The organism is Salinivibrio proteolyticus, from assembly GCF_001996165.1.
In the GTDB taxonomy this organism is placed as follows: Bacteria; Pseudomonadota; Gammaproteobacteria; order Enterobacterales; family Vibrionaceae; genus Salinivibrio; species Salinivibrio proteolyticus.
In genome coordinates, this window is the sequence record NZ_MUFP01000007.1 from 1 (window position 1) to 115343 (window position 115343).

Below are 115343 nucleotides of genomic sequence, written 5' to 3' on the forward strand. Positions count from 1 at the left end.
TGTCACATGTGACTGAAATTGATTTCATAGGTTTGAAAAGTGAAAAATAAAAATAAATATAGGCGCCTCTCAAAAAGAGGATTAAATAATGAAAAACCCAATACATTCCAATGTAAAAAGAATTCTAGAACACTATGACATACACTTAGACAAGTCTGGAGACTCCTACATACTGGATTATAAAATAGATGGAGAGAACAAGGTTATTGCCAGAGACAACCCAAGACATGCTATTCGTGAAATAATTGAAGAGAGAGGAGAGAAATTAAAGTCAATTCATCTCTTAAATAATCTAATTTTCTTAAAACTTAACCCTAAAAAGCAATTGTATTTCAGTGAATCATTCATGTTAGACCCTCGCGTGATTGAAGAGAAACGAAAACCTAAAGGAACACTAGAAGAGGCATATGAATCTGCATGTAAAACAAGATGGATACCAGAGAACATTAAAGGTTACAGAGCAACAAGACGGAAGGCTTATCTCTGTATTGAATACTTTGGAACGAACACTCCTCCTGCAGAGGTCACATCAAGAAAGCTTGTTGACTACGTAGCCCACTTAAGAGAAAGAGGCCTGTCAAACGCAACAATCAACCGAAATCTTAGCAAGATAAGAGTAGTGTTAAAACATGCCATCTTACTTGATTTCACCGATAAGTTGCCTATGTTTCCATGGACAAGAGAGAATAATGCTCGCACAAGGGTCCTGACAAAAAAGGAGGAAGAAAGAATACTAGAATTCTTCCAAAAAAGAGGAAAAGAAGATTTTGTTGACTTTATAAGCTTAGCGATTGACACAGGGGCAAGAATAAGCGAGCTTCTTTGCCTAAAATGGCAAGACTACAACGAGGAGACAAAATCTATATTTATCAAAAATTCAAAAAACAAATCCTCTAGAACTATACCGCTTGTTAAAAGGTCAAGGAAGATACTTGAAATAAAGTCACTTAAGAGAGAAGACTGCGACCCAAGCCAGCCAATCTTTTCAATTACGCCAGATTCATTGAGCTGGCACTGGAAGGTAATGAGAGACTCATTAGGGTTTAGCAGTAATCAAGAGTTTGTACCTCATATGATGCGTCACACTTGTGCAACTAGACTGGCAGAGAGTGATGTGTCTGTTCAAAAAATGATGCTTTGGCTCGGACATAAAACCCCCTCTATGTCGGCGAGGTATACTCATATGACAGCTAACTCTTTGGCTAGCGTGGTCAAAACACTTGATGCTAAAGGGAGAAGAGGACGGAGAAAACAGCGCGTCGCATAGTTAAATAAGCCGCTAGGTAGCCTCAAGACAAGGCACCTAGCGCTCAAAATATTTTATTCGTACAGATCTATAGAAGCTTTAAGCTGCCCTGCGTATTGGAATATGTCATCAACGCTATCAATCGGATTCTTAGTTTCTTTCTTGTTTGCGTCGAATAGACCAATGTATTTCTGGCGACCGTTAAAGTGTAAGCGGCATAGAGGTTTACGGTTGTTATCGTCGAGCAAGATACCAAAGTAGCTTTGAGTATCACGGTGTGCAACGCGAGACACCTCTACTTTTTCACGTAGAATAGCTTTCACGACATTGTAGCCATCTAACTCCTCTTCTGTCGTCACAATCTTCGGATTGCCATCATCTTCATCCACAAGGTTAACATCACCTTGTTCACCTTTGCTCTCAGCTGAGACCGACTCTCTCTCCTCACTGCCGATTGCATACTTCAACCTTGCATTGATGCTGTCGTTCAGAAACTGTTTGAGGGCTTTCTTCGTTATCTCTGTAAACTGAGCTTTGACTTTAACTGTTTGTATTCCATCATAAACCTTAGAGGTTAGCAGTTTCACAAAGTCCTCTTCTGGATCCTGAAACTGTTCAGACAGTACTTTCTTTATCTGATTTAAGTACTTCAACTCTCCTGCTGCATCTACTACTGAATCAACATCAAAGGACGTCTTAGTCAATTTTTTAAGCTCGGGCACCACATGCTCATCAACTTCCGACATATCCAGTACCAAGAAAGGCTTATTGTCCATTTTGTTTGGTGCATCAAGATCTGTGAAGAACTGGTATTCACATCCGTTGGTTAGGATAGCAATGCGAGCATTAGTAACAGAGAAGTAGCGGTAAAGCTGACTAGAATGCTTTGGTGAGAGCGTTTCATTTACCTTTTTGCACTCTATTAGGATCTGCACTTCACCATCTTTCATTAGAGCGTAATCGACCTTCTCACCCTTCTTAGTACCTGTGTCAGCAGTGAACTCGGGGATAACTTCGCTGGGGTCAAAGATGTCGTAGCCAAGTACATTATGAAGAAACGGCATCACCAAAGCTGTCTTTGTCGCCTCTTCTGTTTCTATTGAATCAGCTAGCTGCCCCACCTTTTTCGATAACGCTTGCAGTCGCTCAATAAAGTCCATTTGTCTCTCCTCATATGCGCTTAAGTGAACAAGCAGATGCAACAGCCATATACAAATGCTTGCTCATTAAACCATCAACTAGTGACTTGTGCTGTGATTTAAGACTCAACTGCACCGACAGCTAGACAAACTCTTATCTCACCTCTTTCACTCACATACAAAAGTGGGCTACAATTGTCGAAAATTCCGGTATCACACTAGAAAAAAAAAGAAACAAAAGCAATAAAATCAGCAACTTGGAAACAAAAAGCGTTTTGGCAACTAGCCTCCCGCCAGCTCCACCAATCGATTGAAAATGGCGATAACTCATTGATTTATCGCCCTTTTTGTATCCCACACTTCGATATCAGGCTGTTTGTACTAATTTTGGTACTAAAACATGCGCTACTGTAGCTGTAACCCTCCCTGTTTTATTGGCTGATCATTGACTCAGCTTACTACCAAGATAACGTTATTATGTAAACGCTATAACTATAGCAATGGGTAAATATCCTTTTATCTTTCATATATTCCTCTAACTCCCCCATTAATCCGCATATAAATTCATCCAGACCGAAATGACAGTGAATAATTATCCACTCACATTCTCATAGTTCACTAGATAATCAATTAATGGTCGAGTAATCGATTGCTAAACATTTCATTACATAGCGGATAGAACTTTTTTTTGGTGGATTATTGGTGAATTGTGCGACCTGAATGAATCCTGAACGGTGATTGTTACCTTGTAGCGATACGAATTTAGAGCAAAAATTCTAGCTGATAGTTAACTCAATATTAATGCTATTGTCATGCCAATGGCACATTGCTAGCATTGAAAATGTTCGCAGCTGAGAATGTTATTCAAAACTCAGTTCAGGGATTGCGAATATATTGAAACGGACTGTCGCTATTCGCATCGATATGGTGCGAATAATTACCAAGTTTTTGTCATGAAAATCGTGACAGACTTCACTTGGAATTATTATTGATAATTATAACGCGGCAGGAATCGATCGAATTAAGAAGGGATACTTTAAAGTGAGTAATACTATCAAAAAAGCAGCACTAGCCGTTGCTGTATCTATCGCAAGCTCCTCCGCTTTTTCTGCAGAACTTGGCTCTCTTACTAGTGAAGTGAAAGTAAATGACTACGAGAATGGCCTGACCAAAACAGAGGTCACCATCGGTAAAGGCTCGTATAAACTTAGCGACAATTATAGCTTCCTGTTTGATGTCGATAAAGACTTCGTTAAAAACGAAGGTGAGGCAAGAAAAGAAGGATGGGACACCCAGTTTGGTATCGCACAAAAAGCAGGTGAATTCGCTGGCTTCGACACTACTCTTTATTATTTGTTTCGATACGACGCCTCTTGGGTTGCTAGTGATGAATCTAACTCAAGTGATACCAAACAGTACATTTTCGCTCCTTACTTCAGTAAAGATGTAACGCTAGGTGGCAAAGAATTTTCATTTGGTATCGAGCTTTGGGCGCAGGTAGGTAACGATAATGACGATAGCCTACAAAATAAAAGTGGCGCAGAAACGAACTTCTATCTATCGGGTGACCTCTCCGAGCACTGGAGCCTAGACCTAGCTTGGTATAACTTCAATTATTATGATACCGCTGAAGAAGAGTATGATTATCAAATTGGTACCGAAAACTATCTAACGTACTCGTTACCGTTGGCGGCAGGCTTTTCATTCAATATCGAAAACTATGTTGAAGCTTATTTTACACCAGATTCAGACTCAACAATTGCACTTGCACATATTCAGCCTGAATTCGAATTCAAGAAAGAAGTAAACGAGCACTTCTCTTGGCACGCTGGTGTTTCTTATGAAGCCTTTAACTGGGAATATAAGGACTCCAAAGGTACTGCAAACGACAAAGATATCTTTGATAATAATGAGTTCCAAGCCTACTTAGGGTTTACCATTAAGTAATACCACTACACTGCAGGCAAATTCACTGCCTTATTTGCCTGCAGTGCTCAATACTTATGTTACATAAGCCATAATCGTTTTTCTCAATATCACTTTTGATAGGCAGATCAATATTTGATCATTTCATCCCCTACAGACCGTGACCATTCTTCCTAATCCTCTCAACCTCTCTTCTTAAAAAGAAATATATTAATAGCATTAAAGGGAATCCAATAACGAGGCCCTTATAATGAAAAGAAACTATCCATTCGCATTAGCAATCAGCCTGTTTATCTATTCAGCCACAGCACATGCAGAGGCTATTCTCCATGCTTTTAATTGGCCGTATCAGCTTGTAGAAGCAAGAGCGGAGCACATTGCTGAAGCTGGCTACAAGAAGGTGTTAGTGGCGCCAGCCATGAAGTCGTCTGGCACAGAGTGGTGGGCACGCTATCAACCTCAAGATCTGCGTGTTATCGACTCTCCATTAGGCAATAAACAAGACTTTCAAGCCATGATCACTGCTCTCGACCAGCATGGTGTGGCTGTTTATGCCGATGTGGTGCTCAACCACATGGCGAATGAAAGCGGATTACGTGACGATCTTAATTACCCCAGCACACACGTCTTGGAACACTACGCGCAAAACCAAGAAGCGTTCGAGCAGCAAACACTTTTTGGGCAGCTCTCGCAGCATTTGTTTTCCAGCACGGACTTTCATCCAGAAGGCTGTATCACTCAGTGGCATGACCCAGGCCATGTGCAATATTGGCGTTTGTGCGGTGGAGAAGGAGATGCAGGCTTACCCGATTTAGACCCGAATCAGTGGGTGGTTGAGCAACAGCGTACGTATCTATCAGCGCTAAAAGCGATGGGCGTGAAGGGGTTTCGGGTTGATGCAGTCAAACACATGAGCATGTATCACATCAATCAGGTCTTTACGGATGCCATTCGTGAAGGCATGCATATTTTTGGCGAAGTGATCACCAGTGGTGGGGCCGGCGACCAAAGCTATGAGGCGTTTCTTTTACCTTATTTACAACAAACCACCCATAGCGCTTATGACTTTCCTTTATTCTCGCAAATCCGTCGCGCGTTTTCGTTCCAAGGTAGCCTCACTCAGTTGCATCATCCTGAAAGTGTTGGTCAAGCGCTGGATAAACACCGCGCGATCACCTTTACCATTACCCACGACATACCGACTAACGATGGCTTTCGCTACCAAATCATGGATCCCACTGATGAAGCGCTCGCCTATGCCTATATTCTTGGCAAAGACGGAGGGAGTCCTCTGATCTATAGTGATGAGCTTTCTGCAAACGAAGACAAAGACAACGGCCGGTGGCAAGGCGTGTGGAAGCAGCCTGCGATGAAGGCCATGCTCCGCTTTCATAATGCAATGCACGGCAAGCCAATGACGGTGATTGGCAGCACCCAATGTCTGCTGTTATTTACGCGCGACCAAGCCGGTATTGTGGCGATCAATAAGTGTGGAGAGCCTCAATCTTATACCATCAATACACGCGAATACCCTTTGAACTGGTATCGCCCTTATTATGATGTTTTGAGTGATGCGACCAACACCATCTCATCGGGTTTTCACACCATCACCATTCCTGCCCGCTCGGCGCAGATGTATATGCATTAATCTATGTCGCCGCCGTCTTGCTATGCCAAGCGGCGGATTGACAGTCAGTGAAATCCGCCGCACTCTATCTTAAAAAGTGGACAAGCTGGGTGTCATGATGACTGTGAATTTTAAGCAAAAAATCCGTCCAGATCGGCCTTTTAGAACGCAAACGAACGGCGATTTGATGAAGCAGTTTGAAAGCGATCGTGGACGGATCATTAACTCTGCCGCCGTGCGCCGTTTGCAACAAAAAACCCAAGTTTTCCCACTTGAACGCAATGCCGCGGTGCGCAGCCGTCTCACCCACTCTTTAGAGGTCCAGCAAGTCGGGCGCTATATCAGTCAACTGATTGCCGACAAACTGTCTGCCTCGCAACTCGCTCCCCCGCTCGACCGCTGCTTGGAAACCTTGGTTGAGATGGCTTGCCTGATGCACGACATAGGTAACCCACCGTTCGGACACTTTGGCGAGCAAGCGCTCAGTGATTGGCTCAGAGAGCAGGTCCCGTCTATCTACCGCCAGCATTTTAATGACGAACTGCCTGAGGAGGTACAGCGCGATCTCTGTCATTTTGAAGGCAACGCACAAGGCATTCGGCTGATCCATACCTTACAACAGCTGAACCTCACCTATTCGCAAGTCTCCGGCATTCTTAAATACACTCGGTGTGGTAGCGAGCCGAAACCTGCAGATGACGACACGCGCGCTTACCTGAAAAAGAAGGTCGGCTATTTTCTCAGTGAACACGCGTACATTGGCGATTTGCAAAAAACGCTCGCCATCTCGCCCGGCTGTCGTGCTCCAGTCAGTTACATTATGGAAGCGGCCGATGATATTTCTTATGGCATTGCCGATTTAGAAGACGCCGTTGAAAAAGGCGTACTGACTCTCGCGGATTTGAAAGAGGCCTTAAAGGCAACCTTTGTGCAGCTTACCCAAGCCAGTGAAGGGCATGACGCCAACACCATGGCAACCATGTTAGAGAATGCGGAAAAGCGCAGCCACGGTAGTGACAGTCAGTTTTTTGTCTTCTTGCGTGTGGAGGTCAATAAACGCTTGCCTCGCCATGCCGCCCAACGCTTTATCGACCATTTACCCGCTGTTATTGATGGCACCTTTAATCACGCGCTAATTGAAGATAACAGCGTCAATCATTTACTTGTACAAACGTTTAAAAACGTCGCCAAAGCGCATGCCTTTTGTCACCCTGAAGTGGAACGCCGCGAGCTACAAGGTTATCGCGTCATCCATGGTTTAATGAGCATCTATCGTCCACTCCTAACCTTGCCCAGTGAGGTGTTTACGGCTTTAGTCAACGGCGAGCCGGTCAAGCCACATGCGTCGATATACACCCAGCGGCTATTTAAAAAGCTGCCTGAAAAACATAAAAAAGCCTATCGCGACGCAGTACAAAAACAGGCACTGGCGGAGCAGATCCCTTCTTCTACTGCGCGAGAGTTCTATTTTCGTACTCGCCTATTGATTGACTATATCAGCGGTATGACGGACCAATACGCATTCGACGAATACCGCGCCTTTCATGTGATTGAAGAGGGCTAAAAAAAAACCGCTCCGTGGTTGGGAGCGGTTTTTTGCGATATAGCCATTAGCCAAAGCGCTTTTGCCACTTATCAATCACCGTGGCACCAATCAAATCGCCTTGCACATTGACCGCAGTACGGAAGGTGTCGAGTGGGCGCTCAATGATCAGCAAAATAGCAATGGCTTCCAGTGGGATCCCCGCTGCCAGCAGTACCAACTGCATACCCGACATCGAGCCTGACGGCATGCCCGGCGCACCTACCGACGAAACCATCGCCATAATGAAGATCATCACAATGCCGGTCGTTGACAGATCAATCCCGAACAGTTGTGCCAAGAACACTGCAGCAATGCCTTCAAACAACGCGGTGCCATCCATGTTCATCACCGCGCCCAACGGCAAGACCATGCTCGCGGTCGACGGAGTGACCTTGAGCTCATCTTTGGCAGCCTGCATCGAAACGGGCAGTGTCGCAGCACTGGATGAGGTGGCAAACGCCATCGCCAGCGGTGCAGAAATGGCGCGAAACAGGCTCACAAAGCCAATGCCACCAGCAACCCGTGCAATAAGCGGCAACACGATCACTGCATGGACCATCGTCAGTCCAAACACCAAAGCAGCGAAGCTAAATAGCTGGCCGAATAGATCGTTATCCCCTTTATGGGAGAATTGGAAAACAATCGCAAACACCGCAAACGGCGCCAGCTTGATAATGCCTGCCACCATGGTGTTAATGCCTTTATTCAGCCCGCGAATGGTCTCGAATAATGGGTGCGACTCTGGCAGTGCGACAATCAGCGAAATGCCGAACAAAATGGTGAACACCACAATCGCCAAAAGGTTACCCTGAGTCACCGCGGCAAACGGATTCACCAACGCCATATTGATAAGTTTGGTGGCAATGGCTCCGGCTCCCGCAGCATCTTGGTTGATAAAGCTAATGCTCTCATCCACAGGCGGTGCATTGGTGAGCGGTTGCCATTCGGGCATCATCAACGCTGCGCCAAGACCAATGGTGATCGCGATGGTGGTGGTAAAGCCGTAAAACAAAAGTGTTGCACCACCTAAGCGCTTAAGGCGAACCACATTGCCAATATTACTGATCCCCTCCAGTAACGAGAGCAATACCATCACGCCGACCACGGCTTTGAGTAGACCGATATAACTGACCTTGGCAAGCATAAGCAACGGATACCAAGTGGTCTGTTCCGCGTTTTCAATGGGGCCGAATACCATGCCCACCAGCCAAGCCAGTGCGGCCGCCACCGCAATTTGCAATGGCAAAGAATGTCTAAGGGTTTTCCACATTGTCTTTTCCCTAATTACAGCGTTGTAGCTGCATAATGATGATTTATCTGCATTTTTGTAGCGAATTGGCGACAAATCATAGCAAGTAGCGGAATTCAGCTCATGTAAAAGTTATGAACAATCTGGAATAACTAGTAACAAAATGGTTGGTTGGCGAATGAGACCACACTTTTCACTGCAAATACCAAGAAAGCGCATGATAAAAAAAAGCCCGCCATGACAGCGGGCTAGGAATCACCACAAAGCCATTATTGGGGGCGTTGGTTTTGTGGGTTGAGCTCTAAGTTGACGGGGGTATCTAGCTCTTGGTTCAAGGCTTTTTCAAGTTCTGCCACATTAGTGCCCGGTGTGGCTTCAAGTAGGGCAACGCCCTCTAGGTAACTTACCAAACTTAAACCGTATTTTTGAGCCAGCTCACTCGCGTGCGCTTCGCTCGCTTTTACCAAAATAGAGCCAGTAACAGTCAAAGGCGTGCTTTGCGCGGATACAGCGACCTTATCGCCAACCATCACGCCCATTTGTTCACCGCTCATGCTGCGAGCGCTGTTGGCCGTATCCACCACCACGTAGTCTTGGCCGTTCAATTGCACGCTACCTGCGCTAACACTCAAGCTAAAGCCCATGATAGCGAGTGCTGAGATCATCTTTTTCATACTTCGTCTCCTATTAACCACGGTGACCGATGACACGCAGTGACCATTGGGTCAGTTTGCCATCATCGCGGTTGTTTGGCATGGATTTAATCTCGCCACCTAAGGTGTACTGGCGTGTATCACCGTCAGTATCCGTGACATAGAGCGTCCACTGACCTTGCGATGCTTCACCATTAAATTTGTGCGATAGCATTAAATGGTCGGTAAAACCTTCTGGATAGGTAGGATCCAAGGTGTTTGAAAGCATACTGTTACGTGGTGACATCAATACGCTCCTAGTCCCTGCGGGCGACTCTAACTCAATGAGCAAATCAGACATACGGCTGTGCTCGATCGAGGTACGCACTTGTACCGCCTCAATAGTGAGGTTGTCGGCCACTTGCACACTGTCTGCTGTCGCCACCGCCCCAGCATCTGCAATCGCGAGCCCAGTTTCACCCTCTTGGTTGTGATAAGACCACGCCCAATCCGTGAACACTTGTGCAGGAAGTGGCTGATATGTCTTCGCCGCGTCGAGGGCCGCATTGACATCAATCAAACCAAATCCATAGGTTGGGCTATACCAACGCCCTGCAGCATTTTGTTTCCAGCCTTCTAGGCCAGTCACCGTGCGCTCGCCACCAAGTGCCGTTTGATAGGTTAAAAGAACATCGGCATCGTCTGCATCCACGCGTGTCGCTGTCGTCGCTAATAGGTGACGAATATCGCGCTGCGACAAATTTGGATAGGCTGACATCATCAACGCAAATGCCCCTGAGGTATTTGGCGCCGCCGAGGACGTCCCGTTCATCACGCTGTTGAAATCACAGGTGTTGTCTATCTCCGTGCCACCGTGCAGGTCGTGCGAATCGTAAGGAATACTATCATCACGGTTATATCCCATCGTACAACCGGTGAGGTCCGTGGTGATATGTGCGGGTTTATTGGTGCCATACTCACCACCCGGTGCAGTCAAGAACACATTGCTCCCGACCGACGAGTAGGAAGAACGTTTGCCGTCTGCATTGAGCGCGCTGACCGTTAGGTTCCAATAATTCGCATTATCAGACGATTGGTTGCTGTTCTGCCAAGGCAACCCGTGGTTATCGTCCGCTGGACGGAAGCGCTCACGATTAAATGAGGTACGCTTATAACCATTTCCCGCTGATTTGATGAAAACTGCGCCAAGTCCGCCAAAGGCTTCCGTGCTCATTTTTTTGTATTGGGCGTTCTGGCGACCATCATAGCTCATTGGGTCATCGCTATAGGGATAGCTGCGCACCCCGGAACCGCCATAGCTTTGGTTGAATACACGGACATCATCCGAATAGCCTTCACGGCCATGGCTGATCTCCCATGCATTCTGGCTTTGATATTCGAGGTAGTTATAACCTTGCAGGTTGGCAAGCGGTGCGACCCCCATACCACCAAGGCCGTTATCTCGCACTGCGGCGATGATGCCTGCAACTGAGGTACCATGTGCGGTATTACGATTACTCCAGCCTTCTGGCGTCGGATCATTGTCACGATTGACAAAATCGTAAGATTTACCTGCTCGGACATTGGCCGCCAAATCTGGGTGACCAATCTCCAACCCATCATCGACAACAGCGACATTGACGTTTTGGCCCAGAATAGCCTGTCGGTGAGCCCACCAAAGGTTTAGATCGTTCCCCGCTTGCCCACCTTCGCGGGCAAAGGCTTTCTGACCACTGTTGAGTAGGTGCCACTGCTGCGCTGTAAATGGGTCATCACCCGGCAAACAGCGCTCTGCACTGGTGCGGCCAATATCAACAGGCTCATTGCCCGTTAACGCCACACAAGCTTGTGGGTCTGGATCGGGCTCGACAGGCTCAGGCACTTTTGCCATCGCCCACGCCCCGGAGGTGTGGAAAAGCGCGCCGATAATCAACGCAAGAGAGCTGTGTTTGTGCATTTATCATTCCTTTTTACACTAACTAGACGTGTCTCGATTCTGAGAGACCCATCATTAGTAAAAAGAAATAACCTGATGATAAACAAGAAATTAAAAAAGATGTGATCTTGTGCCTAGCTTTTAAACAAAAGACATCCAAATAACTGACCATTACTCACATTTATTAACTTTAATTTTACATAAGCAATTGAATATTGTGACGAAACAGCCAACAGAAAAAGTAATAAGATATACTTTTTTGTTTTAAATCCGTCCTCACAGAATTATCTGAGAAATAATGTAGCTACTACGCTCACGAAATGGATCGGCTATTCGTCGTACCCTCCAGCTGTCTCAGTCCGTAACCCAGAGATTCATTGATTCATAAACGCGAGAGATGACGTCGAATATGATTAAATCATCTACACTCATTAATGATAAAAAAATCAATAAGGCAAGCGAATGTTAATGAGAATAGTAAGGCGGATACCTTGAGTAAAGCGTCACTTGATCAGTTTAAACAGTACTTTTTCGATGCACTGGATATCGTGCCACTGCCCTTATTAATATCCGAAGGGATTGTGAGTGATGAAATTGGCAATAACAATCGCGCCCATATTTTCTTTAACCAAGCCTTCCAACAAGAGCTCGGATATACTTTGGATAGCATGCCAGACATTTACCAATGGTTTAAAAAAGCTTATCCCGAACCGTCCTACAGGCAAGAGGTCATTCACCAGTGGCATCAAGCCGTGCACGAAGCGCAAGCACGCGGTGAGCGCACCGTTGAGCTTCCGGCATTAATCACCCATGCCAATGGGGAACAGCGTTGGTATGCGGTCACGGCGCAAGTCGATGTCACGCCAAACCCAGATTGGCACATCGTTGTATTTCGAGATATCCATCAACTCAAGACTTCACTCGATGAGACGACGCACGCCTCTCTGACGGACAGTCTGACCCAACTAACAAACCGGCGAGGCCTTTCAGAATGGTTTGAGCAATATGCTCATCACACTGCACTCGGCACTATTGTGTTAGACATCGACCGATTTAAGCAGGTCAACGATAGCTTAGGGCATATTGCGGGGGACCGATTGTTGGTCCAGATCGCAAGCCAACTTACGCAGTTTTCACCGTCGAGAGCATGCTGTGCCCGCTGGGGAGGTGAAGAGTTTGTTATCATCATACCGGGCTGTACATACCAAGACGTGGTCCAGCTAGCCAACACCCTTTGTCATCATGTTTACCAAGAAGGGTTCTTGTGGCATGCCACTCGCCATCAGGTTAGCGTCAGCGCAGGCATTAGCTATACAGAAGCGGGCCATCATTCACTGGATGAGGTTGTTGCGCGCGCGGACCGGGCAATGTATACCGCCAAACAGCGAGGCCGTAATCAAGTATGCGATGATCTCCCATAAGTTGCCAATCACTTAGCCACTATTGTATTGGCAATGCGGTCTCTACCCCTAGTGAACGGCGAGCCAAGTACACATCATGCAAACTTGGGTCATCGGCCTCTCCTTTCGCTGCATTGTCATTTTGACAGCCTAGATCTCAAATGCGACTTCATCCAACTCCGTTCGATGGGCGAGTGATGCCGTTATCACGTATCATAAATCAACCCTAAGGAGCCTTTATGAGTTGGATTGAAACAAACGAGGCCATCTTCCGGCTGAGTGTGTTTGTCGCCGTGCTGGCGGTGATGCTACTCGCTGAGTGGCGCAGGCCAAAACGCCCCCTTACCAGAACACGGCGAGAACGCTGGCGTGGCAATATTAGTTTGACGGTGTTTAACACCCTAACGTTACGCTTGTTTGCCCCACTGACGGCGGTCGGTGCCGCCACATGGTCTCAGAGCCATGACATGGGTGTGCTCAATATGCTGGCTCTGCCCGAGGCATTCGCGATAATACTGACACTGGTGCTGATGGATTTGGCCATTTGGTATCAACACAAGCTATTCCATCAATGGCCTTGGCTATGGCGTTTGCACCTTGTCCACCACGCGGACATGGACATTGATGTCACCACGGGAGCACGCTTTCATACCGTAGAAATTTGGCTTTCCATGCTGATTAAATGTTTAGTTGTTATGATACTCGGCGCACCTGTGATAGGGGTGATCCTTTTTGAGACCATGCTAAGCGGTATGGCCATGTTTAATCACAGTAATGTCGCTTTGCCCAAACAGGTAGATGCATGATTGCGCCGCGTTATCGTCACCCCCGATATGCACCGGGTGCACCACTCGACCCGTTTTCATGAGTGCAATGCCAACTATGGTTTCAACCTGTCTTGCTGGGACCGCTGGTTTGGTACCTATGTGCCGCAACCGCGTAAAGGTCACAAAGAGATGCGTATCGGCTTAGCCGAAGTCAGCCAAGCCACTGACGCCAGTCATATTTTTGGGATGCTGCGTTTGCCTTTGCGTTGGCGTATACTTCAGCGCGCCTATCAAAATAACAAGGAGACGCAGGCGCATGAGCCAAGTCATCGTCACATCCAAAAACCCCGCTAAAATCGCCGCCGTCGAAGCTGCCTTTCGTGATGTTTTTCCTGAACACCCCTTTACGTTTACCGGTGTCGCGGTCCCCAGCGACGTGCCAGACCAACCCATGACAGAGAAAGAAACCTATGCCGGTGCCTGCAACCGTATTCAGCATGCCAAAGCAAAATACGAAGGGGATTTTTACGTCGGGGTAGAGGCCGGATTAGACCACCAGCATACCTTTGCATGGATGGTGATCGACGATGGAACGACGCGTGGTGAAGCGCGCTCAGCCTCTCTACCGCTTCCGCCAGAGGCACTGCGCGCATTACACCATGGCGAGGAGCTGGGTGATGTGATGGATCGTATGTTCAGCGAGCAGAACGTGAAGCAAAAAGGCGGTGCGATTGGTATGCTCACCGGGCATCGCTTAACGCGATCAAGCGTTTACCATCAGGCACTTATCTTAGCCTTGATTCCGTTTCTACATCCTCATCTTTACCGCTGATCAATCAAGAAAAAACGGAGCCCGAAGGCTCCGTTATCAATAAAATAGTGGCGTTCCGCTAGTCGGTATGCGCTTTCTGCTCTGCTTCGCTTTTGAGTAAACGCGCCAGCCACGCTTTACTGTCATCGTCAAGGCGTTTGAGCTCATTGGAGCCGCGCGTCACGGTAGCGATGCCAACCCCCAGCAACTGACTCAGTTGGCGCTGGCTCATTTTACCTTCCAATAGCTCGTGTAAAATATTGATCCTCGCGACCAAGGTATCACGCTCATCTGGCGTCAGCAGCGCCGTTAGCAACGCATCATCATGGCCATCTTGTCCGGCACGACGCACTAAAGCGATAACATCTTGCCACCCTGAAAATGCAGGTGATTGCGACATGGTTTCCTCTCACGGTTAACGTCAGTGCGGCAAGTGTACCATTAATAACGTTTCGCTAACTCGTTGGCCCGCAAAAATTGAATCGGCTCCCCCAATAGCTGACGGTAATAGATTTCAAACATCAACACATTTTGTACATAATGGCGGGTTTCATAAAACGGGATCGACTCGATAAAAGCAATCGCATCCATATGGCCTTGCGATCGTTCTAACCAGCGCGATACCCGATGCGGCCCAGCATTATAGGCAGCAAAGGCTAAGATGCGATTGCTCTCAAAGCGATCCAGCATCATTTTTAGATAGCCACTGCCAAGACGAATGTTCACCCCAGGATCACTTAAACTCGCCGGCCCTTCGTACTCATAGCCAAGCTCCCGCGATGTTTCTCGCGCCGTCCGCGGCATGAGCTGCATTAAGCCTCGCGCGCCAACATGAGACACCGCATGGGTGAAGAAGGCGCTCTCTTGCCGCGACAACGCCATTAACGTGGTTTTATCCACCCCTCGCTCACGGCTGAAAAACTCAAACCACCACTGATGAGCAAGCGGGAAACGCAGCGATAAGTGATCCCACATTTTTCCTGCGATCGTTGCCTGCACCGCCAAGTGATACCAGTGATTTTTACTGGCGTATGCCGCCAATAACGCAATTTGCGCGTCACTGGCACGGTTGAGGACGTAATACCATTCACGTTTCGCGGCATAGATTTTGTTCAGCGCAATTAGCTCGTCCACTCGCGCTAACACATCTTTCACTGGCATCAGCCCTTCTTCTTTGAGTACCGCTGATCGGGAAGGAATATGAATAGCTTGATCCAAATGCTGCGCCGCGGCGACACTGTAGAAGTTACGCTCTCCCACCATACTGGCGAAGGCGCGATTGGCTTGCTCACTATCCCCTAACTCGAGCTGAATGCGCGCATCCCAATAGCGCCACTTCAGCGATTGCTTCTCGGTATCACTGAGTAGCGACAGCCACGCATTGAGCGCGTGCCAATCATTATCCAATAACGCCAATCGAAAGCGTCGCTCAATCAAGCCATCGTTGTGGGTATTGAGCAGCATGCGATCACGCCACCCTGAGAGTGCAGGCTCGTCATCATTCATCAATTGGCTGATCAGATAATCGGCAATCTCTTGGCGTTCACGCTTATCGTAATGCTGCCCTTCGACCGTCCGACGAAACTGGCGAATGGCTTGCGCTTCGTCTTTGCGCGACAAGCGCTCAAATGCAAGTCGAGTTAGCTTTTGGTTAAAAGGCGTCACCTTACTGCGCTTGGAAAAATCAGCGACGTTCTCAGGCTCATCATAAAGCGCCAGTACCTGCTCGCCTTGTGGCTGATAAGACGCCGGTAGTTGACGATTTAAATACCGCATCAGGCTGCGGTTACGTGCTTCAAAGGTCAGTAGCATCCGCTGTAAGATCAGCTCACCGGTTAAGAGTTTTTGCTGGGATAAAAAGCCAAATAAGGGATCGCAAGCGCTGTCTACCGACTGACCCGAGAGATAAAGCGATTTCGCCCCACTGCGTGCTAATGCGCGGTTACCAGCCTGACTGTGGGCGTAATAGTACTGGCACTGATAACGCTCACCACGCGGGACATCGGTCTGGAAAGACACCAAGGTTTTCCATTCCCCTCGATCGGCAAGCAAGGTCAAATAGTCGGCCCGCAAACTGTTTACAAAAGGCAACGAATTGTAGCGGTTGATAAAGTTAGTGACCGACTTGTGCGACTTTAATGACAAATTGCGAGTAAAGTCACGATAGTCCAAATAGGGATAAAGCGGGTAATCGCGAAGCTGGCCCTTTAGGGTGCGAAAGCGTTTGAGATCACCACGCTCGATGGCGTCGATTGCAGCCTCATATTGGCGCTGTTGCGGCGTTAATTCGGTGCCGTCGGGGGTAGCTGAGGCCAACACCGCTGGCGCGGCAAAGCTGGATGTCACTAATACGCCTGACACTAAAGGGCGTGAGAAAGCACGGACACAGGCGACAGCGAGACGATACGCTGCGCCATATGGCCGGGAGAAGGCAGTGAGTAATTCCATGTCAACGGTTGCTCCTGTGTTCCTAACATCGAGTAGACAACAGCCTGGCAGGCAAATTCCCTCGATGTTAACGCCTGAATATGACGATCACTGTTAAACTTGGCAAAGTTAACGTTAGAATAGCGTCTTTCACTCCACAACTATTAACGCGAGCAGAAATGGCTGAGTACGTATATACCATGTCGCGGGTGAGCAAGATCGTGCCACCTAAGCGCCAAATTCTGAAAGATATTTCTCTATGTTTCTTCCCGGGCGCCAAGATCGGTGTGTTGGGTCTAAACGGTGCGGGTAAATCGACCCTATTGCGCATCATGGCCGGTATCGATACCGACATTGAGGGTGAAGCCCGTGCGCAACCGGGCTTAAAAGTGGGTTATCTGCCCCAAGAGCCGGTATTGGACGAAGACAAAACGGTTCGTGAAACCGTCGAAGAAGCGGTTGCCGATGTTAAAGACGCGTTGAACCGACTCGATGCAGTTTACGCGGCTTACGCTGATCCAGATGCAGATTTTGACGCCTTGGCGCAAGAGCAAGGCGAACTGGAAGCCTTGATCCAAGCAAAAGACGGTCACAACCTCGACAACGCCCTTGAGCGCGCCGCTGACGCCTTGCGTCTGCCTGAGTGGGATGCACAAATTAAGCACCTTTCGGGTGGTGAGCGCCGTCGTGTCGCCATTTGTCGCTTGCTCCTTGAGAAACCAGATATGCTGCTTCTTGATGAGCCAACCAACCACTTGGATGCCGAATCTGTTGCATGGCTTGAGCGCTTCTTGGTCGATTACACCGGTACTGTGGTGGCGATTACCCACGACCGCTACTTCTTGGATAACGCTGCTGGCTGGATTCTGGAGCTTGACCGTGGTGAAGGTATTCCTTGGGAAGGTAACTATACCTCTTGGCTGGAACAGAAAGACGTTCGCTTGAAGCAAGAAGCGTCACAAGAAAAAGCACGTCAAAAAACCATCGAGAAAGAGCTCGAGTGGGTGCGTCAGAATCCAAAAGGACGTCAGGCCAAATCTAAAGCGCGTATGGCGCGTTTCGAAGAGCTTAATACGTCAGATTATCAACGCCGTAACGAGACCAATGAGCTGTTTATCCCGCCGGGTCCACGCTTAGGCGATAAGGTTATTGAGGTGAACAACCTCACCAAATCCTTTGGGGATCGTGTCTTGATTGACGATCTGTCGTTCAGTGTGCCTAAAGGGGCCATCGTCGGTATTATCGGTCCAAACGGTGCGGGTAAATCGACGCTGTTTAAGATGCTAAGTGGCACTGAGCAACCAGACTCAGGCACCGTGGAAGTGGGTGACACCGTTCAATTGGCATCGGTGGATCAGTTCCGTGACAGCATGGATGACAATAACACTGTCTACGACGAGATCTCAGAAGGGGCGGACATCATTCGCATTAACAACTTTGAGTTGCCAGCGCGCGCCTATGTGTCACGTTTCAACTTTAAAGGGAGCGATCAGCAAAAACGCATCGGTGAGCTTTCCGGTGGTGAGCGTAACCGTGTCCACCTTGCCAAACTGCTTAAAGCAGGCGGTAACGTACTCCTTCTCGACGAACCGACTAACGACCTAGACGTAGAAACCTTGCGTGCACTCGAAGAAGCCCTGCTTGAATTCCCAGGCTGTGCCATGGTGATCTCGCACGACCGCTGGTTCTTAGACCGTATTGCAACCCATATTCTTGACTATCGTGACGAAGGCCAAGTGAACTTCTTCGAAGGTAACTTTGCTGAATACACCGATTGGTTGAAGAAAACCTTGGGGGCGCAAGCCGCTGAGCCGCATCGTATCAAGTACAAGCGCGTCGCCAAGTAATTGCCGCGCGACAGCCCTGCTAGGCGGGCTGAGGTGGCTATCTACCATCTCAGCCCCAGCGGGGCTCTTTATGCTTCCTAAACCGTATTGTCTCCGGTACATAGCGCAATAAAGGTAACTAAACGTTGCAAAAGTGAGACAAAACGTCTAATTCCCGTGCCAACTGCACCCCATTGCCTACACTGAAAACAGACATCTAGAGGAGATGCTGTCATGTCAGAGCGTAGAAAATATTCCCGCGTGATGTATCGTGCCCCCGCGATACTCAAACAGGATGGTCGTGAATGGCACGCACACGTACTCGATTTATCCCTAAAAGGCGTGCTACTTAGCTTGCCCAACAATTGGGAATCTGACCCTGAGCGTAAAGAGTTCGACTTGGTCTTTTTTCTCCATGATTCAGAGATAGAATTAGACATGGAGTGCATTCTCGTGAACAACTGCGCGAATTACTTACATCTTTATATCGATCACATTGACATTGATAGTGCCAGTCATTTAAAAAGGCTCGTTGAACTTAACGTCGGCAACGATGAACTTCTCCATCGCGAGCTCGCACAACTGACTGACCACATGGCGGAGCCACAAGCTTAGTGTCCGCGCGGTCATGGACGGTATTAAATGCAGGCCAGCAGTAGCCAGTCATGACAGATCACATTCATATCGCCGTCACGCACCCTAATGGCGTGAAGCACTTTACCCTCTGCCCCACTCGTAAAAAGGTGGTGCAGACGCTTGCGCTTGTGTTGCTCGCACTGCTCACCGTCACCTTTGCCAGCTTGTACTTTCTCTCTGCACGCTCAACAGAGGCCGAAGCCGCCGTGGAACGTTTACGGGATGAAAGGGCGGCGCTGAATGCGGAATTAGCGGTACTGCAACAAAAACGGGATGAGTTAACCGCGACCATTGAAAATAAAGACGTTGAACTCACTGCGCTCACGCAACGCGTGGTGACCGTCGAGGATATGCTGGGGTTAAACTCGGTCGCCAAAGACGCCTCACTCACCCACCGTTTAGACGTCGCGGCCATTAACTCTGCAGTGCGATACACCATGTTGCAGCTCATTCCCAACGGTAAACCGATTGAAAGCTATCGGCGCTCATCCGGATTTGGATCACGCACACATCCAGTCACCGGCAAAGCCAAATTTCATATGGGATTAGATTTGACCGCAGACAAAGGCACGCCCGTTTATGCACCTGCAGATGGCGTAGTGGAATACGTACGCCCGAGTCGCAAAAAAGGCTATGGCAACTTTGTCAAAATCGACCATGCTTTCGGCTTTATGACCTTGTACGCACACCTTGATAAATTCAATGTGCGCAGTGGTCAGTTCGTGAAAAAAGGCGATCTGATTGCTTGGTCCGGCAACACTGGCTTATCGACAGGTCCTCACCTGCACTATGAAGTCCGTTTTTTGGGACGCGCGCTGGACCCGCGCCGCTTTATTAAATGGAGCGCTGAGAACTTTGATACCTTGCTGGAAAAAGAAAAACGTGTGGGTTGGGGCCATTTAGTTTCGGTAGTAGAAAACTTGGTAGAAACTCAGGTTCAGGTCGCCAATATGCCCGACCCCGAGCCACCGCTAAGTACCGCGCAACAGCGCGAGGCGGATTTAGACGTGACGCCTACCAACGTATCGATGTAGTCACTCAACAAAGCTCACAGAGTTCGGCTCCCGGGCAGCAAGACACGTGAGCTTTGTTGTTTATCACTGCGGTTAGAGATCTTCCAACACATCCAACGCATCAGACAGCTTGCTTACCCCAAAGACTTGCATGCCCTCAAGCGGCTGCTTTGGCATATTCGCTTTCGGGACGACCGCTTTTTTAAAGCCGTGTTTCGCCGCTTCCATCAAGCGCTCTTGACCACTCGGCACAGGGCGAATTTCACCGGCCAAGCCCACTTCGCCAAAGACCACCAAATCACGGGGTAAAGGCCGATCGCGAAAGCTTGAGATCAGCGCCAACAACAAAGCGAGATCGGCACTGGTTTCGGTCACTTTGACGCCACCCACCACATTGACGAACACGTCTTGATCCGACATTTGCAGCCCGCCATGTTTGTGCAACACCGCCAACAATAACGCCAGTCGGTTTTGTTCTAAACCCACCGCGACACGACGAGGATTGGCTAACTGCGAATAGTCGACCAGCGCTTGTAGCTCTACCAACAAAGGCCGTGTCCCTTCCCATACCACCATTACCGAGCTTCCCGACGTCTGCTCCTCGCCACGCGAAAGAAAAATCGCCGAAGGGTTGCTGACTTCTTTCAGCCCTTGCCCGGTCATCGCAAACACACCCAATTCATTCACCGCCCCAAAGCGGTTTTTGTGGCTGCGTAAGGTTCTAAAGCGACTATCACTTGAACCATCGAGTAGAATCGAACAGTCAATGCAGTGCTCGAGCACTTTCGGGCCGGCCAAGGTGCCGTCTTTGGTCACATGGCCGACCATAAATATCGCCACATTGTGCTGTTTCGCGTAGCGCGTTAAAGCGGCGGCTGACTCTCTCACTTGAGAAACGCTACCCGGTGCCGATTGCACATCACCAACATGCATCACTTGAATGGAGTCGATGACCATGATTTTAGGTTGCTCTTTCTTAGCAACCTGACAAATGGTTTCTACACTGGTTTCGGACAATAGCTTGAGTTTATCTTTGGGAAGCCCAAGTCGGTCAGCACGCATCGCAACCTGTTGGAGTGACTCTTCACCGGTGATGTATAACGTCGGTAAGTGCTGCGCCAAACCCACCATGGTTTGTAATAGCAAAGTACTTTTACCGGCGCCCGGGTTGCCCCCAATCAAAATGGCCGCGCCAGGCACAATCCCACCACCTAGGACACGGTCTAGCTCTTTAAAACCACTGCTCAGGCGTGGCACTTCTTGCAAGTCAATCTCTTGCAACGTCTGTACTTTACCTTCAGCACTCCCCGCGTAGCCGGCATATTTTTCGTTGCGCGCGACTTGAGGGGACGCGGCAAGGCGTACTTCTGTGATGGTATTCCACGCACCGCACGCTGAGCATTGCCCTTGCCAGCGGGGAAAATCAGCGCCACAGTCATTGCACACGTAGGCCCGTTTTGTTTTTGCCATTCGCACTCCAATACGTATGATGTCAGCTAATTCACAAAATGATTGCTATCTTATTAATTATTCCCAAACTTTTTTGATAGCGTGCCGCTACAAAAGCAGGCCAATACTTTAACAGACTTTGCCATGAAGCAGGATGATTACCAGGGACTGATTGAGCAACTGCTTCCTCTTTCCCAAACCCCAAAATTTGAGGTGCTGCTCGACAAGCTAACGGCTAACGAGCCGAACTCTGCCAAGCTGCTGATCAAAATGGAGATCAGGCGGCTGATGGCGCCGTGCAATCGCACCATTGATTTGCGTGGAAAAGTCGATGGCGAATGTCACGAATATGACTTGCATGGCAAGAAGCATTGGTTGGACGACGTCGCCATTAACTATTACTACGAGCGCTTGCCACTTTATAACGGACAACTGACCCAAGGGTTATGGGAAGATCTACACAACACCCCAAATAACTTTCGCGTCCAACACGAGAAAGCCAAGCAGAACCAGCAAAAAGGGCAAGGCCCAGTCACCGATAGTGCCCAAACGGCGTTATTACCCGAGAAGCTGACCTTTGGCAGCTATCTATCACGCAGCGAAAGTCGCATTCACTATGCTACGCAAGTCTTGATCACCTTGCAGTCGGGTCAGGAAGTTCACGGGACCACCAGCGACTTATCAAACTCAGGCTGCCGCGTGCGCGTCCCCGCCGCCTTTGACTACCCGCCAAGCTCAGAAGTCACTGTCCGGTTTGCGGCGTTAGCAAAGAAGTATCTCGACCCTGATCTTGAAGATGGCTTGAGCTACCGCATTATTGGTGTGGACCAAAACAATGATAGTACGAGCAATGCTTGGTTACGCCTGCGTCTTGATACCAGCAGTGACGCCATCAAACGGGCATTGGAGTCCGAAATGGCATCGCCAGACTTTCGCGGGAAACAAGACGGGGAAGATAAACTGCTGACCCTCAAGCTGCAAAGCTATGAGCAGTCTTTTTTGCATCATACCAGCGTACTGCCGCTCTATTTTGCGCAAGATAAAATGGCGTACGTGCTTAAAACGCGGCAAAACCACAGCCTTTGGGATTACTGGCATGATGAACGCAACCAGCCAGTGATCAATCACCTTTTCGACCCACAACGCCTTTCATTATTACAAGTCGAAGGGGCGGCCAATAGCCAACTTCTGCTTTACTGTTTTTATGTTGAAAAGAATAAGCGTCGATTTTTCTACTCAGCCTCTCCGAGTGAGATGAGTGTGGAAGAACGCCAGCTGTTTTGGAAATTAGGGGCCAAGCGGACATCTTGGCGGGCGTTTAAAGTGACCATGTCAGCCATCACGGCTGCCGATATCGAACGACTGCAGGATGTATCGCCAGACTGGCTCAACAAGTTGAAGACGTTGACGCATGTAGCGCTTGTACAGGATGTGACACATCATGATGCGCAGCAGGCCTATTTAAGTCACCCCAAACCCGAACGCTCGAGCCAAGCATTACGCCGCTTTTTACATGAGCGTAATCCTGTGAGCCAAGCCAGTTTAATTTCCTCCGATATGCAGCCGCAGCGCCGTGAGCCACGTTATCAATACCGCTCTAAGGTCTCTTTGGTGCATGCTGAACAGGGGTTTATGGAAGGCGCGCTGTTAGATTTTTCCTCGGGCGGACTGAATGTTGCACTCAAGCAGCCCTTTCAAGGCGCAAAAGACGATCTGATCTCTGTCTCTCTCGATGCCTTTGTGAAGATCGACCGCCGCGCGCCTTTGGTAGATATGCCTTATCAGGTTATCCGAGTCAGCCCTAAACGCAATAATATCCAGCTAAAGCTGGTCAACGAAGCCCCGAATACTCGCCGACGCCAATACTTACGCCGTTTGATTGAGCACAACCAAGAAAAACTCACCGTGTTGGATGAGATCTTACCCGATCCGCCACTGGTGCGAGCCATGCACCAATTATTGCTGACCCGGCTCACCGTGCAGCCTTACTTTATACGCCGAGACAATGGCGTACTCTCGGTATCCGCGGTCGGCATTAACCTACCACCGAGCCGGTTACACCGATTACTCGAGCGCGCCGGTGGAGGGCGACAGATTTCCTTCTACCCCTTGTTTGGCGACAAAATTCATACGCGCACACATGAGGTTTCCCGCCCCTCTCAGCCACAACAGGAGCTGATCCGCGAATACTATGTCTGGATGGACATGCAAGATGAAACCGTACGCAGAGTGCATACCTTCGCAGATAGCGAGTTTGAGTCCGACGATGCCCGCCGCAAGTTTATTGAGCTAGCTCAGCGCGGAGGACTATTTGCCGTACTGCGCAACCGAATGGCGCCGCTTGCTCATGCGGAACAAGAAATCAATCCCGAAAAACTCGCGGCATTGTTACAACGCGATACCCACAAAGCGCGCCAGCTCGAGGATGAGTTTGCCGCACTGTGTGCTTATGGCGAGCTGGTCGATGTCACCGATGAGGTGCTGATGCGCCTTGGCTGTTAGCGAGCCTGCCAACTGATACGTCCCTCGCGCAAGCTTGCCGATAGGATACAAAGCACACCGCCTAACCAAGCGTGTTTCACCGCCGCTTGCGCTTGGGCGTTGACCATCGGCTTGGCATGGTAAGCAACACCAAGCCCGGCGGCGTTCATCATGGGTAAATCGTTGGCACCATCCCCGACCGCAAGGGTATTTTCCGCTGCGATATCATATTGTTGTGCCAGCATCGTCAGCACGTCTGCCTTTCGCTGGGCGTCGACCACGCGCCCTTCCACTTCTCCCGTCAGTTTTCCTTGCGCTATCGAGAGATGGTTGGACTCAGCATAATCCAGTGACAGCGTGTCTTTAAGGTGATCAGAGAAATAGGTAAAGCCACCAGAGGCAATTGCCACCTTCCAGCCATGCGCACGCAAACTGGCGACTAAACGCGCCATATCCGGCATCAAAGGCAACGTGGATTTAACTGACGCTAGGATTTGGCTGTCCGCGCCTTTCAACGCAGCAACACGCTCGCGTAAACTGGCTTCAAAGTCTAACTCACCCAGCATGGCACGTTCTGTCACCGCGGAGACCGCATCCCCAACCCCCGCTAACGCAGCTATTTCATCAATACATTCGATTTGAATCGCGGTTGAATCCATATCAAACACCGCAAGACCCGGCTGACTGAGATCTGGCAACCCGTGCACGTCCGCACAATCCAAGCCAAGCAAATGGACAATGGTTTGATGCGCATCGGTTAATGGCCCCGCCATTAATAAGACTTCATAGGGCCCCACTCGCCAGCCATCAATCGGTGTCACCGCTTCGCCGGTAAAAAAAGCAATATCATCAAGCTGGCGCGGGTCTAACAGCTCACCAAAGAGCACCCATCCACCTTGACGTCGGGTATAGCGACTGTAGGTCGACAACAATGGGAAACGTTGATAAAGCGTTGGGGTGCGGTAAATTTTAAAGGGCGTCGCGTCCATGGTTGTAGGCGTCCTTGCGGCCGAAGCCGTCGATTGAATAGTGAATGAATCGTATTGAGGCTGTGATACCATAAAACCGGCACTGAGCTCCAGTGCAATTTATTCTGGCGGTTTAGCTTTTGAGGTGGCTATGTTTACGGTTTCGCGACAAGCACTGCGACGCGTGGTGAAATGGGGGATCTTGTTCAGTGCGATCGCCGCAATTGCGGCGTTGATGCTTTACAGCACGACATTAAGCCAGCGTCAGTATCAGGCACTCTACCAACAAACGGATGAGCTAGCACAACTGATGACACGCCAGATTGGCGCACAAGCCTATGACGCTTTGGTGGATAAGAACTATCAGCCATTACAAACCATGGCCGACGCCTTGATCAAAGAGCCTCTGATCCGCGATGCGAGTTTCTACCGCCTAAACGGTCAGGCCGTGGTGCACTCGGCTAATGCACTACCGCTCGAAACGGCGGTTGGATTGACCACGCCGCTCGGGTTAGAAAGCCGCGGCCGTCAGCAACTCATGGCTCCCATTAGCAGAGAGGGCGATGTGGTTGGCTTTCTCCGCCTCACGCTAGAACATCAGGCGGTCACAGAAAAAGCCCATCACCAATTGCAAGAAAACATGAATCAGTTTCGTACGCTGTTAGTGCTCGCGATTCTGTTGGGGGCATTGCTGGTTGGCATGCTCAAGCGTCGCGACGGCCAAACTCCATTACTTCCTTGGTAATCCAACTCAGATACACACGAGGGCGCCTCAAACCTCACCCATAAAAAAAGAGATGGCCTAAGCCATCTCTTTCATGGGTTAATCCCCGTCATCCTTACAGGAAGGATTGTCCATAGTCCATCGGCGACGTGCCAAAGTAAGTCGCCAGCGATTGGCCGATATCGGCAAAGGTTTCACGGCGACCTAATGATCCCGCAGGTACCTTGCTGCCATAAACCAGAGCAGGAATGTGCTCACGAGTATGGTCAGTGCCCGGCCAAGTCGGATCACAGCCGTGGTCGGCAGTGAGGATCAAGACATCATCTTCTTCCAGCATGGCCATGATTTCTGGCAAACGCGCATCGAAGTATTCCAAGGCCGCGGCGTAACCAGCCACATTGCGGCGGTGACCATAAGCAGAGTCAAAATCAACAAAGTTGGTAAAGACTAAGCTGTTATCACCCGCGTCTTTGATCGCGTCTTTGGTCGCGTCAAACAACGCTTCAAGGCCAGTCGCTTTGATCTTTTTGGTGATCCCGCAATGGGCGTAGATGTCGGCAATCTTACCAATCGAAATCACGTCACCGCCTTTCTCATCCACGATTTTTTGCAATACCGTGGCCGATGGTGGCTCAACTGACAAATCACGACGGTTACCCGTACGCTCAAATTGGCCTTTTCCTGGGCCCACAAATGGACGCGCAATCACACGACCAATGTTGTAGTCTTCCAGCTCTTCACGCACGATTTGGCACAGCTCGTATAGGTTCTCGAGGCCGTAGGTTTCCTCGTGGCATGCGATTTGGAATACAGAATCTGCAGAGGTGTAGAAAATCGGCTTACCGGTTTTCATGTGCTCTTCGCCCAAATCGTCCAGCACCTGAGTACCTGATGCATGACAGTTACCCAAATAGCCTGGCAGCTTGGCACGCTCGACAATACGATCCAGCAACGCTTGCGGGAAACTATTGGTCTGGTCAGTGAAGTAACCCCAGTCAAATAGTACGGGCACACCGGCAATTTCCCAGTGACCAGACGGGGTGTCTTTGCCAGATGACAACTCTTTCGCGTGCGCATAGGCACCGATGATCTCCGCGTTGGCATCTAGCCCTTCAGGGAAGTAGCCAGATGATTCCTCACATGCCTTACCCAGACCTAATTTAGTGAGGTTTGGCAATGATAGCGGGCCGCTGCGGTCGGCATTATCCGCTTCGCCTTTGGCACACGCTTGAGCAATGTGGCCCAAGGTATTAGCACCTTGGTCACCGAATTTAACTGCGTCTTCAGTGGCACCAATACCAAATGAATCTAAAACTAATATTATTGCGCGTTTCATGATCGCCTCCGTTAGACGTCTTCTAGGCTGATGCGACGGTAAACGTCTGGCGTCGCACTGGGCGCCGTATCAGCCACTTTCACTGCGGCTCGTACCGCATTCGCCGCTTGTTGCCATTGCTCTTCAGTTTGAGCATGGAGCATGGCGAGCGGAGTTTGCCCGTCCACGTGTTGCCCCAGACGAATCATTTCGTTCAGCCCAACGGCATAATCAATTTTATCGCTAGCAACCCGACGGCCGCCACCTATTTCTACCATAGCCATGCCCAATGCTCGGGTATCCATGGCACTGACAATACCTGAATCCGTCGCGTAGACTGGTTTAATGATAGCGGCGGCAGAAAGATAGCGCTCCGGCGACTCAACAAAGTCACGCGGACCACCCAGTCCAGCCACCATTTTGGCAAAGCACTCAGCCGCACGGCCACTGTCTAGTGCTTCATCAAGTTTCTGTTTTGCGCTGTTCACATCGGCTGCAAGCCCGCTAATCACCAGCATATCCGCACACAGTGCCATAGTGACATTGTACAAGCGTGGATTGCGGTATCGACCGGTCAGAAAATCAACCGCTTCTTTGACTTCTAGCGCATTGCCGGCAGAGGATGCCAACACTTGGTTCATGTCGGTTAACAAAGCGCTCGTTTTCGTACCTGCACCATTGGCAACCGCCACAATCGATTTAGCAAGCGCCTCGGAGTCTTCATACGTGGGCATAAATGCCCCCGACCCCACTTTGACATCCATCACCAATGCATCTAACCCTGCCGCCAGTTTTTTCGACAAGATAGACGCAGTGATCAGAGAAATGTTGTCCACGGTTGCCGTGACATCGCGAGTCGCATAAACGCGTTTATCCGCGGGCGCCAAAGACCCGGTTTGACCGATAATCGCAACGCCGGCATCGCGAGTAACATCACCAAACACTTGGTTACTCGGCATAATGTTATAGCCGGGAATCGATTCTAGTTTATCTAGCGTTCCCCCCGTGTGTCCTAAACCTCGGCCGGAAATCATGGGAACATAACCGCCACATGCTGCTACCATAGGGCCAAGCATTAATGAGGTCACATCACCGACACCACCGGTCGAATGTTTATCCACCACGGGACCATCAAAATTCATATGTGACCAATCGATGGTCATTCCCGAGTCGCGCATTGCACACGTCAGAGCAACACGCTCATCCATGGTCATGTCGTTGAAGTAAATCGCCATTGCAAAGGCAGCAATTTGCCCCTCTGAGACCGACTCGTCGGCCACCCCTTGAATAAAGGTATAGATTTCTTGTTTGCTTAACGCGATGTTGTCACGTTTCTTACGAATAATYTCCTGAGGTAAGATCATACATCCTCCTTACCGGCAAGACAGGGCAAGCAGTCACTTGCCCTACGAATCTCATCACTAAGGATTAGTAGCCGCCTTGCGCCGCTTTTTCACCCTCACCCAGCGTATGTAATAAGTTCGCTAACAAGCTTGAGGCGCCAAAGCGATAGTGGCGGCTGTCTGCCCAGCTCTCGCCCAAGATACGATCCGCCATCGCTAGGTATTGCTGCGCATCCTCAGCAGTGCGTACACCACCAGCTGGCTTAAAGCCCACTTTATCCGCGACACCTTTGTCTTTAATCACGTTCAGCATAATTTCTGCTGCTTCTGGCGTGGCATTTACCGCCACTTTACCGGTCGAGGTTTTTATAAAGTCAGCGCCCGCATCAATTGAGATTTCAGACGCACGCTTGATAAGCGCGTCTGTTTTCAGTTCACCGCTTTCGATGATGACTTTTAGCAGCGCTTGATCGCCACAGGCAGCTTTACATTGTTTGACCAGTTCAAAACCGATCTCTTCGTTCCCCGCCATCAATGCGCGATATGGGAAAACAACGTCAACTTCATCGGCGCCATAGGCCACGGCCGCCTTGGTTTCAGCCACGGCAATATCAATATCATCGTTGCCGTGAGGGAAGTTGGTGACGGTAGCGATACGCACCTCGGGGGTGCCTTGCTCACGCAGCGCTTTTTTTGCCACCGGAATGAAACGTGGATAGATGCAGATCGCAGCCGTGTTACCGACTGGTGATTTCGCGTTCTGACACAAAGCGATCACTTTTTCATCCGTGTCATCATCATTCAGTGTGGTCAGATCCATTAATTTCAGTGCGCGTAGGGCTGCGGTTTGTAATTCGTTCATGGGTATCTCCAGTCCTCATTCTTTTGCCAAACAGTTATGGGTTGGCCACTGTGTAAACAACCTATTAGCAGGTTGCCGTTCAGCGGACTTGGCTCCTTGAAGTTTGAGGCTGGACATCTCGCCGCCTTCAACCAACCATCCTTGTTGCCGCGTGCAAACGTGATGTGTTTGCGTGTTCCGCCGTTGGACGTTCTAGATTGGGGCTAGCCACACCTTGTTGCTAACCATAAGAGGAAAATAAGGGATTGTGGCACCCTCAAACTATGACGGTGTTCACTTATTTTACCAACGCCATCCAAGCAAAACTAGATTTTACCGTTTCTGTTGAAACACACACTGTTGCCCACCAGCACCAATCGCAAAGATGGTGAACATTTAGCCGATTAAGAAAAGAAACGCTCCACCACCCACTGGTAACCAATGCCTCCCAAATAGACACCGACAATCCCCATTATTCCTGATAAAACCGGTGGCGCGGGGATAGGGAGTTTAATCGCACTGAATAACACCCCGACCAAAAAACCCGCCACAAGCGCCAGTAAGACTTCCTGCATAGTATTACCTTATTTTATTGATAGATATCGCACTAACTAAGTATGGTCATCACCAATAAAAACGCCACACAGTCTCCTGTGTGGCGTTTTTGATGACACATGGTTGGGGGAAATTAACCCATCATGGTCAAGGTCAGGAACAGACCAGCAATGGTTGCAGACATTAGGTTAGATAGCGTACCTGCCGCTACGGCTTTCATACCAAAGCGTGCAATGTCTGGACGACGGTTTGGCGCAAGGCCACCCAGACCACCCAGCAGGATGGCTACCGATGACAAGTTTGCAAAGCCACACAATGCGAATGAAATGATCGCTTGTGTTTTCTGCGTCATCAGTGCACCTGTTTGCGCGACTAACTGACCGTTTTCACCTAGGTATTGGGTGAAGTTCAAGTAAGCGACGAATTCGTTCACAACCAGTTTCTGGCCGATGAAAGAACCGGCAACGATGGCTTCTTCCCATGGCACACCAATCAAGAAGGCAAGTGGAGCGAAGACATAACCTAGGATTAGCTCAAGCGTGATGTCTGGATAACCGAACCAGCCACCGATGCCGCCTAGCATGCCGTTAATCAGTGCAATCAAGCCGATAAATGCCAGTAGCATCGCGCCCACGTTTAGCGCCAGTTGCATACCTGATGATGCACCCGCTGCGGCCGCGTCAATCACGTTCGCTGGCTTATCAACACCTTCAGCAGTTGCATCTGCCATTTGCTCGACAGGCTCTTCCGTTTCAGGCTTGATGATTTTCGCAAACAGAAGACCACCCGGTGCCGCCATAAAGGATGCCGCGATGAGGTACTCAAGTGGCACGCCCATTGATGCATAACCGGCCAGCACACCACCAGCAACAGAGGCAAGACCACCACACATGACGGCGAACAGCTCAGATTGGGTCATACGCGGTACGAATGGACGAATCACCAATGGCGCTTCAGTTTGACCCACAAAGATGTTAGCGGTTGCTGACATGGACTCGGCACGTGATGTACCCAGTGCTTTTTGTAGGCCACCACCCAGTACGTTGATCACAACCTGCATGATACCTAGGTAGTAAAGTACGCTGATCAGTGATGAGAAGAAGACAATAACAGGCAGAACTTTTAGCGCGAAGACGAAACCGCCGCCGCCGAACAGTTCAAACATTTTGCCAGAAACCAGCCCACCGAAGATAAAGCTGATCCCTTCATCACCATAGGCGATGACGTTGGCAACGTATTGTGATGCACCGTACAAGATGTCACGACCCACGTCGACATACAGTACGAAGGCACCGAAAAAGAGTTGGATAGCGAATGCGCCACCCACGGTACGGAGGTTAATCGCTTTGCGGTTATCGGAGAGAAGGACTGCAATCCCCAGCAGCACCATCATCCCTACCACGCTCATCAGCAGGCTCATAGTTTTGGCATCCTCAAAAATAAAAATTGGCGTCTCGACAAAGTGGAATTTGGTTTCCGGGAGGGATTATACGCATGCAAGTCACATTAAAGTAATATTCCAATCACAGTTCGCTGTAAAACTATTCTGCAATGCATCAATAAGTATGACTTTGATCTACTTTTGTGAGCTTATACGAGTGCAAACGTTTGGCTTTAGACGATAGCGGCTTATTTAAGACCAAACAATCGCTCAGCATTGCCTGATGTTTCAGTCAATAGACGATCTTTATCACAGTCTTTTAACTCACAGAGTACGTCTGCCACCCGAGAAACCTGTGCTGGGGTATTGGCTTTTCCTTGAAATCCTGCCAAAGGCATATCCGGCGCATCGGTTTCTAGTAACAGGTGTGAAAGGGGTAAATGTTGAATCGCTTGACGGGTCTTATTGGCGCGCGGATAGGTAATGGTTCCGCCCACGCCCAACATCAAACCCGCATCGATAAACTGCTTGCCTTGCTGTGCGCTACCACTAAAGGCATGAAGCACGCCGCGAATCCCCGGATACGCTTTAATCACACGCAATAATTGGTTATGAGATTGGCGGCTGTGCAAAATAATGGGTAAGTCATAACGGCGAGCCAGCCATAACTGCCCTTCTAGCAAAGCGTGCTGGCGCTGCTTCATCTCAGCGGTATTCGCGACAAAATAGTCCAAGCCGGCTTCGCCAACCGCCACGCAAGATAGCGGCCGTGACACCAGCGCGTCTTCTAATGCGGCAAGGCTCGAGTCGGTGTGCGTGTCGACAAAACAAGGATGCAGCCCAAGCCCGGCATAGATGCCAGCAAAGCGCTCCGTCAACGCTAACACCGCCTGCCAGTTTTGTTCACTCACGCTGGGCACTATCATCCGCGTAACGCCCACCTCACGTGCTGCTTGCCAATATTGCGCGGGCGCTTGGTTAAACGGAGGAAAATCAAAATGGCAATGGGTATCAATCATGCTTGTCAGTGCGATTTATCTGAGTATGTGATTCGCGTTTCACCGGCACGCAACTGCGTCGGTTCTCAGGAGTGAGCCCCATGCGTTGGCACCATGCATCATAACGCGCTACCCACCTTTTGATTGCCAAAGCTATCTTCATCGCTGTTCTCTTGAGAGTAAAATGCCGTCCCTATACAGACGGCATTATAGAAGGTTTGCCCCTTATCCGCAGGGAGCCTCACCCGCAGGGAACGAGCCTGCTCCCCCGCATGAGTGCGATGCCTTTGGCATCAACCCGCTTACTTAGTGCTCACGCGTTGCCCGTAATTGAATGTCCGGGAAGCGCTCTTGGGTCAGGTTGAGGTTGACCATGGTCGGTGCGATATAGGTAAGATTGTCACCACCATCCAGCGCTAGGTTGGCTTGGTTTTTACGCTGGAAGTCGTCGAGTTTTTTCTCATCCTCACATTCGACCCAACGTGCCGTCGCCACGTTAATCGACTCATAAATCGCATCAACGTTGTATTCCGCTTTCAAGCGTGCCACCACCACATCAAACTGCAGCACACCAACCGCACCAACGATAAGATCATTCGATTGTAGCGGACGGAAGACCTGTACCGCACCTTCTTCCGATAGTTGGACCAGACCTTTAAGCAGCTGTTTTTGACGCAAAGGATCACGCAAGCGAATGCGGCGAAACAGTTCAGGCGCAAAGTTAGGGATCCCCGAAAACTTCAGATCTTCGCCTTGTGTAAAGGTGTCCCCAATCTGGATAGTGCCATGATTGTGCAAACCAATAATATCGCCGGCGTAAGCATCTTCGGCACGCGCACGATCACCCGCCATAAAGGTCACGGCGTCAGAGATATTAATCTGTTTGCCCAAGCGCACATGCTTTAACTTCATACCTTGCTGGTACTTACCGGATACCACTCGAACAAAGGCAATTCGGTCACGGTGACGGGGATCCATGTTGGCCTGAATCTTAAAGACGAAGCCGGTGAATTTTTCTTCATCGGCATTAACGACACGATCTGGCGTCGGACGAGAGAGTGGTTTCGGCGCCCAAGCCGTCAACCCATCCAACATATGATCGACACCAAAGTTACCCAATGCCGTACCAAAAAAGACCGGTGTTAAGTCGCCACTGAGAAACAGATCGCGATCAAATTCGTGCGACGCGCCCATGACCAGTTCGAGCTCATCACGCAAGTCTTGCGCAATATCTGCACCAATTGCCTCATCCAATTCAGGGTTATCCAACCCTTTAATGATGCGAGTTTCTTGAATGGTGTGACCTTGGCCAGACTGATACAAAATGCTTTCATCGCGATGAATGTGATACACCCCTTTAAACCCTTTACCACAACCAATTGGCCATGACACTGGCGCACAGGCAATATTGAGCTCACTTTCTACTTCATCCAGTAGCTCCATCGGATCGCGAATATCACGGTCCAATTTGTTCATAAAGGTAATGATCGGGGTATCGCGCAAACGCGTAACTTCCATCAACTTGCGAGTACGATCCTCAACACCTTTTGCTGCGTCAATCACCATCAAACAGGAGTCAACCGCGGTGAGGGTTCGATAGGTATCTTCCGAGAAATCCTCGTGCCCTGGGGTATCAAGCAGGTTGACCAAACAGTCATTGTACGGGAACTGCATCACCGACGTGGTCACGGAGATCCCCCGCTCTTTCTCCATATCCATCCAGTCAGATTTTGCATGGTGGTTAGAGCCGCGTCCTTTGACCGTCCCGGCGGTTTGGATCGCACGTCCGAATAGCAGGACTTTTTCAGTAATCGTGGTTTTACCCGCATCCGGGTGCGAGATAATCGCAAAGGTGCGTCGTTTATCAACTTCCTGTTGCAGCGGTGTATTAGACATAGCAAGTTATCTTCTTGATTTATTCAGGCGGCAATCAGGCGCCAACTGAGGGGGTTAATCACAAAGGGAACGTATTTTCGCTGATCTTGTAGCCAGCTTCAATTCACAAATCTGACTTGGCACTGTTATCTGTGTTCGTTAGGGTCAAGATTGCTTGCCAAACACATCACAAATGTTGCCAATTGCACGCAGCGTGGTGTCGTTATTGGTGAAGCACGTGTATAATTAGCGCCACTTTCAGTTGTGACACAGTCAACGAAGTCGACCATCCGGTCGCGGCTATTGACAACACATTGCACGTCCTCCTGCGGGACAAGCCCGCAGTGTGTTGCCATTAGTCGCGATGGTGAACAGCTGAAAGCTTACATTTAGCTCGATAAATCGGATGATTTATCTCCTCAGCAACAAGGAAACATTCTGTGAATCCAATCGTAAAAACATTCCAATACGGCAACCATACCGTGACGTTGGAAACCGGTGTGATGGCACGCCAAGCCACCGGTGCGGTAATGGCAAGCATGGACGATACCTCGGTATTCGTCTCTGTCGTCGGTAAAAAAGAAGCGGCAGAAGGCCAAGGCTTCTTCCCACTGACCGTGAACTACCAAGAGCGTACTTACGCAGCAGGTAAAATCCCAGGTGGTTTCTTCAAGCGTGAAGGTCGTCCTTCAGAGTCAGAAACCCTGACAGCACGTTTGATTGACCGCCCTATTCGTCCGCTTTTCCCTGACTCGTTCAAAAACGAAGTTCAAGTGATTGCGACCGTAGTATCGGTAAACCCAGCTGTTAGCCCAGATGTGGTTGCCATGCTAGGTACCTCTGCGGCACTAGCGATTTCTGGTATCCCATTCAATGGCCCAATCGGTGCGGCACGTGTTGGTTATATCAACGATGAGCTGGTATTGAACCCAAGCGAAGCAGAGCTGGACAACAGCCGTCTTGACCTTGTGGTAGCCGGTACTGAAGGCGCGGTGCTGATGGTTGAATCTGAAGCCGATCGCCTAAGCGAAGAACAAATGCTGCAAGCGGTGATGTTTGGTCATGACCAACAACAAGTCGCTATCAACGCTATCAAAGAGTTCGCCGCGGAAGTTGGCACCCCAGCGTGGGATTGGCAAGCACCAGAAGTGAATGCTGCCCTGCAAGCGCGTGTTGCAGAAATGGCGCAAGGCCCACTCGCACAAGCGTACCAAATCACTGAAAAAATGGCGCGTTATGAGCAAGTCGGTAACGTCAAGCAAGAGGTGGTTGCCGCTCTGCTTGAGCAAGACGAGACCCTCGACGAGCGTGAAATCCTCGATATGCTTGGCGACCTAGAGAAAAAAGTCGTGCGTAGCCGCATCATTGCTGGCGAGCCACGTATCGATGGCCGCGAAAAAGACATGGTTCGTGCGCTAGACGTACGTACCGGTGTGCTACCTCGCACACACGGCAGCGCGTTGTTTACGCGTGGTGAAACGCAGGCGCTGGTAACCGCAACACTGGGTACCCAACGTGATGCACAGATCATCGACTCAATCATGGGTGAGCGTCAGGACAGCTTCATGCTGCACTACAACTTCCCTCCATACTGTGTCGGTGAAACCGGTTTTGTCGGTTCACCAAAGCGTCGTGAAATCGGCCATGGCCGTCTTGCAAAACGTGGTATTGCTGCGGTAATGCCAAGCCAAGACGAATTCCCATACACCGTCCGTGTGGTCTCTGAGATCACTGAGTCAAACGGCTCATCGTCAATGGCGTCGGTATGTGGTACCTCTCTGGCACTGATGGACGCCGGTGTACCGGTGAAAAAATCAGTCGCGGGTATCGCGATGGGTCTGGTTAAAGAAGGGGACGATTTTGTCGTACTTTCTGACATCCTCGGTGATGAAGACCACCTTGGCGACATGGACTTTAAAGTCGCGGGTACCGATGACGGTGTGACTGCACTGCAGATGGACATCAAAATCGAAGGTATCACCAAAGAGATCATGCAAATCGCCCTGAACCAAGCAAAAGGTGCGCGTCTGCATATCTTGGATGTGATGGATCAAGCGATTGGTTCAGCACGTGATGATATCTCTGAGTTTGCTCCACGTATTCATACCATCAGCATCAACCCAGATAAGATCCGTGATGTGATCGGTAAAGGTGGCGCAGTGATCCGTCAGCTAACCGAAGAAACCGGCACCACAATCGAAATCGATGACGACGGTACGRTGAAAATTGCTGCAACTGACGGCGCGGCGGCACAAGATGCGATTTCTCGTATCGAAGCTTTAACCGCTGAAGTGGAAGTGGGCCGCATCTACACGGGTAAAGTCCAGCGTATCGTTGATTTCGGTGCGTTCGTGTCTGTGATCGGTGGTAAAGATGGTCTGGTACACATCTCACAAATTGCGGATCAGCGTGTTGAGAAAGTCTCTGACTTCCTCGAAATCGGCCAAGAAGTTGAAGTGAAAGTGCTAGAGATCGACCGCCAAGGTCGTATCCGTCTAAGCATGAAAGAAGCAGCTTCGGATAAGGCAGCCACTGACGCTGCACCTGCCGATGACGCACCTGCAACTGACGCTTAGAGTCTGATTGTAATTCATGCTATAAAGGGGGCCGTGGCCCCCTTTTTTTATATGGAGACGCACCGTCATGACCGTTTTTTTGAAGTCGCTGGTCATTGCAGGCCTTTTACTACTCACAGGCTGCACCAGTCAGTGGACTTTCCCGCCCATGGCCGTGCCATTGCAACCCACGTTGCAACAGGAAGTGCATCTTGCCCGTATTGACCAACTACTCGCTCGCGACGATCTGAGCGACGATGCGCGCGCCCAACTCCACTATGAGCGCGGTTTGCTGCACGACAGCCTCGGAATGCGCGATCTGGCACGGCTCGATTTTAATCAGTCACTCTCATTAAAGCCGGATCAACCCGATGTGTTTAATATTTTAGGCGTCTATTTCACCCAAACCGGTCACTACGATGCCGCATATGAAGCGTTTGACTCTACCTTAGAGCTAGATAACACACACACGTATGCCGAGCGTAATCGTGGTATCGCGCTTTACTATGGTGGACGCTACCGCCTCGCCTATCAGGATCTTCTCACCCATTACCAAGACGACGTGGACGATCCGTATCGTGTGATTTGGCTATACTTGGTGGAACGCGATTGGCAAGGCGATGACGCAGCCAAAACACATTTAGCCGAGCGGATAGAAAACAGCGACCAACTGGATTGGGGATGGCAACTGGCGTGGATGTTTTTGGGCAAGGTGAGCGAGCGGGAATTGCTGGAACAGTTGGCCACTCAGGCGAGCGATAACCAAGTGCTGGCGGAGCGTTTATGCGAGGCCTATTTTTATCTGGCCAAGCACTATCAACATCTTGGCAATCAAGACAAAGCGGTTGCACTGTATAAGTTGGCCATGTCTGGCAACGTGTATGCCTTTGTCGAACACCGCTATGCCCTACTGGAGCTCAATCGTATTGCCTATCACCAATCTCAGCAAAACGACGAATAGCGCAAACCAATAACCGCCTTGTAGAGGCGGTTATTGAATCTGATTAGTCTGTCGGGGCTGGCACTGTCTGGGGTGGCTGCTTACGGGGCTTACTTTTTTGTAATAGCTTTTCAAATTCTCGCCGCGGCATGGGCGAGTGAAAAAAATATCCCTGAATGGTGTCACAGTTTAAATTGGTCAGCACCGACGCTTGCTGGCGCGTTTCTACCCCTTCTGCTACCACCGTCATCGCCATGGCCCGCCCAAGGTTGATAATGCTTTCCACCAAGGTCACTTGCTTACTCAACGCATCCATATCGTGAATAAACGCGCGATCGATTTTCAATTCATCCAGCGGAAAACGCGCTAAGTAGGATAACGAGGAATATCCGGTTCCGAAATCATCGATAGACAAAGCAAAACCCAGCTCTTTGATTGCATTGAGCATTTGCATGGCATGGGTATCGTCGTTCATCACCGCACTTTCTGTAAGCTCAAACGTGATATCTTCGGGATTTGCGCCGGTTGCGCGCAGCAGCTTTTCCATATGCTCGGTCAGTTTAGGATTACGAAACTGCTCCGGAGAAAGGTTGATAGCGACGCGGCCGGGCAAAACATCATGAAGACGCCAACGACGCACATTTTGAAACACCTCTCGCATTACATTGCGGCCCAGTTGCTCAATCAAGCCACACCGCTCTGCGACCGGAATAAATCGCGCAGGACTGATATATCCTTCGACTGGATGCTTCCAACGCACCAGGGCTTCCGCCCCGTTGACGCGGTAATCGCTCGCGTTGACTTTTGGCTGATACCACACCTCTAGACCATTATTTTGTAATGCTTTTTGCAGTTCAATCTCAAGCCAAAGCCGCATCCGAGCTTCTTTGCTCATTTGGTCGTCATAGGCGACTACGCGGTTTCGGCCGCGCTCTTTCGCCTCATACATGGCAGTATCGGCATTTTGCAGTAAACTGCGTGCATCTTTGCCATCTTCTGGATAGCGCACCAACCCGACAGAACATGCCAAGTACTTACTAAAATGGTGCAGCTCAAACGGCTGACTGATCACAGAGACCACTTTTTCCGCCAGCTGATCAGGCGCATCATCGGTCGCCGGTTTTGGCAGAATAATTGCAAATTCGTCGCCCCCCAGATGACCCACAATGGTGTCTGGTGACAGTAAACGACGTAAGCGTTGGGCGATATCTTGTAATACCCGATCGCCAATATGGTGACCTAATGAGTCATTGATATTTTTAAAGTTATCTACGTCAAGGTACAGCATGGCTAACGGTGTATCGCTGGCTATCAAACTATCCAACTCACGACTAAAGCCATGACGGTTATACAACCCAGTTAACGCATCCGTGTACGCCGAATGGCTCATCGCCGCTGGCTGAGGCTCAGCCACGACAGCCTGTGCATGCAAACGCACCATATGCGCGTTTTTACCTAAGATGTGAATAGGTGCACAAGACACCTCGATGGATGCACCCGTGTTGGCAAGCACACACGAGGTGCTTTGATTGCCAGCAGGCTGTGAAAGCATGGCGACGAGAGATTGATTAGAATCTGCGGGACGCAGGAAGGTCGATAGCGACTCGCCCAATAAGGCGTCTGTGCTGTCAACACCGAGGCGTTCCACTGCCATGGGATTTGCAGAAAGGATCAGCTCATCTTCTACCAAACAGCAGCCGTCATCAATCAATTCACTCAAGCGGTAAAATTTTTCTTCGGCTTCTTCAAGCGCACTCGCAAGCACCTGCCGCTCTGATGTGTCAGCAGCATGAATGACTACATAAGGCAGCCCTTTACTGTCTCGATGCTCATTAAGCGGGGCGACACTAAAATGAAAGCTGGTACTGTGATAGCCATCAGACACCACCACTTCTCCTTCAGTGCTTTTCCCTCGCCGCGCTGACTCGTAATGCGGCTTTACAGCAGCATAAAACTGTTCCCCGAGCGTTTGCCGGTCGTTCGCCCCCGCCAAGGCATCCAATGAGACCCCTGTTAAATCCGCATATCGCTGATTGGCATAGAGGTAACAATCGTCACTATCGAGAATGGCAAAAAGAAACGGACTGCTGTCGGTTAAGCGGTAAAACCAATCGGTTAACTGCGAAATTGGCATGGATGGCTCACATCTTCCTCGGTACAGGTGCCGACCAACGTGTCGTGGCGAAAATTCGTCTCACATGTTAGACACTTTTTATTAGCTTGTCAGTAGCACTCTATGTGGAGCTGCTGTAGCGTTCAAGCTTTTAACACTATATACCGCACATCAATCTGTAAAAATAGATAAGGTGCTCAAAATCAGTCATTGGTGTTGAGTTTGCAGCGAAAGTGCGCAATTTATTGCTTAACGATACAGACTCTGAGCGTCGATATACTGAAACCTTGTTCGTACAGTGCTTGCACCGGATCGGGAATCCGTTATCCTGACCGCATCATTTGTCATCTAGGCCTTTCGCTATGTTAATCCGCTCAGAAGCGCCCGCCGATCTGGTTCGCCTCGATCAATGGTGGCGAGATACACTCGCTAACCCTCAGCAAGCTGATCAGTTGCAACAATGGCGAGAGCAAGGGCTGATCACGCTGTCATTGGTCGCCACGGATGATATGGGTAGCACGCTGGGACACATTGCCGTCGTGGATGCACAATCCGAGGATAATGCGCAACTTATCGCGGTTTGGTTTAGCCCCGACCCTGAATTGATTGCTCCCCTTTTGGATGAGGCAGAATCCGTCTTGTTTGAACTTGGCTATTGTCAGCTTAAAATTGCGCCGAGCCCTCAAGCGGCAAATGCCGAATTTGCGCCGATTTCGACCGACAAGCATTGGTGGTACAAGCAACTCGCTGCCGCCACCGTTTAACGAGCACTCGATATGCTGACCGACATACAACGTTTACAAGCCATGGGTTTATCCGTCTGGCAACTCCGCCATCCTGAGCTTTACGGCCGTGAACAGGAAGTTATCCAACTTCCCGAAAACTGCCAGCTATTGCTGGTTTGCGACGATCCTCTCAGCGAGCAAGATGCGTGGCTATTGGGCAATATCTTAAAAAGCATGAAGCTTGAGGCTGATATGGCGAGGCAACTGCCACACGCTGCACTCGCAGCACTCGGCGATCACCACTTGGTCTGGTGTTGGTATATTGGCGAGCCGGAAGTCGTGATTGACGGTGTGCACACACTCCGCTCTCTCCCCTTGGCACAGATGCATGATAACCCTGCGGCAAAACGCGATTTATGGCGGCAGATCTGCCAGTATGACTGATTACACGCTTCAGCCCATCGACGATAAGCACCTGAGCGATATCGTACGTATTGAACAATCCGTGCATATCGCACCTTGGTCCAAGACACAGCTTACACCGGCTCAGGGACGCTTCGATCACCACTATGCGTTAGTCAGCCAAGAGGATCAGATCATCGGTTACTTTTACACGCGTTGCGTCGCTGGCGAAGCAGAGCTTTTAAATATTGCCGTTGACCGCCCTTTTCAAGGTAAAGGCATCGGTCATCAGCTGCTCATCTTGCTAAAAAAGACACTCGTTGCTGCAGGCGCGAACACCTTGTGGTTGGAAGTGCGACAAAGTAACCGTGGCGCACGGGCGCTGTATCAAAAACAGGGCTTTGAGCTGATAAGCCGCCGAGCAGGCTATTACCCCTGCCCAGATGGCACCACGGAAGACGCACTTATTATGCGCGCTCAGCTTGGCAATGACGCTGACTGAGAAAGATTGTCCAGTTGAACCGGTGGTAATATATAGCCTTGGTAACCATGGCAGCCCAATTGATGAAAATATTGGTGCTGGTCAGATTGCTCAATGCCCGTGGCAATGACGCGTATCTCTTGCGCCGCGGCAATATTGATCAGCATACGGATAAAGACATCATCAACATCACTCGACGGCTGTCCAAAGCCAATGTCGAGTTTGACATAATCGGGCTCAATATCGTGGATATAATTCACGTTGTCCATATCACGGCCAAAATGGTCAATCCCCACTTCAAACCCATGCTCTCGGATCATCTTAAACAGGGTTTGGCATGCCGCAATGTCAACCTGCACCGCTTCCTCTGCAACTTCGAACGCAAGGTTATCTGACAAGTAGGTTTTTAATAAGTAGTTGGCTAACCAGTCATAGAACGCGGTGCTTCTCACACTCTCTACCGTCAAGTTAATGGCAAGTTTGTCCGACTCTGGATGTGCTTTAATATACTGATCGGCGCGTGTCAGCACATGACGGTCAAACTCTTCACCCAGCGCGTACATTTCAATACGATTGAGCAGCTGCCCAGCAGACAACCAAGCCTCATCCACCCACAAATGGGCATAGACCTCTTGGTGCCAGTTAGTTTGATTATCACGATGTCTCACTGGCTGAGCATAAAGGGTGAGCGGATTTTTATTGAGGGCATCAAGCAAAATATTGCGCCACTGTTCACGGGTTCGACTATCGGCATTCGCATGGCTAGGCCAATGGTAAACCTCACTGCGTCGCTTCGCTTGCTGCAAGGCGTTATCCGCTTTGGCCAATAACGAGGCCGCATCATCGTCTTGGGTTTTCGCCACACCAATATGGAAACCTTGATTAGCGGGCAAGGAAATGTTTTCCAGCTCTTGGTTTATCATACGCAGTAAGCGCTGTAGATAAGGACGAATATCCCCCTCATCAATACTGGTCAGGAGAATGGCAACTTCATTGTGGCTTAGACGAGCAACCAGTTTGTGTCGCTCAGCTAACTCGCCGTGACTCAAGGCTTCACCCAGCAACCGCCAGCATTGATCCCGATATTGATAACCATAACGCGCGCGCAGGCGGGATAACCATTCGGTCTCAATTAATAATAAGGTGCAGTTTACATCGTCTTTAATAAAACTTTGCAACTGATGTTGGAAGTAGCCTCGATTCGGTAAACGAGAGACGGGATCGATCATCAATTTATCGCGTAAACGCGATAGCTCTTCTTGCTGACTTTTGTGGACCCGAGCTACCTGCTGACCCGCGAGGTTAAATGCCTGCAACAAGGCTTGCAGATCCTTAACGCGCGTTCTCGACTTAGCGGGTTGATAATCACCTCGCCCTAACGCGTTTAAGCGCGTGTCCAGCTCAGCCAAAGGAATAGTCACGCGCCGAAACATAAAGGATGCGGCAAAAGGGATCACCGCACACATGGCCGCTAGCAGCGTCACCAGTTGCGACATGCGATTCCAAAGCGCCTCAACGGCAGGGAGTGGGCTGACCTCCACCGTGACCCTGGCCAATTGGGTCCAGCCATTACTGACTGATACCGTTTTCGACGCTGACTCAATGCCAGATAAATGCACAAACCAACTAGGCGTTGCGATCGCTCTTGCATCCGCCTGCCAAAGCTGTCGTTGACCAGAAAGCATCGGCATCACCGATACCGACTTAACTTGGGGAGCCGCCATAAAATGTGCAACGAGCTGATTGAGCCGCTCGTTGTCGCTTTGCTCAATAATAGGTGGCAATGCCTCGGCTATCGCTGCACTGAGTAAACTGACTTGTTGTTGTTGTTCACTTTTCAGTTGGGTTATGCCGAGCTGAAAAGCGACCGCCGCCGTCGCTAACGCAGTTAGCAAAGCGGCGGCGACAACAAACAGGACAACACGTTGATGTAATGTCATGCTTTCTCTTTTAGATCATTCTCTAAGGCGTCTGCTCTGAAGAATAAATTGTCCAGCGCATATGGGTTGAGCCATGCTCACCAGTTACATGAGCAATCACTCTTCTGTTCACTTCATTAGCGTAGTCGTTTTCTTGGTCAATCAACGGACGCGACTCACCATAGCCGATAGCCTCAATACGCGCAGCAGGAATCGCAAACTGTCGCGTCAATACGTCCGCAATAGCTTGGGCGCGACGTTGTGAGAGTGCGAGATTGTACTCTGCCGACCCGGCTTTACTGGCATGCCCCTCAATCACCACCTGAGTATTCGGGTAGCGCTGCATAAAGTCAGCCAAGGTTTGAATATCGGTATATTGTGAGACATCCACATCAGCGGAATCGGTATCAAAGTGCACGTTTAACTCAAACGACTCACTGGTTTGCAATTGCTCAGGACAGCCGTTGTTGTCAACCAGAGCACCGTTTAGCGTTTGCTCGCACTGCTCACGGGCAGAAATCACACCATCGTAGTCTGCATCGCTCAAATCTTGGCTTTGCGCAATGGTAGTTGGCATAGTATCCACCGCTTGCGGTGCACAGCCGGCAAGAAGCATGACGGCAAATCCCGCGATATAAAACTGTTTCATTGGCTGTCCTCCTGCTTCAGTGAAGCAGTATTCCAAATAGCAGGGGTATCAACACGCAATGACGCTAAAAGACGACCGGTTGCATTTAAAATTCGGTATTGCGCGTAAAGCTCATCCGCCTCTTTGCTCAAGTATTCACGACGTGCCTCAAAAAGCTCGTTCTGAGAGTCCAATACATCCAACAATGTTCGCGCATTTAAGCGAAATTCCTCACGATAGGCATCGCGGGTATCCGTGGCCGCTTCAACATGTTGGCGCATAAAGTCACGCTGCTGCTCAAGGTACGTACGCGCGTTCCAAGCAAGGGTTGCCCCTTCAATCACATCCCGATGCGTCATTTCATTAATCTCTCGCGCTTCAATGGTTTGATACGCCGTTTGCCGTTCGCGCGCACGGTCCGCCCCCCCATTAAACAGGTTATAGCGCATGCGTAGCATTGCTTGGACGTTATTGTTCTCTGGGCCAACGTCAGGCGGGCCCGCCCCATCTTCCCCACCGACGTTTTCGTTCCAATTTGCCGCCACTTCAACATTTAAAGTCGGCAAATACGCAGCGCGCGAACCATCTCGCGCGGCATTGGCCGCCGCAATATCGGATTGCGCAGCATGAATACGTGGATGCTGTTCGAGGGCAATATCCAGCATGGCTTCAAGCGTGCGCGGCAGCAACTCAGCATCAGGCATCGGCAGGCGCAATGCTTCAGGTGACTCGCCAACCATTTTGGTAAAGCGACTTTGTGCATCGGCAAGATTGTTACGTGCTGACATCAGGTTTGCATTGGCTCTCGCTAAACGCCCAGTGACTTGAGAGAGATCACTGGCTTTGGCAAACCCACCCGCGTTGCTCTCCGCAATCGCATCATAGATTTCTTGGTGGTTTTGTAAGTTCTTCTCTGCCAAGGTCACCACTTGCTCTGCAATCAACACATCAAGGTAAACGCGAGAGACCTCTAAGGCTTTATCCTCGGCAGTAGCGACCATTGCCCACTGCTCCGCCGTCGCTTCGTTTTGGGTGCGATCGACTTCGTTTTGGGTACGAAAACCGTCAAATAGCATTTGCTGAAGAGAGACACCCAGCTCACGACGCGTTAGGTCCACTTCATCATCGGTGGTGGTATCACGCCGTGTCGCGGGAGAGTCGGTACGCTCCCAACCGATCCCCGCCGTCGCATCGAGCTTGGGATAATAACCGGCTTTCGCTTGATCAATGGCTTGCTCACTGGCTTTATAGCGGGCAAACGCTTGGCGGATCTGAGGATGTGATTCGAGCGACTGGGCGACCGCTTGCTCCAGTGTCTGTGATAAAACAGCAGGCGAACTTAGCCCTAACATCAAGGCTATGGCAGTCACACGCTTTTTAAATACCACGTGTGGTAAGTGCAGCATGTTGTTTCTCCTATTTTTTATTAGCGCTCGCGGAGCGCATTTTCTTTTGCTCGCAGTATCGGGTTAAGTAAATACTCAATCACCGTCCGCTTGCCGGTTATAATATCCACTGACGTTAACATGCCTGGTATGATGGGCATTGGGGTCCCATCTTTCTTAGTGAGATGAGAAGAATCTGTGCGTATTCTCACTAAGTAAAAACTGTTGCCTTCTTCATCTTGCGTTGTGTCGGCGCTAATGTGCTCGACAGTCCCGTCCAATCCGCCGTAACGGGTAAAGTCATAGGCTGTGACTTTCACGACAGCGGGTAAGCCGGGATGTAAAAAGGCGATATCTTTTGGCAAGATTTTCACCTCAACCAGTAATTGGTCTTCGGTAGGGACAATTTCAATCACGTCTTCACCGGGTTGCACCACACCACCGAGGGTATTGATATGTACCGTCTTTACCGTACCGTTCACCGGTGAGGTGATCACCGCTTTATCCACTTTGTCTTGCGCACCAACGGTCGCTTCCGTCAACCGAGACAGCCGTGCTTCCATCTCGCTCAGCTTGCCACGTGTTTCACTGATAAACTGAAGCGCTGCTTCTCGTCGTTTTAGTATTGCCTCATCCAACGCTGCTTTGATTTTAGGTCGGGACAGCTTCAGGTTTGTTAACTCACCTTCCATATCATTGATCTGTCGCTGGAGTTTGAGAAGTTCCACTTCTGAGACAATGCGCTTTTCGACCAGTGGGCGTGTGATATTGATCTCACGTTGCATGATTGTCATGCTGTTATTGAGTGTTTTTATCTTCGAGGCGACTTCTTGAAGCTCTTGGCCTTTTTGGACAATCTGACGCGCTTGTATCTCTAGCTGATTACTCAAGCTATCTAACCGACTGCGATATTCAGACTTTTGGCGAGCCACCAAATTGGGTTTTCGGCTGGTGAGAGTATCGGGGAAAGTGATCGTTCTGGGTTCAATCACAATTTGCTGCTGCCAAGGCTGGCTAGCGGGCAATAGCGATACGCTATCGAGTTCGTGATACATCCGAGTCACCGCGGCACGAAGGCTATCCACTTCTTGCTCTTGTTGGGCAAGATCAGAGCGGAATCGAGTATCATCAATCCGCGCCAACGGCATGCCCTTCTCGACGAGCTGGCCTTCATCAACGAACATGGCCTGAAGGATCCCTCCATCCAAGCTTTGAATCAGCTGAACATGAGACGACGGGATCACTTTACCACTGCCACGAGTAACGCGATCCAGCTCAGCAAAAGACGCCCAAACGATAAAACTCGCGACCAACAGGAGTGCTCCCCATACCACCGCGCGATAACGCAATGGTGCATCAGTCATCATCGCCCCATAGACATCATCGATCATATCTAGATCTGTATGACGGTCTTTTTTAATTAACCGCTTGATCATGATGCATTTCCTTTATTGAGCTTACTGAGCACCTGATCTCTGGGTCCATCCATGACCACGCGCCCTTTATCCATCACAATCACACGCTTAGCCAGTTTGAGCAGCGCCATATTATGCGTCACCATGATCAGTGTTCGCCCACGCGCCGCCACTTGCATGGCTTTAATGAACTGGTTTTCAGCATGGGCATCTAGGCTTGCGGTCGGCTCATCCATGATCAACATCGGTGGCTCATTGAGCAGCGCTCTTGCTAAGGAGACCGCTTGGCGTTGACCTCGGGACAGCCGCTCGCCTCGCTCACCCACTTGTTTGTCTAGCCCTTCATGATCTTGGGCGGTAAATAGGCTCACACCAGAAAGCTGCACGGCACGCATCAACTGGTGTTCCGTCACTTGCCGCGTACCAAACATAATGTTTTCACGGATAGTGCCATGAAACAGAGCCACATCCTGTGCGAGATACCCGACGTTTCGACGTAGATCAGCGGGGTGTATTTGCCGGCTATCGACCCCGTCAAAGCGCAAACTCCCTTGCTGCGGCTGAAATAGGCCAGCTAATAGTTTGAGTAAGGTTGTTTTCCCTGAGCCGTTTTTACCCAAAATCGCGATCACTTCCCCAGGTTGAATACGGAAGTTTAATGGATAGAGTGCTGGACGTTCTGATTCGGGATAATTAAACGCCAAGTTGTCAGCACTGACCTCACCTTTTAAGCGTTTGCGGCTGACTAAATGGCCCTTTTCTGCAAACTCATCTTCTTGCTCCATCATGGCATTAAGCTGACGAAGCGAGGAACTGGTTTGATTCCAGCGACTGAGCAGGCTCGCCATCTGTGCCATCGGCGACACAGCTCGGCTTGAAAGCATCACCGCGGCAATAATTCCGCCCATGGAAATATCACCATCAGCGACACGATACACCCCTAAAATCACCACCGCGATAGCCATCATTTGGGTCACAAATGTCGCGGTATAAGAGATGTTGTTGGTGATTTGTTTAACTTTAAAATTCCAGTTGGCCGTGTGTGCAGTCATTTGTTGCCAGCTGCGCTGCACAATACCTTCAGCAACATTGGACTTGATCCCCTCTAGCGCCGAGAGGCTCTCAATTAAATGTCCGTGTCGCTCTGATGCATACTTGTTGCTCTCTTCGATGGCCGCTTTTAGTTTGGGCTGAACCGAAATGGTGTAAGCCAATATGATAAAGCCTGCAAGCACCGGCACTATCGCTAAATCCCCTGCAACGAGATAAATCACCGTAATAAAAAATACCGCAAAGGGAAGATCGACAAGCGTGGTTATCGTGGCTGAGGTCAACATATCCCGCACAGCATCAAACTCACCGAGCTGTTTTGCGGTTGCTCCCACACTGGCTCCTCGATTGACCAAAGGGGTTCCCATCAGCCGCGCAAATAAACGAGATGACACAATGATATCGACTTTTTTCCCCGCAACATCAATCATGTAAGAGCGAAGTTTTCGCATTAAAAAGTCAAAACAATACGCTAGCGTCGCACCGCTTGCCAGCACCCACAGAGACTCAAACGCAAGGTTAGGAACCACTTTGTCATAGACATTCATGACAAATAAAGGAGAGACAAGCGCAAAAAGGTTTACCAAGATGGAGGCTAGTAACGCATCTCGATAGATAGGTGCCGCGTCTTTTACCGTCTGCCAAAACCAATGGATCTTGGTGTCGTGCAAATGCAGATCCACAGACTGATCACCGCGATACTGACGTTTAATCAGAAAACAGTAACCAACGTACATGGCCTCAAGCGCCTCAAGCGCAATGGTCTCTTCGCCTGCATTTTCAGGTAGTTGAATAAGTGCCGTGCCCGCATCACTATCTATTTCACGCAATACACAGGCTTTTTGGTCAGAGAGCAACAGGACACAGGGCAACAATAGAGCGCCGACATTATCCAGATTACGTCGAGACAACCGAGCAGCCAGACCCGCTCGACCCGCGGCTTGTGGAAACATGTCTGGGGTAAGCAAGGCATTGGTCATCGGTAAGCCTGCGACTAACGCATCACCAGAGCAAGGGGTGCCATAGTGCTCAGTCAATAACACTAAGCAATCAAGCAAAGGATCGTCTGTGGGTTGCTCACCGGGCGCAATTCGCCATTGTGAAGTTTGACTATTGTTAGAAGGGTCAGTCACTTACGTCTCTCTTTTGACCGAAAATGAGCAGGCAGCGACATGATAGCCGCTGCCTGGTAGGGATTACCAGTCGGTATTGTCGACTTTTATCTCTAAATCTAGATTACTCCCGATAGAAAGATCAGCGTGATCATCACCTCTCGTTAATGTGAGCTCTCCGGCTTGACCGTCGATCAATGTATTAATCACCACCTCTTGTTGGCCATTCGTTGTGACAATACTTAAGCTCTCAATATCGATTTGCTGATCAATATGACTATCGCCATCCGCATCAATTCCAATGGTTAATGTTCCTTCTTGCTCACCATTACTCGTGGTTTGCCAAGAAATGGATACCTGACCATCTTTAATAAGTTGCGTTAAGTCTTCAACAAATTCCAAGGTGTCTTGTGAGCTACCTTGATTATCGAAGTCAACAATCACATCGGTTTCAGCGGCATCACCGTTAGCGGATGATGGTATATCATCCAATGACCATTGGAACTTATCACTACCAGTCCCTCCGATAAGGGTATCTTCACCTCGCCCACCAATGAGGGTGTCATCTCCACCTTGACCATAGAGGATATCGTCACCGTCTCCACCTTTGAGGACATCATCGCCTCCGCGAGTATCACCATCGACATTAAACAACGCGTGGTTGTCTTTAATGTACTGATACAGCTCGATATCAGAAGGCGCTGCGCCATTTTTCATTTCAAGGAATGTAGTCAACGCGTCCACGCCCGATCCATCTGGTAGCGACTCAGGCCGTGTCAGACCATTTTCATCCCAAGGTAGATTGTCAGTGTTAATGGTATCGCCAAAGAGAATATCGTCTCCAGCATTACCGATTACCTCATCATCGCCAACAGGGAGTACATTGATCTCTCTGGCGCCTTCATCAAGTGCCGCACTCAGATCATCGGCTGTATTAACGATCTCAACATCTCCAGTTGGTGCACTCACACTTCCCCACTGGTCACTCCACGTTCCCGAACCAGTTACATTCGTGTTATCAAAGAACCTGAGAATATCTGCATTCACTCCACTCCCAATGCCGATAGCTCGAACAGTAGAGTTCTCAGCAAGTGACTCATATGCCCTAATCGAAGCCTTTAATTCAAAGGACTCTGTCGTAGTTCCTGAGTAATTACTACTATTCGAAAGCGTCGGATTACCGTCGGTTAGGAAGAATGACAAATTCTCACTATTTGTGTCCGAGTGAGTGTTAAACCATGAAGAAGCTTGGTCAAAGGCAGCTTCATAGTTAGTTCCTCCGCCAGATTGAAGAGAATCTATAACACGATCAACGTACCAACTTTTCTGCCACTCACTCAGCTGAGTGAAGTTATCGATGTTGATTTTTAAACTTGCTGAGGAGTCAAAGTCTACCAATGCCAGATTGATCGTGCCCGGATGTTCAGAAATATTCTCCAACATCGACTTCAACGACGTTTTCAACACATCAAGTCTCGATGCAGAACTTCCCGACTCTAATGCATACCCCATACTGCCGGATGTATCGACAATCAACGCAATATTGTAGTTTGTTGGCTCGGTTGAGTTAACTTCCACCCCACCAATATCACCAAGCAACACATCATCGCCTGAGCCGCCCTCAACCGTGTTATCACCATTAGGATTATTAGGTGGAATCACTGCGATCCCTGGTTGCGTGGTGGCATACTCAGGTAAATCGACAGGATTGCCGTTTTCATCAACTTCTGTCGCACCAACAGTCACGGATAAATCAGGCGCACTTCCTTCAGGCAACTCAAGCGTGACAGAGAAACCAGCATCTGAGCCTGGGTTAGGCTGCAGTGCATCAATCGGCACTTGCCAATCACCTGAATCAAGCTGCTCTCCCCCTGAAACACTGCCGCCTTCCGGGATTCCCGATATAATCACTGATGTGATTTGTTCAGAGCCGTCGCTATCGTTTAGTGAAACATCCACATCTAGCTGTACAATGTCCGCAACTTTGGTCAATTCACCATCGTCAACGACATACTTACCATCCGCAAAATAGACAGTTTCGATACTGTATAGATCATGATTAGCATTTTGCGTGTGGTCATCTTGGTAAACCAAGCGAACCGCATCGCTAAAACCGCGAAAAGTCTCTATTTGATAATCGTCACGGTTTCCTTGGAGATAGACAGTGTCATCACCACCTCCTCCATAATAAGCTGTTGAGGCAGCACTCGCATTGCGTGATACAAAGACATCATCACCATCATTTCCACGCAGCGCATATGAACCATCGCCAGTACCGCCAACAATAAGATCATCGCCATTGCCCGTATTTACATCAACAGCACCTGAGCTACTATCACCAACGCTAACTATTTGATCATAATGGTCAGATGACTCACCATTATGCTGTTCTGCGTAATCGATAATCTCATTTGCCGAGTGGTTATCGTCTGAATACGACAACGAAGCAGAGACGGACAAACCATTCGAGATCGGCAACACAAACAGTGGGATACTCTCTGTAGTAGTTGCCGTATCATTATTCCCCTCTTCTGTACTGGTTGCCGTTACTTTAAGATTGACCTCACCTTCATACTGCTCAGGCATCGAGATAGAAAGATTAGACAAGTCCCACCCTTTGATAGAGATAGAGCCATTTTCGACAATCACTTCCTGATTACCATCGGACAATGTCGATCCCGCAGGAATATCATCTAACGTGAGCGTCAGCTTCTCAGAGCCATCTTGATCCACTAGGCTGGCATTAATAACAGGTAACTTAATCGGCTCACCCGCCTGCCCTTCTCCTGGCTCGTTAAGGGTGTAATAACCCCCGTCTCCATCACCGTGATACCCCTTAACACCTAAGCCACCGTCTTCTAATGCTTCGGCATTTGGTGCGAGATTAAAATTACTTGCATTTAGGTCAATAGCCGAGCCATTACCTACGGCGACTTCAATATCATAGCCACCAGGACCATTCTGGTTATGGGTATAAATGTCTAACGAATAGTAGCCACTTTCTGATGGCGTAAATTCGCCGCTGAATCGGCCGCTTCCGCTTACGCCACCTGGAGAGGTTCCTTGACTGCCATATCGCCCCTCGGCAATCACTTCGCCACCAATGACGATTGCAGCACTATCATCTGCATACCCGCCAAAGCTGTAGCTTTTACCTGCCTCTAGATAGATTAACCCTGAAGTCACCATGGCCTGACCACCGCCTAAACCTGAGCCGGTATCAACGGCGACGTCTTCGGTTGTCGATGTAGCATCTGCGTCCCCGGCACTGTTCACCGCCCTTATCAGAGCTTCAGAGTCAACTCCCTGGCCATCGCCATTAGGCGTACCAACATCAACTGAAGCCCACGTTGAGACATTAAGGTTGGTGGATACAAAGTCCAGCTCAAGTGTACCAAGTGATAACTCAGGTGCATCGGCCACAGGCGTCACACTGATGTCGAGTGTCGCTTGCGCGGTATCACCATATTCATCTTGAACGACGTAGGTAATATTCGGTATCTCACCACTCCAATGCTCTTCTGGCGTGAAGGTATACTTACCATTTGTGCCAATCGTAATTTCACCGACATCAGCGACCGTGACTGACTCACCAGCAGCGTGGGTTTGACCGTTAATGGTGAAGGTAGTGACGGTGAGGTCACCCTCTTCATCTGAATCATTGGTAAGCACATTGCCACTCTGTGTAGTGTCTTCTATATCCGAAACGATATCGTCTCTTGCAATTGGCGCGTCGTTTTGTGCCGCATACGTTGGCGTTGCGCTGTCAGAAGCGGTCGCATTGTCGCTATCGGTCGCCGTTAGGCTCACCGCTGGCAAGGTCTCGCCCGCATTGATCGCGTCTACACCCGCTTGCGTCAACACCACGTCGGTGCCATCTATCGCGTAGTAACCGTCATCATTGCTGCCTGGCGTGAAGTCCACGCTTGGCGTGCCGTCTTCTTCGTCACTGGCGCTGAAGGTGGCCACGACGGTGTCGGTGTCGGCGTCGTTTTCATTGAACTGAGCCGCCGCCGTCACCTCGATCACTGGGCCGACAAAATGAACAGACGTCGCGGTACTCTCTACCGTATTGCCCGCGTCATCTGTCGAGCTCACGATCACCTCGAACTCGGTGTCCGCGGCCAGATCGGCACCCGCCACATCCACTGTCCAGTTGCCACTGCCATCCACGGTGGTGGTGTACTCGGTACCATTGATGGTCATGGTCACCACATCGCCTTCGCTGATGTCGCCACCTTTCGCCGTACCGGTCACCGCGATGGTTTGTCCGCTTTCGGCTTTGTTAATCACGTCATCGGCTGTGATGTTATCTACGCTGACCGTGCCAGCTTCTGCGCTGGTATCAATTGTTGCACTATCACTGCCCGGTGCGGAGGTGTTACCGGAGGTGTCGGTAATGGTGGCGTCTACGGTGAGGGTTTCACCGTCCACGGGAGTATCAGGGAGGGTTACGACGACAGAGCCGTCGGTAATATTGTCGTCAGTCAGGGTGAAGGTTTGTCCATTCACCGTTAGCACATCGCCTGGGTTGGCGTTGGTGCCCGTTAGATCGATAGATACACGAATACCATCGCCAATTTCTTGGCTGCTAATTACACCATCATTATTTGCATCGTTGAGGATGGTTACACCTGGCGCGTTAGGCGCCGTCGTATCTACCAAGCGCCCAAAGCTATCTTCTTGGTTAGTGCCAATCGCGCCTGCGTTATTAGCAATCGAGTCTGAGTCAAATCCTGAGCTTGCGATGGTCTCGCTTCCATCACGCGCAACATTGACATAGCTCCACGAGCCACTTCCGGTCGCATCTTGCCCCGCAGCCGTTGCCTGATCTTCCTGAATGGTGATCTCGCCTTCACCGTCAAGAATTTGCTGTTGAATGTCTGCGATTTCGTCTTGAACGTCTTGCGGCAATGCGTCGAAGAGGGAGTCAGGTGATTCGCTCTGCGGTTCAATCATAAGCTGTGTCCCGTCACTCAAGGTGATAACGGTGTCACTGCTATCCGGCAAGCCAAGCTGGGTACCCGATGGGAGCGTGCCCCCTTCGGTGAGTGTGACCAGTTCACCATTGACTAAAACACGACCACTGCCTTGGATTGTATCGATTGTAACGTTGCGAGAGAGCGAGATTGATTTCATAGTACGAGACTCTTTAACCGGGAAAAGTGTGAGACGCATTCAAAATATCTATTACCTCAGATTATCTAAGCATATAGATATAGATGAAAGTGATTTTAACTAGAAATGTGCGACCCATACGGCTCAAAAATGAGACAAAGTAGAAAGGAAAGCGTTGTTCTCAAAGAGGCAATGATTCTGTGTTTATATCAAGTATATAGCGTAAATAACGTGCTACTAATTACTTCTTATTTTTACATCGATGTCTCACGTGCCTTGACGATAAAGTCATCAATGTAATCATCCCGTTTTTCTTCTCGCATCCCAAGATGAATTGCCTTGTGAATACCTTGTTCGCCCATACGAAGAATATGAAGGTTGAGTCGCTGTTGGTATTCTTGCGCCAGCCATTTGGGCAAAGCCGCAATCCCTCGCCCTGCGGCAACCATTTGCAGCATGATATCTGTGGTTTCAATCGTTTTGTGTTTGCGTGGTGCACAGTGCGCCGGCGCCAAAAACTGGGTAAAGACATCTAAACGCGATTGATCAACTGGGTAGGTGATCAGGACGTCTTGCGTCACTTGATGGGGTTCAACGTAGTCAAACGCTGCCAGCGCGCTTTGGCGATGAGTAACCAGCACGAGTTCATAGTCGAAGACAGATACGTATTCTATACCTGGCTTGAGCAAAGGATCGGGCGTTACGAGTACATCAATCTCATGGCCAAACAATGCGCCCAAACCACCAAATTGGAACTTTTGTTTAACGTCAACATCCACATCCGGCCATTGATGCAAGAAAGGCTCAACCACCTTAAGCAACCACTGATAACAAGGGTGACACTCCATGCCAATGCGCAGTGTGCCACGCTGGCCTTGTGCAAATTGTTTGAGTTGCTGTTCAGCGTGCTCGAACTGAGGGAGCATACGCTCAGACAGCGTAAGCAAGTACTCACCCGCACGCGTAAAGTGAAGCTGCCGCCCCGACTTTTGCCACAAGCGAATCCCGAGCTGGCTTTCCAGTTTTTTCATTGCATGACTAATCGCGGATTGAGTGAGGTATAGCGTCTCTGCGGCTGCGGTAAGCGACCCTTGCTCTTTGATGGCACGCAGAATATGAAGGTGGTGACGTTCTAACATGTCTTTTCCATGACCAAAATTCATTGATTGATGAAATAATGCCATTTTAGTTCATAACGAGAAAGCCCTATGCTGATTTCAATCGAAAAGGAGGACGTATAGATGGCTAAAACTCATAATCTCGGCTTTCCACGTATCGGCGCACAGCGCGAACTTAAATTTGCACTCGAGCGTTACTGGCGTGGCGAATCATCACAACAAGACTTAACCGATCTTGCGAAAGATCTGCGCCGCAATCACTGGCAACAACAAAGTGAACTCGACATCGCTCCCGTTGGCGACTTTTCATTTTACGATCATGTACTCGACACCAGCTTTTTAGTCGGCAATGTGCCTGAGCGTGTTGCCTCGCACCAAGACAACGACCTTGATGACTACTTCCGCGTGGCTCGCGGTCGCTCAGCAAACGATAGTGCTTGCCAGTGCGTGCACGCCGGTGAGATGACTAAGTGGTTTGACACTAACTATCACTACATCGTGCCAGAATTTACCGCGCAAACAACGTTTAGTCTTCATGCTGAAAATCTATTGACGCAAATAGAAGAAGCCAAACAAGCTGGTGTTCAGGCCAAACCGGTTTTAGTCGGTCCCGTCACGTATCTGTGGCTAGGTAAGGAAAAAGATGCCTCTAACAAGCTGGATCTGCTCGATAAGCTCTTGCCCGTGTATCAAACGTTACTGAGCAAACTGGCAGAAAAAGGCATTGAGTGGGTCCAAATCGATGAGCCGATCTTGGTCACGGAGCTCGCGTCTGAATGGCAGACGGCGCTAAAAACCGCGTATCGTGCATTAAGCCAAACTAAGGTCAAGTTATTGCTGGCGAGCTACTTCGGCGAGCAAGCTGAAAATCGTCCATTAGCGCAATCATTGCCCGTTGACGGCTGGCACTTGGATGCTATTCGTGGCCGAAGGGATGTGGATGCATACCGTGAAGCGCTTAGCGATCAACACGTTCTGTCTCTGGGTGTGATTAATGGTCGTAATGTTTGGAAAACTAACCTTGATGATACGTTAGAGTGGCTCGAACCGATTCATCAATCTTTGGGGGATCGCCTCTGGCTCGCACCTTCTTGCTCTTTGCTGCACGTGCCGGTCGATTTGGCGAGCGAACAAAAGCTCGATCCTGAGGTAAAAAACTGGCTTGCCTTTGCCCATCAAAAACTCGAGGAGCTGGATGTACTCGCTCGCGCCCTTAATCACGGCCGTCAGACCGTTCAGTCAGCGCTGGACAATAATCGTGAAGCAATCGAAAGCCGTCAGCAATCACCGCGCGTACACAACCCTAAGGTGCAAGCCGCATTGGCAGCAATCACACCGCAGTTAGGAACACGGCAACGTCCATTTGCCGAACGTATTCGCGTGCAACACGAGCAGCTTAAACTGCCGCGCTTCCCGACCACCACCATAGGGTCATTTCCACAAACCAGTGCCATTCGCCAAACACGCTTGCAATACAAGAAGGGCGATATTGATGCCGCCACTTATCAAGACATTATGCGCAAAGAGATCGCCCATGCGGTGGAAAAGCAAGAAGCGTTAGGGCTCGATGTCTTGGTTCACGGTGAAGCTGAACGTAACGATATGGTGGAGTACTTTGGCGAACAGCTGGATGGATATGTGTTCAGTCAGTTTGGCTGGGTACAATCGTATGGTTCTCGCTGTGTGAAGCCGCCGATTTTGTTTGGGGATATTGAACGCCCGAAAGCGATGACCGTGGAATGGACCCAGTACGCTCAGTCTCTGACTGATAAGCCGCTGAAAGGCATGCTCACTGGACCGGTCACCATTCTTAATTGGTCATTTGTGCGTGATGATCAGCCACGATCTCAGACCTGTAACCAACTGGCACTGGCGATCCGCCAAGAGGTGCAAGATCTTGAGAAAGCCGGCACTAAAATCATTCAAATAGATGAAGCGGCACTCCGTGAAGGGTTACCTCTGCGCCGCAGTGAGTGGCAACACTACCTCGATTGGGCCATCAACGCGTTTAAAATTGCCGCCAATGGCGTGAGTGACGAGACGCAAATCCATACCCATATGTGTTATTCCGAGTTTAACGATATCATCGCATCGATTGCTGACATGGACGCCGACGTGATCACCATTGAAACCTCACGCTCGGATATGGAACTGTTGGATGCATTTGATCATTTTGACTATCCCAATGATATTGGTCCTGGTGTGTATGACATTCACTCGCCAAACATTCCCAGTCAGGCACAAATTATTGCGTTAATGAAAAAGGCTGCCGCTCGTATTCCGGAAGAAAGATTGTGGGTAAACCCAGATTGCGGCCTAAAAACCCGCCAATGGGATGAGGTGATACCGGCATTAGAAAATATGGTTGCAGCGGCGAAAGCACTTCGTCAGTGATACTGCGTCAGCAGCGCGCCGCTACCCGTATTGACTGAACCTTATAACGACAAAACGCGCCACGGATAACTCCGATGGCGCGTTTTTTATCGCAAAAGAAAAGGGAGCCTGAGCTCCCTTTTCTCCAGAATCTTAGCGACGGATGCCTAGACGCTTGATAACGTCCAAGTAACGGTCAACATTGTTCTTTTTCAGGTAGTCCAGCAGCTTACGACGACGTGAAACCATGCGTAGCAGGCCACGACGGCTGTGGTGGTCACCTTTGTGCTCAGCGAAGTGCGATTGCAGATCGTTGATAGATGCAGTCAACAGGGCGATTTGAACTTCTGGTGAACCAGTATCGTTCTCAGTTTTACCAAAATCAGCAACGATTTTAGCTTTTGCTTCTGCAGTCAGAGACATAATGCTCTCCTAATAAGAGTGTGTGATTATCATGCACTAGCCAATCTCTGATTCAGCCAGTGCCCGAAGGCGCGAATTCTACCCGTTTTAACTGGGTATCGCAATGTTATTGCCGACTATCACGCCAATTTCTTACTGTCGCTACCTTACCGCTTGAAAATGCGACAAGTTTATTCGCAGCACGCCCGTAAACGCTCACGCCAGCTGTACTTGGAAAGCGCATGTCTTAGCTAAGTGTGCCGCCAACGTGTAGCTAGGCGTTGTCACTGCTCGCGGTTTGCGGCTCAGGTTGACGGCTCGCGACCAAACGGCGCGGCGCAACCAGACCATCAGCATCAATCTCACCCACACCGATAAACTGACGCTCGTCGCCAGCCGTTAAACGCACATACCCTTCGGTCGGAGCGTTAGGCACTTGCACCGCTTGACCTTGTAGCGCATAACTTGCCACGACGGGCAGAAGGTTAATCTCGCGCAGATCTTGTACCGCCGTATCAAGTGGCAATAGCAAAGGATCGAGCAGTTGTTTTGGCTGGATCTCTTGCTCACGCGCTTGGTTAAGCAGACTTTCAAGCTGCTCTAAGGTCACCATGTTTCGTGCTGGATAGCCTGATACACCAATACGACGCAGCGCCGTGACATGTGCACCACAGCCGAGCATTTCACCTAAATCGTCAACAATGGTCCGGATGTAGGTGCCTTTTGAACAATGCACTTCCATCTCGATTTCATGACCTTCAAAACGCAGCAGCTCAATCTGATAGACCTTAATGGTGCGCGCTTCACGTGGTACTTCAATGCCTTGGCGCGCGTATTCATACAAAGGTTTCCCTTGGTATTTCAACGCCGAAAACATCGATGGGATCTGCTGGGTTTCCCCGCGGAATTTTGCAATACAACGCTCAAGCAAACCTAGGTTTACTTTGACGTCACGGGTTTCTACCACTTCACCATCTGCATCTGAAGTATTGGTACGCTCACCCAGTTTGGCGACCACTCGATAACGTTTATCGGAGTCGAGCAGAAACTGAGAGAACTTGGTTGCCTCACCCAAACAGATCGGCAGCATCCCAGTTGCAAGTGGATCCAGTGCTCCCGTGTGGCCAGCCTTCTCCGCAAAGAAGATACGTTTTACTTTTTGCAAAGCATCATTAGATGTCATGCCGGTTGGTTTATCGAGTAAGATAATCCCATCCACCGGACGACCTCGACGACGTTGACGACGCGCCATCAGTTACTCCTCACCTTTTTCATCATCACCGCGACGTTCATCGTCATCGCGTACTGCCTTGCTGACCAAGTTCGAGATACGCATCCCTTCAGTCAGTGACTCGTCAAACACGAAGGTCAGCTCAGGGGTCACACGCAAACGAATCGCTTTGCCAACCAATGAACGGATGTAGCCACTGGCTTCGTTCAGCGCCTTTAGGCTCTCGGTAGGGGCTTGCTCATCGACGGTTAAAAAGGTCACGAAGACTTTGGCATACGCCAGATCACGTGAAATTTGCACATCGGATACGGTGACCATTCCGATGCGAGGGTCTTTGATTTCGCGTTGTAGGATCAGTGCAATCTCTTTTTGCAGCTGATGCGCAACGCGATCAGTACGGCTAAAATCTTTACCCATAATCTTTTCTCTCAACAAAATGGGGGTAAGCGCATGCGCCTCCCCCCACGGTGTATCCAAACAACCTCGTTGTATTGTCGCGTTCAATTAGTCAATTGAACGTTGAATCTCAACGGTTTCATAAACTTCGATTTGGTCACCAACGCGAACATCATTGTAGTTCTTCACGCCAATACCACATTCGTAGCCTTTCTTCACTTCGTTCACATCATCTTTGAAGCGGCGTAGTGATTCCAACTCACCTTCGTAGATAACCACGTTTTCACGTAGGACACGAATTGGGTTGTTACGCTTAATCACACCTTCAGATACCTGACAACCAGCAATGGCGCCCAGTTTTGGTGATTTGAAGACATCACGCACTTCTGCCAAACCGATGATTTCTTGTTTGAATTCAGGCGCAAGCATACCGCTCATCGCTTGTTTCACTTCATCAATCATGGTGTAGATGACAGAGTAGTAACGCAGATCCAAGCTTTCCGCTTCAATGGTCTTACGCGCAGCGGCATCCGCACGCACGTTAAAGCCACAGATAATGGCGTTAGACGCGGCCGCAAGTACTGCGTCAGTTTCAGTGATACCACCAACACCAGAACCCACAACTTTCACTTTTACTTCGTCAGTTGAGAGCTTAACCAGTGCATCGTTGATCGCTTCCACTGAGCCTTGTACGTCAGCCTTAAGCACGATGTTCAGCTCAGCCACTTCACCTTCTTCCATGTTCGAGAACATGTTTTCCAGTTTGGCTTTTTGCTGACGCGCCAGCTTCACGTCACGGAACTTGCCTTGGCGATAGAGCGCTACTTCACGCGCTTTCTTCTCGTCACGCACAACTGTGGCTTCATCACCCGCAGCAGGCACGCCAGATAGGCCTAAAATTTCCACAGGAATCGAAGGTCCTGCTTCTTCTACTTCTTGGCCATTTTCATCACGCATCGCACGTACACGGCCATATTCCAGACCACACAGAACGATATCGCCTTTTTTGAGCGTACCTTCTTGAACCAATACGGTGGCAACTGGACCACGACCTTTGTCGAGGCGAGATTCCACCACAACGCCACGCGCCATACCATCTTTAACCGCTTTCAGTTCAAGAACTTCTGATTGCAGCAAGATAGCTTCTAGTAGCGCATCGATGTTTTGGCCTTGTTTCGCAGACACGTGAACAAACATGTTCTCGCCACCCCAGTCTTCTGGGATCACGTCATGCTGTGCCAGTTCGTTCTTCACGTTGTCAGGGTTAGCACCCTCTTTATCCATCTTGTTCACCGCCACGATAAGAGGCACACCGGCCGCTTTTGCGTGTTGGATCGCTTCGATGGTTTGTGGCATTACGCCGTCGTCGGCAGCAACCACCAAGACAACAATATCCGTTGCACCGGCACCACGTGCACGCATCGCGGTAAACGCCGCGTGTCCTGGGGTATCCAGGAATGTGATCATGCCATTGTCGGTTTGTACGTGGTACGCACCGATGTGCTGGGTAATACCGCCCGCTTCGCCCGTGGCAACGTGTGCCTTACGGATGTAGTCAAGCAGCGAGGTTTTACCATGGTCAACGTGACCCATGATGGTAACGACTGGCGCACGTGGCGCAACGGGTGCATCGTTGTCACGATCAGACAGTACCGCTTCTTCCAGCTCGTTTTCTTTACGCAAGATAACCTTGTGACCCATTTCCTCTGCAACAAGCTGTGCAGTCTCTTGGTCAATCACTTGGTTAATGGTCGCCATCGCGCCCATTTTCATCATGGTTTTAACGACTTCAGCGCCTTTTACCGCCATTTTGTTGGCCAACTCGGCAACGGTGATGGTTTCACCGATTTCAACTTCACGGTTTACTTTTTGCGCTGGCTTTTTAAAGCCGTGTTGCATCGAGGTTGGCTTAGCCATGCGGCCTTTGCCTTTCCCACCTTTGCCACGACGGCCACGAGGTGATTTATCCTCAGCTTGAGTCGCTTTTTTCTTTTTCTTACGTCGCGGTGCAGCACTTTCTTCGCGACGATCCGCTTCGTCTTCCGCTTCGCGGGCATACTGAGAGGTAACTGTATGGTGATCAGCTGCCTCCATGGTGGTTAGCGCTTGATCTTGCTCAGACCAGCGTTCTTGGTTTGCTTCTGCCATTTTGCGTGCCTCTTCTAACTGCCGCTGACTTTCTTCTTCAGCTTTACGCTTGGCTTCCTCTTCCTGGCGACGCTTAAGTTCATCAGCTTCTTTCTTCGCTTGCGCATCGGCAGCACGAGCCGCAGCAGTCTCCGCTGCGTCCTCTTCGGACTGCTCGTTTTGTGGTTGCGCTTGCGGTTTGGCTTCACGCTTAGCTTTCTCTTCGGCTTCGCGTTTGGCTTTCTCTTCAGCTTCGCGTTTGGCTTTTTCTTCAGCTTCACGCTTGGCTTTCGCTTCTGCTTCACGCTTCGCTTGCTCTTCAGCTTCTTGGCGCGCTTTCTCTTCGGCTTCACGTTTGGCACGTTCTTCCGCTTCTTGCGCAACCTTTTGCTCTTCAAGCTCGCTACGTTTCACATAGGTGCGTTTCTTACGCACCTCAACTTGGACATCTTTGTTCTTTCCGCCAGCTCCTGAGACGCTCAGCGTGCTGCGTTTTTTGCGCTGTAGCGTCAGACGCGTCGGAGCATTGCCGTTGTCGCCGTGCTCACGTTTGAGATGCGCCAACAAGGCTTGTTTTTCATCTTGGCTTACCTGATCGTCAGCTGACTTTTGCATACCAGCTTCTTTAAACTGCTTCAGCAGACGATCGACTGGCGTATCAATTTCCTTCGCCAGTGTATGTACTGTAACCTCTGACATTCTGCTCCTCCTTTGCCGTCTTTACGCTTCGTCGCTGAACCAGCAAATATTACGTGCTGCCATAATGAGCTCGCCCGCACTTACTTCGTCCAATCCTTCAATGTCCAACAGATCATCGGTGCCTTGGTCGGCAAGATCTTCCAGCGTTTTCACGCCTTTCGCCGCCAATTTAAAGGCCATTTCGCGAGAAAGACCTTCCAGCGCCAACAGATCGTCAGCAGGCTCAGCGCCTTCCAGCGACTCTTCTTGTGCCAGTGCGATGGTGGTCAACGCTTCTTTGGCACGTGAGCGCAAAATGTCGACAGTGTCTTCATCTAGGCCATCAATTTCGAGCATTTCGCTCGTTGGAACGTAGGCCACTTCTTCTAGAGTGGTGAAACCTTCGTCAACCAAGGTCGCGGCAAAGTCTTCATCGATGTCGAGGTGTTTAACAAACAGCTCCAATGAGGCTTGTGCTTCTTCTTGGTGTTTTTTCTGAAGGTCTTCAACCGTCATGACGTTCAGTTCCCAACCGGTCAGTTGTGACGCTAAACGTACGTTTTGACCATTGCGGCCGATCGCCTGTGCTAGGTTATCTGCCTCAACAGCAATATCCATGGTGTGGGTGTCTTCATCGACGATGATAGAGGCCACATCGGCTGGTGCCATTGCATTGATCACAAATTGCGCTGGGTTATCGTCCCAAAGCACGATGTCAATACGCTCACCGCCTAACTCACCCGAAACGGCTTGGACGCGCGCACCACGCATACCGACACAAGCGCCGACAGGGTCAATGCGTTTGTCGTTGGTCTTCACCGCAATTTTCGCACGTGAGCCTGGATCGCGTGCTGCACCCATCAGCTCAATCATTTCTTCGCCAATTTCCGGCACTTCAATGCGGAACAGCTCGATCAGCATCTCTGGCTTTGAGCGCGTCATGAAGAGCTGGAAACCACGCGCTTCTGGGCGCACAGCATACAGCAAACCACGGACGCGGTCGCCTGGACGGAAGTTTTCACGCGGTAGTTGATCGTCACGCTGAATCACGGCTTCTGCGTTATTACCCAGATCCACGATGATTACATCACGATTCACTTTTTTCACTACACCGGTAACCAGTTCACCTTCGTTATCCATGAACTGTTCAACCACTTGTGCACGCTCAGCTTCACGTACTTTTTGTACAATCACCTGCTTCGCGGTTTGGGTGGTAATACGGTCAAAAGTGACAGACTCGATTTCATCTTCGATGTAGCCACCAAGATCGATCGTCTCGTCTTCGTACTGCGCCGCTTCCAATGTAATTTCACGGGTCGGCAATGTGACTTCGTCAACCACGAGCCAACGACGGAAAGTATCGAATTCACCGGTTTTGCGATCAATGGCGATACGTACATCAATGTCGGCTTCGTACTTCTTTTTGGTTGCCGTTGCCAGTGCGGTTTCCAGTGCCTCAAAAATACGCTCACGCGGAACGGCTTTTTCGTTTGAGACCGCTTCGACAACAGCCAAGATTTCTTTATTCATCTACTAATGCCTCATTTACTTTTAAAATGAAGGAACCAGGTTTGCTTTGGCGATATTACTCAAGGCAAACGCCTCATCTTGGCCGTCAACGCGAACCGTGATGGTGTCGCCATCGACAGAAAGGATTTCTCCTTTCCACTTACGGCGGTTTTGCATAGCCATTTTCAGCACGATGTTCACTTCATGCCCGATGAATTGCTGATAGTGATCAGCGGTGAACAGTGGGCGATCCACGCCTGGCGATGACACTTCCAGGTTGTATGCCACTGTGATTGGGTCTTCCACATCCAATACCGCGCTAACCTGACGGCTTACATCGGCGCAATCGTCGACAGTAATGCCATTTTCATGGTCAATAAAAATACGCAATGTTGAGTGTTGGCCAGCCCGAACGAACTCTAGTCCAACTAACTCATAGTCCAACGCCTCAACCGGCGCGGTCAAAAGTTCAGTCAGTTGTTTCTCTAATCCTGTCATTCCAAACCCCAGAAATAAAAAAAGGGCTTAAAAGCCCAGTTACTATCCGAATGGTCGTTTTCAGATAACAAAAAACCCCGATAATCGGGGTTTAATGTAACTGGACCCTGATGCTATACCAGTGACAGATGTCGTTGATATAGCCGTTATCGCTGGTCTCGGAAATATTTCAGCAATAACGAGAGAGTAACTCTCCGTGCCGATAAAAAATGCTTTTTATTGGCACTGCCCCGAGGGCAAAACGGCCAGCCGTTGGCTAGCCGAGTTAGCGTAACTTTGTAAAAGAACGCCAACGCGTCTTTCAGTCTAGCAGTTGAGTTAACTACTAACTAAATGTGGTTGCGGAAGATGGATTTTATCGCGAAGTGCAGCTTCGACGACCTTCGGCTGTTCAGCAGCCTAACCTTCCAAAACCTAAATTTGGTTGCGGGAGCCGGATTTGAACCGACGACCTTCGGGTTATGAGCCCGACGAGCTACCAGACTGCTCCATCCCGCGTCCGAGTGGCGATGATTATATCGCCTTTTCTTTCAAAGGTGCAAGTGATTGCACTTTGAGAACTTTGGTGCCGAGAGCGGGACTTGAACCCGCACGCCCATACAGGCACTACCCCCTCAAGATAGCGTGTCTACCAATTCCACCACCTCGGCAAATTTTCTACTGAGGGATCTCGCTGTTATCAACAGGGATTTCATTCTCAGTTGGCGTCGCTTGCTGTTCTACAGCAGGCTGACTTAAATCTTCAAAACCGCTTTGCGCTTTTGGCTTATGCGCTGTCATGTTACCTAGCACCAAGCTCAGGGCAAAAAATGCAATCGCAAAACCGGTTGTCATTCGGGTTAAAAAGTTTCCAGAGCCGCCAGAGCCAAACACTGTGTTGGATGCTCCAGCCCCGAACGAGGCTCCCATATCTGCGCCTTTACCTTGCTGAACCAGAACCAGGCCAATTACACCGATTGCGGCCAACAGATAAATCACAAGTAGAATTTCGTACATGGTTCCACCTATGCTCCAGGTTGTTGAGCCGGCAGTGTTACTTCTCAGCCAGCGCAGCCCCCTTCGTTGGGAGCGGGTGAATACTAGCGAAAGCCTGATGCCGAAACAAGAGAAAAATGCAAAAAACCCTGATTTCGACACTGTTTGCGCATTCTATAACCACCCGCTGATGAATTATTAACAGTTTGCTTTGACTGCCTCTGCAATTTCAAGCGCATAAGCCTTTACGGTTTCCGCATCAGGCCCTTCAACCATGACACGGATAAGTGGCTCAGTACCTGATTTGCGCAGCAGTACGCGCCCTTGTTCACCCAGCTTTTCTTCTACATTGGCCTTCGCGGCAAGCACAGCTTCGCTTTGTAATGGGTCAACGTCGCCTTTAAAACGGACATTTTCCAGCACTTGCGGCAGAAGTGTCATACCGTCGGTCAGTGTTTTTAGATCCATGCCGGTCGCTGCAACACTGGCTAACACTTGTAATGCAGCCACAATGCCGTCTCCGGTGGTCACTTTATCCAACACAATCACATGGCCAGAATTCTCTGCCCCGATACGCCAACCTTTCTCTTTCAGCATTTCCATCACATAGCGATCACCGACTTTGGCGCGTGCAAAAGGAATACCCAGCGACTTAAGCGCCAGTTCCATGCCCATGTTGGTCATCAGGGTACCAACGACACCACCTTTGAGTTCACCACGACGCAGACTCTCACGCGCAATGATATAGGCGATTTGATCACCATCGACCTTGTTACCAAGATGATCCACCATAATCACACGATCGCCGTCCCCGTCAAACGCAACGCCAAGATCCGCTTTTTCTTCCAGAACACGCTGCTGCAACGCACGCACGTCTGTCGCACCAACTTTGTCGTTAATGTTGGTGCCGTTGGGGACACAACCAATCGTCGTTACCTCTGCCCCCAGCTCTCGGAATACCAAAGGAGCAATATGGTAGGTTGCACCATGCGCGCAATCGAGCACAATCTTGAGGCCACTCAGGCTTAGTGCACTGGGAAAGGTGCCTTTACAGAATTCGATGTAGCGCCCCGCGGCATCATTAATGCGGCTCGCTTTACCCAGCTCGGCGGACTCCACACAGGTCAACGGCTTTTCAAGCTCGGCTTCGATAGCCAGCTCAACCGCATCGGGTAGCTTGGTGCCTTCCGACGAGAAAAATTTAATTCCATTATCGTAGTGCGGATTATGAGAAGCCGAGATCACAATGCCCGCTTCAGCGCGGAAGGTTTGAGTCAGATACGCGATCGCAGGGGTTGGCATCGGACCGGTAAATGCGGCCTCAAGACCAGCGGCAGATAAACCTGACTCGAGGGCCGATTCGAGCATATAGCCTGAAATACGGGTGTCTTTACCAATCAGTACCTTACGAGTACCTTGTTGCGACAAGACACGCCCAGCAGCCCAACCAAGCTTGAGCATAAACTCAGGGGTAATCGGGAATTCACCTACCTTGCCACGTACCCCATCGGTACCGAAATATTTACGTTCTGCCATTGTTTTTATTCTCCTAGTGCTGCACGCTTTGTCATGGCGACCACACGCAGCGCGTCCGCCGTTTCTTTCACATCATGAACGCGAATAATGTGCGCACCTTTCTGCGCTGCCAAGGTCGCGCATGCAATGCTACCACCTAAAATATCGTGTGGTGTTTTATCGACCAGCTTATAGATCATTGATTTACGCGACATGCCCGCTAATACCGGCAGGCCAAAATCATGGAAGCTGTCTAACTCAGCAAGCAATTGATAATTGTGGGCCAAGCTTTTACCAAACCCATAGCCAGGGTCAAGGATAATCTGCTGTCTTAAAATGCCGGCAGCTTCACACGCTTGGATTCGCTCGGTTAAAAACGCTTTTACGTCACGGGTAACATTGTCATACGCTGGCGCAGCTTGCATGGTACGCGGCTGCCCTTGCATGTGCATAATACACACAGGCACTTGTCGTTCAGCTGCCACCTCGAGTGCGCCAGGCTCTTGCAAGGCGCGTACATCATTAATCAAGTCCGCCCCCGCCTCTATCGCGGCACGCATCACAGCCGCTTTGCTGGTATCAATAGAAATCCAACAGTCCGATTGGGCACGAATGGCTTTTATGACAGGTACAACCCGATCGATTTCTTCTTGTTCTGCCACATCAGCAGCACCGGGACGGGTCGATTCACCACCGATATCGAGAATCGTGGCGCCATCAGCAAGCATTTGCATGGCATGTTCAATCGCTTTGTTCGATTGCTGATATTGCCCCCCATCAGAGAAAGAATCTGGGGTGACATTGAGAATGCCCATTACAACAGGGCTATCTAGGGAGAGTTGTTTATTTTTGTGTGTTATTTCCATGAGATGTCCCAACAAGGATCAAAAAAACCCCGATAAAATCGGGGTTTTATATCGCGTGGGCTTAGGCTTCAGATTGGTTTTCTGAGTCTAGCGGTTTTTGCTTTTTATCATCAGACGCTTCAGAGGACGCCTCTGGTTTTTTCGGTGTGTCATCCGATGATGAGCCACCACTGCCACCTTCCCAACCAGCTGGCTCGCGAACATCGCGACRTGCCATCAGGTCATCAATTTGGGCAGCATCAATGGTCTCGTACTTCATCAGTGCATCTTTCATCGCGTGCATGATATCCATGTTTTCTTCTAGGATCTCTTTCGCACGGTGATAGTTACGGTCGATGATGTCACGGATCTCGCTATCAATCAGGCGCGCAGTGTCATCAGACACATGCTTGGTCTGCGTCACAGAGCGACCAAGGAAGACTTCACCTTCATCTTCAGCATAAAGCAACGGGCCTAACTTTTCGGAGAAACCCCATTGCGTCACCATCTTACGGGCGATATCTGTCGCGCGCTCAATATCGTTTGATGCCCCGGTCGACACTTTATCTTTGCCATAAATCAGCTCTTCGGCCAAGCGACCACCATAAAGGCTCGAAATCATCGACTCAAGGTGCTGACGAGACATGCTGACTCGGTCTTGCTCTGGCAAGTACATGGTGACACCTAGCGCACGGCCACGCGGGATAATCGACACTTTGTACACAGGATCGTGCTCAGGCACTAAACGACCGACAATCGCGTGTCCTGCTTCGTGGTACGCAGTCGACTCTTTGGTTTCTTCCGACATCACCATCGAGCGGCGCTCAGCACCCATCATGATTTTGTCTTTGGCAAGCTCAAACTCGACCATCGACACCACGCGCTTGTTACCACGCGCTGAGAACAACGCAGCTTCGTTTACCAAGTTGGCAAGGTCGGCCCCCGAAAACCCGGGTGTACCCCGCGCAATCAAAGATGCATCGACGTCATTACCCAACGGCACTTTGCGCATGTGTACTTTCAGAATATGTTCACGACCACGGACATCAGGAAGGCTGACCACCACTTGACGGTCAAAACGGCCAGGACGCAATAACGCGGGGTCCAGAACGTCTGGGCGGTTAGTCGCGGCAATCACAATCACGCCTTCGTTGCCCTCAAAACCATCCATTTCAACCAGCATTTGGTTCAAGGTTTGCTCACGTTCATCGTGACCGCCCCCAAGGCCCGCACCACGTTGGCGGCCCACCGCATCAATCTCATCGATAAAGATGATACACGGCGACGCTTTCTTGGCTTGTTCGAACATATCACGCACGCGTGAGGCACCCACACCCACGAACATTTCTACAAAGTCAGAGCCCGAGATAGTAAAGAAAGGCACTTTTGCTTCACCGGCAATCGCTTTTGCCAGCAAGGTTTTACCGGTACCCGGAGGACCAACCATAAGTACGCCGGTCGGGATCTTACCCCCTAGCTTTTGGAAGCGGCTCGGGTCGCGCAAGTAATCCACCAGCTCTTTGACGTCTTCTTTGGCTTCATCACAGCCTGCCACGTCACTGAAGGTGGTTTTAACTTGCTCTTCACTCATCATTTTGGCTTTGGATTTACCAAATGACATGGCGCCTTTACCGCCGCCACCTTGCATTTGGCGCATGAAGAAAATCCATACCCCAATCAGCAGCAACATGGGGAACCATGAGATGAAGATCGAGGCCAGCATGCTTGGCTCTTCAGGTGGCGTGCCTTTTACGCGCACGTTTTTGTTGAGCAAGTCGTCCAGCAACTTAGGATCGTTATACACAGGCATGAAAGTGACATAGCGTGAGCCGTCACGTCGGGTAATGGTCAGCTCACGATCATCAAACGTTACTTCCTGTATTTGATCGTTGCCGATTTCACGTACGAAGGTGGTGTAGTCGACTTGACGACCGGCGCTGTCGCCTGGTCCAAAGCTTTGGAACACAGACATCAAGACAACGGCGATAACCAGCCACAAAATCAAGTTTTTTGCCATGTCACTCAAGGTGTTAGCCTCGCATAACTGAGATAGATAAATGTAAGGGTACTACAGTTTATAACCTGTAGCCACAATGTAGACCTCACGTGAGCGCGCACGTGACGAGTCAGGTTTCCGAATTTTGACCGCTTTAAACATTTTACGCACTTCGGCCAAATACTGATCAAAGCCTTCGCCTTGAAATACTTTTACAATAAAGGCGCCATCGGGCCCCAATACTTCACGACACATTTCGAGCGCAAGCTCGACGAGGTACATCGCACGAGGTTGGTCCGCCGCCTGATTACCACTCATGTTCGGTGCCATATCGGACATCACCACATCAACCATGTCCGGTTGGATACGATCTAACAGTGCATCAAGGACGGATTGTTCGCGAAAGTCCCCTTGTAAGAAACTGACACCGGGCAGCGAGTCCATCGGTAGAATGTCACACGCAATGACTTGGCCCTCGTCGCCGACTTGCGTCGCCGCGTATTGCGACCATCCGCCCGGCGCGGCCCCCAAATCAACCACTGTCATGCCCGGTTTTAGAATACGGTCTTTTTGCTGAATTTCTTCAAGTTTAAAGATAGCGCGTGAGCGATACCCTTTTTTTTGTGCTTCGTTGACGTATTTATCGTCAAAATGTTCTTTTAGCCAGCGTCCGGAGCTAGCAGAGTGCTTTTTTTTACTCATGGTTTTCCTAAAAGTGGCTCTCGCTTTGGGTCGCATTCAGCGGGAATTCAACGCGTTGTTCCTGCTTTCTCACCTTTCTGGCCGTGTCGGCAATCGCGCTCAACCGCCAGCAACACGATGAGCACCATTTATACTGTTTCAGTTTGTGGTGAGATGGCGTTAGAATGGCATGTTTTCAACCCCTAGCAAATAGAAATCGAGCCAACATGAAACTCAGCACCAAACAAAAACAGTATCTCAAAGGACTGGCTCATCAGCTCAAGCCCGTTGTATTGATGGGCGCAAATGGCTTAACCGAAGCCGTGGTCGCTGAAATTGAGCTTGCTCTTGACCACCATGAGCTGATTAAGGTGAAAGTGGCCTCTGAAGACCGCGAGACCAAGAACCTGATTGTTGACGCCATCATTCGTGAAACTGGCGCAGAAAAAGTACAGGTTATCGGTAAAACCTTGGTGATCTATCGCCAAAGCGAAGAGCGTAAAATCGAGCTACCGCGCAAATAACCGAATGGTTCGCGGTAACTTGCCGCATACCATAACAAAAAGGCCGCATCGCGGCCTTTTTACTGTGTCAAAGTCAGAGAATGTTTACACTCTGTAACACTTTCTCTTAAAGATACTCGACTTTATCGATTTCGAATTCTTTTAACCCACCCGGTGTCGTGATGCTGACTTCGTCACCTTCATCTTTACCAATCAAACCACGGGCAATAGGTGAATTCACTGAGATTAAGTTCGCTTTGATATCCGCCTCATCGTCACCAACAATGCGGTAAGTCACTTCCTCATCCGTGTTCACGTCAATCAGTGTCACGGTCGCCCCAAAAATCACTTTGCCGTTTTGTGGCATCTTGGTGACATCAATCACTTGTGCCACCGAGAGTTTATATTCGATGTCACGGATTTGCGCTTCGCAGATGCCCTGCTCCTCACGAGCGGCATGGTACTCTGCGTTTTCTTTTAGATCGCCCAGTTCACGCGCCTCAGCAATAGCGTTGGAGATCTCAGGGCGACGCTTGATCAACTTATCCAGCTCTTCACGCAGCAGTTTCTCACCGCGTACGGTCATTGGCACTTTATCCATAAATGACATTACCTCTTTCAATCCGCAGCAAAGGGATTTTGGCAAAACAAAGCCACGCCCAAACCAAAGATTCGGGCGCGGCGTAATTCAACTCTTTCATCAGATTGTAAACAAGAATCCGCGCAAAATCACCTTTGATCCAAGCAAAGCGTGAGGCCTATACGGCACGCACCGGTACAAAAGCACGTACAGCCGCAGCCGGTGTGCGTTTGACGCTTGTCTTCAATGCTATACAAGGTAGGATGAGCAAAGACAGAACTGACCGAGCCCGCATTCATGACAGGTTTTATTCGACAAACGATTGTACTGGTTGGCCTTTTATTGATCAGCGCCCTTTCGCCCGCTCTTTCGCAACCACTGCGCGTTGACCAGCTCACCCCAGTCCTTCCCCAAGGAAGCCAACTGGCATTATGGGTGAGTGATGTCAAAACCAATCATCCTCAAGTTGCCTTGCAAGCGGATGCATTACTGCCGCCGGCCAGCACGCAAAAGCTGGTAACCGGTCTCGCCGCCCGCTTATATCTGCCAGAGACCTTTCGTTTCTCTACTCGATTAATCCAAGCCGGTGATGATATTGCACTGGTGTTTAGCGGTGATCCGCTGCTCACACGCAAAGACTTGCGCCAACTACTTCGTCAGCTGCCCGCTCGAGGGCTAACCACCGTTAATAACGTCTTTTTAGATGGTCATATCTTTAGCGGTAAATCACGCGCTGTTGGCTGGCCGTGGGATATTCTCGCTGTTTGTTATAGCGCTCCCTCGACGTCCATTGCACTCAATCACAATTGTGTGCAAGGCGCAATATACAGCACACCAGACGCCGAACACACCCGTGTCCACATTCCTAGCCACCAACCAATTACAGTGACGACTGAGGCCAGAGCAGTGAGTGAAGAGGAAAAAGACGCGGCACACTGTGACTTAGATCTTAGCGCAACCCCCCGCAATCATTATCGTTTTTCTGGCTGTTTAGCGCATCGAGAGCGACCGCTGCCGCTCAATTTTGCCGTACAAAATCCGCCCGCTTATGTGAAAGCGATAATTGCAGATGAATTAGCCCGGCTCGGCGTCAAAGTAACAGGCAATATTGTACAGGCGCGCACTCCAAGCCAAGCCCGAGAGCTGGCGCGTCACGACTCCGTCAACTTGGAAGCCTTGCTGACCCGCATGATAAAAGACTCGGATAACTTAATTGCGGATAACCTGCTGAAAACAGTCGGCCAGCGGTATTTTCAGCAACCGGGATCGTACCGAAATGGCGTGGCGGCGGTGAAGGCGATCCTCGCCGAGAAAGGGCTGGATCTTACCCATGCCATCATGGTTGATGGCTCAGGGCTATCGCGGAATAATCGTTTCAGTGCGCGGCAGCTTTCTGAAGTGGTGCACTATATTCTCACCCACCCAGAATTAGGCCTCAAAGCGATGCTGCCCATCGCAGGGATTGATGGCACCTTAAAATACCGCCAGAGTGTGCGTCGCGCGCCCATCAAAGGGCGGTTATTTGCGAAAAGCGGTTCACTTTATGGCAGTCATAACTTGGCAGGGTTTATTGAAACTGACGACAATCAGCAGCAAATTGTGGTGCAGCTGGTTAGCCACTACCACCCTGATGACGAGGCCTTGCCAGATAACGTGCCAGCCCCCATCACTCAGTTCGAGCGAGAGCTTTATCAGGCGCTAATTCATCGCCGTCTGCTGCCTTAAACGCGCCTTTAGCAAAAAAAAACGCCCACCGGATGGTGGGCGCTGTCTGTAAGAACACGTTGTCGTTTACTTATTCAATACGCGCGCATGAAGCGCTTGCACCGAATTGACTTTGCTCATGTCTGCCGCCGTCAATGCCATACAAGTGGCAAAGGCAGCATTGAGTGTGGTGGTATAGTTCACCTTGGCAGCGAGTGCGCCACGACGTAGCACTTTCGAGTCTTCAATCGCTTGGCGTCCTTCGGTGGTATTCACAATGTAGCTGTACTCACCGTTCTTGATCCGGTCAAGAATATGAGGACGTCCTTCGTGAACCTTGTTAACCAATCGAGGGTTGATACCCGCTTCGCCCAAAATCACGGCTGTACCGTGAGTGGCATCCAGCTCAAACCCTAATTTCAGCAATTTAGCGGCCAAGTCGACCACACGTTGCTTGTCATTGTTACGCACCGATAGCAGTGCGCGCCCCCCTTCGCTGTAGGCTTTCCCGCACGCTAAATCCGCTTTAGCGAACGCCTCAGCAAAGGTGTCGCCAACTCCCATCACTTCACCGGTTGAACGCATTTCAGGGCCCAACAATGGGTCAACTCCGGGGAACTTGTTGAAGGGTAACACCACTTCTTTGACAGAGTAGTAAGGCGGGATCACCTCTTGGGTAAAGCCTTGCTCAGTCAACGATTGGCCCGCCATCACTCGCGCTGCAATTTTGGCGAGTGGCACACCGGTTGCTTTCGACACAAACGGCACCGTTCGTGCGGCACGCGGGTTCACTTCAATCAGATAGATCTCATCGTCTTTAACCGCAAACTGCGTATTCATGAGGCCACTGACCCCCAGCTCCAACGCTAACTTACGCACTTGCTCGCGCATCCGGTCTTGAATGTCATCGCTGAGGGTGTAAGCCGGCAGTGAGCAGGCCGAGTCACCGGAGTGCACACCCGCTTGCTCGATGTGTTCCATGATGCCACCAATCACCACGGTTTCACCATCACACACCGCATCAATATCCACTTCCGTGGCATCGTCGAGGAAATGGTCGAGCAATACTGGGGATTCGTGCGACACACTTACGGCTTCGTTAAAGTAACGACGCAGATCGGTCTCGTCATACACAATTTCCATCGCTCGTCCGCCTAGAACATAGGAAGGACGTACCACCAGTGGATAGCCAATGTCTTTAGCCTTTTCAACCGCTTGCTCTAACGCGGTCACCGTTGCATTCGCCGGCTGCTTGAGTCCTAAGCGCTGCACGGCATCTTGGAAACGCTCACGGTCTTCCGCGCGGTCAATCGCATCTGGGCTAGTACCAATAATCGGTACCCCAGCCGCTTCAAGGTCACGTGCCAATTTCAGCGGCGTTTGCCCCCCGTATTGCACAATCACGCCTTCCGGTTGCTCAACACGTACAATCGCCAGTACATCTTCAAGCGTCACAGGTTCAAAGTAGAGACGGTCGGACGTATCGTAGTCGGTCGAGACGGTTTCAGGGTTACAGTTAACCATGATGGTTTCATAACCATCTTCACGCAGCGCCAGTGACGCGTGCACGCAACAGTAATCGAATTCAATACCTTGACCGATGCGGTTCGGGCCACCGCCCAATACCATGATCTTTTTCTTGTCGGTTGGCTGCGACTCACACTCCTCATCATAGCTGGAGTACATGTAGGCAGTATCTGACGCAAACTCTGCGGCGCAGGTATCTACGCGCTTGTACACAGGGTGGATATTGAATTTATCGCGCAATTTGCGGACTTCAATTTCAGACACACCCAGCAATTTGGCAAGACGCGCATCGGCAAACCCTTTGCGTTTTAGCTGGCGCAATGTGGTTTCATTAAGCCCTGCAAAGCCATGCTCGCGGACTTGTTGTTCCTGTTTGACGATGTCTTCAATTTGCACCAAGAACCAGCGGTCGATGTTAGTCAGATTAAAGACACCATCAACTGACATGCCGGCTCGGAACGCATCCGCAATGTACCAAATACGCTCTGCACCTGGCTCTTTGAGCTCATGACGAATGCGAGTCAGAGCATCGTCGTCGTCCAGATTCACCATCTCATCAAAACCTGACGCGCCCACTTCCAAACCACGCAAGGCTTTTTGCAGTGACTCTTGCTGGTTACGGCCAATTGCCATCACCTCGCCCACTGACTTCATTTGCGTGGTCAAACGGTCGTTCGCACCGGCAAATTTTTCAAAGTTAAAGCGCGGAATTTTGGTCACGACATAGTCGATGGTGGGTTCAAAAGAAGCCGGAGTCGCACCGCCTGTGATGTCGTTCATCAACTCATCAAGGGTAAAGCCGACAGCAAGCTTAGCCGCCACCTTGGCAATCGGGAAACCGGTGGCTTTTGATGCGAGCGCGGAAGAGCGTGACACACGTGGGTTCATCTCGATGATGACCATGCGTCCAGTTTTAGGATCAATACCAAACTGTACGTTGGAGCCGCCCGTCTCAACACCAATTTCACGCAGCACCGCCAGTGATGCATTTCGCATCAATTGATATTCTTTGTCGGTCAGCGTTTGCGCAGGTGCCACCGTAATGGAGTCGCCGGTGTGGACGCCCATGGCATCGAAGTTTTCAATCGAACAAACAATGATGCAGTTATCATTTTTATCCCGCACCACTTCCATTTCATACTCTTTCCAACCAATCAACGACTCATCAATCAGAAGCTCATTGGTGGGGGACAGGTCGAGACCGCGTTCACAAATTTCCTCGAACTCTTCTTTGTTATAAGCGATCCCGCCTCCGGTTCCTCCCATTGTAAAAGAAGGACGGATGATGCAAGGGAAACCGACTTCACCTAAAACCTTGTAGGCTTCATCCATGCTATGGGCAATCCCTGCACGAGGACACTCAAGGCCAATGCTGCGCATGGCTTCATCGAAACGGTGTCTGTCTTCGGCTTTATCAATTGCATCTGCTGTGGCGCCGATCATCTCCACACCGAATTCGGCGAGTACGCCGTGGCGCTCGAGATCTAGCGCACAGTTGAGTGCGGTTTGTCCGCCCATGGTCGGCAAAATTGCATCAGGACGTTCTTTGTCGATGATGTGTTTCACAACCTGCCATTGAATCGGCTCAATGTAGGTCGCATCGGCCATTTCTGGGTCGGTCATGATGGTGGCAGGGTTCGAGTTCACCAGAATAACACGATACCCTTCTTCACGCAGCGCCTTACACGCTTGTGCCCCTGAATAGTCGAACTCGCAGGCTTGGCCAATAATGATTGGGCCTGCGCCCAGGATAAGAATGCTTTTGATGTCTGTGCGTTTTGGCATGCTCAACGACTCCAATTAGGCGCGGTGTTGTTTGATGAGGTCGATAAAGTGATCGAAAAGGGGCGCAGCATCATGTGGCCCAGGGCTTGCTTCAGGGTGCCCTTGGAAGCTAAAGGCTGGCTTCTCGGTATGATGGATCCCTTGCAAGCTGCCATCGAACAAGGACACATGCGTCGCACGTAATGTGTCAGGCAAGCTGTCATTGTCTGCGGCAAAGCCGTGGTTTTGGCTGGTGATCATCACCACCCCACGCTCCAAATCTTTCACCGGATGGTTAGCACCATGGTGGCCAAACTTCATTTTGACCGTTTTCGCACCGCTCGCTAGCGCCAAGATTTGGTGCCCCAAGCAAATACCAAATAATGGCACGCCTTCCGCTAAGAAGGTTTGGGTGGCCGCAATCGCATAATCACACGGCGCCGGATCGCCAGGACCATTAGATAAGAAGACACCATCGGGATTCATCGCCAGCACTTCGTCTGCCGGGGTGGTTGCCGGTACCACAGTCAAACGGCAGCCGCGGTCAACCAACATGCGCAAGATGTTGCGCTTGGCTCCAAAGTCGTAAGCGACAACATGGTAAGGCAATTCACTGTCCGGCAGTGCATCTGGTAGACCCTGATGCAGCTGCCATGACCCTTGCGTCCAGCTGTAACGCTCCTGCGTCGTCACTTCTTTGGCAAGATCCATCCCTTTCAAGCCCGGAAAATCTTTCGCCTTGGCCAGCGCCAGCGCTTCATCAACGCTCTCTCCGGCCACAATACAGCCATTCTGCGCCCCTTTTTCACGTAACAAACGAGTGAGCTTACGGGTATCAATGTCGGCGATGCCAACAATGTTGTGTTGTTTGAGGTAATCAGAGAGGGATTGTTGATTGCGGAAATTGCTAGCTAACAGGGGAAGATCGCGAATGACGAGGCCTTGGGCGTGGACTTGGGAGGATTCTTCGTCTTCGGTGTTGGTGCCGGTGTTGCCAATGTGGGGATAGGTAAGTGTTACGATCTGACGGGAATAAGAGGGGTCGGTTAATATTTCTTGATACCCCGTCATCGAGGTATTGAAAACCACTTCTCCCACCGCGGTGCCATCAGCGCCGATCGGGGTACCGTGGAACACTGTCCCATCTTCTAGGACTAAGAGCGCAGACTTGCTCAAGACAACCTCCAATTATATAGAAATGCACTTTTTACGACTAACGTTGCATTCACGTATTCCATCTAAGATCAAAACTCACGTCAAGCTGAATTTTGACAAATTGCGCGCATTCTAGAGATGCGAGGTTTTGCTGTCAATAATGCGCGCTACTTTTTATTGTATTTACTAAGCACTCAAGAAAAACGGACAACCTAAGCAAGATAAAGCACAATCTTGTCTGTGTTTTTTTACCAATGCACTAGATAAATTGGCAGATAAATAACTTTTTTACCCAAACCGAGCAAGAAACAGAAAACTGACATGCGCAAACGTTTACCACGCAACAAAGATCATAACTGGAAGAGTTATCGCGTCGATATGCTGTCAACAAGGGGAAAACAAAGAAAAAATCACGACAATATGAAGTGTGTTGCATGAGGGAAAGAAAGGGGAACAAAAAAACATCGCGCCGAAGCGCGATGCATAATTATTTAAGATTAAGTACATCCTGCATGGTATAAAAACCTTGCTGGTGTTGATTGAGCCATACCGCGGCACGGACCGCTCCCTTGGCAAAGGTGGAACGACTTGACGCTTTGTGCGTGATTTCAACACGCTCGCCAATATCCGCAAACATGGCGGTATGCTCCCCCACGATATCGCCAGCACGAATGGTGGCAAAGCCAATTTCATTTTTGCTACGCTCGCCGGTGATCCCTTCTCGGGCATACACAGCGACATCACTCAGCTGATTTCCCATTGCCCCGGCAATCGCTTCTCCCATTCCCAGTGCCGTGCCCGATGGCGCATCCACTTTATGGCGATGATGGGCCTCAACAATCTCAATGTCGCATTCCTCACCCATCACTTTGGCGGCTTGTTCAAGCAGTTTAAATACAAGGTTGACGCCGACACTGTAATTGGGGGCCATCACCACTGCCGTCGCTTCTGAGGCATCTTGGATGGTTTGCTTTTGTGCGTCATCAAATCCAGTTGTTCCAATCACCAACTGCTTGCCTTTTTGTTGGCACAACGCTAAGTTCGCGAGTGTGGCCGCGGGTGCGGTAAAATCAATGATCACATCAAAGTCATCCGCCACTTTGGCCAGATCGTCCACCACTTGTACGCCGAGGCGGCCCACACCCGCCAGCTCCCCTGCATCCGTCCCAATCAAGCTTGATTCAGGCCGTTCACTCGCCGCCCCTAATGTTGCGCCCGCGTATTGCGTAACCGCTTGAATAAGATTGCGTCCCATACGGCCGGCTGCACCAGCAATGGCAATACGTACCATGGTTCTCCCCTCTTTTACTTCACCAGCAGCGCTGGCCACCTATCCATTAACCCATCACTGTAGCGCGTTCGTTTCAGCTTGTATATTGCTGAAAGTGGCCCAGAAGCATGCTAACAAAAAGGGAAGCTTTCGCTTCCCTTTAATTTTGTCGATGGGTAACTAGGTCACCTCACGAATTTGTAACTCTTTCGGCACTTCGAAGAACATGTTTTCTTCACGGCCACTCAGGTTTTCTACCTCAGTGGCACCCAACGCCTTCACGCGGGCAATGATCAAATCAACCAATTCTTCTGGTGCCGAGGCGCCAGCAGTGATCCCAACCGTGTGCTTACCCTCGAACCACGCAGGATCAATGTCTTCCGCACAGTCGGTCAAGTACGCCGGGGTTCCCAGTTTTTCCGATAACTCGCGGAGACGGTTTGAGTTCGAGCTATTCTTCGAGCCCACCACCACCATCACATCACAGCTTTGGGCAAGATCACGCACTGCATCTTGACGGTTTTGGGTCGCGTAGCAGATATCATCTTTGCGTGGGCCTTGAATATTGGGGAAAACCTGACGCAAGGTATCAATCACATCAGCGGTTTCGTCCACTGACAGCGTGGTTTGACTCACATAATGCAAGTTATCTGGGTCGTTGACTTGAAGCGTGTGCACATCCGCTGGCGTTTCAACCAAGTACATACCGCCAGTTTCACTGGCATATTGACCCATAGTGCCTTCTACCTCGGGGTGTCCAGCATGGCCAATCAGCACTACTTCCATATTTTTACGACTGGCACGTGCCACTTCCATATGTACTTTGGTCACCAAGGGGCAGGTTGCATCAAATACTGTCAGTTGACGGGATTTGGCTTCATTGCGCACCGCTTGCGAGACACCGTGGGCCGAGAAGATCACAATGCTGTCATCAGGCACTTCGCTTAATTGTTCCACAAACACCGCGCCGCGTTGCTTTAGGCCTTCCACCACAAACCGGTTATGCACCACTTCATGGCGCACATAAATGGGAGGCTGATAAATTTCCAGAGCACGTTCAACGATGCTGATCGCGCGATCGACGCCAGCACAAAAGCCTCGGGGATTCGCAAGTAGGATCTTCATGACTTTGCCTTATTGCACACTGATTATTTCTACGTCAAAAATCACGGTTTTCCCTGCCAACGGATGATTGAAATCGACCGTCACAGATTCGCCGCTGACCTCGGTCACGATACCGGGAATTTCTTGTCCTTGAGGACCGCTAAACGCAATGATGGCACCCACTTCAGCAGGCGTGTCTCCCCCAAACTGACGGCGGTCCATATAGTGGATATTATCCGGGTTTGGCTGACCGAATGCATCTTCAGGTGCCAGCGTAAAGCTGCTTTGCTCCCCTTCATGCAGCCCTAACAGACAACGCTCAAAGTTCTCGGTCAAGCTGCCGTCTCCCATCACTAACTTAGCGGGTTTTCCGGCATTGTGGGTGCTGTCGGCGACCGAGCCATCTTCAAGCTTAATGGTAAAGTGCATCAATACTTCGCTGGATGCGCTAATCGCTTTCATGATCTGTCCTTATCGAAAGTCGTGTTGGGCTAATTACTACGAGCGACCCCTAGGTCGCCGATGACTGCTCATGACGAAAACTGTCTAGCACCACTAAAACGGCGCCGACACAAATGGCTGAGTCAGCGAGATTAAATGCCGGCCAATGTGAATTACCAATGAAAAAGTCGAGAAAATCGATCACATAACCATGAACGAGGCGATCAAATAAGTTGCCCAATGCGCCGCCGWTGATCATGGCATAAGCGATATTGAGCATGCGCTTGCTCGCCGGTGTCACTCGCATCCAGTATGTGAGCAAGCCGCTCACGCCTAATGCGATAACGCTAAAAAGCCAACGCTGCCAACCGCCGGCATCGCTTAAAAAGCTAAATGCCGCACCATGATTATGGACGTAGGTAAGATTAAAAAACGGCAGTAATTCAATGCGGTTTGCGGGACCATAGCCCATGGTGTTCATCACCAGCCACTTACTGCCAATGTCTAAAACGAAAACCAGAGGCGCCAGCCAAAGCCAGCGCCATCCTGATTGCGAGAGTGAGTGAGAGGTCATCACGCAAATTGGCGAGTTTCGCCTTCTCCTGCAATGTTAGTCACACAGCGGCCACAAATTTCTTCGTGTCCTTCGATCGTGCCTACATCAGCAACATGGTGCCAACAGCGGTCACATTTTTTCGCTTCAGACGCCACAACGTCAACAGATAGCCCTTCCACATCCGTTTGCGTCGCAGAAGATGATGCCTCACCAGCGATCACTGTTGCTTTCGAGGTCAGCAGCACAAAGCGCAATTCATCGCCCATCATTTGCAGCTTTTGCGCAAATTCCGCTGGCGCGTACAGCGTAACTTCGGCTTCGAGTGAACCACCAATGACCTTGTCATTACGGGCTTGTTCGAGGGTTTTATTCACCGCGGCACGAACATCCAGCAGTTTTGCCCAGAATGCATTGTTGAGCACCGCATCGTCTTCTAAGCCAAACAAGCCGTCATACCAGACATCGGTGAACACAAACTTGCCGCGTTCGCCAGGCATTTCATTCCAGATCTCATCTGCCGTGAACGACATAATCGGTGCCATCCAACGTACCAGCGCTTCGACAATGTGGAACAGCGCGGTTTGGCAACTACGGTGCGCGTGGCTCCCCGCTTTCGCGGTGTACTGACGATCTTTGATGATATCCAGATAGAAAGAGCCCATCTCAATCGAGCAGAACTGCATCAAGCGTTGGGTGACTTGGTGGAAGTTGCAAGCTTCAAACGCTTCGGTGATCTCTTGTTGTGCCGCTAATGCACGCCCCACCGCCCAGCGATCAACCGCCACCAGCTCATCGGCTGCGACACTGTCTTGCTTAGGATCAAAACCATGCAGGTTTGCCAGCAGGAAGCGCGCTGTATTACGAATACGACGGTACGCATCAGCGCTACGTTTTAGTATCTCATCCGATACCGTGATCTCACCGGTGTAGTCGGTTGATGCCACCCACAGACGCAGGATGTCGGCGCCCAGTTTGTTCATCACATCTTGCGGCGAGACAGTATTCCCCAGTGATTTCGACATCTTGCGGCCTTTGCCGTCAACCGTGAAACCATGGGTCAGTACTTTGCGATACGGTGCTTTGCCTTTGATCGCCACCGAGGTCATCAACGAAGACTGGAACCAACCACGATGCTGATCTGACCCTTCGAGGTACATATCTGCTTCTTGGCCGTTAAACTCGTCGCGTTGGTTGACCACCGCGTAGTGCGTCGCACCGGAGTCAAACCAAACATCCAGCGTATCGAGGACTTTCTCATACTGTTCAGCGTCATCACCCAACAGTTCATTCAGATCCAGATCCCACCAAGCTTGAATTCCCGCTTTCTCAACACGTGCAGCAACTTGTTCAATCAAGTTCAACGTGTCTGGGTGCAGCTCTGCGGTTTCTTTGTGAACAAATAGCGCAATCGGCACGCCCCATGTACGTTGACGTGAAATACACCAATCAGGGCGACCATCGACCATCGACTCAATACGGTTTTGGCCCCACTCAGGGATCCAATCAACGTTTTTGATCTCTTGCAACGCTTTGTCACGCAGGCCGGCTTTCTCCATCGAGATAAACCACTGCGGTGTGGCGCGGAAAATGATTGGCGTTTTGTGACGCCAGCAGTGTGGGTAGCTGTGCTCATAAGCATGGTGATGCAGCAGTGCATCGTGCGCTTTCAGCGCTTCAATCACACTATCGTTGGCTTTAAAGACATGTTGGCCTGCAAACAGTGGAGTATCCGGTAAATAGACTCCGTTGCTACCCACTGGGTTCGCGACTTCAAGATCGTATTTTTGACCAACCACAAAGTCTTCTTGGCCGTGGCCAGGTGCGGTGTGTACCACGCCCGTACCMGACTCTGTCGTGACGTGATCACCCAAGATCACAGGCACATCAAAATCGTAAAATGGGTGCTTGACGCGTTTAAGCTCAAGCGCGTCACCTTTACAGAAGCCGAGGTTGTGATAATGCTCAATACCCGCACGATCCATCACCTCTTTGACCAGTTCGGCCGCGACGATAAGGCGCTTAGGTTGCTCACCTTCAACTTGTACTAACACATATTCAAGGTCACCGGCCACCGCTACCGCACGGTTAGCAGGCAAGGTCCAAGGCGTCGTAGTCCAGATCACCACACCCACTTCGCCTTCACCTTGATGATCACCGGCGAGGTTAAAGGCACTGATCAGAGCTTGCTCGTCAACCGCGCGAAAGATCACATCAATCGATGGCGAGGTTTTATCTTGATATTCCACCTCAGCTTCTGCCAAGGCCGAGCCACAATCCGTACACCAGTGCACCGGCTTAAAGCCTTTATGCAAGTGTCCATTGGCGGCAATTTTACCCAACGCGCGGATGATGCTGGCTTCGGTATTGAAGTCCATGGTCAGGTAAGGTTTGTCCCACTCACCTAAGACACCAAGACGTTTAAAGTCCGCCTTCTGGCCTTCCACTTGTTTGGCAGCATATTCACGGCACTTCTCACGGAACTCAGCGGTTGAGACTTTTTGACCGGGTTTACCGACTTTTTTCTCTACCATCAGCTCAATCGGCAAGCCGTGGCAATCCCAGCCAGGTACATACGGTGCGTCGTAGTCCGCTAGCGTTTTTGATTTAATAATAATGTCTTTGAGAATTTTATTAACTGAGTGACCAATATGAATGTTGCCGTTCGCGTACGGAGGACCGTCGTGCAAAATAAATGTTTTTTTGCCTTTCTTCGCTTGACGGATAGCACCGTACAGATCTTCATCGTACCAACGCTTGAGCATATCAGGCTCGCGCTTAGCAAGATTACCTCGCATCGGAAACGCAGTTTCCGGCAGGTTTAAGGTATCTTTATAGTCACTCATTGATTATTGATTCCGTATGGAGGTTACACTCTAGACATTATTCACATCAGCCAGCCACGCACGCGCAGCTGATGCATCTCGTTGAATTTGCATTTTTAGTGCGTCAATAGACGCGAATTTGGTTTCATCGCGAAGTTTATGCAAAAGATAAACTTCCAGCTGTTTGCCATATAAATCGATTGATTGATCAAATAGATGGACTTCGAGCTGCTGGCGCACACCGTCGACCGTCGGCCGTACACCAACGTTAGCCACGCCGGGTAACCGCTGTCCGGTCACGGCGCCTTCCACTTGTACGGCATACACACCTGAAACCGGGGAAACGCGGCGTTTTAGCAATACATTGGCGGTCGGGAAGCCAATCGTGCGCCCTAACTTACGCCCATGCGCGACACGCCCACAGATGCTGTAAGGTCGCCCCAACATGTCACCCGCCTCGGCAAGATGGCCTGCGGCTAACGCATCGCGAATCGCTGTGCTGCTCACTCGGCGGTCACTGACGCAAAAGCTTTCGGTACTGACCACATCAAAGTGATGTTCCTGGCCTGCTCGTGCGAGGCGCGCAAAATCACCGCTTCGCTTCAAACCAAAGCGAAAGTCATCGCCGACTACCAGAAACTTAACACCCAATTGTTCGACCAACAAGCGGTCAACAAAGTGATCGGCACTCATGGCCGCAAATGCAGGGGTAAAATTCACACACAGCAGGCGGTCTACGCCCAGCTTCGCCAACTGGGTATATTTATCTCGCAATCTCGACAGGCGCGCCGGCGCTTTTTCACCTTTAAACAGCTCTAACGGCTGTGGTTCAAACAACATCACAGTCGCAGGTAGGTGCAGCGCTCGAGCTTTTTCCACCACCTGGCGCAACACCGCCTGATGCCCCAAATGGACACCATCAAAGTTACCGATGGTCAGGACACAACCTCGGTGGCGCGCTCGTATGTTATGGATACCTCGGATTAATTCCATCGCCTGCTGACTATTTGAACTATTGAAACTGGCGGATTATATACTAGTCAGGGCTGGCAATCAGCCCTGGATTCACATCCGACCATTGAATTACCCGCGATGACGAATATCACCCAGTCGCACACCACATAACAGTGCGGTGCACAAATACACCACACTGCCACCGAGAATAAGCCCCACCAACACCATGCTGCGCATCGACAGTGACATCTCGACCCAGCCATTTAATGTCGGCATCAGTGTCATTAACACCGCCACCATTGCTGCTACCGCAACAACTAAACGGCCGATATATAAAGCCGTCGCACGAGACAAACGGTAAACACCGGCACGGTGTAGGCCTTGATAAAGCAAGCCCGCATTGATCAGTGCCGATAAAGCAGTGGCAATTGCAAGGCCAACATAACTGAACAAATAGGCAAAGATAGCGTTAAACACCATATTGCTTATCATGGCAATCACACCAAATTTCACCGGTGTTTTGGTGTCTTGTCGTGCGTAGTAGCCGGGCGCGAGGACTTTTATCAGCATAAAGTTGACCAGTCCACAGGCATAGGCCACCAGCGATAAACTGGCCGCTTGCACATCGTCGACACCGAATTCGCCTCGCATAAAGAGTACCATCAGCATCGGCTTTGCTAACAAAATCAACCCCACCATGGCTGGAATACCCAGCAGCAACACCATGCGCACCCCCCAATCCATGGTCGCAGCAAATTGGGTGGGCGATTTATCGACATGGCGCTGGGAAAGCGCCGGCAGGATCACAGTCGCAATGGCAATGCCAAATAATCCTAACGGAAACTCGAGTAAACGATCGGAGTAATACAGCCAACTGATGGAGCCTGTCATCAAAAAGCTGGCAATGAAGGTATCAAACAATAGGTTAATCTGGCTCACAGAGACCCCAAAAAGAGCCGGGATCATCAGTTTGCGGATCTTTACCACACCAGGATGGTGCCATCCCCACTTGGGTTTTACCAACATGCCCTCTTGCGATAAGAAAGGAAGTTGAAACAGCAACTGAACCAGCCCGCCGATAAAGACCCCGACCGCCAAACCGATTTCAGGTTGTGCAAGATAGGGCGACAGCCAAATCGCCGCGGCAATAATCGCAACATTGAGGAATACAGGGGTAAAGCTCGAAACGGCAAACTTATTGAGCGTATTCAGGATGGCGCCCGATAGCGCTACAAAAGTAATAAACCACAAGTACGGGAAGGTAATTTTCAGCATCAAGCTCGCTAACTCGAACTTGGCCCCGTCAGGGCGGCCATCCAGCCAGTCGACAAACCAACCGGTCCCAAATAACGCCGCCAACACAGGCGAGCCAATGACACCGAGCAGGGTGACAATCGTCACTAACCCACCCAAGGTGCCGACGACGTTGGCAACCAGTTCGCGAGATTGCGTCCGATTATTATCGTCTTTATCCAGCGCTTGATATTCAGTCAACACGGGGACAAAGGCCTGTGAAAATGCGCCTTCTGCGAATAAACGACGCAAAAAGTTAGGGATTTTATTGGCGAAGAAAAACACATCGGCGGCAGCTCCTGCCCCCATTAAGTTGGCAATCACCACATCCCGCACCAGCCCCAACACGCGGGACACCAGTGTCATGGTGCTAACGATTAGCCCAGAGCGTAATAGTCGCTTACTCACGGTTACCTCTTGAAAACACGTGCCTCTATTGTGCGCCACCCCATGCGTGTTGATGCTCGCTCACTCATGCAGGCCAAGCGATAATGACACGCGAAACGGAAATAAAGGTGACGTAGAGCCTGAAATGCTGATAGAATCAGCCGCCATATTAACCGTGATAACCCCGCAGCGCCAACACTACCTTGGAGCGGCGGATATTTGCACAAATGAATTGACAATAGAGGCAAAAAGAGGCATAGTCCTCCGCCTTGAAATGTCACCGAACAAAAGATTTGGGAGTTAGACCCTTGGCGAATATCAAATCTGCTAAGAAGCGTGCGATCCAATCTGAGAAGCGTCGCCAGCACAACGCAAGCCGTCGCTCTATGATGCGCACTTATATGAAGAAAACTGCTGCTGCTATCGCTGCAGGCGACAAAGAAGCGGCAACTGCTGCTTTTGCGCAAGTACAGCCTATTCTTGATCGTTCAGCCACCAAAGGCCTGATCCACAAGAACAAAGCAGCACGTTACAAAGCAAGCTTCGCAGCACAAATCAAAGCGCTGTAATAGCTTTTTGCTTTGCATCATGCATAAAAAAACCGGCCTCGGCCGGTTTTTTTATTGCTTGTTAATCGGCGTGCTTTCTCAATCACCGCAATACAGATCGTGTAATAGCTGGATCACCGCTTTCACTTCTTCACTTTTCAGTGAGTAATAGACCGTTTGCGCCTCTTTTCGTGTATTCACCAAACCGTCTTTACGTAACCAAGCAAGATGTTGGGATAAGGCCGACTGGCTCAAAGGCACCCGTTCAACCAACTGTCCAACCGAAAGTTCGCCTTGTAGTAAATAGCACAGAATAAACAGACGCTTTTCGTTTGCCATGGCTTTCAGCAAGCTTACCGCTTTCGGCCCGTTTTGTTGCATTTGGGCTAAATCCATTTGACTTCCACTTCAATTGTTACCACCTTGCTCGAGTCTAGCACGATCTCACCACAAGCTTGTAACTAAACGAATAAGTGGCTGTAATCGGCTTCGCAAATCCGTTTGACGGCGGGGTGTTGGATCATTCGCTCAGCAAAAATCACATAGTACTCTTCCTTGAGCGTCTCCAAGTTTGCAATCGGTGCAACATTACCGATACCACTGATTTCATTGGCATAGGTGCTGGGAGCGATAAACAGTGCCTGATGGTTGATCCCAAACGCTTTCATTAACGCGGAATCATCAAACTCCCCCAAAATATTGGGAACAATACCTTGTTGATCAAACCACTGCATCAGTTTTCGACCCATCGCTGTCGCGCGGCTTGGGATCAATAATTTCTGGCTCGCAAGCAGTGTGGCGATCGGTATATCGCCCAATATATCTGGGTGAGAGGCAAACAAGCTCATACTGCACTCGCCCAGTTTGACGCTGAATAAACCCGCTTGCTGAGTCGAATCAACCGGACAGTCCGACAAAATCATATCCAATTTGTGCTGGGACAGTTGCTCTAACAACATTTCATGTGTCGATTCAAAACAGCGCAAATGAATCGCGTTATCGTCAGGTACTACGTGGAGTAAAACCTGACTGACCAACTGCTTGGATAATGCATCGGCGACACCGACGTCAAATAGGATATTTTCTTGCTGACTGTAATTAACGATATCGAGCATTTCGTAGCTCAAACCAAACATACGATCCGCATATTGAAACACCAACTGCCCCAACTCTGTAGGCTCAACATGCCGGCCGTTTCGCTTAGTCAGCTTCCCGTTAAGTCGTTGCTCGAGTGCTCGGATTTGTCCAGTGACCGTTTGAGGGGTTAAGCAAAGCTTATCGGCACCTTTGGTAATCGAGCCTTGCTTGCAAACCATCCAAAAATAGTAAAGGTGGTTGTAATTAAGATGCGCCATGACTTGCCATAAAAAAACGCCAAGCCAGCAGCTTACGCTGCCAACTTGGCGCCTTCAAGCGAAATGAATGGTTTAGTTTTTCATATCGTCTTTATCCAGTGGCTTTCTCACGCGCTCACCGGCGCGATGCTCTAACGCTCGCTCTGAGAAGCTTGAGCTTTCCGCGTCGCGCGTAGACTCTACATCAGCGGACACCGCCGCTTTGCCGTCCTCGACGCCTGCAAGGTAGGCCTCGCATACTTGGCTGTTGTCGTTATTGCCTTGGCAATATGTCTCGTAATTCGCCGCAAGCGCCGTTCCCGAGACACCCAACAGACTAGTAATCAACGCTAACTCCATTTTCTTCATCTTCGTCTCCTTCTTCAAAGGCGCTGGCTGGCGGCAACATAAAATGCAGAACCAAGTAGCCAATCACTGCCGACAAGGTTGATCCTATCAAGATCCCAAGTCGAGAGAATGTGACGAACTCACCATTCACACCGACGAAGGCCAGTGACGAGATGAAAATCGACATGGTAAAACCAATACCACACAGCAAGGACACCCCAAAGATTTGTGAGAATGTCACTCTTGCCGGCATTTTCGCAATACCAAGTTTTACGGCTGCCCAACTGAAGGTAAAGATACCGAGCGGTTTACCAATCAGCAGACCTAACGCAATACCGAGAGGTAGCATTTCGGTCAAGCTTGCTAGCGAGACGCCATCGAGCGAGACGCCGGCATTAGCAAACGCAAATATCGGCAGAATCAGATACGATACATAAGGATGCAGTGCATGTTCGAGCTTTTTCAGTGGTGACGGTGCATCCTCTGTTTTGCCCTTCAACGGAATCGCAAAACCTAATACCACACCCGCCAGTGTCGCATGTACACCCGACTGTAAGACACTGAACCAAAGCACCAAACCAACCACAATATAGGCAGCAATATTGGTGACTTTGCGCATGTTCATCCCAACCAGCACTATCGTCGCCACAAAGGCACTGGCGAGTGCCAGCATGGAAAGGTCGCTGCTATAAAACAAGGCAATAATCACGATGACGCCTAAATCATCGATTATCGCGAGTGCTAATAAGAATACTTTAAGTGCCAGTGGCACTCGGTTCCCTAATAGCGCTAATACACCTAAGGCAAAGGCAATATCCGTGGCTGCTGGAATCGCCCAGCCAGACACAGCAAGAGGATCACCCCAGTTAAACGCTAAATAAACCAGCGCGGGTGCCAACATACCACCCACAGCCGCAACGGCAGGGAAAGTGGCTTTATCTTTGGTGTTTAACGCCCCTTCGATTAATTCCCGTTTAACTTCTAAACCAATCAGCAGGAAAAAAATCACCATCAGGCCGTCGTTGATCCAGTGACCCACGGACAGACCTGCAACATAGGTATGAAGCGTGCTGTCATATAAAGGCTGTAAACCCGAGTTCGCCACGAACATCGCTAGCACAGCCGCAATAATCAGCACAATACCTCCTGCAGATTCCATTTTTAGAAACTGACGAATGACATCAGTCATTTAAGCACTCCATACAAAAAAAGTGGATTTCCGTAGTCTAGACAGCCAGACCCGTTTTCTAAAAATCGTTTGTTCTGATAGTAAACATCGGAAAAACCGATGTAAAATCTCACTTACTATTGATTTATTCGCAGTCTAAACATTTGTCAACGAATTTTACCGTCCATCATTTAGCATAGTGGCATTCGCTTTGTTGTTGTTACATTTTTTATATCGGTTTTTTCTACTTGGGGGGCACAGCCTAAATTTTAATTATAATCATACACATAACCCCATCTAACCTTACCGGCTCACCGACCCAGATCGGATTTTATGAACACTGCAGTATTTGTGTCATATTTCTGAAATATTCCCTTCTTACTATCGCCGCTGATTTTGCTTTGACACAAAACCGACATCGAATTGTCACGGAGATAACTTATGACTCCCCATGCTACAGCGGTAGAGGCAACCCAAAGCTCCTCGAACTGGTTCCGTTGGACCAAGCTCGCCGTCATGCTTTATGTACTACTAGTGGCGGTTGCCATGGTAGGGAGCGGCTTTAAATTAGCCGTGGGCGATGAGGCCAAGACCTTATTCGAATTTGCTTCTCACCCCGTAGCTGGCTTGATGATAGGGATTGCCGCCACGGCGCTGATCCAATCGTCAAGTACGGTTACTTCTATTATCGTTGGTCTGGTTGCAGGCGGCTTGCCGGTTGAAACAGCGATTCCAATGGTAATGGGCGCAAACGTAGGCACCACAGTTACCAACACCTTGGTGAGCTTGGGCCATGCGCGTTGCAAAGAAGAGTTCCGTCGTGCATTCAGTTGCGCCACGGTGCATGATTTCTTCAACTTATTCGCTGTGGCTATCTTCTTGCCGCTCGAAATGATGTTCGGCTTGCTGAACAAGTTGTCACAATGGTTGGTTTCGCCACTGTCACAAACCGGTGACATGAGCATCAAAGGCCTGAATTTCGTTAAGCCGCTGACCAAACCTGCTGTGAACATGGTGCAGTCTCCTTTAGAGTCAGTTCTACCCGGCAACCTAGGTGGCTTGCTGATGATCGGTTTAGGTATCTTTGCCATCGTATGTGCCATCACTGTGATGGGTAAGGTGATGAAGAAGCTAATGGTCGGTCGTGCCAAAGATATGCTGAAAAACGCGATTGGTCGTGGTCCATTGCATGGCATCTTCTCAGGCTCAGTGGTTACCGTACTGGTACAATCTTCATCCACCACTACAAGCTTGATGGTTCCGCTAGTTGGTACCGGCGTGTTAAAAATTCGCGATGTTTATCCCTTCACCCTAGGTGCAAACATTGGTACCTGCATTACTGCCTTGCTTGCCGCTACTGCTGTTACCGGTGAATTCGCGGTGTTCGCGCTGCAAATTGCGCTCGTGCACCTTTGCTTTAATATTCTCGCTACGGCGCTCATTTTCGGTATCCCGGTATTGCGTGAGTTGCCGCTAAAAGGCGCAGAATGGCTGGGTCACTTGGCCGCGAAATCGAAAATGGCGGTCCTGGCCTACATCACACTGGTATTCGTGGTAGTACCCGGCGGGATTGTGCTGTTGTCGCAATAACGCCCATCCAGACGCTTATCGAATCAAAGCCATCGCTCCTCGCGGTGGCTTTTTTGTTATGAACCGCAACCGCCACGTAGAGACCGCGCTGTAGGCATAAAAAAACGCAGCGACTTGGCTGCGTTTTTGCTGATGAATGCGTCCTGCGTCATTAAATGGCAATCGGCGCTTTAATGGTTGGATGCGGGTCGTAACCTTCAATCTCAAAATCTTCAATCTTGTAGTCGAAGATGGAGGCAGGTTTGCGCTTAATCGTCAGTGTTGGCAATCCTCGCGGCTCGCGCTTTAACTGCTCATACACAATCTCATCGGTCAGATGATTGTGGTAAAGGTGCACGTCGCCAAACGTATGGACAAAATCGCCCACTGCCAAATCACATTGCTGTGCAATCATATGCGTTAGCAACGCGTAACTGGCAATATTGAACGGCACTCCTAAAAAGTAATCGGCACTGCGCTGATAAAGCTGGCACGAGAGCTTGCCATCGGCCACGTAGAACTGAAAAAGACAGTGGCAAGGGGCAAGGGCCATCTTACCCTGCTCCGCGTTCTCAGAGGGGCTGACAGACTCGTCGGGTAAGTCTGCGGGGTTCCACGCCGTAATGATATGACGGCGCGAATGTGGTTTGGTTTTGATTTGCTCCACCAGCTGCGCAATTTGGTCAACCGTCGAACCATCAGGACACGCCCATGAGCGCCACTGGGCGCCATAAACCGGTCCTAGATCGCCTTGCTCTGTCGCCCATTCATCCCAAATACGTACTTTGTTGTCTTGTAAGTATTGGATGTTAGTCTCGCCGTTAAGAAACCACAGTAATTCGTGGATAATGGCGCGGGTATAAAGCTTTTTGGTCGTGAGCAGCGGAAAACCTTCAGCAAGGTCGAACCGTAATTGGCGTCCAAACACTGAACGTGTACCTACACCCGTGCGGTCGCCTCTATCCGTACCATTGTCAAGAATATCCTGCATCAAAGCTAGATACTGCTTCATAGTGTTTCCTATCGTTGGACAAACAAAAGGCACCGCCCGCGGTGCCTTGGTGTGGTCAATAGTATATCTGATTACTCGACGTTAATCATCGAGCTGCAACAGAGCCTCGTCGGTACGCCCAGACAATCATGAGCGCCCCTACAACGACCATCGGTAATGATAATAACTGCCCCATGCTGAACAAGTCACCAAACAAGCCAAGATGCGCATCCGGCTCACGGAAGTATTCAACGATAAAGCGGAACGTGCCATACCCGACTAAGAATAATCCCGATACCGCCCCCATAGGACGCGAGCGACGAATAAACAGATTGAGGATCACAAACAAGGCCACCCCTTCGAGTGCGAACTCATAAAGCTGGGAGGGATGACGCGGCCAAGGACCGCCGGTGGGGAAAATCATCGCCCAAGGCACATCGGTAACACGTCCCCAAAGTTCACCGTTAATAAAATTGCCTAATCGCCCCGCGCCTAAACCGAAAGGAACGAGCGGCGCAATAAAATCAGCCACGGTGAAAAAATGACGTTGGGTTTTACGCGCATACCATGCCATGGCCACGATGACACCAAGTAAGCCGCCATGGAAGGACATGCCGCCAGTCCACACTTTAAACAAGAATAAAGGGTCGGCAACAAACGCATCAAATTGATAAAACAATACATAACCGATGCGGCCGCCCAGTACGACACCAAGAAAACCCGCGAACAGTAAATCACTGACTTCCTCTTTGCTCCAACCACTGTTCGGTTTCGTAGCACGGTGATTGGCAAGCCATAGGGCAAACACAAAACCAACTAAATACATCAGTCCGTACCAGCGAATGGCAATCGGGCCAAGCTCGACTAATATCGGGTCTATCGACGGAAAGGTAATGTAACCTTCTGCCATGGATTCCATCCTTTACTTCAACAACATGCTTGCGCCGACAATAACAAGAAAGCCAGCAAAAATACGTTTTATTTGCCGCGTTGGAAGCCTTACTGCAAGCGTGGCGCCAACACGTGTCATCAACACCGAAGTCGACACCACACCCAGCAAGGCGGGCAAATACAAATATCCGACACTGAGTGCCGGTAAGGGTTCCGTCTGTCTCCAGCCCAACCAAACAAAACTTACCATCCCTGCCAATCCAAGCACGGCGCCGCCAAGCGCAGAGCTGCCAATCGCTTTGTGCATCGTGACCCCACGCCAATGCAAGTAAGGGACGGTAAAGGAACCGCCGCCAATGCCAGCCAAGCTTGATAGCGTACCGATCAAGGTACCCGCCAGAGATATTCGCCACTGGGGCGGTAAAGGGCGGAGGGTAACTTGGGGACGGCTGAGCAACATTTGCATCGCCATGGTCAGCACGATGACGCCAAAGATACGTGGCAGCCAATCGGGTGGAAGTTTATCTGCCAATGAGGCACCTAATACGCCGCCTAGCATCATCCCAGGAACCAGGGCTCTGACCGCGCGCATATCCACATTGCCCATACGAAAATGGCGCCAAGCTGAGGCGCTGGAGGTTAAGACAATGGTGGCTAACGATGTCGCCAGCGCCATCGGCATCACGATGTCAGCAGAGAGACCAAACAATGGAAGCAAAAAGCTTAACGCCGGCACCACCACCAAGCCACCGCCAATGCCAAGGAGTCCGGAGAGCGTGCCGACTAACGCTCCCAGTAGCATACAAATAAACGCTAACAACAAGGTTGCGGTGGTGATCATCGCATCCGTCCAATTTGGACCAGCGCATCCAAGCCTTGCTCGGCTAAAAAACCTTCCATCTGAGTACGAACCTGTCCGGGTTCACTCAAACTCAGCATCTGCTTGGTTTGCTTTTGTAAACGTGGCAAGGAAAGACGACTGAGCAAGTACTTAATCTTCGCCACATTACGCGTATTCATACTTAATTGGCGATATCCCAGTCCTACTAATAATGCTGCGCCCACCGGATCGCCCGCGAGTTCACCACATACGCTCACCGGCAATTGATGACGATCACTGGTGGTCGCAATCAAACTAAGCGCATGAAGTACGGAAGGATGGAGTGCATCAAAGATGTTGGCGACGCGGGCATTGTTGCGATCCACAGCCAATAAATACTGCGTTAAATCGTTGGTGCCAACTGAGAGAAAATCGACTTCTTGCGCGATCCCATCGAGCTGATACAGCACGGAGGGCACTTCAACCATAATGCCAAGTAGCGGCTTCGCCAGAATTTCTCCCGCCAGTTTTGCCTCATGGCGCACTTCCTCAAATGCGCGAGCAATCAACGTTTTCGCTTCCAGCAGTTCATTCACACCGGAGATCATCGGCAACAAGAGCTTCAAATTATCCAACCCCAGACTGGCACGCAACATCGCACGTACTTGGATCAGAAAAATATCGGGATGATCTAGAGTAAAACGAATGCCGCGCCAGCCAAGAAACGGGTTATCTTCATCGACACTCAAATAGGGTAATGGCTTGTCACCGCCAATATCCAAGGTACGCATCACCACAGGTTTATCTGGGTAGCTGGCCAAAATCGCACGGTATTGTTTGACTTGTTCGTCCTCGGAAGGAAAACGGCGCTGCATTAAAAAAGGCACTTCGGTCCGAAACAAGCCCACACCATCGACACCTTGGTTGATGGCGATGCTACTGTCGGCGCTCAAGCCAGCGTTCAAATGGATCTGGATACGGGTGCCATCTTGGCTTTGTCCGGGCGAGGCCAGCGCCGTATCTAAGGTCGATTGCAAACTGACTTCCGCTTGAACCAGCTGCTGATACTCCTTCAGCAAAGGTGCGGCAGGCTCAATCATCAACAGCCCTTTGTGACCATCCAAGATCACCGATTTATTGTGGAGTCTTGGCGCGGAAAAGCTCACTCCCATCACCGCCGGAATGCCAAGTGCCCTTGCCAATATGGCCGCATGGGAATTCGCCGCGCCCTCTTCGGCTACGACCCCCGCGAGCAGCGCGCGTGGGATAGAAGCCAGCATGCCAGCCGTCAGTTCACGGGCGAGCAAGACGATAGGCGACGAGATAGGTTGATGATTGCTCGAGGCTTCAGAAAGAAAATAGAGTAAACGCTGACCGAGCTCCTTCACGTCGGCAGCCCGTGCCTTAAGATAGGGATCATCCATGGCCGCAAAACGGGATGAAAAGGTTTCCACCGTTTGTCGGACCGCCCACGCGGCTTCGTCGCCCTGTTGGATACGTAGGGTCATATCCTCGCGCAGCATAGGATCGTTGAGCAAATGGACAAACAAATCAAAGATCGCCAGCGCCTCTTTTTGTAGCTCCTTATCAAAGCGTTTTCTAAGGCGACGGAACTCCACTGACGCATCATCTAATGCGGCATCTAAACGATCGAGCTCTTTTTGAACATGCAAACAGCAGGCCGGTGCGACGTCCTCTAATCGTGGTTGAGAATCATCACACCATGCATTCGCAATTCCTACCCCGGGTGATGCAGGAACCCCTTCCAACAACACGGGTGACTGTGACGCATTCAGCCATCCACCTTGTGCATCGGCATGGGCAAACACCACTGCCAGTTGCGCGGCAAGGGTGACAAGAAACGACTCTTCACTTTCATCAAATTGACGCGGCTGGTGTTGCTGCACCACCAGTACGCCCAGTATCGTTTTACGATAAATAATGGGCGTACCTAGAAAAGACTGGAAGGCATCTTCCCCTGTGGCCGGGAAAGGTTTAAACGCGGGATGCTCGCGCGCATGGGCCAAATTGATCGGCTCTGCGCGCTCGCCAACTAATCCTACCAAGCCTTCACCAAAAGACAGTGAAACTTGCGCGGCAGGATCCAAGCCTTGGGTGGCCATCAGATTAAAGCTGGCTTGCTCGGGATTGGCAAGATACACAGAGCAACACTCGGTATGCATCGCAACACAGGTTTGCTGCACTAGGGTTTGCAGCGCCTGATGAAGATCCGCCGATGCGGCTACGCTCTGAACAATATTTCTAAGCTGTGTCAGCACCGGCTTCCTCCTTAAACGTTATCCTCGCTTGTTCCGACGTCGAGGCTTACGCTCCTTAAAAGGCATCGCTAACGGCGCAAACTCTTTCATTGCGCGGCGGTATACTTCGCGTTTGAAAGACACAACCTGACGTACCGGATACCAATAACTGACCCAACGCCAGCCATCAAATTCCGGGGTTCCCCCGCGGGACACATTCACTTTCGACTCATCGCATTCCAGCTTCAACAAAAACCATTTTTGTTTTTGCCCAATACAGACTGGCTTGGAGTCCCAACGTACCAAACGTTTCGGGAGCTTATAACGTAGCCAGTGACGGCTAGTACCCAAGATGCGGACATCTTTTTTGGTCAGCCCCACTTCTTCGTAAAGCTCACGGAACATGGCTTGTTCGGGACTTTCCCCATCATCAATCCCGCCTTGCGGGAACTGCCATGAATGCTGACCATATCGACGAGCCCAGAGAACCTGACCGTGGCCGTTACATATTACTATCCCCACATTGGGACGATAGCCATCGCCATCAATCACTGGACGACCTCAATGATAAATCTCTACTGAGTCTGATTTTTTCACAAAAAGCCGCTAAGGGTAAACAAACATTGTGGATTAACCCGTGTTTTTGCGCACTCGTCGTCATCTGAGGATAACTTAGGGCCTAACAGGAAGTTATAAACATAGCAATGAGAGTTTGCGCACATTTATTCACGCTTTCTGTGGATAGATTTGTGAAGAAGCAACGAAAAAGTCTAAAACGTCATCAACTCAAGATCATAAAATCTGATTCACAATTAAACAAAAAACAAAATAATCGTTATAAATCAAATCATTGAATARACAAAAACCAACAAGGATCCTTGTGGTGATCTTTCGATCATCCTTTGCACACAGATCGCTCAAAGATCCATCAGTTAGTAAATTATCCACATCGTTAGCGCAAAAATCCAACAATATCGTGGATCACACACTTAACACTGGCAAAAAGGGTACTGTATATATGATCATGGTCGCGAATCTTACACGCAACACTTATCTTTCTGTGGATAACTAAAGCAACGCCAGATAGATCTTCACCATGAGGATCCTTGCGCCTTGCTCGACGCTTAACGATAATGCAGGTCATCTTGTGCCAAACATTATTCGTTGCCGAAAAGCTATCCGTATGCAGTCACCACAGTCCGAATCAGAACTCATGCAGCGTGCCGCTGATTTAGCCGGTTTCACGCTAGGGGAAATCAGCCACGAGCATGGGATCGTCTGTCCGGCCGATCTGAGCCGAGAAAAAGGCTGGGTAGGCATGTTGCTAGAAACCTGCTTGGGCGCGACGGCAGGAAGTAAACCCGAGCAAGACTTTGCTCATTTAGGGATTGAGCTAAAAACGATCCCAGTAAACGCGCATGGCAAACCACTTGAAACCACCTTTGTGTGTGTTGCGCCTTTGACAGGTATTAGTGGTGTACAGTGGGAGCACAGCCATGTTCGACACAAACTCTCCCGTGTCCTTTGGGTTCCCGTTGAAGGAGAACGCACCATTCCACTCGCAGAGCGACGCATTGGCACTCCCCTGCTTTGGTCACCCAGTCTAGAAGAAGACGCGCAGCTGCGTGCCGATTGGGAAGAGCTGATGGATTTGATTGCCTTAGGACGGGTGAATGATATTACCGCGCGTCACGGCCAGTATTTACAGCTGCGCCCTAAAGCCGCTAACAGCCATGCACTTACCGATGCGTTTGGGGCAAAGGGCGAACCGATCAAAACCCTACCGCGTGGCTTTTATCTGCGCACCCAGTTCACCCATCATATTCTAAGCCGATTTTTCGTCAGCTGACCGAACGGCTTAAAAGCGTATCGGCATATCCTCTTTGCAGGGAGGTTGATCACCGGTGGCAAACTCGTCGTAAGGGTCGAACAAGCGCAACACACCTTGTTCAATCCCCAGCGCCTTTAAGCGGTCTCCCACTTGACCCACATTATCAAACTGCATCACTTCACCAGTAGCATCGTCACGCAAAGGTTCGAGGTGGTGTTTCACCTCCACTTCAACGGAATATTTCGCACCACCGGCGTGGGCCATCACATAACACTGGGGGCAAGAGCGCGGATCGGCGCGCATCCATGCCTTAAGTTGTCCATAGTTCATGATGCTCTCCTCATTATGCTCTTTATCAGTTAAGAGCAGGACCGGAGAAACTGTCAAGCAAGACGCCACAACGCTTTTGCTTAGCAATAAAATTCTCTACTATGGAATGCCATAGGTCGATTGCAGACAAGGAGACAGGATGCAATACCACCGCCTGCCCCATTCCACCTTAGATGTCAGTAAAGTGTGCTTGGGCACCATGACCTTCGGTGAGCAAAACACCGAAGCCGATGCCCATGCGCAATTGGATTTTGCCCTCGAGCGCGGCGTTAATTTTATCGATACCGCCGAAATGTATCCGGTTCCGCCCAGCCAAGCCACGCAAGGCCGAACCGAGGCGTATATTGGAAGTTGGTTAGAAAAGTCGGGGAAGCGTGATCGTGTGATCTTGGCCACCAAAGTCGCTGGTCCACGTAATGTGCCTTACATTCGTGAGGATATGTCCCTCAATCGTCGCCACATTCATCAAGCGGTTGAAGACAGCTTATCGCGCTTAAAAACTGACTACATCGATTTGTATCAGGTGCACTGGCCACAGCGTCACAATAACTGTTTTGGCAAATTGAACTATCCGTATCAAGACGAGCACTCCGGCGTCACCTTGCTAGATACCCTAGATGCGTTAAATGATCTGGTGAAAGCCGGTAAAATCCGCTACGTCGGGGTATCAAATGAGACGCCTTGGGGCGTGATGAGCTATTTGCATTTAGCCGAAAAACATAGCCTGACGCGGATTGTATCGATCCAAAATCCCTATAATTTACTTAACCGTAGCTTTGAAGTCGGCCTGTCTGAAATCAGTCATCACGAAGGCGTCGAGCTACTTGCCTACTCCCCCCTTGCCTTCGGGGCACTCAGCGGGAAGTATTTGGGCGGCGCGCGTCCCTCTGGTGCGCGTTGTACCTTACATCAGCGTTTTTCCCGCTATTTTACTGAGGCGGGACAAAAAGCGACGCAGGAATACGTTGAGTTAGCCCGAGCGCACGGCTTAGATCCGGCGAAAATGGCGCTCGCCTTTGTCAACTCTCGCCCTTTCGTTGCCTCCAATATTATTGGCGCAACCACCCTAAAACAGCTAGAAAGCAATATCGATAGTCTCGATATTACCCTCAGTGACGACGTCCTCGCGGGGATTGACGATATCGCTACTCGCTATCCAAACCCATGCCCTTAAACCAGAAACGGCAGCCTTATAGGCTGCCGCGGAGAGGGTGATTAGATAGGGCGGCGTTTGCTCTCAAACGCCGCTTTCTGGGACCCATTACAGCCACCGCCATCGTCGTCGCCATGTCACAAGATAGCGTTTTGCCGCGAAATGTGTACTCACAGGTAACCCATCTTGAAAGTCGGCGGTGATACCAATATCACGCTGCARATGACGGTTCAATGCAACATTGGCAATTCGATAGCGGTTCGCGTTGGTACGACGTCGACGAAGTGCATCGATACGAACAACAGCTTGCGCTAATGGGTATAAAGATAGTTGAGTCATGTTGGCTCTCCTTGTTGGTTAAAGGAGGCCACAGGCACAATACGTAGAGGTACTGCAATCTGGCCGCATTATGCCCGCGGCCAGTTACAATTGGTCGCAGAGTCAGATGTATAAGCGGGTATCTCGTGCGCAATGATTGGCACGACCCATCGCTGAGGCAAAGATGACACCCTGTTTTTGGCTCGGTATGTATGTCATGTTGCCTCCTAAATACACATGAATCTGCGTGACTTGAGGGTTTATTGTTCAATATCACGTCATTATATTCAATAACTTATTCGAATATTGTGCAAATTTAACGCAATACTCTGCTATCATTTTTACCAACCTTGTATTTGCTCTGCTCTGGTTAACAAGGCTGTGACATAAATAGATAATTATTCTGTTCCTATCTCAGCATCAGCTGTCGCTTTCATCCCCTTCGAGCCTTAAACTCATTGAACGGGCGATAAGTTGACCTTTGAGGCAATAAGCTGTTGGCGCAACGCTTGTAGGGCTATCCCCATAGCCTGCTGAGGCAACCAAACCAAATCGACAAAAAGTTCCCAGCTATCTTGTGCAAGATCGGAAGGCAAAATCACTAACTCACCTTGTTGAACCGCCGTTTCCACCAATGAGAAGGGCAGCTCCGCCCAACCAATCCCCGCCTCAACCAAACGCAATGCCACACTCAAGTTTTCTGTTCGCCATGCGCTGTCTGCATATTGCCAACGCGGCGCCGCGTGCCTATCTCGTCCGGCCACCACAATTTGGCGATGCTTCACAATTTCAGGCCAATCAAAGTGCGTTAACCGCGCGAGTGGATGTTGAGCACTGCAAACCGCGCACATGCGCATCATCTCAAGGTTATGAAATTCAAAGGCGGTCGGCAGCTGTTGCTCCTGCACCAGCAGCCCTAATTGCGCGCGCCCTTGCTCAAGTAAGCTAATCACATCCACATAAGCAGCGGTGAGAATTTCAATTTCGACCTGTGGAAACTGCTGTTCAAACGCCGCCAGACGCGCAGCAATACTGGGCGAGATCGCGGCAGACTCTGCAGCAATGGTGAGGCGGGTTTCGACACCGGTTGCAAACGCATCGGCGCTGGCTTGAAGACGCTGCATTTCGGTTAAAATTCGTTTCGCTTTACCCAGCAGTGCCTCACCTTGCTCTGTCAGCACCGGGTAGCGCCCTTGACGGTCGAATAACGTCACCGCCCAATCAATCTCTAGATTCGCGACCGCGGTGCTGACCACAGATTGTGCTTTACCCAGCTTTCTCGCCGCCGCAGAAAAGGAGCCTGTCTGTGCTGTCGTCACAAACGCGGCTAATTGATCCAATGAAAACGCCATCAAGCTCTCCCGAGAATTATCATCTATCTATTTATACGATAGTTACTAACTTAGATACATCGATTTTATCTATACAATAGCCCGAAAGATCGATAGTAGGCGAAACGGTGTCTTTTCCCTAGCGTCGCCACTATCGGTCGCGAATAACGTAAATTGATTGGGTTGTGTGAGGTTGTAATGCGAACAAAAACCGACCGCTGGCGCCATGCCATTGGCTTTGAATTGATAGGCCTAATTCTAGTGATATTTGGGCTCAATTTGATATTGGGTGCTGATATCGGCCACTTGGGGGTGATGGGCGTTCTTTTTTCCGTGATCGCGACAGGTTGGAACTATGTGTATAACATCCTGTTTGATAGAGCCATGCTCGCGATGCGAGGCAGTGTTATCAAAACCCTGCCAATCCGAATCCTGCACGCCGTGCTTTTTGAAGCGGGGCTTTTGGTGGTCACCATTCCGTTTATTATGTGGTGGCTCTCGATGACCCTTTGGCAAGCCGTGGTGATGGATTTAGGTATGGTTGTGTTCTACTTGTTTTACGCCTTTGTTTATAACTGGGTCTATGATCAAATCTTTCCGATCCCTTCCCATTCTCCCCAAGCGTAATGGTCAGGCTGCACGGAAGCAGCCCAACCCAATCTCTTTATTGACGAAATGTGCGAGGGGTGGGGATCAAGTTATGTTTGTTGAGCAAGCGATACATGGTGGCTCGCGACACGCCCAACTCTCTCGCCGCTGCCGACACCTGCCCTTTGTTCGACTCGAGTACCGCAATCAATGCATCGCGCTCTGACTCTTCGCGTATTTTGCGCAGACTTTGTTTGTAGTCCCCTTGGCGAGGTAAATCGAGATGTTCCGCTTCGATGACCAAGTGATCGGCAAGAAGCACGGCCCGTTTGACTTGATTGATCAACTCCCGCACGTTCCCCGGCCATGAATAGGCGCTTAATACACTCTTGGCTTCATCTGAAAACGTTCGCGCTTGGGTATTATATTGACGGGCAAACTTGAGCAGAAAATAGTCGGCTAAGTCGATAACATCGGCTTGTCTATCTTTCAACGACGGCATGTTAATACGCAACACATTCAGCCGATAATACAGATCTTCTCGGAACAATCCTTCAGCGACCCGTTTCTCTAAATCCATATGGGTTGAGGCGATAACACGCACATCCAAATCACGATTGTATTTGTCGTGACTGATGTCCAGCATCCCCTCTTGCAATAAATGCAATAAATGGCTTTGTAAGTGCAGCGGTAAGTCACCGATTTCATCAAAAAATAAGGTGCCTTTATGGCATTGGCGTATTTTTCCGGGCGCCTCGTCATCACCCAATAATTCTTGCTGCATTTGCTCGTCGGCCAATGCCGAGCATTTAATCGACTCAAACGGGCCTTTAGCGCGGGTAGATGCGTTATGAATCGCCAGTGCGACCAGCTCTTTACCTGTCCCACTCTCACCGGCCACCAATACAGACACATCGGTTGGAGCGACACGTCGCACCTGATCGCGCAGCTTTTTCATTGCAGGGCTTTTGCCTTCCAAGCCCATATCACTGTGATCGCCCAAATGGGGCCACACCTGACGCTCCAAACGCAGCATCCCCAATTGGTGACCAATGGTACTCATCAACTGTGAGTTCGGCACTGGCGAGGTGAAGTAATCAATGCAAAAGCTGACAATAAACTGGCAGATTGCTTCATTCCCCAATTGCTCCTCACGCACCAAGGCCAACCAACGCACTTGCTTGTTACGGTTAACCATAGACGCGACGCCATTGAGGCTAAAATCATCGTGGCTTAAGTCAACAATACCAATACAGGGGCCAATGTCTTGCAACAAAGATTGCGCTGCGCGCAAGTCATAACAACGATGACACCGCCAGCCTGCTTGTTCCAGGGTTGCTATCCAAGGCTCATACGGGCCCCCGACGACCACCAATGAGCTCAAGTTTGTTTCACTCCCTGTGTGTAATCCCATAACCTCTGCCTTACATCCAGTCTGTGATACTGCGGAAGAACCAAAGTCCCATTATAAGGGGGCCTTAGCTTGATTCTGTCTCAATAAAGAGACATTGAGTAGGTCAGAATACGTATAATTTTAGTCACTCGTCGCAAAAAGCAGAATAAAATAAGGCTTTTAGCGCGGGCATGATTCCGCAGATAGAAAAAAAGCGGCTCGAAAGCCGCTTTTTGATCAAACCTAACGATTTAGCCGTTTTGTTGCGGGCGCATCGCTGGGAATAGAATAACGTCACGGATGGTATGCGTGTTGGTAAACAGCATCACCAAGCGATCAATACCAATCCCTTGTCCTGCCGTTGGCGGCAAACCATGCTCAAGCGCGTTGATGTAGTCTGCATCATAATACATGGCTTCATCGTCGCCCGCGTCTTTCGCTTCCACTTGGGCTTTAAAGCGCGCGTCTTGATCTTCCGCGTCATTCAGCTCCGAGAAACCGTTCGCCACTTCACGACCACCGACAAAGAACTCAAAGCGGTCGGTTACAAACGGGTTGTCATCGTTGCGACGTGCCAGTGGTGAAATATCCGCAGGATACTCTGTGATAAAAGTTGGCTGAATCAACTGAGGCTCAGCGGTTTCACCAAAGATTTCTTCCATCAGCTGACCGGCAGTCCAGAATGACTCCACACTGATTTTCAGTGATTTGGCAATCGCCGCGAGATGATCACGGTCTTGCGCATTCTCGTAGGTCAGTGCTTGGATCTCAGCATGATCAGGGTTGTACTGCTTGATCGCATCCAGCATGGTCATGCGTGGGTATGGACCAGCAAAGTTAATTTCATGCTCGCCGTATGGCATCACAGATTGCCCCAGAACCTCGAGAGCAACACGCGATAGCATGTCTTCGGTCAAGTCCATCAGATCATTGTAATCCGCGTACGCCATATAGAATTCCATCATAGTGAATTCTGGGTTATGACGAGGCGACAAGCCTTCGTTACGGAAGTTGCGGTTAATCTCGAACACACGCTCAAAACCACCCACGACCAAACGCTTAAGATAAAGCTCTGGCGCCACACGCAAGTACATATCAATGTCTAGCGCATTGTGGTGAGTGATAAATGGACGTGCAGTCGCGCCCCCAGGGATGACATGCATCATCGGGGTTTCTACTTCCATAAAGTGTTTTTCTACCATGTAGTTACGGATAGCAGTCACTACACTGGAACGGATTTGGAACGCCTGACGCGATTCTTCGTTGACGATCAAGTCGACATAGCGCTGACGATAGCGCAGCTCTTGATCCGCCAAGCCATGGAATTTTTCAGGCAATGGACGCAAAGCCTTGGTCAGCAACTGGTAGCGTTCCATATTGACATACAGATCGCCTTTGCCGGATTTGTGCAACGCACCGTGTACACCGATAATGTCACCGATATCCAAGCCGTGGTATTCGGCTTTCACTGCCTTTTGAACGTCTTTAGAGGCATAAGCTTGAATACGGCCTGAGACGTCTTGTACCACCAAGAAAGGACCACGCTTTGCCATGATACGGCCTGCGATCGTCACTTTATGATCGAGCGCTTCTAGCTCAGCTTTTTCTTTTTCGCCAAATTCAGCTTGTAGGTCCGCAGCAAGGTGCTCGCGACGGAAATCATTAGGATGACCGTTCGCCTTGCAGTTTTCACGGATGTGATTCAGTTTGGCGCGACGCTCGGCTATCAGCTTATTTTCGTCTTGTAACTGGTCAGTCATAGAAAACCCTTTACTCAAAGTCGTGATTACAGGCCAGATTTGAGGCTGGCTTCAATAAATTTATCCAAATCGCCGTCAAGTACGGCCTGTGTATTGCGGTTTTCAACCCCGGTGCGCAAGTCCTTGATGCGTGAGTCATCCAGCACGTAGGAACGGATCTGGCTTCCCCAGCCGATATCTGACTTCGCGTCTTCGTTGGCTTGTTTTTCCGCGTTTTGCTTTTGCAACTCAAGCTCAAACAGTTTGGCGCGAAGCTGCTTCATCGCTTGGTCTTTGTTTTTATGCTGCGAACGGTCGTTCTGGCACTGCACCACCGTATTGGTCGGCACGTGAGTAATACGGACCGCTGACTCTGTGGTGTTAACGTGCTGACCACCCGCGCCAGACGCGCGATACACATCAATGCGCAGATCGGCAGGATTGATGTCGATGGCAATATCATCGTCAATTTCAGGGTATACAAACGCAGACGCAAACGAGGTATGGCGGCGACCACCCGAATCAAACGGTGACTTACGAACCAAACGATGCACCCCGGTTTCGGTACGCAACCAACCGTAGGCGTATTCACCTGTAATGCGCACGGTGGCAGACTTTAAGCCGGCGACTTCACCTTCAGATACTTCAATGACTTCCGCTTTAAAGCCTTTCGCATCGGCCCAACGCAAGTACATGCGTAACATCATGTTGGTCCAATCTTGCGCTTCTGTGCCGCCGGAACCGGCTTGCAGATCGATATAGCAATCTGACGCATCGTGTTCACCGGCGAACATACGGCGAAATTCCAGCTTCTCAAGTTTGGCTTCTAAGTCGGCAAGCTCTGGCTCGACTTCATCAAAGGTTTCTTGATCGTCTTCTTCAACGGCGAGCATCAAAAGCTCGTTAACATCCTCACCACCTTGGGTGAGTTGGTCAATGGTTTCAACCACAGCTTCCAGCGAGGCACGCTCTTTGCCCAGAGCTTGTGCGCGCTCAGGTTCGTTCCAGACGTCTGGCTGTTCTAATTCGGCATTAACTTCTTCTAGACGCTCTTTCTTGGCATCGTAGTCAAAGATACCCCCGAAGAACATCGGTGCGTTCAGCGATGTCCGCGAGGCGGTTTTTGATTGGATTGATCTCAAACATGGTCAAGCATCTTCATTTGCGGAAATTTAACCGCCGAATTTTAGCGAATTGTGGGGTCAATAAACAGGGCATGACGGAAAAAGCCGCACAATTAAGCACTCTCCAGATGAGAAACAATCAATTGCGCACTGCGATTACCACGAAACTCGTTAATATCCAGTCGGTAGACTAACCGCATCTGCTTCACRCTCGGATCCGGCCAACGGCGCACATCGATATTAAACGCAATTGCATCAATCATGGCACCACCGTCTGGATGCTCCACCATTAATTTCAGATGCTTACTGCCAACCAGCTTTTGCTGTAGCACCTTAAACGTGCCATCAAATTGCGGCTCCGGAAAACCTTGTCCCCAAGGGCCCCCTGCTTGGATAAGCTCCGCGGTTTCGATGCTCAAGTCACGACTCGACAGTTCCCCATCACTGAGTAGTACGCCTTTGAGATCATCGTCGCTGACCGCCTCACGTACTTGCGTATCAAACAAACGGACAAAACGCTCAAATTCACTCTCATCGATAGTCAGCCCTGCCGCCATGGCATGCCCGCCAAACTTTTTGATCAAGCCGGGATGCTGAGTATCGATCCGATCCAGCGTATCGCGCATGTGCAATCCTGGAATCGAACGTGCCGAGCCTTTAATGGTGCCATCGCCCCCATCGGCAAACGCGATCACAGGACGATGAAACTGCTCTTTCAGACGCGAGGCTAAAATACCAATCACGCCTTGATGCCAATCTCGTTGAAAGAGTGCGAGGCCAACGGGTAAGTCTTGTTCGCTTTTTTCTGCAATCAAGCGTTCACACCATGCCACCGCTTCTTGCTTCATCCCGGCTTCAATTTCTTTGCGGGTTTGGTTAAGTGCGTCCAACTCAGAGGCCATGCGTCGCGCGGCGTGGATATTGTTGCTCAGTAACAGCTCCACCCCAAACGACATATCATCCAGTCGCCCCGCCGCGTTGATCCTTGGGCCTAAAGCAAATCCAAAGTCGCTGGCCACCAAGGTCGCCATGTTTCGGTTCGCGACTTCGATCAGAGCCTGAATACCGGGGCAACATCGTCCTGCACGAATGCGCTGTAAGCCTTGGTGCACCAAGATACGGTTGTTGGCATCCAATGCCACCACGTCAGCTACGGTTCCCAATGCAACCAAATCAAGCAGTTCCGCCAAGTTCGGTATCGCAATGCCTTGTTGCTCAAACCAACCTTGTTCACGCAAATGGGCCCGCAATGCCAGCATCAAATAAAATGCCACCCCGACACCAGCAAGGGCTTTGGACGGAAAGCCACAGTCATTTAGATTAGGGTTTACCATCGCATCTGCGTCAGGCAGCTGCTCTCCGGGTAGGTGGTGATCGGTCACCACCACTTGCATGCCTAGCGCTTTGGCATGCGCGACTCCGGCCAACGATGACACACCATTATCAACGGTCATGATGAGATCAGCATCACGCTCGGCCGCTTGATCGACGACGTCAGGACTCAGTCCATAACCATCGTCAAAACGGTTTGGCACTAAATAATCGACCCGCGTTGCGCCCATCATGCGAAGCGCCTTCACCGAGAGCGCCGACGAGGTCGCGCCATCAGCGTCAAAGTCTCCCACGATAAGAATCGACTTGTGGGTTGCGATCGCCTCCGATAGCAGTGCAACAGCGCCTTCGATACCGGTTAACGCTTGGTATTGATGTAAGCCTGCCACACTGCGGTTTAACTCACTGTCTTCGCGCAGTCCTCGGTTGGCATACAAGCGTTGTAGCAAAGGGGGAATATCATCACTAAAGGCCGGCGTGATCGTCGGCATTCGTCGTTTTATCTCTATCATAAACACCAATCAGGGTTAGCCGCGTGGATGATGAGTTTGATGCAGCTGTTTCAAGCGCTCAGTCGCAACATGGGTATAGATTTGGGTCGTCGAAAGGTCGCTATGGCCAAGTAACATTTGTACCACTCGCAAATCAGCACCGTGATTGAGCAAATGAGTCGCAAACGCGTGGCGTAACACATGCGGGGAGAGCGCGTCGCTATCAATCCCCGCCAGCTGAGCGTAATACTTAATACGATGCCAAAACGTTTGGCGTGTCATCTGTCGCGCCCGTTTGCTGGGGAAAAAAACATCGGTACTGGTTTCGCCAAGCAGCACAGGCCGGCTGTGTGCCAAATAGTGCTCCAACCAATCTACCGCAGTTTCTCCCATCGGCACCAAGCGCTCCTTGTCGCCTTTACCGACCACACGGACCACACCTTGCCGTAAACTCACATTTTCAGTGGTCAAGCCCACCAGCTCAGTGACACGTAATCCCGTGGCGTAAAGCAACTCAAGCATGGCTTTATCGCGCAGCTCCAGCGGATCGTCGGTATTGGGCGCATCGAGTAATGCGTCAATTTGCTCTTCACTGAGATCTTTCGGCAAGCGTTTCGGTTGTTTAGGGCTAATTAAGGTGGCACTCGGATCATCCGGACGCAGCTTTTGACGGTATAGATACTGGAACAAACGACGCAGTGCCGACACCATACGGGCTCGGCTGCTGGGCTGGTAGGCTTGTTCGTGCAACCAGTACTGATAATCCTGCAAGTCCTGTTTACTCACCGACAGCAATGCACGGCTATCAAGCCAGTGGCAGAGCTTGAGCAAGTCATTCCGATAAGAGCCGAGGGTGTTTTCCGATAGCCCCCGCTCCATCCACATGGCATCGAGGAACTGCTCGATTAATTCAACATTCTTGTTCACATTCAGCCTGCTTATTGGGGAAAACTCGAATAATAACGGCGCCACACGCGACTTAGCGCGGGTCATTATACAAAATGTCGGCGCCGCTTGCTGGATCAAATTACCCACCAGCAGGTAAACTGCAGGTAATCAAACCAAATGAGTCAAACTATGAGAATCGGTCTGTTTTATGGCTCAACCACCTGTTATACCGAAATGGCAGCGGAAAAGATCCGTGACTTTATCGGCGACGATTTGGTTGAGTTGCACAACGTCAAAGAAACGCCGCTGGCCAAAATGGCAGAGTATGACTTGCTACTTCTCGGCATTTCAACTTGGGACTTTGGTGAGCTGCAAGAAGATTGGGAAGCCGTTTGGCAAGACATTGATAGTCTGCAACTACAAGGCAAAGTAATTGCATTATTTGGCCTTGGCGACCAAGAAGGCTATGCCGAATGGTATCTTGATGCCATGGGCATGCTCCACCAGCAGCTGCAAGGCAGTGGTGCGCAATTTATTGGCTATTGGCCCACCGAAGGCTACCGCTTTGATGCGTCTAAAGCTGTGACAGACGACGGAAAACAGTTTGTTGGCTTGGCCCTAGACGAAGACAGTGAGTACGACCTGAGCGACGAACGGATTCACACCTGGTGCGAGCAAGTTTTGGTCGAATACCAAGCGTTACTCGAACAGGCCTGATACCTCGCCTGTTGATACAAAAAAACCGCGCCTGAGAGCGCGGTTTTTTTATTGGGTAAGATCGTTACGCTTGCGCGAACTTATCCGAACTTGTCCCAAGCCATTTCGCCACAATCATGGCCGCCACGGTCGGGAGCAACCATGCCATGCCAACATCGAACAATGGCAAGAAGTTAAAGGTGCTCATATCCACACCCATCACTTTCACCGCATCGAGCAGGCTAAACAGCAAGGCTACGCCAAGTACGACACGATAACCCAATGCTGGGTTTGGCAACCAGCGACGGATAAAGGTTAAACCGATCAGGGCAATTGCAACCGGATACAAGGCAAACAATACCGGCACTGAGATCGCGATCAGTTGTTTAAGGCCCACGTTTGCAACAATTGCACACGCTAAAGACACCACAACTACCCAGCGGCGATAGGTCCAACTGGTCAAAGTGCTAAAGTAATCGGCACAGGCGCTTACCAAGCCAATCACTGTAGTGAGACAGGCCAAGCCAATAATCGCCGCCAAAATCATTTGCCCCACAGGACCAAACAACGCATTAACGTAGGCGGCCATGATTTCGCCACCATTTTGCGTCCCGGCGGCCACTTCACTGGCAGTCGATCCCAAATAAAACAGAGAAATGTAAACAAACGCCAAGCCGGCTGCTGCAATCACGCCTGCATAAATCAGATACATACAGGTCGTTTTATTGTCTTCGATACCTTTTTTGCGAATCACATCGACAATCAGCATACCGAACATCAGTGCCGCAAAGGTATCCATGGTGTTGTAACCTTCGAGGAAACCTGTGGTCAACGCATTGTTCACATAGGCGCCTTGCGCCGCTGCCACGTCACCCTGAGGATTGACAATCACAGCAATCGCAAGAATTGCCAACGCCGCGAATAGCAGCGGAGTCAGTAGCTTACCAATCGAGTCAATCAATTTGCCCTGAGAGAGTGAGAAAAACATAGCAACGGCAAAAAAGACGATGGAGAAAGCTGTCAGTTCGACTTGGCCTGGCTCGAGCAAAAAGGGCTTAAAGCCAATTTCGTAAGCAACGAGCCCGGCACGAGGCGCAGCAAAAGCAGGACCGATAATGATAAAAATCAGCACCGCCATTAAAGTGGCGAGTCCCGAGGGTAAATCACGCGTCAGGCCTTTCCAGCCGCCACCAGCGATGGCAACCGCAATGATACCAACCAGCGGGAGACCAACAGCCGTGATCAAAAAGCCCGTCATGGCGGACGTGAAGTGTTCACCGGCTAACATGCCAGCTTGAGGCGGGAAGATGATATTCCCTGCGCCTAAGAAAAAGGCGAAGGTCATAAAACCTAACGCTAAAATATCAACTAATTTTAAACGCTTAGTCACGATTAATTCCTACAGCTTTAGATGGTGTTTGCAATGAGTAATGATTCGCCCAGCTGAAACCTAGATTTATAATATTTTGTTTCATACAACGGGCAGAATTTAGAATAATGAACAAGATCGCCATCACAGTAAAGCCATAGCAGCAAAACCTTGTGATCTTCTGTTTTAAAAGTAACAGTTAGCTCAATAAACTGGCTGTGATGTTAAAATCGATATTTTTTAACAGACCCAATTAGTAACAGGCTGATTACACAATAGTAAAAAACACTGCTATGTGGGCAGGATGAATCAAGCGGATAAAGGCAACCCAGTGAGCGAATTTCGATTTAAACAATTTAGCGTGACTCAAGACAACTGTGGGATGAAAGTCAGTACCGATGGGGTATTGCTGGGCGCTTGGGCTGACCCCAAACAGGCGGAGAATAGCCTCGATATTGGCACAGGAACCGGCCTCCTAAGCTTGATGCTTGCGCAGCGTTTTCAACATTTATCGCTCACCGCCATCGAGTACGATCCCGCCGCTTATGCCTGTGCAACCCAAAACGTGCGTGCCTCCCCCTTTTCAGCGCAAATTCAGCTACGACAAGGCGACATTACACAGTGGCACACGAGCACACGCTTTGAGCATATCGTATGTAACCCTCCCTATTTTACCAGCGGACAAACCGCACGCGATGCAAAGCGTGCCACGGCTAGGCATGCACACACATTGACGCATGAGGCGCTGCTTCACGTGCTCGTTGCGCGATTAACCCCAAGCGGATGCGCCGATCTTATCTTGCCGGTTACCGAAGGCGAGCGATTGATTGCCGATGCGACACAATATGGCCTGAACCTCCATCGTCAGGTGTACGTTTACCCGACCCCTAGCAAACCCGCATCACGATTACTTTTTACCCTCAGCCCCACGACGCATCCATTGATCTCTGATACGCTGGTGTTACGTGATGACCATAACCACTTTACCCCCGCGTTTGCTGCATTAACGCGCGATTTTTATCTAAAATTGCCCTAATCAGTACACACCTTTCTGGTAGTCACTCGGTGTGATCTATTTACTGATACTCTGCATATCGACGCGATTTACGTATATAATGCCGCTCTTAACTGTCCTTGGAGAACAACCCTGTGCGAAGCTTTGCCGAACTTGAGCTCGATCCTGAATTGCTCAGTGCCCTCGACGATATGGGCTATCAACGTCCAACGCTTATCCAATCCGAGGTTATCCCCCACGGGATGGATGGACGCGACATTTTAGCCTCTGCGCCAACAGGTACAGGCAAAACCGCCGCCTTCTTGTTGCCTATGTTACAGCACTTGCTCGACTTTCCTCGCCAAAAGCCTGGGCCGGCGCGCGTGCTGATCTTGACCCCAACCCGCGAGCTCGCGATTCAGGTCGCTGACGAAGCGCGCGCCTTGGCAGTCAACACAGAGCTCAAGATTTTCACCATCACCGGCGGTATTTCCTATCAAGATCATGCAGAACAGTTAGGCAAAACACAGGATATCGTCGTCGCCACACCGGGGCGACTCATGGAGTACATTGAGGCAGAACGCTTCGACTGTCGCGCCATCGAGTGTTTGGTGTTAGATGAAGCCGACCGCATGCTCGATATGGGATTTGCCAGTGCGGTAAACCGCCTCTCTGATGAATGTCAGCGTCGCAGTCAAACCATGTTGTTTTCCGCCACACTTGAAGGTCGCGGCGTCACTGGATTTACCGAAAGCTTGTTGACCGACCCTGAGCTTATTAATGTGGAGCCACCCCGCCGGGAGCGCAAAAAAATCACCCAGTGGTATCACCGCTGTGACGATCTAGCGCATAAACGCGCCTTGCTGAAACATATTCTTACCGAGCAAGCCGAGCGCGCCATTGTGTTTGTCAAAACACGCGAGCGTTTAGCCGATCTGCGTGATTACATGCAGTCACAACAACTGGATTGTGCGTGGATCCAAGGTGAAATGCAGCAAGCCAAACGCAACAATGCAATTAGCCGGTTTAGTGAAGGTAAAGTGAACGTCTTACTGGCCACCGATGTCGCCGCACGCGGTATTGATGTGCCAGATATTACCCACGTGATTAACTACGACTTACCGCGTACCGCAGATGTCTACTTACACCGCATTGGTCGCACCGCACGCGCGGGTAAAAAAGGCTCGGCCTTGTCATTGGTAGAAGCCCATGATCAGCCGATGATGGAACGTATTTCGCGTTACATGGATGAAGATGTTAAAGAGCGAACCATTGATGGCCTGAAGCCAAAACATAAAAAAGCAGAGCATAAGAAGAAAAAGAAGAAGCAAACCGGTAAAAAAGCCGTTTCTGCTAAAAAGCCGAAAAAGCGTAAAAAGAGCTAGACAGCCCTTACCTGCTGCGACAGCTTGATTGTCCATCGCTTATATGAAGGAGGCCGCATAAGGCCTCCTTTTGTTTTGTTATCCCGTCTATTTTTCTGAACACAAAACGATCAGATTCACACATCAAAAAATCAAATGACACAAAATATTAACAATTGAGCACCAAATCAGTTTAAGATGCGGGTGGATAAAAAAACAACATGATGCAAACACAGTAGAAGGAACTCACTATGCAATCGTTTGTCGATTTTTTGAATAGCATCATTTGGAGTCCAGTGCTGATCTACACCTGCTTAGGTGCCGGCCTGTTCTACTCCATTTTGACGCGTTTCGCACAAGTCCGTCACTTCTCGGAAATGTGGCGATTACTTTTCTCCGGCAAAAGCTCAGAAAAAGGGATTTCATCCTTCCAAGCACTCGCCGTCTCACTCTCGGGTCGTGTCGGTACCGGTAATATTGCAGGGGTTGCTGCTGCAATTGGGTTTGGCGGCCCAGGTGCGGTATTCTGGATGTGGGTCGTCGCCTTTCTCGGTGCGGCTACCGCGTACACAGAGTCGACCCTCGCACAAATTTACAAAGAAGAGGATAACGGTGAGTTCCGCGGCGGCCCAGCGTATTACATTGAAAAAGCGATGGGTCAGAAGTGGTATGCCATTTTATTTGCGTTCGCGACCCTACTTGCATGTGGTGTGATGCTGCCGGGCGTGCAGTCTAATGCAATCGGTAACGCAGTAGAGACCGCTTTTGGTTCTGGTGCTATGGTTGATACGGCGATGTTTGGCGCCCTAGAGGTGTCGAAAGTCATCACCGGTGCATTTATTTCCGTTGTACTTGGCTTCATCATTTTTGGTGGTGTAAAGCGTATTGCCCACTTTACTCAAATCGTTGTGCCATTTATGGCGCTTGCTTACATCATCATTGCGTTCGTGATCATCTTGCTGAACATCAGCGAGATCCCTGGTGTCATTGCTATGATCATCGGTGATGCCTTTACACCGATGGCAGGTGCCGGTGCTGCGATTGGCTGGGGTGTGAAACGTGGCGTCTACTCAAACGAAGCCGGACAAGGAACAGGCCCTCATGCCGCCGCCGCTGCCAACGTTGAGCATCCGGCACAGCAAGGTTTAGTGCAATCATTCTCCGTCTATATCGATACCCTGTTAGTTTGTTCTGCCACCGCGTTTATGATCATCATTACCGGAGCCTATAACGTACATGGTGCGGGTGACGCCTTTATCGTGCAAAACCTCGCGTCATCTGTCGCAGCGAACAGCCCTGAGTTTACGCAGCTGGCTATCGAGCAGGCAATGCCGGGCCTAGGTAAACCCTTTATCGCCTTTGCATTGTTCTTCTTCGCATTCACAACCATCTTGGCTTATTACTACATCGCCGAAACGAATATCGCGTACTTACGCCGCACTTTCAAAGTGCCCGGTATGATGTTTGCGCTTAAAATCGTGCTGATGTCAGCGGTATTCTATGGGTGTGTACGTAGCGCGAACCTGGCGTGGGCATTTGGTGATGCTGGTGTCGGTCTGATGGCATGGCTCAACATTGTCGGTATTATCATTATTTTCTTTATTGGTAAGCCCGCACTCAAAGCGCTTAGAGACTATGAAGAACAACAAGCGAAAGGGGTTGAGACCTACACGTTTGATCCTGTGAAATTAGGGATTAAGAATGCAGACTATTGGGAACAACGCCTTGCTCGTCGCCAACAAACGCAAAGCGACCAAGCAGAAGGTGGAAAAGGTAAGCCGGTGAATCCCACCGCGTAACTACTGCTTAGTTAGCATCAAAAAGGGCGCCCACCGGCGCCCTTTTTATTGATGAAGTGATGCTGGATTAATCGTCAAGACGAAAAATAATATCTACTTGATCACGCACTTCCATCGTCGCATCTTGATAACTGGCCGCCACATCCGCTTTAGCACCGCGCATTTCAGCCTGCATCATGACTGGGCGAGGCGAACTTGAGCGATAGCGAATCTGCCATACACCATCTAACTTCATCGCTAAACTCTCGGCCAGTGCGGCTGCTTTTTCACGCGCATCCT

At 50.1% G+C, this 115343-nt stretch carries 94 protein-coding genes and 2 tRNA genes (1 of these 96 running past the window's edge); 31 read left to right on the forward strand and 65 right to left on the reverse strand.

Going from position 1 to position 115343, the window contains the following annotated elements:
- Positions 1-88 precede the first annotated feature (88 nt).
- Positions 89-1267 carry a tyrosine-type recombinase/integrase gene (locus BZJ19_RS06900; protein ID WP_077675072.1) on the forward strand — a complete coding sequence of 393 codons (1179 nt, stop codon included), beginning with the start codon at positions 89-91 and terminating at the stop codon, positions 1265-1267.
- Between the two features lie 53 nt (positions 1268-1320).
- On the opposite strand, the gene BZJ19_RS06905 is transcribed toward BZJ19_RS06900, so the two are convergent.
- Entirely contained in the window at positions 1321-2406 is a 1086-nt protein-coding gene (locus BZJ19_RS06905; RefSeq protein WP_077640202.1) for a type I restriction endonuclease, read from the reverse strand.
- 1020 nt (positions 2407-3426) lie between these two features.
- Between BZJ19_RS06905 and BZJ19_RS06910 the strand changes: the two genes are divergently transcribed.
- The 3 genes from BZJ19_RS06910 (at position 3427) to dgt (ending at position 7502) form a co-directional block, all read left to right on the forward strand.
- Positions 3427-4332: a hypothetical protein gene (locus tag BZJ19_RS06910; protein ID WP_077675073.1), complete on the forward strand. Its 906-nt coding sequence runs from the start codon at positions 3427-3429 to the stop codon at positions 4330-4332.
- A gap of 229 nt (positions 4333-4561) precedes the next feature.
- Positions 4562-5959: an alpha-amylase family protein gene (locus BZJ19_RS06915; RefSeq protein WP_077675074.1), complete on the forward strand. Its 1398-nt coding sequence runs from the start codon at positions 4562-4564 to the stop codon at positions 5957-5959.
- 97 nt (positions 5960-6056) lie between these two features.
- Complete coding sequence (gene dgt / locus BZJ19_RS06920; RefSeq protein WP_077675192.1) at positions 6057-7502, forward strand: dGTPase; 1446 nt, start codon at positions 6057-6059, stop codon at positions 7500-7502.
- 46 nt (positions 7503-7548) lie between these two features.
- Here the strand turns inward: dgt and BZJ19_RS06925 are convergent, their stop codons facing one another.
- The 3 genes from BZJ19_RS06925 to BZJ19_RS06935 all read right to left on the reverse strand — a co-directional run bounded on the left by BZJ19_RS06925 (position 7549) and on the right by BZJ19_RS06935 (position 11361).
- Positions 7549-8793: a dicarboxylate/amino acid:cation symporter gene (locus BZJ19_RS06925; protein ID WP_077675075.1), complete on the reverse strand. Its 1245-nt coding sequence runs from the start codon at positions 8791-8793 to the stop codon at positions 7549-7551.
- A 248-nt stretch (positions 8794-9041) separates the two neighbouring features.
- Positions 9042-9446 (reverse strand): hypothetical protein, encoded by a 405-nt coding sequence (locus BZJ19_RS06930; RefSeq protein ID WP_077675076.1) that lies wholly within the window; start codon positions 9444-9446, stop codon positions 9042-9044.
- Positions 9447-9459: 13 nt separating this feature from the next.
- On the reverse strand, positions 9460-11361 hold the full coding sequence (locus BZJ19_RS06935; RefSeq protein WP_077675077.1) for a S8 family serine peptidase: 1902 nt from the start codon (positions 11359-11361) through the stop codon (positions 9460-9462).
- A 470-nt stretch (positions 11362-11831) separates the two neighbouring features.
- On the opposite strand from BZJ19_RS06935, the gene BZJ19_RS06940 reads away from it, so the two are divergent.
- From BZJ19_RS06940 to yjjX, 4 genes are all read left to right on the forward strand, one after another.
- Complete coding sequence (locus BZJ19_RS06940; protein ID WP_157891165.1) at positions 11832-12761, forward strand: sensor domain-containing diguanylate cyclase; 930 nt, start codon at positions 11832-11834, stop codon at positions 12759-12761.
- Positions 12762-12979: 218 nt separating this feature from the next.
- On the forward strand, positions 12980-13546 hold the full coding sequence (locus BZJ19_RS16975) for a sterol desaturase family protein (protein ID WP_102136115.1): 567 nt from the start codon (positions 12980-12982) through the stop codon (positions 13544-13546).
- Positions 13547-13861 (forward strand): sterol desaturase family protein, encoded by a 315-nt coding sequence (locus tag BZJ19_RS16980; protein ID WP_102136116.1) that lies wholly within the window; start codon positions 13547-13549, stop codon positions 13859-13861.
- A complete protein-coding gene (gene yjjX, locus BZJ19_RS06950; RefSeq protein WP_077675079.1) occupies positions 13824-14339 on the forward strand; it encodes an inosine/xanthosine triphosphatase in 516 nt (171 codons plus the stop codon). The genes BZJ19_RS16980 and yjjX overlap by 38 nt, the downstream gene beginning before the upstream one ends.
- A gap of 58 nt (positions 14340-14397) precedes the next feature.
- Here yjjX and trpR read toward each other — a convergent pair whose 3' ends face one another.
- Both trpR and sltY read right to left on the reverse strand, forming a co-directional pair.
- Positions 14398-14718 (reverse strand): trp operon repressor, encoded by a 321-nt coding sequence (trpR, locus tag BZJ19_RS06955; RefSeq protein ID WP_069589177.1) that lies wholly within the window; start codon positions 14716-14718, stop codon positions 14398-14400.
- Positions 14719-14759: 41 nt separating this feature from the next.
- On the reverse strand, positions 14760-16766 hold the full coding sequence (gene sltY, locus BZJ19_RS06960) for a murein transglycosylase (RefSeq protein ID WP_077675080.1): 2007 nt from the start codon (positions 16764-16766) through the stop codon (positions 14760-14762).
- Between the two features lie 158 nt (positions 16767-16924).
- Between sltY and ettA the strand changes: the two genes are divergently transcribed.
- The 3 genes from ettA (at position 16925) to BZJ19_RS06975 (ending at position 20241) form a co-directional block, all read left to right on the forward strand.
- Positions 16925-18592 (forward strand): energy-dependent translational throttle protein EttA, encoded by a 1668-nt coding sequence (gene ettA, locus BZJ19_RS06965; protein WP_077456225.1) that lies wholly within the window; start codon positions 16925-16927, stop codon positions 18590-18592.
- Between the two features lie 213 nt (positions 18593-18805).
- Entirely contained in the window at positions 18806-19186 is a 381-nt protein-coding gene (locus tag BZJ19_RS06970) for a PilZ domain-containing protein (RefSeq protein WP_069589174.1), read from the forward strand.
- 50 nt (positions 19187-19236) lie between these two features.
- Positions 19237-20241 (forward strand): peptidoglycan DD-metalloendopeptidase family protein, encoded by a 1005-nt coding sequence (locus tag BZJ19_RS06975; RefSeq protein WP_069589171.1) that lies wholly within the window; start codon positions 19237-19239, stop codon positions 20239-20241.
- A 72-nt stretch (positions 20242-20313) separates the two neighbouring features.
- Here BZJ19_RS06975 and radA read toward each other — a convergent pair whose 3' ends face one another.
- Positions 20314-21690, reverse strand: coding sequence for a DNA repair protein RadA (gene radA / locus BZJ19_RS06980; RefSeq protein ID WP_069589170.1), 1377 nt, complete (start codon positions 21688-21690; stop codon positions 20314-20316).
- A 123-nt stretch (positions 21691-21813) separates the two neighbouring features.
- On the opposite strand from radA, the gene BZJ19_RS06985 reads away from it, so the two are divergent.
- Positions 21814-24171, forward strand: a complete 2358-nt coding sequence (locus tag BZJ19_RS06985; RefSeq protein WP_077675081.1) for a PilZ domain-containing protein — start codon at positions 21814-21816, stop codon at positions 24169-24171.
- On the opposite strand, the gene serB is transcribed toward BZJ19_RS06985, so the two are convergent.
- The gene (gene serB, locus BZJ19_RS06990; protein ID WP_077675082.1) at positions 24168-25139 is read right to left on the reverse strand and encodes a phosphoserine phosphatase; all 972 of its coding nucleotides are present in this window, start codon (positions 25137-25139) and stop codon (positions 24168-24170) included. The two genes, BZJ19_RS06985 and serB, sit on opposite strands and share 4 nt — an antisense overlap.
- A 130-nt stretch (positions 25140-25269) precedes the next feature.
- Between serB and BZJ19_RS06995 the strand changes: the two genes are divergently transcribed.
- On the forward strand, positions 25270-25863 hold the full coding sequence (locus BZJ19_RS06995; protein ID WP_077675083.1) for an AhpA/YtjB family protein: 594 nt from the start codon (positions 25270-25272) through the stop codon (positions 25861-25863).
- 94 nt (positions 25864-25957) lie between these two features.
- Here BZJ19_RS06995 and BZJ19_RS07000 read toward each other — a convergent pair whose 3' ends face one another.
- From BZJ19_RS07000 to prfC, 7 genes are all read right to left on the reverse strand, one after another.
- Entirely contained in the window at positions 25958-27178 is a 1221-nt protein-coding gene (locus BZJ19_RS07000) for a phosphopentomutase (RefSeq protein WP_077675084.1), read from the reverse strand.
- Positions 27179-27189: 11 nt separating this feature from the next.
- Positions 27190-28521, reverse strand: a complete 1332-nt coding sequence (gene deoA / locus BZJ19_RS07005) for a thymidine phosphorylase (RefSeq protein ID WP_077675085.1) — start codon at positions 28519-28521, stop codon at positions 27190-27192.
- Between the two features lie 64 nt (positions 28522-28585).
- Positions 28586-29362, reverse strand: a complete 777-nt coding sequence (gene deoC, locus BZJ19_RS07010; RefSeq protein ID WP_069589160.1) for a deoxyribose-phosphate aldolase — start codon at positions 29360-29362, stop codon at positions 28586-28588.
- Between the two features lie 383 nt (positions 29363-29745).
- Positions 29746-29916, reverse strand: coding sequence for a XapX domain-containing protein (locus tag BZJ19_RS07015; RefSeq protein ID WP_077640220.1), 171 nt, complete (start codon positions 29914-29916; stop codon positions 29746-29748).
- 113 nt (positions 29917-30029) lie between these two features.
- Positions 30030-31316, reverse strand: coding sequence for a NupC/NupG family nucleoside CNT transporter (locus BZJ19_RS07020; RefSeq protein WP_069589158.1), 1287 nt, complete (start codon positions 31314-31316; stop codon positions 30030-30032).
- A gap of 209 nt (positions 31317-31525) precedes the next feature.
- A complete protein-coding gene (locus tag BZJ19_RS07025) occupies positions 31526-32296 on the reverse strand; it encodes a TatD family hydrolase (RefSeq protein ID WP_077675086.1) in 771 nt (256 codons plus the stop codon).
- Between the two features lie 285 nt (positions 32297-32581).
- Complete coding sequence (gene prfC, locus BZJ19_RS07030) at positions 32582-34171, reverse strand: peptide chain release factor 3 (protein WP_077663311.1); 1590 nt, start codon at positions 34169-34171, stop codon at positions 32582-32584.
- A gap of 419 nt (positions 34172-34590) precedes the next feature.
- Here prfC and pnp point away from each other — a divergent pair, with 419 nt between their 5' ends.
- Both pnp and nlpI read left to right on the forward strand, forming a co-directional pair.
- Positions 34591-36726 carry a polyribonucleotide nucleotidyltransferase gene (gene pnp / locus BZJ19_RS07035; protein ID WP_077675087.1) on the forward strand — a complete coding sequence of 712 codons (2136 nt, stop codon included), beginning with the start codon at positions 34591-34593 and terminating at the stop codon, positions 36724-36726.
- A gap of 67 nt (positions 36727-36793) precedes the next feature.
- Positions 36794-37666 (forward strand): lipoprotein NlpI, encoded by an 873-nt coding sequence (gene nlpI / locus BZJ19_RS07040; protein WP_077675088.1) that lies wholly within the window; start codon positions 36794-36796, stop codon positions 37664-37666.
- A 43-nt stretch (positions 37667-37709) separates the two neighbouring features.
- On the opposite strand, the gene BZJ19_RS07045 is transcribed toward nlpI, so the two are convergent.
- Positions 37710-39779 carry a putative bifunctional diguanylate cyclase/phosphodiesterase gene (locus tag BZJ19_RS07045; RefSeq protein WP_077675089.1) on the reverse strand — a complete coding sequence of 690 codons (2070 nt, stop codon included), beginning with the start codon at positions 39777-39779 and terminating at the stop codon, positions 37710-37712.
- A gap of 341 nt (positions 39780-40120) precedes the next feature.
- On the opposite strand from BZJ19_RS07045, the gene BZJ19_RS07050 reads away from it, so the two are divergent.
- Genes BZJ19_RS07050 through rimI form a run of 3 tightly spaced genes read left to right on the forward strand, consistent with a single transcriptional unit; the run spans position 40121 to position 41387 of the window.
- Positions 40121-40522: a hypothetical protein gene (locus BZJ19_RS07050; RefSeq protein WP_077640226.1), complete on the forward strand. Its 402-nt coding sequence runs from the start codon at positions 40121-40123 to the stop codon at positions 40520-40522.
- A gap of 12 nt (positions 40523-40534) precedes the next feature.
- The gene (locus BZJ19_RS07055; protein ID WP_077675090.1) at positions 40535-40927 is read left to right on the forward strand and encodes a DNA polymerase III subunit psi; all 393 of its coding nucleotides are present in this window, start codon (positions 40535-40537) and stop codon (positions 40925-40927) included.
- The gene (gene rimI, locus BZJ19_RS07060) at positions 40920-41387 is read left to right on the forward strand and encodes a ribosomal protein S18-alanine N-acetyltransferase (protein WP_157891166.1); all 468 of its coding nucleotides are present in this window, start codon (positions 40920-40922) and stop codon (positions 41385-41387) included. Before BZJ19_RS07055 ends, rimI begins: the two co-directional genes overlap by 8 nt.
- On the opposite strand, the gene BZJ19_RS07065 is transcribed toward rimI, so the two are convergent.
- The 7 genes from BZJ19_RS07065 to BZJ19_RS07095 form a co-directional block, all read right to left on the reverse strand.
- A complete protein-coding gene (locus tag BZJ19_RS07065; RefSeq protein ID WP_077675092.1) occupies positions 41363-43306 on the reverse strand; it encodes a bifunctional diguanylate cyclase/phosphodiesterase in 1944 nt (647 codons plus the stop codon). The two genes, rimI and BZJ19_RS07065, sit on opposite strands and share 25 nt — an antisense overlap.
- Before the next feature lie 22 nt (positions 43307-43328).
- The gene (locus tag BZJ19_RS07070; protein WP_077675093.1) at positions 43329-43934 is read right to left on the reverse strand and encodes an OmpA family protein; all 606 of its coding nucleotides are present in this window, start codon (positions 43932-43934) and stop codon (positions 43329-43331) included.
- Positions 43931-45319 (reverse strand): TolC family outer membrane protein, encoded by a 1389-nt coding sequence (locus BZJ19_RS07075; protein WP_077675094.1) that lies wholly within the window; start codon positions 45317-45319, stop codon positions 43931-43933. Before BZJ19_RS07075 ends, BZJ19_RS07070 begins: the two co-directional genes overlap by 4 nt.
- A gap of 20 nt (positions 45320-45339) precedes the next feature.
- The gene (locus BZJ19_RS07080; protein WP_198536707.1) at positions 45340-46731 is read right to left on the reverse strand and encodes an HlyD family type I secretion periplasmic adaptor subunit; all 1392 of its coding nucleotides are present in this window, start codon (positions 46729-46731) and stop codon (positions 45340-45342) included.
- Complete coding sequence (locus tag BZJ19_RS07085; RefSeq protein WP_077675095.1) at positions 46731-48896, reverse strand: type I secretion system permease/ATPase; 2166 nt, start codon at positions 48894-48896, stop codon at positions 46731-46733. The genes BZJ19_RS07080 and BZJ19_RS07085 overlap by 1 nt, the downstream gene beginning before the upstream one ends.
- A 63-nt stretch (positions 48897-48959) precedes the next feature.
- Positions 48960-54014 carry an Ig-like domain-containing protein gene (locus BZJ19_RS07090; protein WP_162274214.1) on the reverse strand — a complete coding sequence of 1685 codons (5055 nt, stop codon included), beginning with the start codon at positions 54012-54014 and terminating at the stop codon, positions 48960-48962.
- 233 nt (positions 54015-54247) lie between these two features.
- Complete coding sequence (locus BZJ19_RS07095; RefSeq protein ID WP_077675193.1) at positions 54248-55132, reverse strand: LysR family transcriptional regulator; 885 nt, start codon at positions 55130-55132, stop codon at positions 54248-54250.
- A 102-nt stretch (positions 55133-55234) separates the two neighbouring features.
- On the opposite strand from BZJ19_RS07095, the gene metE reads away from it, so the two are divergent.
- Positions 55235-57505, forward strand: coding sequence for a 5-methyltetrahydropteroyltriglutamate--homocysteine S-methyltransferase (gene metE / locus BZJ19_RS07100; protein ID WP_077675097.1), 2271 nt, complete (start codon positions 55235-55237; stop codon positions 57503-57505).
- Between the two features lie 132 nt (positions 57506-57637).
- Here metE and rpsO read toward each other — a convergent pair whose 3' ends face one another.
- The 9 genes from rpsO to secG all read right to left on the reverse strand — a co-directional run bounded on the left by rpsO (position 57638) and on the right by secG (position 65321).
- Complete coding sequence (rpsO, locus tag BZJ19_RS07105; RefSeq protein ID WP_069589916.1) at positions 57638-57907, reverse strand: 30S ribosomal protein S15; 270 nt, start codon at positions 57905-57907, stop codon at positions 57638-57640.
- Positions 57908-58160: 253 nt separating this feature from the next.
- Positions 58161-59138, reverse strand: coding sequence for a tRNA pseudouridine(55) synthase TruB (gene truB / locus BZJ19_RS07110; RefSeq protein ID WP_069589915.1), 978 nt, complete (start codon positions 59136-59138; stop codon positions 58161-58163).
- A 3-nt stretch (positions 59139-59141) separates the two neighbouring features.
- Positions 59142-59534 (reverse strand): 30S ribosome-binding factor RbfA, encoded by a 393-nt coding sequence (gene rbfA, locus BZJ19_RS07115; protein WP_069589913.1) that lies wholly within the window; start codon positions 59532-59534, stop codon positions 59142-59144.
- An 87-nt stretch (positions 59535-59621) separates the two neighbouring features.
- Entirely contained in the window at positions 59622-62339 is a 2718-nt protein-coding gene (infB, locus tag BZJ19_RS07120; RefSeq protein ID WP_069589912.1) for a translation initiation factor IF-2, read from the reverse strand.
- Positions 62340-62360: 21 nt separating this feature from the next.
- Positions 62361-63848, reverse strand: a complete 1488-nt coding sequence (gene nusA / locus BZJ19_RS07125; protein ID WP_077675098.1) for a transcription termination factor NusA — start codon at positions 63846-63848, stop codon at positions 62361-62363.
- Positions 63849-63869: 21 nt separating this feature from the next.
- A complete protein-coding gene (rimP, locus tag BZJ19_RS07130; RefSeq protein WP_069589909.1) occupies positions 63870-64325 on the reverse strand; it encodes a ribosome maturation factor RimP in 456 nt (151 codons plus the stop codon).
- 421 nt (positions 64326-64746) lie between these two features.
- Positions 64747-64823, reverse strand: a tRNA-Met gene (locus BZJ19_RS07135).
- A 65-nt stretch (positions 64824-64888) separates the two neighbouring features.
- Positions 64889-64975 (reverse strand) — tRNA-Leu (locus tag BZJ19_RS07140).
- Between the two features lie 7 nt (positions 64976-64982).
- Positions 64983-65321, reverse strand: a complete 339-nt coding sequence (gene secG, locus BZJ19_RS07145; protein WP_077663244.1) for a preprotein translocase subunit SecG — start codon at positions 65319-65321, stop codon at positions 64983-64985.
- 10 nt (positions 65322-65331) lie between these two features.
- On the opposite strand from secG, the gene BZJ19_RS17095 reads away from it, so the two are divergent.
- Positions 65332-65502, forward strand: a complete 171-nt coding sequence (locus BZJ19_RS17095) for a hypothetical protein (RefSeq protein ID WP_157891167.1) — start codon at positions 65332-65334, stop codon at positions 65500-65502.
- On the opposite strand, the gene glmM is transcribed toward BZJ19_RS17095, so the two are convergent.
- The 4 genes from glmM to rlmE all read right to left on the reverse strand — a co-directional run bounded on the left by glmM (position 65499) and on the right by rlmE (position 70358).
- The gene (glmM, locus tag BZJ19_RS07150) at positions 65499-66836 is read right to left on the reverse strand and encodes a phosphoglucosamine mutase (RefSeq protein ID WP_077675099.1); all 1338 of its coding nucleotides are present in this window, start codon (positions 66834-66836) and stop codon (positions 65499-65501) included. The genes BZJ19_RS17095 and glmM overlap by 4 nt on opposite strands.
- Before the next feature lie 5 nt (positions 66837-66841).
- Positions 66842-67681: a dihydropteroate synthase gene (folP, locus tag BZJ19_RS07155; protein ID WP_077675100.1), complete on the reverse strand. Its 840-nt coding sequence runs from the start codon at positions 67679-67681 to the stop codon at positions 66842-66844.
- Positions 67682-67742: 61 nt separating this feature from the next.
- A complete protein-coding gene (gene ftsH, locus BZJ19_RS07160) occupies positions 67743-69677 on the reverse strand; it encodes an ATP-dependent zinc metalloprotease FtsH (protein WP_077675101.1) in 1935 nt (644 codons plus the stop codon).
- A 51-nt stretch (positions 69678-69728) separates the two neighbouring features.
- Positions 69729-70358, reverse strand: coding sequence for a 23S rRNA (uridine(2552)-2'-O)-methyltransferase RlmE (rlmE, locus tag BZJ19_RS07165; RefSeq protein ID WP_069589901.1), 630 nt, complete (start codon positions 70356-70358; stop codon positions 69729-69731).
- A gap of 206 nt (positions 70359-70564) precedes the next feature.
- On the opposite strand from rlmE, the gene yhbY reads away from it, so the two are divergent.
- The gene (gene yhbY / locus BZJ19_RS07170; protein WP_069589899.1) at positions 70565-70861 is read left to right on the forward strand and encodes a ribosome assembly RNA-binding protein YhbY; all 297 of its coding nucleotides are present in this window, start codon (positions 70565-70567) and stop codon (positions 70859-70861) included.
- A 106-nt stretch (positions 70862-70967) separates the two neighbouring features.
- Here the strand turns inward: yhbY and greA are convergent, their stop codons facing one another.
- The gene (gene greA, locus BZJ19_RS07175) at positions 70968-71441 is read right to left on the reverse strand and encodes a transcription elongation factor GreA (RefSeq protein ID WP_069589897.1); all 474 of its coding nucleotides are present in this window, start codon (positions 71439-71441) and stop codon (positions 70968-70970) included.
- A 276-nt stretch (positions 71442-71717) separates the two neighbouring features.
- Between greA and dacB the strand changes: the two genes are divergently transcribed.
- Positions 71718-73145 (forward strand): D-alanyl-D-alanine carboxypeptidase/D-alanyl-D-alanine endopeptidase, encoded by a 1428-nt coding sequence (gene dacB / locus BZJ19_RS07180; protein ID WP_201249182.1) that lies wholly within the window; start codon positions 71718-71720, stop codon positions 73143-73145.
- 66 nt (positions 73146-73211) lie between these two features.
- On the opposite strand, the gene carB is transcribed toward dacB, so the two are convergent.
- The 9 genes from carB to murJ form a co-directional block, all read right to left on the reverse strand.
- Positions 73212-76436 (reverse strand): carbamoyl-phosphate synthase large subunit, encoded by a 3225-nt coding sequence (carB, locus tag BZJ19_RS07185; protein WP_077675102.1) that lies wholly within the window; start codon positions 76434-76436, stop codon positions 73212-73214.
- 15 nt (positions 76437-76451) lie between these two features.
- Positions 76452-77591, reverse strand: coding sequence for a glutamine-hydrolyzing carbamoyl-phosphate synthase small subunit (carA, locus tag BZJ19_RS07190; protein WP_077675103.1), 1140 nt, complete (start codon positions 77589-77591; stop codon positions 76452-76454).
- Positions 77592-78057: 466 nt separating this feature from the next.
- A complete protein-coding gene (gene dapB, locus BZJ19_RS07195; protein ID WP_077480561.1) occupies positions 78058-78861 on the reverse strand; it encodes a 4-hydroxy-tetrahydrodipicolinate reductase in 804 nt (267 codons plus the stop codon).
- Between the two features lie 159 nt (positions 78862-79020).
- Positions 79021-79965 carry a 4-hydroxy-3-methylbut-2-enyl diphosphate reductase gene (ispH, locus tag BZJ19_RS07200; protein ID WP_069586573.1) on the reverse strand — a complete coding sequence of 315 codons (945 nt, stop codon included), beginning with the start codon at positions 79963-79965 and terminating at the stop codon, positions 79021-79023.
- 9 nt (positions 79966-79974) lie between these two features.
- Complete coding sequence (fkpB, locus tag BZJ19_RS07205; protein ID WP_069586572.1) at positions 79975-80406, reverse strand: FKBP-type peptidyl-prolyl cis-trans isomerase; 432 nt, start codon at positions 80404-80406, stop codon at positions 79975-79977.
- A gap of 49 nt (positions 80407-80455) precedes the next feature.
- On the reverse strand, positions 80456-80959 hold the full coding sequence (lspA, locus tag BZJ19_RS07210; RefSeq protein ID WP_077675104.1) for a signal peptidase II: 504 nt from the start codon (positions 80957-80959) through the stop codon (positions 80456-80458).
- Positions 80959-83784: an isoleucine--tRNA ligase gene (gene ileS, locus BZJ19_RS07215; RefSeq protein WP_077675105.1), complete on the reverse strand. Its 2826-nt coding sequence runs from the start codon at positions 83782-83784 to the stop codon at positions 80959-80961. The genes lspA and ileS overlap by 1 nt, the downstream gene beginning before the upstream one ends.
- 30 nt (positions 83785-83814) lie before the next feature.
- Positions 83815-84756, reverse strand: coding sequence for a bifunctional riboflavin kinase/FAD synthetase (gene ribF / locus BZJ19_RS17210; protein WP_077675106.1), 942 nt, complete (start codon positions 84754-84756; stop codon positions 83815-83817).
- A 90-nt stretch (positions 84757-84846) separates the two neighbouring features.
- On the reverse strand, positions 84847-86418 hold the full coding sequence (gene murJ, locus BZJ19_RS07225; RefSeq protein WP_077675107.1) for a murein biosynthesis integral membrane protein MurJ: 1572 nt from the start codon (positions 86416-86418) through the stop codon (positions 84847-84849).
- 287 nt (positions 86419-86705) lie between these two features.
- On the opposite strand from murJ, the gene rpsT reads away from it, so the two are divergent.
- Positions 86706-86966, forward strand: coding sequence for a 30S ribosomal protein S20 (gene rpsT, locus BZJ19_RS07230; protein ID WP_069586567.1), 261 nt, complete (start codon positions 86706-86708; stop codon positions 86964-86966).
- A gap of 78 nt (positions 86967-87044) precedes the next feature.
- Here the strand turns inward: rpsT and BZJ19_RS07235 are convergent, their stop codons facing one another.
- The 4 genes from BZJ19_RS07235 to nhaA form a co-directional block, all read right to left on the reverse strand.
- Complete coding sequence (locus BZJ19_RS07235; RefSeq protein WP_077663253.1) at positions 87045-87341, reverse strand: ArsR/SmtB family transcription factor; 297 nt, start codon at positions 87339-87341, stop codon at positions 87045-87047.
- A gap of 65 nt (positions 87342-87406) precedes the next feature.
- Positions 87407-88300, reverse strand: coding sequence for a transcriptional activator NhaR (nhaR, locus tag BZJ19_RS07240; RefSeq protein WP_077675108.1), 894 nt, complete (start codon positions 88298-88300; stop codon positions 87407-87409).
- Between the two features lie 72 nt (positions 88301-88372).
- A complete protein-coding gene (locus tag BZJ19_RS07245) occupies positions 88373-88648 on the reverse strand; it encodes a hypothetical protein (RefSeq protein WP_077480571.1) in 276 nt (91 codons plus the stop codon).
- Positions 88617-89816 (reverse strand): Na+/H+ antiporter NhaA, encoded by a 1200-nt coding sequence (gene nhaA, locus BZJ19_RS07250; RefSeq protein ID WP_077675109.1) that lies wholly within the window; start codon positions 89814-89816, stop codon positions 88617-88619. Before nhaA ends, BZJ19_RS07245 begins: the two co-directional genes overlap by 32 nt.
- Before the next feature lie 420 nt (positions 89817-90236).
- Here nhaA and BZJ19_RS07255 point away from each other — a divergent pair, with 420 nt between their 5' ends.
- Positions 90237-91385, forward strand: coding sequence for a Na/Pi symporter (locus BZJ19_RS07255; protein WP_077480575.1), 1149 nt, complete (start codon positions 90237-90239; stop codon positions 91383-91385).
- A 151-nt stretch (positions 91386-91536) separates the two neighbouring features.
- Here BZJ19_RS07255 and BZJ19_RS07260 read toward each other — a convergent pair whose 3' ends face one another.
- The 5 genes from BZJ19_RS07260 to rppH form a co-directional block, all read right to left on the reverse strand.
- Positions 91537-92376 (reverse strand): thymidylate synthase, encoded by an 840-nt coding sequence (locus BZJ19_RS07260; RefSeq protein WP_077480577.1) that lies wholly within the window; start codon positions 92374-92376, stop codon positions 91537-91539.
- 85 nt (positions 92377-92461) lie between these two features.
- Positions 92462-93265, reverse strand: a complete 804-nt coding sequence (lgt, locus tag BZJ19_RS07265) for a prolipoprotein diacylglyceryl transferase (protein ID WP_077675110.1) — start codon at positions 93263-93265, stop codon at positions 92462-92464.
- 12 nt (positions 93266-93277) lie between these two features.
- Complete coding sequence (locus BZJ19_RS07270; protein ID WP_102136119.1) at positions 93278-94084, reverse strand: sulfite exporter TauE/SafE family protein; 807 nt, start codon at positions 94082-94084, stop codon at positions 93278-93280.
- Positions 94084-96345, reverse strand: a complete 2262-nt coding sequence (gene ptsP, locus BZJ19_RS07275; protein WP_077675112.1) for a phosphoenolpyruvate--protein phosphotransferase — start codon at positions 96343-96345, stop codon at positions 94084-94086. The genes BZJ19_RS07270 and ptsP overlap by 1 nt, the downstream gene beginning before the upstream one ends.
- 18 nt (positions 96346-96363) lie before the next feature.
- Positions 96364-96876: an RNA pyrophosphohydrolase gene (gene rppH, locus BZJ19_RS07280; RefSeq protein WP_069586557.1), complete on the reverse strand. Its 513-nt coding sequence runs from the start codon at positions 96874-96876 to the stop codon at positions 96364-96366.
- 631 nt (positions 96877-97507) lie between these two features.
- On the opposite strand from rppH, the gene mutH reads away from it, so the two are divergent.
- Positions 97508-98173 carry a DNA mismatch repair endonuclease MutH gene (gene mutH / locus BZJ19_RS07285; protein ID WP_077675113.1) on the forward strand — a complete coding sequence of 222 codons (666 nt, stop codon included), beginning with the start codon at positions 97508-97510 and terminating at the stop codon, positions 98171-98173.
- A 9-nt stretch (positions 98174-98182) separates the two neighbouring features.
- Here mutH and BZJ19_RS07290 read toward each other — a convergent pair whose 3' ends face one another.
- Positions 98183-98485, reverse strand: coding sequence for a DUF6482 family protein (locus BZJ19_RS07290; RefSeq protein WP_077456307.1), 303 nt, complete (start codon positions 98483-98485; stop codon positions 98183-98185).
- Between the two features lie 139 nt (positions 98486-98624).
- On the opposite strand from BZJ19_RS07290, the gene BZJ19_RS07295 reads away from it, so the two are divergent.
- Complete coding sequence (locus tag BZJ19_RS07295; RefSeq protein ID WP_077675114.1) at positions 98625-99659, forward strand: NADP(H)-dependent aldo-keto reductase; 1035 nt, start codon at positions 98625-98627, stop codon at positions 99657-99659.
- A gap of 87 nt (positions 99660-99746) precedes the next feature.
- Here BZJ19_RS07295 and BZJ19_RS07300 read toward each other — a convergent pair whose 3' ends face one another.
- Together BZJ19_RS07300 and BZJ19_RS07305 are read right to left on the reverse strand one after the other, a co-directional pair.
- A complete protein-coding gene (locus tag BZJ19_RS07300) occupies positions 99747-99977 on the reverse strand; it encodes a hypothetical protein (RefSeq protein WP_077640926.1) in 231 nt (76 codons plus the stop codon).
- 434 nt (positions 99978-100411) lie between these two features.
- The gene (locus tag BZJ19_RS07305; RefSeq protein WP_077675115.1) at positions 100412-101308 is read right to left on the reverse strand and encodes a LysR family transcriptional regulator; all 897 of its coding nucleotides are present in this window, start codon (positions 101306-101308) and stop codon (positions 100412-100414) included.
- A 177-nt stretch (positions 101309-101485) separates the two neighbouring features.
- Here BZJ19_RS07305 and BZJ19_RS07310 point away from each other — a divergent pair, with 177 nt between their 5' ends.
- Entirely contained in the window at positions 101486-101914 is a 429-nt protein-coding gene (locus BZJ19_RS07310; protein WP_077675116.1) for a PACE efflux transporter, read from the forward strand.
- Between the two features lie 37 nt (positions 101915-101951).
- On the opposite strand, the gene BZJ19_RS07315 is transcribed toward BZJ19_RS07310, so the two are convergent.
- From BZJ19_RS07315 to xerD, 5 genes are all read right to left on the reverse strand, one after another.
- Positions 101952-103289 carry a sigma-54-dependent transcriptional regulator gene (locus tag BZJ19_RS07315; RefSeq protein WP_077675117.1) on the reverse strand — a complete coding sequence of 446 codons (1338 nt, stop codon included), beginning with the start codon at positions 103287-103289 and terminating at the stop codon, positions 101952-101954.
- A 230-nt stretch (positions 103290-103519) separates the two neighbouring features.
- A complete protein-coding gene (lysS, locus tag BZJ19_RS07320) occupies positions 103520-105028 on the reverse strand; it encodes a lysine--tRNA ligase (RefSeq protein WP_077675118.1) in 1509 nt (502 codons plus the stop codon).
- A gap of 26 nt (positions 105029-105054) precedes the next feature.
- Positions 105055-106153 (reverse strand): peptide chain release factor 2 gene (gene prfB / locus BZJ19_RS07325; RefSeq protein ID WP_101494789.1). Its coding sequence is split into 2 segments (ribosomal slippage): positions 105055-106077 and positions 106079-106153, totalling 1098 coding nucleotides; the frame shifts between segments, so codons are not numbered across the junction.
- 91 nt (positions 106154-106244) lie between these two features.
- Positions 106245-107975, reverse strand: coding sequence for a single-stranded-DNA-specific exonuclease RecJ (gene recJ, locus BZJ19_RS07330; RefSeq protein WP_077675119.1), 1731 nt, complete (start codon positions 107973-107975; stop codon positions 106245-106247).
- 15 nt (positions 107976-107990) lie between these two features.
- Positions 107991-108839, reverse strand: coding sequence for a site-specific tyrosine recombinase XerD (xerD, locus tag BZJ19_RS07335; RefSeq protein ID WP_232112119.1), 849 nt, complete (start codon positions 108837-108839; stop codon positions 107991-107993).
- Positions 108840-109031: 192 nt separating this feature from the next.
- Here xerD and fldB point away from each other — a divergent pair, with 192 nt between their 5' ends.
- Entirely contained in the window at positions 109032-109559 is a 528-nt protein-coding gene (fldB, locus tag BZJ19_RS07340; protein WP_069586546.1) for a flavodoxin FldB, read from the forward strand.
- Positions 109560-109623: 64 nt separating this feature from the next.
- Here the strand turns inward: fldB and brnQ are convergent, their stop codons facing one another.
- Positions 109624-110928: a branched-chain amino acid transport system II carrier protein gene (gene brnQ / locus BZJ19_RS07345; RefSeq protein ID WP_077675120.1), complete on the reverse strand. Its 1305-nt coding sequence runs from the start codon at positions 110926-110928 to the stop codon at positions 109624-109626.
- A 283-nt stretch (positions 110929-111211) separates the two neighbouring features.
- Between brnQ and BZJ19_RS07350 the strand changes: the two genes are divergently transcribed.
- The 3 genes from BZJ19_RS07350 to BZJ19_RS07360 all read left to right on the forward strand — a co-directional run bounded on the left by BZJ19_RS07350 (position 111212) and on the right by BZJ19_RS07360 (position 115064).
- Entirely contained in the window at positions 111212-111943 is a 732-nt protein-coding gene (locus BZJ19_RS07350; RefSeq protein ID WP_235608166.1) for a tRNA1(Val) (adenine(37)-N6)-methyltransferase, read from the forward strand.
- A 113-nt stretch (positions 111944-112056) separates the two neighbouring features.
- Positions 112057-113286 (forward strand): ATP-dependent RNA helicase SrmB, encoded by a 1230-nt coding sequence (srmB, locus tag BZJ19_RS07355; RefSeq protein WP_077640932.1) that lies wholly within the window; start codon positions 112057-112059, stop codon positions 113284-113286.
- A gap of 230 nt (positions 113287-113516) precedes the next feature.
- A complete protein-coding gene (locus BZJ19_RS07360) occupies positions 113517-115064 on the forward strand; it encodes an alanine/glycine:cation symporter family protein (RefSeq protein WP_077675121.1) in 1548 nt (515 codons plus the stop codon).
- A 67-nt stretch (positions 115065-115131) separates the two neighbouring features.
- Here the strand turns inward: BZJ19_RS07360 and BZJ19_RS07365 are convergent, their stop codons facing one another.
- Positions 115132-115343: the end of an oxidative stress defense protein gene (locus BZJ19_RS07365; protein WP_077675122.1), read on the reverse strand. It continues 487 nt past the right edge of the window; 212 of the gene's 699 nt are visible here — the last part of the coding sequence; its start codon lies beyond the right edge, outside the window — the gene reads right to left on this strand; its stop codon occupies positions 115132-115134.

What these genes read in the sequence shown, in the direction of transcription:
- BZJ19_RS06900 (WP_077675072.1), top strand. Translation starts at nt 89, where the DNA reads ATGAAAAACCCAATACATTCCAATGTAAAAAGAATTCTAGAACACTAT.
- BZJ19_RS06905 (WP_077640202.1), bottom strand. Translation starts at nt 2,406, where the DNA reads ATGGACTTTATTGAGCGACTGCAAGCGTTATCGAAAAAGGTGGGGCAG.
- BZJ19_RS06915 (WP_077675074.1), top strand. Translation starts at nt 4,562, where the DNA reads ATGAAAAGAAACTATCCATTCGCATTAGCAATCAGCCTGTTTATCTAT.
- dgt (WP_077675192.1), top strand. Translation starts at nt 6,057, where the DNA reads ATGACTGTGAATTTTAAGCAAAAAATCCGTCCAGATCGGCCTTTTAGA.
- BZJ19_RS06925 (WP_077675075.1), bottom strand. Translation starts at nt 8,793, where the DNA reads ATGTGGAAAACCCTTAGACATTCTTTGCCATTGCAAATTGCGGTGGCG.
- BZJ19_RS06930 (WP_077675076.1), bottom strand. Translation starts at nt 9,446, where the DNA reads ATGAAAAAGATGATCTCAGCACTCGCTATCATGGGCTTTAGCTTGAGT.
- BZJ19_RS06935 (WP_077675077.1), bottom strand. Translation starts at nt 11,361, where the DNA reads ATGCACAAACACAGCTCTCTTGCGTTGATTATCGGCGCGCTTTTCCAC.
- BZJ19_RS16975 (WP_102136115.1), top strand. Translation starts at nt 12,980, where the DNA reads ATGAGTTGGATTGAAACAAACGAGGCCATCTTCCGGCTGAGTGTGTTT.
- yjjX (WP_077675079.1), top strand. Translation starts at nt 13,824, where the DNA reads ATGAGCCAAGTCATCGTCACATCCAAAAACCCCGCTAAAATCGCCGCC.
- trpR (WP_069589177.1), bottom strand. Translation starts at nt 14,718, where the DNA reads ATGTCGCAATCACCTGCATTTTCAGGGTGGCAAGATGTTATCGCTTTA.
- sltY (WP_077675080.1), bottom strand. Translation starts at nt 16,766, where the DNA reads ATGGAATTACTCACTGCCTTCTCCCGGCCATATGGCGCAGCGTATCGT.
- ettA (WP_077456225.1), top strand. Translation starts at nt 16,925, where the DNA reads ATGGCTGAGTACGTATATACCATGTCGCGGGTGAGCAAGATCGTGCCA.
- BZJ19_RS06970 (WP_069589174.1), top strand. Translation starts at nt 18,806, where the DNA reads ATGTCAGAGCGTAGAAAATATTCCCGCGTGATGTATCGTGCCCCCGCG.
- BZJ19_RS06975 (WP_069589171.1), top strand. Translation starts at nt 19,237, where the DNA reads ATGACAGATCACATTCATATCGCCGTCACGCACCCTAATGGCGTGAAG.
- radA (WP_069589170.1), bottom strand. Translation starts at nt 21,690, where the DNA reads ATGGCAAAAACAAAACGGGCCTACGTGTGCAATGACTGTGGCGCTGAT.
- BZJ19_RS06985 (WP_077675081.1), top strand. Translation starts at nt 21,814, where the DNA reads ATGAAGCAGGATGATTACCAGGGACTGATTGAGCAACTGCTTCCTCTT.
- serB (WP_077675082.1), bottom strand. Translation starts at nt 25,139, where the DNA reads ATGGACGCGACGCCCTTTAAAATTTACCGCACCCCAACGCTTTATCAA.
- BZJ19_RS06995 (WP_077675083.1), top strand. Translation starts at nt 25,270, where the DNA reads ATGTTTACGGTTTCGCGACAAGCACTGCGACGCGTGGTGAAATGGGGG.
- BZJ19_RS07000 (WP_077675084.1), bottom strand. Translation starts at nt 27,178, where the DNA reads ATGAAACGCGCAATAATATTAGTTTTAGATTCATTTGGTATTGGTGCC.
- deoC (WP_069589160.1), bottom strand. Translation starts at nt 29,362, where the DNA reads ATGAACGAATTACAAACCGCAGCCCTACGCGCACTGAAATTAATGGAT.
- BZJ19_RS07015 (WP_077640220.1), bottom strand. Translation starts at nt 29,916, where the DNA reads ATGCAGGAAGTCTTACTGGCGCTTGTGGCGGGTTTTTTGGTCGGGGTG.
- BZJ19_RS07020 (WP_069589158.1), bottom strand. Translation starts at nt 31,316, where the DNA reads ATGAGCCTGCTGATGAGCGTGGTAGGGATGATGGTGCTGCTGGGGATT.
- BZJ19_RS07025 (WP_077675086.1), bottom strand. Translation starts at nt 32,296, where the DNA reads ATGATTGATACCCATTGCCATTTTGATTTTCCTCCGTTTAACCAAGCG.
- prfC (WP_077663311.1), bottom strand. Translation starts at nt 34,171, where the DNA reads ATGTCTAATACACCGCTGCAACAGGAAGTTGATAAACGACGCACCTTT.
- nlpI (WP_077675088.1), top strand. Translation starts at nt 36,794, where the DNA reads ATGACCGTTTTTTTGAAGTCGCTGGTCATTGCAGGCCTTTTACTACTC.
- BZJ19_RS07045 (WP_077675089.1), bottom strand. Translation starts at nt 39,779, where the DNA reads ATGCCAATTTCGCAGTTAACCGATTGGTTTTACCGCTTAACCGACAGC.
- BZJ19_RS07050 (WP_077640226.1), top strand. Translation starts at nt 40,121, where the DNA reads ATGTTAATCCGCTCAGAAGCGCCCGCCGATCTGGTTCGCCTCGATCAA.
- BZJ19_RS07055 (WP_077675090.1), top strand. Translation starts at nt 40,535, where the DNA reads ATGCTGACCGACATACAACGTTTACAAGCCATGGGTTTATCCGTCTGG.
- rimI (WP_157891166.1), top strand. Translation starts at nt 40,920, where the DNA reads ATGACTGATTACACGCTTCAGCCCATCGACGATAAGCACCTGAGCGAT.
- BZJ19_RS07065 (WP_077675092.1), bottom strand. Translation starts at nt 43,306, where the DNA reads ATGACATTACATCAACGTGTTGTCCTGTTTGTTGTCGCCGCCGCTTTG.
- BZJ19_RS07070 (WP_077675093.1), bottom strand. Translation starts at nt 43,934, where the DNA reads ATGAAACAGTTTTATATCGCGGGATTTGCCGTCATGCTTCTTGCCGGC.
- BZJ19_RS07075 (WP_077675094.1), bottom strand. Translation starts at nt 45,319, where the DNA reads ATGCTGCACTTACCACACGTGGTATTTAAAAAGCGTGTGACTGCCATA.
- BZJ19_RS07090 (WP_162274214.1), bottom strand. Translation starts at nt 54,014, where the DNA reads ATGAAATCAATCTCGCTCTCTCGCAACGTTACAATCGATACAATCCAA.
- BZJ19_RS07095 (WP_077675193.1), bottom strand. Translation starts at nt 55,132, where the DNA reads ATGTTAGAACGTCACCACCTTCATATTCTGCGTGCCATCAAAGAGCAA.
- metE (WP_077675097.1), top strand. Translation starts at nt 55,235, where the DNA reads ATGGCTAAAACTCATAATCTCGGCTTTCCACGTATCGGCGCACAGCGC.
- rpsO (WP_069589916.1), bottom strand. Translation starts at nt 57,907, where the DNA reads ATGTCTCTGACTGCAGAAGCAAAAGCTAAAATCGTTGCTGATTTTGGT.
- truB (WP_069589915.1), bottom strand. Translation starts at nt 59,138, where the DNA reads ATGGCGCGTCGTCAACGTCGTCGAGGTCGTCCGGTGGATGGGATTATC.
- rbfA (WP_069589913.1), bottom strand. Translation starts at nt 59,534, where the DNA reads ATGGGTAAAGATTTTAGCCGTACTGATCGCGTTGCGCATCAGCTGCAA.
- infB (WP_069589912.1), bottom strand. Translation starts at nt 62,339, where the DNA reads ATGTCAGAGGTTACAGTACATACACTGGCGAAGGAAATTGATACGCCA.
- nusA (WP_077675098.1), bottom strand. Translation starts at nt 63,848, where the DNA reads ATGAATAAAGAAATCTTGGCTGTTGTCGAAGCGGTCTCAAACGAAAAA.
- rimP (WP_069589909.1), bottom strand. Translation starts at nt 64,325, where the DNA reads ATGACAGGATTAGAGAAACAACTGACTGAACTTTTGACCGCGCCGGTT.
- secG (WP_077663244.1), bottom strand. Translation starts at nt 65,321, where the DNA reads ATGTACGAAATTCTACTTGTGATTTATCTGTTGGCCGCAATCGGTGTA.
- BZJ19_RS17095 (WP_157891167.1), top strand. Translation starts at nt 65,332, where the DNA reads ATGCTCCAGGTTGTTGAGCCGGCAGTGTTACTTCTCAGCCAGCGCAGC.
- glmM (WP_077675099.1), bottom strand. Translation starts at nt 66,836, where the DNA reads ATGGCAGAACGTAAATATTTCGGTACCGATGGGGTACGTGGCAAGGTA.
- folP (WP_077675100.1), bottom strand. Translation starts at nt 67,681, where the DNA reads ATGGAAATAACACACAAAAATAAACAACTCTCCCTAGATAGCCCTGTT.
- rlmE (WP_069589901.1), bottom strand. Translation starts at nt 70,358, where the DNA reads ATGAGTAAAAAAAAGCACTCTGCTAGCTCCGGACGCTGGCTAAAAGAA.
- yhbY (WP_069589899.1), top strand. Translation starts at nt 70,565, where the DNA reads ATGAAACTCAGCACCAAACAAAAACAGTATCTCAAAGGACTGGCTCAT.
- greA (WP_069589897.1), bottom strand. Translation starts at nt 71,441, where the DNA reads ATGGATAAAGTGCCAATGACCGTACGCGGTGAGAAACTGCTGCGTGAA.
- dacB (WP_201249182.1), top strand. Translation starts at nt 71,718, where the DNA reads ATGACAGGTTTTATTCGACAAACGATTGTACTGGTTGGCCTTTTATTG.
- carB (WP_077675102.1), bottom strand. Translation starts at nt 76,436, where the DNA reads ATGCCAAAACGCACAGACATCAAAAGCATTCTTATCCTGGGCGCAGGC.
- dapB (WP_077480561.1), bottom strand. Translation starts at nt 78,861, where the DNA reads ATGGTACGTATTGCCATTGCTGGTGCAGCCGGCCGTATGGGACGCAAT.
- ispH (WP_069586573.1), bottom strand. Translation starts at nt 79,965, where the DNA reads ATGAAGATCCTACTTGCGAATCCCCGAGGCTTTTGTGCTGGCGTCGAT.
- fkpB (WP_069586572.1), bottom strand. Translation starts at nt 80,406, where the DNA reads ATGAAAGCGATTAGCGCATCCAGCGAAGTATTGATGCACTTTACCATT.
- ribF (WP_077675106.1), bottom strand. Translation starts at nt 84,756, where the DNA reads ATGGAATTAATCCGAGGTATCCATAACATACGAGCGCGCCACCGAGGT.
- BZJ19_RS07235 (WP_077663253.1), bottom strand. Translation starts at nt 87,341, where the DNA reads ATGGATTTAGCCCAAATGCAACAAAACGGGCCGAAAGCGGTAAGCTTG.
- nhaR (WP_077675108.1), bottom strand. Translation starts at nt 88,300, where the DNA reads ATGGCGCATCTTAATTACAACCACCTTTACTATTTTTGGATGGTTTGC.
- BZJ19_RS07245 (WP_077480571.1), bottom strand. Translation starts at nt 88,648, where the DNA reads ATGAAGAAAATGGAGTTAGCGTTGATTACTAGTCTGTTGGGTGTCTCG.
- nhaA (WP_077675109.1), bottom strand. Translation starts at nt 89,816, where the DNA reads ATGACTGATGTCATTCGTCAGTTTCTAAAAATGGAATCTGCAGGAGGT.
- BZJ19_RS07255 (WP_077480575.1), top strand. Translation starts at nt 90,237, where the DNA reads ATGACTCCCCATGCTACAGCGGTAGAGGCAACCCAAAGCTCCTCGAAC.
- BZJ19_RS07260 (WP_077480577.1), bottom strand. Translation starts at nt 92,376, where the DNA reads ATGAAGCAGTATCTAGCTTTGATGCAGGATATTCTTGACAATGGTACG.
- lgt (WP_077675110.1), bottom strand. Translation starts at nt 93,265, where the DNA reads ATGGCAGAAGGTTACATTACCTTTCCGTCGATAGACCCGATATTAGTC.
- mutH (WP_077675113.1), top strand. Translation starts at nt 97,508, where the DNA reads ATGCAGTCACCACAGTCCGAATCAGAACTCATGCAGCGTGCCGCTGAT.
- BZJ19_RS07290 (WP_077456307.1), bottom strand. Translation starts at nt 98,485, where the DNA reads ATGAACTATGGACAACTTAAGGCATGGATGCGCGCCGATCCGCGCTCT.
- BZJ19_RS07295 (WP_077675114.1), top strand. Translation starts at nt 98,625, where the DNA reads ATGCAATACCACCGCCTGCCCCATTCCACCTTAGATGTCAGTAAAGTG.
- BZJ19_RS07305 (WP_077675115.1), bottom strand. Translation starts at nt 101,308, where the DNA reads ATGGCGTTTTCATTGGATCAATTAGCCGCGTTTGTGACGACAGCACAG.
- BZJ19_RS07310 (WP_077675116.1), top strand. Translation starts at nt 101,486, where the DNA reads ATGCGAACAAAAACCGACCGCTGGCGCCATGCCATTGGCTTTGAATTG.
- BZJ19_RS07315 (WP_077675117.1), bottom strand. Translation starts at nt 103,289, where the DNA reads ATGGGATTACACACAGGGAGTGAAACAAACTTGAGCTCATTGGTGGTC.
- lysS (WP_077675118.1), bottom strand. Translation starts at nt 105,028, where the DNA reads ATGACTGACCAGTTACAAGACGAAAATAAGCTGATAGCCGAGCGTCGC.
- xerD (WP_232112119.1), bottom strand. Translation starts at nt 108,839, where the DNA reads ATGTGGATGGAGCGGGGGCTATCGGAAAACACCCTCGGCTCTTATCGG.
- fldB (WP_069586546.1), top strand. Translation starts at nt 109,032, where the DNA reads ATGAGAATCGGTCTGTTTTATGGCTCAACCACCTGTTATACCGAAATG.
- BZJ19_RS07350 (WP_235608166.1), top strand. Translation starts at nt 111,212, where the DNA reads ATGAATCAAGCGGATAAAGGCAACCCAGTGAGCGAATTTCGATTTAAA.
- BZJ19_RS07360 (WP_077675121.1), top strand. Translation starts at nt 113,517, where the DNA reads ATGCAATCGTTTGTCGATTTTTTGAATAGCATCATTTGGAGTCCAGTG.